147 protein-coding genes and 1 tRNA gene are annotated in these 107,081 nt (G+C 38.9%); 91 read left to right on the plus strand and 57 right to left on the minus strand.

Annotated elements, in window-relative coordinates:
• Window positions 1-36 precede the first annotated feature (36 nt).
• Window positions 37-654: a superoxide dismutase [Fe] gene (gene sodB, locus CYP64_RS01105; RefSeq protein WP_103648364.1), complete on the plus strand. Its 618-nt coding sequence runs from the start codon at window positions 37-39 to the stop codon at window positions 652-654.
• A gap of 505 nt (window positions 655-1,159) precedes the next feature.
• Here the strand turns inward: sodB and CYP64_RS01110 are convergent.
• Window positions 1,160-2,326: a MalY/PatB family protein gene (locus tag CYP64_RS01110; RefSeq protein WP_103648365.1), complete on the minus strand. Its 1,167-nt coding sequence runs from the start codon at window positions 2,324-2,326 to the stop codon at window positions 1,160-1,162.
• A 99-nt stretch (window positions 2,327-2,425) separates the two neighbouring features.
• Here CYP64_RS01110 and CYP64_RS01115 point away from each other — a divergent pair, with 99 nt between their 5' ends.
• The 3 genes from CYP64_RS01115 (at window position 2,426) to tpx (ending at window position 4,777) form a co-directional block, all read left to right on the plus strand.
• Window positions 2,426-2,881, plus strand: coding sequence for a DIP1984 family protein (locus CYP64_RS01115; RefSeq protein ID WP_103648366.1), 456 nt, complete (start codon window positions 2,426-2,428; stop codon window positions 2,879-2,881).
• 214 nt (window positions 2,882-3,095) lie between these two features.
• Complete coding sequence (locus CYP64_RS01120; protein ID WP_103648367.1) at window positions 3,096-4,238, plus strand: trans-sulfuration enzyme family protein; 1,143 nt, start codon at window positions 3,096-3,098, stop codon at window positions 4,236-4,238.
• Window positions 4,239-4,252: 14 nt separating this feature from the next.
• The gene (gene tpx / locus CYP64_RS01125) at window positions 4,253-4,777 is read left to right on the plus strand and encodes a thiol peroxidase (protein ID WP_103604561.1); all 525 of its coding nucleotides are present in this window, start codon (window positions 4,253-4,255) and stop codon (window positions 4,775-4,777) included.
• Between the two features lie 45 nt (window positions 4,778-4,822).
• Here tpx and CYP64_RS01130 read toward each other — a convergent pair whose 3' ends face one another.
• From CYP64_RS01130 to CYP64_RS01145, 4 genes are all read right to left on the minus strand, one after another.
• Entirely contained in the window at window positions 4,823-5,374 is a 552-nt protein-coding gene (locus tag CYP64_RS01130) for a ribonuclease HII (RefSeq protein ID WP_103648368.1), read from the minus strand.
• Complete coding sequence (locus CYP64_RS01135; protein ID WP_103648369.1) at window positions 5,374-6,228, minus strand: S-adenosylmethionine tRNA ribosyltransferase; 855 nt, start codon at window positions 6,226-6,228, stop codon at window positions 5,374-5,376. Before CYP64_RS01135 ends, CYP64_RS01130 begins: the two co-directional genes overlap by 1 nt.
• Before the next feature lie 78 nt (window positions 6,229-6,306).
• Complete coding sequence (locus CYP64_RS01140; RefSeq protein ID WP_103648370.1) at window positions 6,307-7,401, minus strand: ATP-binding protein; 1,095 nt, start codon at window positions 7,399-7,401, stop codon at window positions 6,307-6,309.
• The gene (locus CYP64_RS01145) at window positions 7,364-10,420 is read right to left on the minus strand and encodes an Eco57I restriction-modification methylase domain-containing protein (RefSeq protein ID WP_103648371.1); all 3,057 of its coding nucleotides are present in this window, start codon (window positions 10,418-10,420) and stop codon (window positions 7,364-7,366) included. Before CYP64_RS01145 ends, CYP64_RS01140 begins: the two co-directional genes overlap by 38 nt.
• 257 nt (window positions 10,421-10,677) lie before the next feature.
• Here CYP64_RS01145 and rpsJ point away from each other — a divergent pair, with 257 nt between their 5' ends.
• The 43 genes from rpsJ (at window position 10,678) to CYP64_RS01360 (ending at window position 36,926) form a co-directional block, all read left to right on the plus strand.
• Window positions 10,678-10,986, plus strand: a complete 309-nt coding sequence (gene rpsJ, locus CYP64_RS01150; protein ID WP_009295257.1) for a 30S ribosomal protein S10 — start codon at window positions 10,678-10,680, stop codon at window positions 10,984-10,986.
• A 20-nt stretch (window positions 10,987-11,006) separates the two neighbouring features.
• Window positions 11,007-11,585: a 50S ribosomal protein L3 gene (gene rplC, locus CYP64_RS01155; RefSeq protein WP_087580426.1), complete on the plus strand. Its 579-nt coding sequence runs from the start codon at window positions 11,007-11,009 to the stop codon at window positions 11,583-11,585.
• Complete coding sequence (gene rplD, locus CYP64_RS01160) at window positions 11,582-12,196, plus strand: 50S ribosomal protein L4 (protein WP_012140561.1); 615 nt, start codon at window positions 11,582-11,584, stop codon at window positions 12,194-12,196. Before rplC ends, rplD begins: the two co-directional genes overlap by 4 nt.
• 1 nt (window position 12,197) lies before the next feature.
• The gene (locus CYP64_RS01165; protein WP_103648372.1) at window positions 12,198-12,479 is read left to right on the plus strand and encodes a 50S ribosomal protein L23; all 282 of its coding nucleotides are present in this window, start codon (window positions 12,198-12,200) and stop codon (window positions 12,477-12,479) included.
• Between the two features lies 1 nt (window position 12,480).
• Window positions 12,481-13,314, plus strand: a complete 834-nt coding sequence (rplB, locus tag CYP64_RS01170; protein ID WP_002941522.1) for a 50S ribosomal protein L2 — start codon at window positions 12,481-12,483, stop codon at window positions 13,312-13,314.
• A 2-nt stretch (window positions 13,315-13,316) separates the two neighbouring features.
• A complete protein-coding gene (gene rpsS, locus CYP64_RS01175; RefSeq protein WP_002941639.1) occupies window positions 13,317-13,598 on the plus strand; it encodes a 30S ribosomal protein S19 in 282 nt (93 codons plus the stop codon).
• 11 nt (window positions 13,599-13,609) lie between these two features.
• Window positions 13,610-13,942 (plus strand): 50S ribosomal protein L22, encoded by a 333-nt coding sequence (gene rplV, locus CYP64_RS01180; RefSeq protein ID WP_009295259.1) that lies wholly within the window; start codon window positions 13,610-13,612, stop codon window positions 13,940-13,942.
• Between the two features lies 1 nt (window position 13,943).
• Window positions 13,944-14,642, plus strand: coding sequence for a 30S ribosomal protein S3 (rpsC, locus tag CYP64_RS01185; RefSeq protein ID WP_002941650.1), 699 nt, complete (start codon window positions 13,944-13,946; stop codon window positions 14,640-14,642).
• 2 nt (window positions 14,643-14,644) lie between these two features.
• Window positions 14,645-15,070, plus strand: coding sequence for a 50S ribosomal protein L16 (gene rplP / locus CYP64_RS01190; protein ID WP_021091116.1), 426 nt, complete (start codon window positions 14,645-14,647; stop codon window positions 15,068-15,070).
• Entirely contained in the window at window positions 15,057-15,251 is a 195-nt protein-coding gene (gene rpmC, locus CYP64_RS01195; RefSeq protein ID WP_002941625.1) for a 50S ribosomal protein L29, read from the plus strand. Before rplP ends, rpmC begins: the two co-directional genes overlap by 14 nt.
• Window position 15,252: 1 nt before the next feature.
• Window positions 15,253-15,504 (plus strand): 30S ribosomal protein S17, encoded by a 252-nt coding sequence (rpsQ, locus tag CYP64_RS01200; protein ID WP_021091107.1) that lies wholly within the window; start codon window positions 15,253-15,255, stop codon window positions 15,502-15,504.
• Complete coding sequence (gene rplN, locus CYP64_RS01205; protein WP_021091075.1) at window positions 15,504-15,872, plus strand: 50S ribosomal protein L14; 369 nt, start codon at window positions 15,504-15,506, stop codon at window positions 15,870-15,872. The genes rpsQ and rplN overlap by 1 nt, the downstream gene beginning before the upstream one ends.
• Window positions 15,872-16,108 (plus strand): 50S ribosomal protein L24, encoded by a 237-nt coding sequence (gene rplX, locus CYP64_RS01210; protein WP_002941666.1) that lies wholly within the window; start codon window positions 15,872-15,874, stop codon window positions 16,106-16,108. The genes rplN and rplX overlap by 1 nt, the downstream gene beginning before the upstream one ends.
• A 5-nt stretch (window positions 16,109-16,113) precedes the next feature.
• Window positions 16,114-16,659, plus strand: coding sequence for a 50S ribosomal protein L5 (gene rplE, locus CYP64_RS01215; RefSeq protein ID WP_002941643.1), 546 nt, complete (start codon window positions 16,114-16,116; stop codon window positions 16,657-16,659).
• A gap of 1 nt (window position 16,660) precedes the next feature.
• On the plus strand, window positions 16,661-16,846 hold the full coding sequence (locus tag CYP64_RS01220; RefSeq protein ID WP_002941532.1) for a type Z 30S ribosomal protein S14: 186 nt from the start codon (window positions 16,661-16,663) through the stop codon (window positions 16,844-16,846).
• A 9-nt stretch (window positions 16,847-16,855) separates the two neighbouring features.
• A complete protein-coding gene (rpsH, locus tag CYP64_RS01225) occupies window positions 16,856-17,251 on the plus strand; it encodes a 30S ribosomal protein S8 (protein ID WP_021091129.1) in 396 nt (131 codons plus the stop codon).
• A 182-nt stretch (window positions 17,252-17,433) separates the two neighbouring features.
• Window positions 17,434-17,970: a 50S ribosomal protein L6 gene (gene rplF, locus CYP64_RS01230; protein WP_103648373.1), complete on the plus strand. Its 537-nt coding sequence runs from the start codon at window positions 17,434-17,436 to the stop codon at window positions 17,968-17,970.
• 10 nt (window positions 17,971-17,980) lie between these two features.
• Window positions 17,981-18,337, plus strand: a complete 357-nt coding sequence (gene rplR, locus CYP64_RS01235) for a 50S ribosomal protein L18 (RefSeq protein ID WP_103648374.1) — start codon at window positions 17,981-17,983, stop codon at window positions 18,335-18,337.
• A gap of 15 nt (window positions 18,338-18,352) precedes the next feature.
• A complete protein-coding gene (rpsE, locus tag CYP64_RS01240) occupies window positions 18,353-18,796 on the plus strand; it encodes a 30S ribosomal protein S5 (RefSeq protein ID WP_002941646.1) in 444 nt (147 codons plus the stop codon).
• 15 nt (window positions 18,797-18,811) lie between these two features.
• Entirely contained in the window at window positions 18,812-19,213 is a 402-nt protein-coding gene (rplO, locus tag CYP64_RS01245; RefSeq protein WP_021089212.1) for a 50S ribosomal protein L15, read from the plus strand.
• Window positions 19,213-20,475: a preprotein translocase subunit SecY gene (secY, locus tag CYP64_RS01250; RefSeq protein WP_103648375.1), complete on the plus strand. Its 1,263-nt coding sequence runs from the start codon at window positions 19,213-19,215 to the stop codon at window positions 20,473-20,475. The genes rplO and secY overlap by 1 nt, the downstream gene beginning before the upstream one ends.
• Before the next feature lies 1 nt (window position 20,476).
• Window positions 20,477-21,235, plus strand: a complete 759-nt coding sequence (gene map, locus CYP64_RS01255; RefSeq protein ID WP_103648376.1) for a type I methionyl aminopeptidase — start codon at window positions 20,477-20,479, stop codon at window positions 21,233-21,235.
• A gap of 32 nt (window positions 21,236-21,267) precedes the next feature.
• Window positions 21,268-21,486 (plus strand): translation initiation factor IF-1, encoded by a 219-nt coding sequence (gene infA, locus CYP64_RS01260; RefSeq protein ID WP_002848031.1) that lies wholly within the window; start codon window positions 21,268-21,270, stop codon window positions 21,484-21,486.
• A gap of 189 nt (window positions 21,487-21,675) precedes the next feature.
• The gene (rpmJ, locus tag CYP64_RS01265; RefSeq protein WP_002941545.1) at window positions 21,676-21,789 is read left to right on the plus strand and encodes a 50S ribosomal protein L36; all 114 of its coding nucleotides are present in this window, start codon (window positions 21,676-21,678) and stop codon (window positions 21,787-21,789) included.
• A 3-nt stretch (window positions 21,790-21,792) separates the two neighbouring features.
• A complete protein-coding gene (gene rpsM, locus CYP64_RS01270) occupies window positions 21,793-22,161 on the plus strand; it encodes a 30S ribosomal protein S13 (RefSeq protein WP_012140556.1) in 369 nt (122 codons plus the stop codon).
• 22 nt (window positions 22,162-22,183) lie between these two features.
• A complete protein-coding gene (gene rpsK, locus CYP64_RS01275) occupies window positions 22,184-22,576 on the plus strand; it encodes a 30S ribosomal protein S11 (protein WP_021091081.1) in 393 nt (130 codons plus the stop codon).
• A gap of 25 nt (window positions 22,577-22,601) precedes the next feature.
• Window positions 22,602-23,228, plus strand: coding sequence for a 30S ribosomal protein S4 (gene rpsD / locus CYP64_RS01280; RefSeq protein WP_054197275.1), 627 nt, complete (start codon window positions 22,602-22,604; stop codon window positions 23,226-23,228).
• 14 nt (window positions 23,229-23,242) lie between these two features.
• Window positions 23,243-24,259 (plus strand): DNA-directed RNA polymerase subunit alpha, encoded by a 1,017-nt coding sequence (locus tag CYP64_RS01285; protein WP_084109888.1) that lies wholly within the window; start codon window positions 23,243-23,245, stop codon window positions 24,257-24,259.
• An 11-nt stretch (window positions 24,260-24,270) separates the two neighbouring features.
• On the plus strand, window positions 24,271-24,627 hold the full coding sequence (gene rplQ, locus CYP64_RS01290; protein WP_002941584.1) for a 50S ribosomal protein L17: 357 nt from the start codon (window positions 24,271-24,273) through the stop codon (window positions 24,625-24,627).
• A gap of 282 nt (window positions 24,628-24,909) precedes the next feature.
• Window positions 24,910-25,914 carry a hypothetical protein gene (locus tag CYP64_RS01295; RefSeq protein WP_103648377.1) on the plus strand — a complete coding sequence of 335 codons (1,005 nt, stop codon included), beginning with the start codon at window positions 24,910-24,912 and terminating at the stop codon, window positions 25,912-25,914.
• 123 nt (window positions 25,915-26,037) lie between these two features.
• The gene (locus CYP64_RS01300) at window positions 26,038-26,646 is read left to right on the plus strand and encodes a hypothetical protein (RefSeq protein ID WP_103648378.1); all 609 of its coding nucleotides are present in this window, start codon (window positions 26,038-26,040) and stop codon (window positions 26,644-26,646) included.
• Window positions 26,643-27,386 (plus strand): ABC transporter permease, encoded by a 744-nt coding sequence (locus tag CYP64_RS01305; RefSeq protein ID WP_103648379.1) that lies wholly within the window; start codon window positions 26,643-26,645, stop codon window positions 27,384-27,386. Before CYP64_RS01300 ends, CYP64_RS01305 begins: the two co-directional genes overlap by 4 nt.
• Before the next feature lie 2 nt (window positions 27,387-27,388).
• The gene (locus CYP64_RS01310) at window positions 27,389-28,081 is read left to right on the plus strand and encodes an ABC transporter ATP-binding protein (protein WP_103648380.1); all 693 of its coding nucleotides are present in this window, start codon (window positions 27,389-27,391) and stop codon (window positions 28,079-28,081) included.
• A 76-nt stretch (window positions 28,082-28,157) separates the two neighbouring features.
• Window positions 28,158-29,075 carry an NrtA/SsuA/CpmA family ABC transporter substrate-binding protein gene (locus CYP64_RS01315; protein WP_103648381.1) on the plus strand — a complete coding sequence of 306 codons (918 nt, stop codon included), beginning with the start codon at window positions 28,158-28,160 and terminating at the stop codon, window positions 29,073-29,075.
• A 207-nt stretch (window positions 29,076-29,282) separates the two neighbouring features.
• Window positions 29,283-29,558: a NifU family protein gene (locus CYP64_RS01320; RefSeq protein WP_021091089.1), complete on the plus strand. Its 276-nt coding sequence runs from the start codon at window positions 29,283-29,285 to the stop codon at window positions 29,556-29,558.
• Window positions 29,545-30,099 carry a hypothetical protein gene (locus tag CYP64_RS01325; RefSeq protein WP_021091130.1) on the plus strand — a complete coding sequence of 185 codons (555 nt, stop codon included), beginning with the start codon at window positions 29,545-29,547 and terminating at the stop codon, window positions 30,097-30,099. Before CYP64_RS01320 ends, CYP64_RS01325 begins: the two co-directional genes overlap by 14 nt.
• Window positions 30,077-31,360 carry a UDP-N-acetylmuramoyl-L-alanyl-D-glutamate--2,6-diaminopimelate ligase gene (locus CYP64_RS01330; protein ID WP_103648382.1) on the plus strand — a complete coding sequence of 428 codons (1,284 nt, stop codon included), beginning with the start codon at window positions 30,077-30,079 and terminating at the stop codon, window positions 31,358-31,360. The genes CYP64_RS01325 and CYP64_RS01330 overlap by 23 nt, the downstream gene beginning before the upstream one ends.
• A gap of 2 nt (window positions 31,361-31,362) precedes the next feature.
• A complete protein-coding gene (gene panD, locus CYP64_RS01335; RefSeq protein ID WP_002941539.1) occupies window positions 31,363-31,710 on the plus strand; it encodes an aspartate 1-decarboxylase in 348 nt (115 codons plus the stop codon).
• Between the two features lie 3 nt (window positions 31,711-31,713).
• Window positions 31,714-32,028: a YbaB/EbfC family nucleoid-associated protein gene (locus CYP64_RS01340; protein WP_054197266.1), complete on the plus strand. Its 315-nt coding sequence runs from the start codon at window positions 31,714-31,716 to the stop codon at window positions 32,026-32,028.
• Window positions 32,025-33,134 carry a DUF7488 domain-containing protein gene (locus CYP64_RS01345; RefSeq protein ID WP_103648383.1) on the plus strand — a complete coding sequence of 370 codons (1,110 nt, stop codon included), beginning with the start codon at window positions 32,025-32,027 and terminating at the stop codon, window positions 33,132-33,134. Before CYP64_RS01340 ends, CYP64_RS01345 begins: the two co-directional genes overlap by 4 nt.
• The gene (locus tag CYP64_RS01350; protein ID WP_103648384.1) at window positions 33,131-34,030 is read left to right on the plus strand and encodes a polyprenyl synthetase family protein; all 900 of its coding nucleotides are present in this window, start codon (window positions 33,131-33,133) and stop codon (window positions 34,028-34,030) included. Before CYP64_RS01345 ends, CYP64_RS01350 begins: the two co-directional genes overlap by 4 nt.
• Before the next feature lie 134 nt (window positions 34,031-34,164).
• Window positions 34,165-36,075, plus strand: coding sequence for a transketolase (tkt, locus tag CYP64_RS01355; protein ID WP_103648385.1), 1,911 nt, complete (start codon window positions 34,165-34,167; stop codon window positions 36,073-36,075).
• A gap of 56 nt (window positions 36,076-36,131) precedes the next feature.
• The gene (locus tag CYP64_RS01360; RefSeq protein WP_103648386.1) at window positions 36,132-36,926 is read left to right on the plus strand and encodes an undecaprenyl-diphosphate phosphatase; all 795 of its coding nucleotides are present in this window, start codon (window positions 36,132-36,134) and stop codon (window positions 36,924-36,926) included.
• Between the two features lie 107 nt (window positions 36,927-37,033).
• Here CYP64_RS01360 and CYP64_RS01365 read toward each other — a convergent pair whose 3' ends face one another.
• The 3 genes from CYP64_RS01365 to moaC are packed head-to-tail and all read right to left on the minus strand — an operon-like array spanning window position 37,034 to window position 39,000.
• On the minus strand, window positions 37,034-38,272 hold the full coding sequence (locus tag CYP64_RS01365; RefSeq protein WP_103648387.1) for a hypothetical protein: 1,239 nt from the start codon (window positions 38,270-38,272) through the stop codon (window positions 37,034-37,036).
• A gap of 10 nt (window positions 38,273-38,282) precedes the next feature.
• Window positions 38,283-38,549, minus strand: a complete 267-nt coding sequence (locus CYP64_RS01370; RefSeq protein ID WP_021091143.1) for an HP0495 family protein — start codon at window positions 38,547-38,549, stop codon at window positions 38,283-38,285.
• Window positions 38,524-39,000, minus strand: a complete 477-nt coding sequence (gene moaC / locus CYP64_RS01375) for a cyclic pyranopterin monophosphate synthase MoaC (RefSeq protein ID WP_180996951.1) — start codon at window positions 38,998-39,000, stop codon at window positions 38,524-38,526. The genes CYP64_RS01370 and moaC overlap by 26 nt, the downstream gene beginning before the upstream one ends.
• A 418-nt stretch (window positions 39,001-39,418) precedes the next feature.
• On the opposite strand from moaC, the gene CYP64_RS01380 reads away from it, so the two are divergent.
• The 14 genes from CYP64_RS01380 to CYP64_RS01445 all read left to right on the plus strand — a co-directional run bounded on the left by CYP64_RS01380 (window position 39,419) and on the right by CYP64_RS01445 (window position 53,723).
• Entirely contained in the window at window positions 39,419-40,237 is an 819-nt protein-coding gene (locus CYP64_RS01380; RefSeq protein ID WP_103648388.1) for an ATP-dependent protease, read from the plus strand.
• A gap of 12 nt (window positions 40,238-40,249) precedes the next feature.
• Window positions 40,250-42,838, plus strand: a complete 2,589-nt coding sequence (nosZ, locus tag CYP64_RS01385; RefSeq protein ID WP_103648389.1) for a Sec-dependent nitrous-oxide reductase — start codon at window positions 40,250-40,252, stop codon at window positions 42,836-42,838.
• 82 nt (window positions 42,839-42,920) lie between these two features.
• Window positions 42,921-43,676 (plus strand): cytochrome C, encoded by a 756-nt coding sequence (locus CYP64_RS01390; protein ID WP_103648390.1) that lies wholly within the window; start codon window positions 42,921-42,923, stop codon window positions 43,674-43,676.
• The gene (locus CYP64_RS01395; protein ID WP_103648391.1) at window positions 43,669-44,925 is read left to right on the plus strand and encodes a nitrous oxide reductase family maturation protein NosD; all 1,257 of its coding nucleotides are present in this window, start codon (window positions 43,669-43,671) and stop codon (window positions 44,923-44,925) included. The genes CYP64_RS01390 and CYP64_RS01395 overlap by 8 nt, the downstream gene beginning before the upstream one ends.
• A complete protein-coding gene (locus tag CYP64_RS01400; RefSeq protein WP_084041224.1) occupies window positions 44,918-45,595 on the plus strand; it encodes a 4Fe-4S dicluster domain-containing protein in 678 nt (225 codons plus the stop codon). The genes CYP64_RS01395 and CYP64_RS01400 overlap by 8 nt, the downstream gene beginning before the upstream one ends.
• Window positions 45,592-46,140 carry a c-type cytochrome gene (locus tag CYP64_RS01405; protein ID WP_103648392.1) on the plus strand — a complete coding sequence of 183 codons (549 nt, stop codon included), beginning with the start codon at window positions 45,592-45,594 and terminating at the stop codon, window positions 46,138-46,140. The genes CYP64_RS01400 and CYP64_RS01405 overlap by 4 nt, the downstream gene beginning before the upstream one ends.
• The gene (locus CYP64_RS01410; RefSeq protein ID WP_072595068.1) at window positions 46,140-46,601 is read left to right on the plus strand and encodes a c-type cytochrome; all 462 of its coding nucleotides are present in this window, start codon (window positions 46,140-46,142) and stop codon (window positions 46,599-46,601) included. Before CYP64_RS01405 ends, CYP64_RS01410 begins: the two co-directional genes overlap by 1 nt.
• A 2-nt stretch (window positions 46,602-46,603) precedes the next feature.
• Window positions 46,604-47,503 (plus strand): NapH/MauN family ferredoxin-type protein, encoded by a 900-nt coding sequence (locus CYP64_RS01415; protein WP_103648393.1) that lies wholly within the window; start codon window positions 46,604-46,606, stop codon window positions 47,501-47,503.
• 10 nt (window positions 47,504-47,513) lie between these two features.
• A complete protein-coding gene (locus CYP64_RS01420; protein ID WP_103648458.1) occupies window positions 47,514-48,167 on the plus strand; it encodes an ABC transporter ATP-binding protein in 654 nt (217 codons plus the stop codon).
• Complete coding sequence (locus CYP64_RS01425; protein ID WP_103648394.1) at window positions 48,160-48,987, plus strand: ABC transporter permease; 828 nt, start codon at window positions 48,160-48,162, stop codon at window positions 48,985-48,987. Before CYP64_RS01420 ends, CYP64_RS01425 begins: the two co-directional genes overlap by 8 nt.
• A 236-nt stretch (window positions 48,988-49,223) precedes the next feature.
• Window positions 49,224-49,529, plus strand: coding sequence for a tetratricopeptide repeat protein (locus CYP64_RS01430; protein WP_258032887.1), 306 nt, complete (start codon window positions 49,224-49,226; stop codon window positions 49,527-49,529).
• A 353-nt stretch (window positions 49,530-49,882) separates the two neighbouring features.
• The gene (locus tag CYP64_RS01435; protein WP_258032888.1) at window positions 49,883-50,932 is read left to right on the plus strand and encodes a PepSY-associated TM helix domain-containing protein; all 1,050 of its coding nucleotides are present in this window, start codon (window positions 49,883-49,885) and stop codon (window positions 50,930-50,932) included.
• 75 nt (window positions 50,933-51,007) lie between these two features.
• Window positions 51,008-53,122, plus strand: a complete 2,115-nt coding sequence (locus CYP64_RS01440; protein ID WP_103648395.1) for a TonB-dependent siderophore receptor — start codon at window positions 51,008-51,010, stop codon at window positions 53,120-53,122.
• An 88-nt stretch (window positions 53,123-53,210) separates the two neighbouring features.
• Entirely contained in the window at window positions 53,211-53,723 is a 513-nt protein-coding gene (locus CYP64_RS01445) for a chemotaxis protein (protein WP_103648396.1), read from the plus strand.
• Between the two features lie 64 nt (window positions 53,724-53,787).
• On the opposite strand, the gene CYP64_RS10175 is transcribed toward CYP64_RS01445, so the two are convergent.
• From CYP64_RS10175 to CYP64_RS01510, 16 genes are all read right to left on the minus strand, one after another.
• Window positions 53,788-54,138 carry a hypothetical protein gene (locus tag CYP64_RS10175; RefSeq protein WP_258032889.1) on the minus strand — a complete coding sequence of 117 codons (351 nt, stop codon included), beginning with the start codon at window positions 54,136-54,138 and terminating at the stop codon, window positions 53,788-53,790.
• 331 nt (window positions 54,139-54,469) lie between these two features.
• Window positions 54,470-55,294, minus strand: coding sequence for a cation:proton antiporter (locus tag CYP64_RS10180; protein WP_258032890.1), 825 nt, complete (start codon window positions 55,292-55,294; stop codon window positions 54,470-54,472).
• 166 nt (window positions 55,295-55,460) lie between these two features.
• The gene (locus tag CYP64_RS01455; protein ID WP_103603807.1) at window positions 55,461-56,522 is read right to left on the minus strand and encodes a type I restriction endonuclease; all 1,062 of its coding nucleotides are present in this window, start codon (window positions 56,520-56,522) and stop codon (window positions 55,461-55,463) included.
• A gap of 201 nt (window positions 56,523-56,723) precedes the next feature.
• Complete coding sequence (locus tag CYP64_RS01460) at window positions 56,724-57,278, minus strand: putative peptidoglycan-binding domain-containing protein (RefSeq protein WP_103648397.1); 555 nt, start codon at window positions 57,276-57,278, stop codon at window positions 56,724-56,726.
• Between the two features lie 11 nt (window positions 57,279-57,289).
• Complete coding sequence (locus CYP64_RS01465; RefSeq protein WP_103648398.1) at window positions 57,290-57,649, minus strand: hypothetical protein; 360 nt, start codon at window positions 57,647-57,649, stop codon at window positions 57,290-57,292.
• 141 nt (window positions 57,650-57,790) lie between these two features.
• Window positions 57,791-57,994: a hypothetical protein gene (locus CYP64_RS09885; protein ID WP_181001661.1), complete on the minus strand. Its 204-nt coding sequence runs from the start codon at window positions 57,992-57,994 to the stop codon at window positions 57,791-57,793.
• The gene (locus CYP64_RS01470) at window positions 57,963-58,313 is read right to left on the minus strand and encodes a hypothetical protein (RefSeq protein WP_103648399.1); all 351 of its coding nucleotides are present in this window, start codon (window positions 58,311-58,313) and stop codon (window positions 57,963-57,965) included. The genes CYP64_RS09885 and CYP64_RS01470 overlap by 32 nt, the downstream gene beginning before the upstream one ends.
• The gene (locus CYP64_RS01475; RefSeq protein ID WP_103648400.1) at window positions 58,300-58,920 is read right to left on the minus strand and encodes a DUF7338 family protein; all 621 of its coding nucleotides are present in this window, start codon (window positions 58,918-58,920) and stop codon (window positions 58,300-58,302) included. Before CYP64_RS01475 ends, CYP64_RS01470 begins: the two co-directional genes overlap by 14 nt.
• Window positions 58,883-59,032 carry a hypothetical protein gene (locus tag CYP64_RS09920; RefSeq protein ID WP_181001662.1) on the minus strand — a complete coding sequence of 50 codons (150 nt, stop codon included), beginning with the start codon at window positions 59,030-59,032 and terminating at the stop codon, window positions 58,883-58,885. Before CYP64_RS09920 ends, CYP64_RS01475 begins: the two co-directional genes overlap by 38 nt.
• Window positions 59,016-59,393, minus strand: coding sequence for a hypothetical protein (locus CYP64_RS09925; protein ID WP_181001663.1), 378 nt, complete (start codon window positions 59,391-59,393; stop codon window positions 59,016-59,018). Before CYP64_RS09925 ends, CYP64_RS09920 begins: the two co-directional genes overlap by 17 nt.
• Window positions 59,394-59,405: 12 nt before the next feature.
• Window positions 59,406-60,245, minus strand: coding sequence for a gp53-like domain-containing protein (locus tag CYP64_RS01485; protein WP_103648401.1), 840 nt, complete (start codon window positions 60,243-60,245; stop codon window positions 59,406-59,408).
• Window positions 60,245-64,129, minus strand: coding sequence for a TipJ family phage tail tip protein (gpJ, locus tag CYP64_RS01490; RefSeq protein WP_103648402.1), 3,885 nt, complete (start codon window positions 64,127-64,129; stop codon window positions 60,245-60,247). Before gpJ ends, CYP64_RS01485 begins: the two co-directional genes overlap by 1 nt.
• Window positions 64,116-64,478 carry a hypothetical protein gene (locus CYP64_RS01495; protein WP_141091140.1) on the minus strand — a complete coding sequence of 121 codons (363 nt, stop codon included), beginning with the start codon at window positions 64,476-64,478 and terminating at the stop codon, window positions 64,116-64,118. The genes gpJ and CYP64_RS01495 overlap by 14 nt, the downstream gene beginning before the upstream one ends.
• Complete coding sequence (locus CYP64_RS01500) at window positions 64,475-65,086, minus strand: DUF1833 family protein (RefSeq protein ID WP_103648404.1); 612 nt, start codon at window positions 65,084-65,086, stop codon at window positions 64,475-64,477. The genes CYP64_RS01495 and CYP64_RS01500 overlap by 4 nt, the downstream gene beginning before the upstream one ends.
• Window positions 65,083-65,418, minus strand: a complete 336-nt coding sequence (locus CYP64_RS01505) for a DUF2460 domain-containing protein (protein WP_103648405.1) — start codon at window positions 65,416-65,418, stop codon at window positions 65,083-65,085. Before CYP64_RS01505 ends, CYP64_RS01500 begins: the two co-directional genes overlap by 4 nt.
• Window positions 65,415-67,802, minus strand: a complete 2,388-nt coding sequence (locus CYP64_RS01510; RefSeq protein WP_103648406.1) for a tape measure protein — start codon at window positions 67,800-67,802, stop codon at window positions 65,415-65,417. The genes CYP64_RS01505 and CYP64_RS01510 overlap by 4 nt, the downstream gene beginning before the upstream one ends.
• Before the next feature lie 35 nt (window positions 67,803-67,837).
• Between CYP64_RS01510 and CYP64_RS01515 the strand changes: the two genes are divergently transcribed.
• A complete protein-coding gene (locus tag CYP64_RS01515) occupies window positions 67,838-68,398 on the plus strand; it encodes an invasion associated locus B family protein (protein ID WP_103648407.1) in 561 nt (186 codons plus the stop codon).
• Between the two features lie 43 nt (window positions 68,399-68,441).
• Here CYP64_RS01515 and CYP64_RS01520 read toward each other — a convergent pair whose 3' ends face one another.
• The 24 genes from CYP64_RS01520 to CYP64_RS01635 all read right to left on the minus strand — a co-directional run bounded on the left by CYP64_RS01520 (window position 68,442) and on the right by CYP64_RS01635 (window position 83,164).
• Complete coding sequence (locus CYP64_RS01520) at window positions 68,442-68,720, minus strand: hypothetical protein (RefSeq protein ID WP_103648408.1); 279 nt, start codon at window positions 68,718-68,720, stop codon at window positions 68,442-68,444.
• 74 nt (window positions 68,721-68,794) lie between these two features.
• Complete coding sequence (locus tag CYP64_RS01525; protein ID WP_103648409.1) at window positions 68,795-69,139, minus strand: hypothetical protein; 345 nt, start codon at window positions 69,137-69,139, stop codon at window positions 68,795-68,797.
• 3 nt (window positions 69,140-69,142) lie between these two features.
• A complete protein-coding gene (locus CYP64_RS01530; protein WP_103648410.1) occupies window positions 69,143-69,640 on the minus strand; it encodes a hypothetical protein in 498 nt (165 codons plus the stop codon).
• Between the two features lie 2 nt (window positions 69,641-69,642).
• A complete protein-coding gene (locus tag CYP64_RS01535; RefSeq protein WP_103648411.1) occupies window positions 69,643-70,032 on the minus strand; it encodes a phage tail terminator-like protein in 390 nt (129 codons plus the stop codon).
• Window positions 70,025-70,411, minus strand: a complete 387-nt coding sequence (locus CYP64_RS01540) for an HK97 gp10 family phage protein (protein WP_103648412.1) — start codon at window positions 70,409-70,411, stop codon at window positions 70,025-70,027. The genes CYP64_RS01535 and CYP64_RS01540 overlap by 8 nt, the downstream gene beginning before the upstream one ends.
• Entirely contained in the window at window positions 70,408-70,773 is a 366-nt protein-coding gene (locus tag CYP64_RS01545) for a hypothetical protein (RefSeq protein ID WP_103648413.1), read from the minus strand. Before CYP64_RS01545 ends, CYP64_RS01540 begins: the two co-directional genes overlap by 4 nt.
• Complete coding sequence (locus CYP64_RS01550) at window positions 70,767-71,231, minus strand: DnaT-like ssDNA-binding protein (protein WP_103648414.1); 465 nt, start codon at window positions 71,229-71,231, stop codon at window positions 70,767-70,769. Before CYP64_RS01550 ends, CYP64_RS01545 begins: the two co-directional genes overlap by 7 nt.
• Window positions 71,228-71,527: a hypothetical protein gene (locus tag CYP64_RS01555; protein ID WP_103648415.1), complete on the minus strand. Its 300-nt coding sequence runs from the start codon at window positions 71,525-71,527 to the stop codon at window positions 71,228-71,230. The genes CYP64_RS01550 and CYP64_RS01555 overlap by 4 nt, the downstream gene beginning before the upstream one ends.
• A gap of 10 nt (window positions 71,528-71,537) precedes the next feature.
• Window positions 71,538-72,509, minus strand: coding sequence for a major capsid protein (locus CYP64_RS01560; RefSeq protein ID WP_103648416.1), 972 nt, complete (start codon window positions 72,507-72,509; stop codon window positions 71,538-71,540).
• A 4-nt stretch (window positions 72,510-72,513) separates the two neighbouring features.
• Entirely contained in the window at window positions 72,514-73,104 is a 591-nt protein-coding gene (locus CYP64_RS01565) for a hypothetical protein (protein ID WP_103648417.1), read from the minus strand.
• A 551-nt stretch (window positions 73,105-73,655) separates the two neighbouring features.
• Complete coding sequence (locus CYP64_RS01570; protein ID WP_103648418.1) at window positions 73,656-75,032, minus strand: minor capsid protein; 1,377 nt, start codon at window positions 75,030-75,032, stop codon at window positions 73,656-73,658.
• Window positions 75,019-76,416: a DUF4055 domain-containing protein gene (locus CYP64_RS01575; protein WP_103648419.1), complete on the minus strand. Its 1,398-nt coding sequence runs from the start codon at window positions 76,414-76,416 to the stop codon at window positions 75,019-75,021. Before CYP64_RS01575 ends, CYP64_RS01570 begins: the two co-directional genes overlap by 14 nt.
• Window positions 76,417-76,445: 29 nt before the next feature.
• The gene (locus CYP64_RS01580) at window positions 76,446-77,705 is read right to left on the minus strand and encodes a phage terminase large subunit (protein ID WP_103648420.1); all 1,260 of its coding nucleotides are present in this window, start codon (window positions 77,703-77,705) and stop codon (window positions 76,446-76,448) included.
• On the minus strand, window positions 77,698-78,162 hold the full coding sequence (locus tag CYP64_RS09930) for a hypothetical protein (protein ID WP_181001664.1): 465 nt from the start codon (window positions 78,160-78,162) through the stop codon (window positions 77,698-77,700). Before CYP64_RS09930 ends, CYP64_RS01580 begins: the two co-directional genes overlap by 8 nt.
• A gap of 9 nt (window positions 78,163-78,171) precedes the next feature.
• Window positions 78,172-78,558: a hypothetical protein gene (locus tag CYP64_RS01590; protein ID WP_181001665.1), complete on the minus strand. Its 387-nt coding sequence runs from the start codon at window positions 78,556-78,558 to the stop codon at window positions 78,172-78,174.
• On the minus strand, window positions 78,559-78,954 hold the full coding sequence (locus tag CYP64_RS01595) for a VRR-NUC domain-containing protein (RefSeq protein ID WP_103648459.1): 396 nt from the start codon (window positions 78,952-78,954) through the stop codon (window positions 78,559-78,561).
• Window positions 78,954-79,790 carry a DNA adenine methylase gene (locus CYP64_RS01600; RefSeq protein ID WP_181001666.1) on the minus strand — a complete coding sequence of 279 codons (837 nt, stop codon included), beginning with the start codon at window positions 79,788-79,790 and terminating at the stop codon, window positions 78,954-78,956. Before CYP64_RS01600 ends, CYP64_RS01595 begins: the two co-directional genes overlap by 1 nt.
• Window positions 79,780-79,974 carry a hypothetical protein gene (locus CYP64_RS01605; RefSeq protein ID WP_141091141.1) on the minus strand — a complete coding sequence of 65 codons (195 nt, stop codon included), beginning with the start codon at window positions 79,972-79,974 and terminating at the stop codon, window positions 79,780-79,782. Before CYP64_RS01605 ends, CYP64_RS01600 begins: the two co-directional genes overlap by 11 nt.
• Complete coding sequence (locus tag CYP64_RS01610) at window positions 79,967-80,593, minus strand: DUF6475 domain-containing protein (RefSeq protein ID WP_103648423.1); 627 nt, start codon at window positions 80,591-80,593, stop codon at window positions 79,967-79,969. The genes CYP64_RS01605 and CYP64_RS01610 overlap by 8 nt, the downstream gene beginning before the upstream one ends.
• A complete protein-coding gene (locus CYP64_RS01615; RefSeq protein ID WP_103648424.1) occupies window positions 80,580-81,425 on the minus strand; it encodes a helix-turn-helix domain-containing protein in 846 nt (281 codons plus the stop codon). The genes CYP64_RS01610 and CYP64_RS01615 overlap by 14 nt, the downstream gene beginning before the upstream one ends.
• 13 nt (window positions 81,426-81,438) lie before the next feature.
• Window positions 81,439-82,251, minus strand: a complete 813-nt coding sequence (locus CYP64_RS01620; RefSeq protein ID WP_103648425.1) for a hypothetical protein — start codon at window positions 82,249-82,251, stop codon at window positions 81,439-81,441.
• A gap of 90 nt (window positions 82,252-82,341) precedes the next feature.
• Window positions 82,342-82,611 carry a hypothetical protein gene (locus CYP64_RS01625; protein WP_103648426.1) on the minus strand — a complete coding sequence of 90 codons (270 nt, stop codon included), beginning with the start codon at window positions 82,609-82,611 and terminating at the stop codon, window positions 82,342-82,344.
• Between the two features lie 2 nt (window positions 82,612-82,613).
• Window positions 82,614-82,955 (minus strand): DNA cytosine methyltransferase, encoded by a 342-nt coding sequence (locus tag CYP64_RS01630; protein WP_258032891.1) that lies wholly within the window; start codon window positions 82,953-82,955, stop codon window positions 82,614-82,616.
• Window positions 82,952-83,164 (minus strand): hypothetical protein, encoded by a 213-nt coding sequence (locus CYP64_RS01635; protein ID WP_141091142.1) that lies wholly within the window; start codon window positions 83,162-83,164, stop codon window positions 82,952-82,954. Before CYP64_RS01635 ends, CYP64_RS01630 begins: the two co-directional genes overlap by 4 nt.
• 103 nt (window positions 83,165-83,267) lie before the next feature.
• Here CYP64_RS01635 and CYP64_RS01640 point away from each other — a divergent pair, with 103 nt between their 5' ends.
• From CYP64_RS01640 to CYP64_RS09935, 10 genes are all read left to right on the plus strand, one after another.
• Window positions 83,268-83,978: an XRE family transcriptional regulator gene (locus tag CYP64_RS01640; protein ID WP_103648428.1), complete on the plus strand. Its 711-nt coding sequence runs from the start codon at window positions 83,268-83,270 to the stop codon at window positions 83,976-83,978.
• A gap of 98 nt (window positions 83,979-84,076) precedes the next feature.
• Window positions 84,077-84,997, plus strand: a complete 921-nt coding sequence (locus CYP64_RS01645; RefSeq protein ID WP_103648429.1) for an ATP-binding protein — start codon at window positions 84,077-84,079, stop codon at window positions 84,995-84,997.
• A gap of 187 nt (window positions 84,998-85,184) precedes the next feature.
• Window positions 85,185-85,865 (plus strand): hypothetical protein, encoded by a 681-nt coding sequence (locus tag CYP64_RS01650; RefSeq protein WP_258032892.1) that lies wholly within the window; start codon window positions 85,185-85,187, stop codon window positions 85,863-85,865.
• Window positions 85,866-85,877: 12 nt separating this feature from the next.
• The gene (locus tag CYP64_RS01655) at window positions 85,878-86,750 is read left to right on the plus strand and encodes a DNA adenine methylase (RefSeq protein WP_103648431.1); all 873 of its coding nucleotides are present in this window, start codon (window positions 85,878-85,880) and stop codon (window positions 86,748-86,750) included.
• Window positions 86,740-87,183: a thermonuclease family protein gene (locus tag CYP64_RS01660; RefSeq protein ID WP_103648432.1), complete on the plus strand. Its 444-nt coding sequence runs from the start codon at window positions 86,740-86,742 to the stop codon at window positions 87,181-87,183. Before CYP64_RS01655 ends, CYP64_RS01660 begins: the two co-directional genes overlap by 11 nt.
• A 741-nt stretch (window positions 87,184-87,924) precedes the next feature.
• Window positions 87,925-88,272 carry a hypothetical protein gene (locus CYP64_RS01665; protein ID WP_103648433.1) on the plus strand — a complete coding sequence of 116 codons (348 nt, stop codon included), beginning with the start codon at window positions 87,925-87,927 and terminating at the stop codon, window positions 88,270-88,272.
• A gap of 63 nt (window positions 88,273-88,335) precedes the next feature.
• Window positions 88,336-88,968, plus strand: a complete 633-nt coding sequence (locus CYP64_RS01670) for a DUF3560 domain-containing protein (protein ID WP_103648434.1) — start codon at window positions 88,336-88,338, stop codon at window positions 88,966-88,968.
• Between the two features lie 75 nt (window positions 88,969-89,043).
• Window positions 89,044-89,964: a DUF1351 domain-containing protein gene (locus CYP64_RS01675; protein ID WP_103648435.1), complete on the plus strand. Its 921-nt coding sequence runs from the start codon at window positions 89,044-89,046 to the stop codon at window positions 89,962-89,964.
• Complete coding sequence (locus tag CYP64_RS01680) at window positions 89,957-90,805, plus strand: PD-(D/E)XK nuclease-like domain-containing protein (protein WP_103648436.1); 849 nt, start codon at window positions 89,957-89,959, stop codon at window positions 90,803-90,805. Before CYP64_RS01675 ends, CYP64_RS01680 begins: the two co-directional genes overlap by 8 nt.
• A gap of 18 nt (window positions 90,806-90,823) precedes the next feature.
• Window positions 90,824-90,991: a hypothetical protein gene (locus tag CYP64_RS09935; protein WP_180379456.1), complete on the plus strand. Its 168-nt coding sequence runs from the start codon at window positions 90,824-90,826 to the stop codon at window positions 90,989-90,991.
• Here the strand turns inward: CYP64_RS09935 and CYP64_RS01685 are convergent.
• Window positions 90,960-91,253 carry a hypothetical protein gene (locus tag CYP64_RS01685; RefSeq protein ID WP_181001667.1) on the minus strand — a complete coding sequence of 98 codons (294 nt, stop codon included), beginning with the start codon at window positions 91,251-91,253 and terminating at the stop codon, window positions 90,960-90,962. The two genes, CYP64_RS09935 and CYP64_RS01685, sit on opposite strands and share 32 nt — an antisense overlap.
• A 148-nt stretch (window positions 91,254-91,401) precedes the next feature.
• Between CYP64_RS01685 and CYP64_RS01690 the strand changes: the two genes are divergently transcribed.
• The 14 genes from CYP64_RS01690 to CYP64_RS01755 all read left to right on the plus strand — a co-directional run bounded on the left by CYP64_RS01690 (window position 91,402) and on the right by CYP64_RS01755 (window position 96,734).
• Window positions 91,402-91,602, plus strand: coding sequence for a hypothetical protein (locus CYP64_RS01690; RefSeq protein WP_103648437.1), 201 nt, complete (start codon window positions 91,402-91,404; stop codon window positions 91,600-91,602).
• Entirely contained in the window at window positions 91,602-92,354 is a 753-nt protein-coding gene (locus tag CYP64_RS01695; protein WP_181001668.1) for a phage regulatory protein/antirepressor Ant, read from the plus strand. The genes CYP64_RS01690 and CYP64_RS01695 overlap by 1 nt, the downstream gene beginning before the upstream one ends.
• Window positions 92,355-92,365: 11 nt before the next feature.
• Window positions 92,366-93,256: a hypothetical protein gene (locus CYP64_RS01700; RefSeq protein ID WP_103648439.1), complete on the plus strand. Its 891-nt coding sequence runs from the start codon at window positions 92,366-92,368 to the stop codon at window positions 93,254-93,256.
• Between the two features lie 2 nt (window positions 93,257-93,258).
• Window positions 93,259-93,453 carry a hypothetical protein gene (locus CYP64_RS01705; protein WP_103648440.1) on the plus strand — a complete coding sequence of 65 codons (195 nt, stop codon included), beginning with the start codon at window positions 93,259-93,261 and terminating at the stop codon, window positions 93,451-93,453.
• A complete protein-coding gene (gene ssb / locus CYP64_RS01710; protein WP_103648441.1) occupies window positions 93,438-93,917 on the plus strand; it encodes a single-stranded DNA-binding protein in 480 nt (159 codons plus the stop codon). The genes CYP64_RS01705 and ssb overlap by 16 nt, the downstream gene beginning before the upstream one ends.
• A gap of 79 nt (window positions 93,918-93,996) precedes the next feature.
• Window positions 93,997-94,251 (plus strand): hypothetical protein, encoded by a 255-nt coding sequence (locus CYP64_RS01715; protein WP_035167412.1) that lies wholly within the window; start codon window positions 93,997-93,999, stop codon window positions 94,249-94,251.
• Window positions 94,238-94,363 (plus strand): hypothetical protein, encoded by a 126-nt coding sequence (locus CYP64_RS10185; RefSeq protein WP_258032894.1) that lies wholly within the window; start codon window positions 94,238-94,240, stop codon window positions 94,361-94,363. The genes CYP64_RS01715 and CYP64_RS10185 overlap by 14 nt, the downstream gene beginning before the upstream one ends.
• 8 nt (window positions 94,364-94,371) lie before the next feature.
• Complete coding sequence (locus tag CYP64_RS01720) at window positions 94,372-94,686, plus strand: hypothetical protein (RefSeq protein ID WP_258032895.1); 315 nt, start codon at window positions 94,372-94,374, stop codon at window positions 94,684-94,686.
• A gap of 10 nt (window positions 94,687-94,696) precedes the next feature.
• Complete coding sequence (locus CYP64_RS01725) at window positions 94,697-94,936, plus strand: hypothetical protein (protein WP_103648442.1); 240 nt, start codon at window positions 94,697-94,699, stop codon at window positions 94,934-94,936.
• Complete coding sequence (locus tag CYP64_RS01730; protein ID WP_103648443.1) at window positions 94,933-95,301, plus strand: YopX family protein; 369 nt, start codon at window positions 94,933-94,935, stop codon at window positions 95,299-95,301. Before CYP64_RS01725 ends, CYP64_RS01730 begins: the two co-directional genes overlap by 4 nt.
• 244 nt (window positions 95,302-95,545) lie before the next feature.
• On the plus strand, window positions 95,546-95,728 hold the full coding sequence (locus CYP64_RS01740; RefSeq protein WP_103648445.1) for a hypothetical protein: 183 nt from the start codon (window positions 95,546-95,548) through the stop codon (window positions 95,726-95,728).
• Window positions 95,729-95,917: 189 nt separating this feature from the next.
• On the plus strand, window positions 95,918-96,088 hold the full coding sequence (locus tag CYP64_RS09940) for a hypothetical protein (protein ID WP_181001669.1): 171 nt from the start codon (window positions 95,918-95,920) through the stop codon (window positions 96,086-96,088).
• A 16-nt stretch (window positions 96,089-96,104) separates the two neighbouring features.
• On the plus strand, window positions 96,105-96,521 hold the full coding sequence (locus CYP64_RS01750; RefSeq protein ID WP_103648447.1) for a hypothetical protein: 417 nt from the start codon (window positions 96,105-96,107) through the stop codon (window positions 96,519-96,521).
• A 27-nt stretch (window positions 96,522-96,548) separates the two neighbouring features.
• On the plus strand, window positions 96,549-96,734 hold the full coding sequence (locus tag CYP64_RS01755; protein ID WP_103648448.1) for a hypothetical protein: 186 nt from the start codon (window positions 96,549-96,551) through the stop codon (window positions 96,732-96,734).
• On the opposite strand, the gene CYP64_RS01760 is transcribed toward CYP64_RS01755, so the two are convergent.
• The 6 genes from CYP64_RS01760 to CYP64_RS01780 all read right to left on the minus strand — a co-directional run bounded on the left by CYP64_RS01760 (window position 96,708) and on the right by CYP64_RS01780 (window position 100,822).
• Window positions 96,708-97,898, minus strand: coding sequence for a tyrosine-type recombinase/integrase (locus tag CYP64_RS01760; RefSeq protein WP_103648449.1), 1,191 nt, complete (start codon window positions 97,896-97,898; stop codon window positions 96,708-96,710). The genes CYP64_RS01755 and CYP64_RS01760 overlap by 27 nt on opposite strands.
• Before the next feature lie 209 nt (window positions 97,899-98,107).
• Window positions 98,108-98,195, minus strand: a tRNA-Ser gene (locus CYP64_RS01765).
• Window positions 98,196-98,238: 43 nt separating this feature from the next.
• On the minus strand, window positions 98,239-98,721 hold the full coding sequence (locus tag CYP64_RS01770) for a GNAT family N-acetyltransferase (protein WP_103648450.1): 483 nt from the start codon (window positions 98,719-98,721) through the stop codon (window positions 98,239-98,241).
• Between the two features lie 2 nt (window positions 98,722-98,723).
• Window positions 98,724-99,527 carry a M48 family metallopeptidase gene (locus tag CYP64_RS01775; RefSeq protein WP_103648451.1) on the minus strand — a complete coding sequence of 268 codons (804 nt, stop codon included), beginning with the start codon at window positions 99,525-99,527 and terminating at the stop codon, window positions 98,724-98,726.
• 159 nt (window positions 99,528-99,686) lie between these two features.
• Window positions 99,687-99,821, minus strand: a complete 135-nt coding sequence (locus CYP64_RS10190; RefSeq protein ID WP_258032896.1) for a hypothetical protein — start codon at window positions 99,819-99,821, stop codon at window positions 99,687-99,689.
• Window positions 99,822-99,853: 32 nt separating this feature from the next.
• Window positions 99,854-100,822, minus strand: coding sequence for a putative transporter (locus CYP64_RS01780; protein WP_103648452.1), 969 nt, complete (start codon window positions 100,820-100,822; stop codon window positions 99,854-99,856).
• Between the two features lie 108 nt (window positions 100,823-100,930).
• Between CYP64_RS01780 and CYP64_RS01785 the strand changes: the two genes are divergently transcribed.
• Window positions 100,931-101,377, plus strand: a complete 447-nt coding sequence (locus CYP64_RS01785; RefSeq protein ID WP_103648453.1) for a DUF411 domain-containing protein — start codon at window positions 100,931-100,933, stop codon at window positions 101,375-101,377.
• 43 nt (window positions 101,378-101,420) lie between these two features.
• On the opposite strand, the gene CYP64_RS01790 is transcribed toward CYP64_RS01785, so the two are convergent.
• Window positions 101,421-102,734 carry a sodium-dependent transporter gene (locus tag CYP64_RS01790; RefSeq protein ID WP_103648454.1) on the minus strand — a complete coding sequence of 438 codons (1,314 nt, stop codon included), beginning with the start codon at window positions 102,732-102,734 and terminating at the stop codon, window positions 101,421-101,423.
• A 201-nt stretch (window positions 102,735-102,935) separates the two neighbouring features.
• Here CYP64_RS01790 and CYP64_RS01795 point away from each other — a divergent pair, with 201 nt between their 5' ends.
• From CYP64_RS01795 to CYP64_RS01805, 3 genes are all read left to right on the plus strand, one after another.
• Window positions 102,936-104,246, plus strand: coding sequence for a hemolysin family protein (locus CYP64_RS01795; protein ID WP_230854001.1), 1,311 nt, complete (start codon window positions 102,936-102,938; stop codon window positions 104,244-104,246).
• 243 nt (window positions 104,247-104,489) lie between these two features.
• Window positions 104,490-105,335, plus strand: coding sequence for a fumarate hydratase (locus tag CYP64_RS01800; RefSeq protein WP_103648455.1), 846 nt, complete (start codon window positions 104,490-104,492; stop codon window positions 105,333-105,335).
• A gap of 9 nt (window positions 105,336-105,344) precedes the next feature.
• A complete protein-coding gene (locus CYP64_RS01805; protein ID WP_084109801.1) occupies window positions 105,345-105,905 on the plus strand; it encodes a Fe-S-containing hydro-lyase in 561 nt (186 codons plus the stop codon).
• A gap of 32 nt (window positions 105,906-105,937) precedes the next feature.
• Here CYP64_RS01805 and CYP64_RS01810 read toward each other — a convergent pair whose 3' ends face one another.
• Window positions 105,938-106,411, minus strand: coding sequence for a cysteine permease (locus CYP64_RS01810; RefSeq protein ID WP_103648456.1), 474 nt, complete (start codon window positions 106,409-106,411; stop codon window positions 105,938-105,940).
• A gap of 96 nt (window positions 106,412-106,507) precedes the next feature.
• Here CYP64_RS01810 and CYP64_RS01815 point away from each other — a divergent pair, with 96 nt between their 5' ends.
• Window positions 106,508-106,882: a RidA family protein gene (locus tag CYP64_RS01815; protein ID WP_103648457.1), complete on the plus strand. Its 375-nt coding sequence runs from the start codon at window positions 106,508-106,510 to the stop codon at window positions 106,880-106,882.
• Window positions 106,883-107,081 lie beyond the last annotated feature (199 nt).

Here is a 107,081-nt window from a genome sequence, read left to right on the forward strand (position 1 = left end):
ATATGAAACAACAAATTTTATTATTAAGGAATTATTATGTTTGAACTTAGAAAACTTCCATTTGATGCAAATAGCAATGCAGTAGTTAGCGCAAAAACCTGTGAATACCACTACGGCAAGCATCATGCAACTTACGTAGCAAATTTAAACAATCTTATAAAAGATACAAAATTTGCTAACGCATCTTTTTATGAAATTCTAACAAATAGCGAAGGTGGGCTTTATAACAACGTTGCTCAAGTTTACAACCACGACTTTTACTGGGACTGCATCGCTAAAAAAAGTGATATGTCAAGCGAGCTAAAAGCTGCGATCGAAGCAAATTTTGCTAATTTTAAAGAGGAGTTTTTAAAGGCAGCTACAACGCTTTTTGGCTCAGGCTGGGCGTGGCTTGTATTTGATCCAAGCAGCAAAAAGCTAGAGATCGTGCAAACTAGCAACGCAAAAACTCCAGTGAGCGATGGCAAAGTGCCACTTTTAGTCGTTGATGTTTGGGAGCACGCTTACTACATCGACAACTTCAACGCTCGTCCAAAATACCTAGAGACTTTTTATGAGAACATAAACTGGGAATTTGTAAGCAAAGCTTACGAATGGGCACTAAAAGAGGGCCTTGGCTCAGTTGAGTTTTACACAAAAGAACTACATAAATAATATCTGGCGGGGCTTTTCCCGCCTTTAAATTTCTGCATTATCTAAATTTTTAAAATCAACAAATTTATTAGCAAAAAATTACCTTGTTTTAAAAGAAAGTGTAACTTCAAAAATGGCTCAAAATTTTGTTTTAGCAAACAATTTCTCTTAAATTTAAAGCCAGTGTGAGCTATCTCAACTTCAAATTTCTACTTTGTTGAAAATTTTAAATCCACTGCTAAATTTATGAGCTATGAACACGATCTTTACCAATTCAAAAAGGTACAAATTACTCATTTTATCGATCTGCCCTATTATGGCTAAGCGGTTTTATGCTTAAATTTAAAGCAACTAAACAAAAACTAGCGTAGGCCATCTTGTCTTTAAATTTATTAGCAAAACTTGATTTGATGTTAAAAAATGGTGGTGGGGGCAATATTTACTGCTTCAAAAATTCCCCGAGCTGTATTAATATTAGGCAGGAGTAGCTTAAAATTCAAAAGCCACCCAGCCAAATTTACTCAATTTATTTTTTTGAAGTGTATAAATTTATACCATTTTGTAAGCGTTTTAGCCCTTCAAGCACTCTGGCTCTTTGGGTTGCGATATTCATACGGAGGAAAAATCTATCTCCCCTGTAAGCATTGCCATCATTTAGCCAAAGTCCAGCTTCATCACGCAAGAAATTCATAAAGTCGCTTGAATCCTCGCAAAACGCGCTACAATCAAGCCATAAAAGATAAGTTGCATTTGAAGGCAGAAGCTTTACTGGCAAATTTTGCTCTTTTATGAAATTTATAACGATTTTTTTGTTTTCAAAAAGATAATCCCTAAGCTCATCAAGCCATGTTTGACTATCGTTAAATGCCGCTATTGTCGCAGTTATTGCAAATGCGTTTGCCTCACCTATCTCATCATAATTTACAGCCGCATTTATTCTGGCGCGTATCTGTTCATTTGGTGTGACGATAGCTGAGCTTTGAAGTCCTGCGATATTAAAAGCTTTTGTAGGTGAGATGCATGTGATTGAGTTATTTTTACACTCTTCACTAACGCTAATAAATGGAACATAGCTTAGACCAGGATCAGTTATGTCGCAGTGGATCTCATCGCTGATAACCAAAACATCATGTTTGTAGCAAAGCTCGCCTATTTTTTTAAGCGTCTCTTTGTCCCAAATTTTTCCTATTGGATTGTGAGGATTGCAAAGGAGCATCATAGTTGTTAGTGGTTGAGCTAGCTTTGCCTCAAGGTCTTCAAAATCAATCTCATAAGAGCCATCTTTATAGATAAGGTCATTTGATAAAATTTCACGGCCATTGTTTTTGATGCAGTTAAAAAATACGTGATAGACGGGAGCTTGAACTAAAATTTGATCTCCTGGATTACTAAATCTTCTAATCGCAGTAGAAATCGCTGGTATAACACCAGTGCAAAAGCACATCCAATCGTTTTCAAAGCTAACATCATGACGCCTCTTCCACCAGCCTTTAATCGCTTCGTTCCACTCTTTTGGGATAAATGAGTAGCCAAAGACGCCATTATCAAGACGCTTTTGTAGGGCATTTAAAATTTCGGGTGCAGCCTTAAAATCCATATCAGCAACCCACATTGGCAAAACATCATTTTTCATTCGCCACTTCGATGAGTTGGTGCCATCTCTGCTAATAAGCGTATCAAAATCGTACTTCATAGCTTTTCCTTAAAATAAAATTTTAAATCAATTATAACCCAAAAGATACTAATATAATTTGAAATTTTCTCTCAATTTAATATTTCAAAAGGAAAAATGATGAAATTAGCTCAGGCTCTCATTTTAAGAGCCGATACACAAAAACGTTTAGAGCAGCTAAAAGGTAGGTTGCTTGATAATGCAAAAATGCAAGAAAATGAAAGACCTAGCGAAGATCCAAAGCTTCTTTTAAAAGAGCTTGATAGGCTAAGCGATGAGCTATTTAGGCTGATCTTGGCTATAAATTTAACAAACTCAAGTGCAAAATTTGAAGGCGTGAGTCTAACTGAAATGATCGCTAAAAAAGATACACTAAGCCAAAAAGCAAGCGTGCTTAGGGAATTTGCCAAAAGTGCAAGCCAAAAGGTCGATCTTTACTCAAATAGTGAGATAAAAATTTTAAGTAGTGTTGATGTAGCCACGCTCCAAAAGCAAATAGACGAGCTATCAAAAGAGATCAGAGAGCTAGATATGAAGCTACAAGAGGCAAACTGGCAAGTTGATCTTGTAGAGTAAAATTTATGGTGAAAATTTAGCTAAAGGCGAGTAAAAAGAAAAATTTATTAGGCTTGCGGGGAGAGCAAAAGTTTAAATTTATCCCAGCAATTTAAAAAATGCATTCTTAAAAATAAACGTTACTACCACTTACTGATTTAGCTACGTTTTGGGTGGGTTTGGGGAAGATTAATCTTTATTATGTAAGATTTCACAAATTTTTAAAAGGAAATTTATGAAACTTGACACATTGATCGTAAAAGGCATCGAAGCTAAAAATAATCCAAATAAAGCTGTCATTCCGCCTATTTTTTTAGCAAGTACATTTGTGCAAGATGATCTTGAGAATTTTCAAGAATTTGCATATTCGCGTGGCAACAACCCTACAAAAAAAGCATTTGATGAAATTTTTGCAAAGGTTGAAGGCAGCAAATACGCTTTTAGCTTTGGTTCAGGCATGGCAGCAACAGCCGCGGCACTTAGCCTTATAAAAACTGGGCAAAAGGTCCTACTAAATAGTAACGTCTATGGCGGCACTTATAGATATGTCACGACCGTTTTTGAAAGCCACGGCATAAAGAGCGAATTTATAGACGATCTAAATTTTTTAAGCGAAGATGACATAAGCGACGATGTGGCGGCGATATTTATCGAAACTCCGTCAAATCCTCTCTTAAGAGTGACAGATATCGCTAGAATTTCAAAGATCGCTCACAAAAAAGGCGCTCTAGTCATCGTGGATAACACATTTTTAACGCCTTATTATCAAAGAGTACTTGATCATGGAGCTGATATCGTGGTTTATAGCGCTACAAAGTATATCGGCGGACACGCTGACGTGATCGCTGGTATCGTCACGCTAAACGACGATGCTTTGGCTGAGAAGATAAAATTTGCTAAAAACACTCTTGGTGGCATCATCAGCCCGATGGATGCCTACTACCTAATACGTGGTCTTAAAACGCTTAGCGTTAGGTTTGATAGACAAACACAAAATACACATAAAATCATCAAATTTTTAGAGAAAAACGACGCAGTTAGCGTGGTGCATTTTGCCGGCTCATATAGCGAGCAAGAGGCAAAGATGCAAGCGGCTCAAGCAAGCGACATTGGTGCACTTATCTCATTTGAGCTTGATGAAAAATATGATGTAAATAAATTTGTAAAATCGCTAGAAATTTTTGATCTAGCGGTAAGTCTTGGTGGCGTAGAAAGCCTTATTTGCAGGCCTGCGACGATGACACATGAGGCATTTCCAAAAGAGGTGCTAGATAAGATTGGTATAAAGCAAAACTTGCTTCGCTTAGCAATCGGTATCGAAAACGCTGATGATCTAATAGCAGATCTTGATCAAGCATTTAAAAAAGCAAAAAAATAATAAAGGAGACAGATATGGCAACTACAAAATTTAAAGGTAGTGAGGTAAATTTAAGTGGAAACGAGGTTTTTGTAGGCTCTTATGCGCCTGAAGCAAAAGTCGTAGCACAAGATCTTAGTGAGTTTAGCGTAGGCGGAAATAATGGCGTAGAAGTACTTGTTTGCTTACCATCACTTGATACTGGCGTTTGCGCAGCAGAGGCTCGTAAATTTAACGAAAAAGTAGCTGGCAAACATGGTGTAAAACTAAGCATCATCTCAAATGATTTGCCATTTGCGATGGGGAGATTTTGCACGACTGAAGGCATAGCAAACCTGCGTGTGGGAAGCGACTTTAGATACGGAGAATTTGCTAAAAACTATGGCGTTTTAATGAGTGATGGCCCACTAAAAGGACTACTTGCAAGAGCGGTATTTGTCATCAATGATGGCGTAATAATTCACAAACAAATCGTCCCTGAAGTGACAGAAGAGCCAAACTACGATGCTGTATTTGATGCTATTAAAAGTAGTGGTAGTTGCGGTTGTGGCTGCCATTAAAAAGGACGTTATCTAAGCATCTATTTGATGCTTAGATAATTAATCTTAGTCAAATAGAGATTTTTCAAAAGACTTTACTACAAAGCTTTTTCTATGAAGGCTTGAATAGCCAAACTTAGCAATAGCATCTAAATGTGCTTTTGTGCCGTATCCTTTGTGTCCAGCAAAGCCATATTTTGAGTAAATTTTATCCCAGCCTTTCATTAAACTATCACGACTAACCTTTGCTAATATACTAGCAGCGCTTACCCCAGCGACTTTGCTGTCAGCTTTTATCATCGTTGTGATACCAACGCCATAGTCTAAATTTCCATCGTAAATGATCTCAAAGCCCTCAAAATGCGCCTTAAAAAGTTTGAGCGCTCGTCTTAAGCACTCACTTAGCCCAAGTTCGTCTATTTGCGCATTTGAGAAGTAGATGATGAGAAAATTTGAGCTTTTTATAATCTCTTTAAAAAGCTCCTCACGCTTTTTTGCAGTTAGTTTTTTGGAGTCGTTTAGACCTGAAATTTCTTTATTAAGCACGCAGGCCGCTACGCTTAAAGGCCCAGCTAAAGCCCCACGTCCAGCCTCATCTATGCCACAAATTTTTGCCATTAAAGTCCGATTTCATCGCTAAAGTAAGGTCTTAGCTCATCAAGTGGCACGCTAATTTGCTCCTCATTTAAAAAGGTAAGCCCAAGTGGTGAAAGTACAAAATTTTCGCTAACTCCTGCTGTTGCAAGGATTGCTTTTAGATGAGGGTCGTTCATATCTTTAAAAATCTGCTTTAACTTTAGCTTTTTGTTGGTTTTAAGCAAGACGACATCGCAGCTAGTTTTGTTATTTTTATAGGTACAGATACTTTTTATTTTGTCGTTTATATAGTAGATGTTATCTAGGCTTTCAAATTGGTTATTTGGCCATTTTTTACGCTCGCTTTTTAGGTCATAAAGTGTCGAGAGTAATTTATTTTTATTTTTTTTAGCCGATTCTTTGGCAAATATATCGTTAATTATAGCTTCGTATCTCGTGCCATTTGCTTCGATCATTTGGATGCCAATATTTAGCATTTCATACTCTTTTTCTTTTTTAATAGTCGCATTATAGGCTTTGTTTTTAACGATTATTTTGCCCTTTAGCTCGCCATTTTCATTTTTAACGTCTAAATTTATCTTATCAGATACAGCATTTAGCGATGAAATTTCACTGCTATTTTGCTCAAGATTACCTTTTTTGTAGTCGTATTTTGTGCCATCAAAAAAGATATGCCCGCTTATCTTGGCTGGCACTTTAAAGCTCTTACTTTGCTTAAAATTTTCAAATTCATCTTTAAAATAGTTCATATACACTTCAAATTTTATACCATTCGCCTCACCAATAAATTTATAAAATTTTGCCCAGTTTTCGTGATTTATCTCATAGCCAAATAGGCTTACTATAAGTATAAAAATCCCAATAAATGCTCTCATGTCCGTCCTTCATAGTTTTGTTGATTATAGCTTCTTTACTTTAAGCTTTTAAAACAATAATCAAATAAAGGTTTAAATTTATAAACCTAGACTCCACCTAGAAAATGGCAAAATTTCGCATTTTATGCCCTCAAAGCTAAGCTCAGCTTGGTTTGCGACGCTGATTATCTGAAGCTTGCTTACACCCAGCTCTTTTAAGCTTGCGTGGAGTTTTTTAAATTTCAAGAAGATGATCTCTGGTGCAGAAAACGGCACACAGATGATTGCGATCTTCCTTTTATTAAGGAAGAAATCAATCTCTTTTGTGTAGTAAATTTCATCTTTAAATTTAAGCAACTCGCAAAAAACTACATTTGCAAAGACGGCCAAAAAGTCCTTTTTTAGGTATAAAGCGTTACGAAGTGCAAAATTTGTAAAGTAGAGCTTTTTGCTCGTGCTACTCTCATCTAAATTTGGTACTAATTCTATAAAGCCATTTTCATTAAGGCTGGTTACTGCGTTATAGACACTATCTTTTGAGATTTTCATCTGCTCTTTTAGGTTTTTGTAGATACCAAAAGTACTAAGCACATCGTGGCATTTTGGAGTACATTCTTTTAAAATCGCAATGCTTTGCTCGCTTAAATTTGCTCTTAAGAGCTGTTGCAAGTGCGCTGTGACCTCGCTGGAGTCTAAAAAAGCACTTGCTATCTCATTGCCATGAGCCAAAAAGTAGCTAAAAAGCAGGTCTTGGTCCAAATTTTTCTTAAAAAATAGTATAAATTCCTCGTAGTCGAGATAGTTTAAATTTATGCGTGCAAAGCCGTCAATCGTGAGTGAAAATTCATTGCTTGTAAGGATGATATTTTCAAGTGTTGCGCCCTTTAAAAAGTCTAAATTTGCAAGGTCAGCAGCTTGTAAATTTTCAACTGCGATCACCTTTATCTGGGTATTTTTTTCTAAAAATTCTTTTAAATTTGCTAAAAGCAAGGCTCTGTCTATCCTTAGATCGTCTAAATTTACATAAAGTCTCTCCTCGCTTTTATAATGGCTCAAAAACTCATAAACAAGGGCTGTTTTGCCACTTGAAATGGCGCCTATTATAAGCGTCTTTGGCGAGATGATTTCGTATTTCCTGGGGATAAATTTACTTGATTTAAGCGGCTGATTGTAATAAAGCTCTAATTGGTTCATTTTCTCCCCTTTGTAAGATGTATATGTAAATTTTTGCTATACCTTCAGAACCCCCCCCCGTTATAAGTGCGATCTCGTCGCTCGTTAGCTCATAAAGCTCAAAAACAAGTTCGTCTATTTTTTCGTTACTTGCCTTGATTTTGTTATTTAGCGCGTCGATATTTTCTTTAGCTTCTAGCTTTTCATAAAGAGTTAAAGTAGGCATGTGCTTCTCGTAAAGCTTGATTTTTTCATTGGCTTTTAAAATTTCATCAATCAAATTTATTATCTCGTTTGCTAAATTTTCATTTTGTGGCGTTATTTGGGGGATAGGCAAAATTTCTAAGCGATTTATTTTTATTTCGCCTTCAAGTCCGCCTCCAGCATAGAAAAAGTTGAAAATTTTATAAACAGCTGTTGAATTTAAAAAGGCTAATAAAAATTTTAGATTTTCGCCAGTTATGCAATATGCAGTATTGTCTGGAATATTATTATTTGCATCGTAAGCAAATTTTGGGCTTTGCACCATTCTGGCGCATAAAATTTTCTCTTTTTCGAATTCTTCATAATAAGCGATATTGTCTTGCGCCTCAAACCATTTATTTGATGTTTTTTTACGGCATTTTTTACCATTTATAGTTTCGCCACTTTGTGCTATATAAGGCAAGAAATTTTGTAAATATCCCTTAAGACTTGGAAAATTTTCAATATCTATCTTTAACGCCGGAAATGTGCAAATGAGCCACAGCCCAGCCCACTCATAGTCATAACGCTTTATATCTCGACCTCGTAAGATCGGTCTAATGAGCTTTTGCGTCCGCCCTCTTTCTTCTCCAGTACAGTTATTTAAAATTTTATCACGAGCGCTATCGTCGATGATAAATGCTTCGTTTAGTCCAGTTAAAATTCCACGATAAATAGTCACATTCCAATCTTTTAATGGCTTTGCGACTTTTTCGATCTTGCTTTTTAGCTCAAATTTGCTCTTATCAAGGAAAGTGAAATTTGTTTCGTTTAGTGTGGATTTTGGTATTTGGATAAAATTTTGTATTTTTAAATTTATGCTATTTGAAGCTAGGAAATTAAATTTTGAATTTTCACCAGCTCTTATTTTTCTAAAAATAGTAACCGCACTATCTACGCTCGCATCTTCAAAAACTTTAACCCCAGCAAAATCAATTATGTGTGTTATTTGCGTATTTTCTAATATAAATTTACGTAAATTTTCACCATAGCTGGCGCGGAAAAATTTATTTGAACAAATAAAACCTAAAAGTCCATTTTCTTTTAGATGTGTAATGCCAAGCTCATAAAAATAGACAAACAAATCAGCCGTGCCACTATAAACTTTATATTTTTGTAGGGCTGGCTTTTGCTCTTTTATCGCCTCTTGTCTAACATAGGGAGGATTGCCGATAACGACATCAAATTTAAAGTTAAAAGGAAATTCTAAAAGCGAGTTTGCTGCTATCAAATTTTTACTAAGATCTGTTAAAACTCGTCCCTTGGCAGCTGTGCGGAGCCAAAGAGATAGTCTAGCGATCTCGACCGCATCGGCATTTATATCTACGCCGTAAAGGTTATTTTCTAAAATAGTGCTTTCTATATCGTAAAGTCCTAAGCCCTCGCCCTCATATACTTTGCGGTAAGTGTCTAATGCGCCATGCTCACTAATTAGAAATTCTAAAGCTTGGTTTAAAAATGCACCAGAGCCACAAGCTGGATCAAGTATCTTAAGAGACAAGAGCCATTCGCGGTAAGCATAAATTTTATCTTTGATCTCACTTTCTGCTTTGGTTAATTTTTTTGGGTTTTTTGGTGCTAATAGCTCATTTAGATCAAGCCCTAGCTCATCTTTTTTGGCTTTACAAAGCTCACCAAGCGAATTTTCAACTATAAATTCTGTTATAAACTCTGGCGTATAAAATATGCCATCTTTTTTACGTTTGCTCTGCTTGGCATCAAATTCATTACCATTTATTTGTGCATTTAGCTCTTCAAGGTCGTTTAGTGAGCTTTCAAAGATATGTCCTAGGATATTTACACCGATGTCGCTTAAAAAGTCATAGTCACTTAAAAACTGCGCTTCAAGCACGCTATCGTCTATCTTTAGTGCATCAAGCTCAGTATCTGTGGCAAAAAGCCCGCCATTGTAGCGTTTGATATCAAGACGTTCACTGCCTTCATCAATGGCTTTAAAGTAAATTTTGTAAAAGTCATAAAAGCTTAGCTCGGTAACTTGGTTTTGAAATTTATCTTTTATCTCGGCTATCGTGCGAAGTCTTAGTAGTCCGCGGTCTTCAGCAAATAGTATAAAGACAAACCTGTCGCATAGTTTTTGAGTCAGGCTTAAAAGCCTATTTTTATCAATGCTAGCATTGTTTTTGCAAATATTTTTGAAAAGAGTAAGTCTAAAAGTGCTAAAGTCTTTATAAAATTTGTTTGAAATTTCACGCTCGTGAGTGGCAAATTTCTCTTTTAGCTTTAGCGGCAGATCTATGCTAATGCTCTCAAAGCTAAGCAGCAAATGAAGCCTTTTAAACTCGTCAAAGCTTGCTGTAAAAAGGTCAAATTTTTCAAATGTTGTTTTATTGCCGATGTAAAAGCGCAGTTCATTAAAATTTGAAACAACGACATATTTGGCATTTTCATGTGAGATAAAATAGCGAAAAGCTTGATCTACCGGGCTAAGTTCGCGGTTGGATGGAGTTTTATCAAGATGCTGTGTAGTCTGATCTTTTAGCTCGATCACGCATCTAACTTCGCCATTTATCAGTATCGCCCCATCTGCCTTTTTACCGTCAGTTTCGTTCTTTTTCTCACGTTCAAGATTGAAATTTGTAGGATTAGTAGTGTCCAAAGTGTAGCCAAGGCAGTTTTCAAAGATATCTTTTAGAAACTGTGTTTGAAATTTCTCTTCTTTGAAGTTCTTAATGTCGCTAGCTTTTGCCTGATACATTTGCAAATTTATATAACGCTTTTTAAGCTTCTCCTCGTCTTGATCTTGGGTTAGTAAGAATTTTGGATTAAAGATCGGCATCTTTTCTCTTTAAAATTTTAATTTCTTGGAATCTTATCTTTTTAAATTTTATATCTTCCTTATTAAAAGGAAATAATTAATCAAAATTCATCAAAAAATAGCGTTTTTCTTGACAACTATAATAGCTTTTTTGTAAAATCGCGTTCTCTTTACGAAAAGACAAGCGTCTTTGCTCGTACGATCGCTTGATCCTATGCGAGTTATTTTGATGTAAAGAGGTCGCGAGTTTGCGACAAGTTCTTTTTAAAGGAAAACACATGGAAAGAATCAGGTTAAAGCTAAAAGCTTACGACCATAGAGTTCTAGACCGCACTGTTGCAGCAATCGTAGAAGCTGTCAAACGAACAGGTGCCGACGTTCGTGGCCCGGTACCAATGCCTACAAAGATCAAACGCTATACAGTCTTAAAATCTCCACACATCAACAAAGACTCACGTGAGCAGTTTGAGATGAGAATACACGCTCGTATGCTTGACATCGTAGCTGCTACTCCAGAAACTGTAGATAGCCTAACAAAACTCGACCTAGCTCCAGAAGTTAATGTCGAAGTTCGTGCGATGAAATAAGCGGACAAAAGGATAAGAGTATGGAATATATTGTAGAAAAAATAGGCATGAGTAGAACGATTGCCACGAAGAGTACGCCAGTTACACTACTTAAGCTAGTTGAGGCTAAAGTATGTGAGATCGACGAAAACAAACGTGCTATCGTAGCGTATGCCCACACTAAAGCAAACAACAAAGCTATCGCTGGTCAGCAAAAAAAATATAATCTGACTGCAGAATTTAACAAATTTGCTACGCTTGAAGTAGCTAATAGCGAAGCTGGAAACCTAGACTTTACACCATTAAATGAGGCTAAAATTTTAAAAGTTAGCTTTAACTCAAAAGGTAGAGGCTACCAAGGTGTGGTAAAAAGACATGGTTTCGGTGGTGGTCCAAAAAGCCACGGCTCACGTTTCCACAGACGCCACGGTTCAATTGGTAACTGCGAATGGCCAGGTCGTGTTCAACCAGGTATGAAAATGGCAGGACACATGGGTAATGAAAAAGTTACTGTTAAAAACGAGCTAATAAGCTTTGACGCTCAAAATGGCATCGTAGTTGTAAAAGGTTGCGTTCCTGGTCACAATGGTGCAATGGGTAAAATAAGGATTGTAAAATGAGTAAAATTCACGTATTAAACGATAAATTTGAAAATTCAGGCGAGTTAGAGCTTCCTGCAAGCTACGCTGAAGTAAATCCGCACAACCTATATCTTTATGTAAAATCTTACCTTGCTGGTATAAGAGCAAATTCGGCTCATACTAAAAGCCGTGCTTTTGTAAGCGGTGGTGGTAAAAAACCATGGAGACAAAAAGGACGTGGTGGTGCAAGAGCGGGTTCAACTAGAACTAACGTTTGGGTAGGCGGTGCAGTTGCATTTGGTCCAACAAACGAGAAAAACTATTTTCAAAAAGTCAATAAAAAACAAAAAAGACTAGCTCTTGAGTACGCTTTGGCAGTAAAAGCACAAGATGGTAAAATTTTCGCAGTAGATAGCATCTCAATCGAGTCTGGAAAGACAAAAGATGCAGCTAATATCATCAAAAATTTAAAAGTAAAAGATGCGCTTATCGTTAAAGATTTACTAGACGATAAAACACTACTTGCTTTTAGAAATTTAGCAAACTGCTATGTAGTAGATGCAAATGAGGTAAATGCTTATCTTGTCTCTACATTTAGTTCGGTTATCATTGAAAAAGCTGCACTAAAAACTATAACAAAAGAGGGCTAAAATGGCGGATATAACTGATATCAAAACAATTATTTATACAGAAAAAACTCTAGGCCTTCAAGAACAAGGCGTTGTTGTTATCCAAACTTCACCAAGAGTTACAAAAAACAGCTTAAAAGCGGTTTTACAAGAGTATTTTGGAGTAACGCCTATTCGCGTAAATTCACTTAGAATTAGCGGCAAGGTTAAGCGTTTTAGAGGAAAAGCAGGCCAACGTGACGAGATAAAGAAATTCTACGTTAAGTTACCTGAAGGCGTAAGCCTAGAAAATACGGAGGCGTAAGATGGCTATAAAATCATATAAACCATATACACCTAGTCGTAGATATATGACTGGACTAAGCTCTGAAGATATAACAGCTAAACCAAGCGTTAGAAGCTTGCTTGTTAAACTACCTGCAACTGGCGGTAGAAACAACAATGGTCGTATAACTTCAAGGCATAAAGAAGCAGGTGCAAAAAAACTTTATCGTATCATCGACTTTAAACGTCGTAAATTTGGTATAGAAGGTAAAGTTGAAGCGATCGAGTACGATCCAAACAGAAACTGCCGTATCGCTCTTATAGCTTACAAAGATGGTGAAAAGCGCTATATCATTAGACCAAATGGCCTAAATGTTGGCGACGTTATCGCATCTATCGATGAGGGCTCACTAGATATTAAACCAGGCAACGCTATGAAATTAAGATTTATCCCAGTTGGTACTATCGTTCATAACGTAGAGCTAAAACCTGGCAAAGGCGCTCAGATAGCTCGTTCAGCCGGTGGTTATGCTCAGCTAATGGGTAAAGAAGAGAAGTATGTTATCTTAAGAATGCCAAGTGGCGAGATGAGACAAGTACTAGCTGAGTGTATGGCAAGTATCGGTGTAGTAGGCAACGAAGACTGGGCTAACATCACTATAGGTAAAGCTGGACGTAATCGCTACCGCGGTATCCGCCCACAAACACGTGGTTCTGCTATGAACCCAGTTGATCACCCACACGGCGGTGGTGAAGGTAAGAAAAATTCAGGCCGTCATCCAGTTACTCCATGGGGTAAACCAACTAAAGGTGCTAAGACTCGCCGTAAAAAAGCTAGCGATAAGCTTATAATTTCAAGAAGGAAAGGAAAATAGAGATGGCAAGATCACTCAAAAAAGGTCCTTTCGTAGATGATCATGTAATGAAAAAAGTTATTGCCGCAAAAAATGCAAACGATAACAAACCAATCAAGACTTGGTCAAGACGTAGCACGATTGTACCTGAAATGATTGGATTAACATTTAACGTTCACAATGGCAAGAGCTTTATTCCTGTATATGTTACAGAAAATCATATAGGCTATAAACTTGGCGAATTTGCTCCAACACGCACATTTAAGGGTCATAAAGGCTCAGTGCAAAAGAAAATCGGCAAGTAAGGGGAGATGATATGAGTAAAGCAATTATAAAATTCGTAAGACTTTCTCCTACAAAAGCAAGACTTATAGCAAGAGAAGTTCAAGGTATGAATGCCGAGCTAGCACTTGCAAGCTTGCAATTTATGCCGAATCGTGGTGCTAAATTTATAGCAAACGCTATTAGCTCAGCAGTAGCAAATGGCGGATTTGAGCCAGAAGAAGTTGTAGTAACTAGTTGCCGCGTTGATGCTGGTCCTGTATTAAAGAGATTTAGACCAAGAGCAAGAGGAACGGCGAGCAAAATTCGCAAACCTACTTCTCATGTAATGGTAGAAGTATCTAAACCTGAAAAGAAGGAAGCATAATATGGGACAAAAAGTAAATCCAATAGGTCTTAGACTAGGAATTAACCGCAACTGGGAATCTAGATGGTTTCCAACCAAACAAAGTCTTCCTGAAAATATCGGTGAAGATTACAAAATTCGTGCATTTTTAAAGAAAAAACTTTACTATGCAGGAATTAGCCAAATTCTAATCGAAAGAACGGCTAAAAAACTTCGTGTAACCGTAGTTGCAGCTCGTCCTGGTATCATCATCGGCAAAAAAGGTCAAGATGTTGAAAACCTAAAGAACGAAGTTAGCAAACTTATCGGTAAAGAAGTAAATGTAAATATCAAAGAAGAAAGAAAAGCTCAAGCTTCAGCTCAACTTGCTGCTGAAAACGTAGCTATGCAACTTGAAAAGCGTGTCGCATTTAGACGTGCTATGAAAAAAGTTATCCAAGGTGCTCAAAAATCAGGCGCTAAAGGCATCAAAATTTCAGTTGCTGGTCGTTTAGGTGGTGCTGAGATGGCAAGAACCGAGTGGTATCTAGAAGGTCGCGTTCCGCTTCATACTCTTAGAGCAAAGATAGATTACGGTGTAGCTGAGGCTCATACGACTTATGGAAACATAGGTATTAAAGTATGGATTTTTAAAGGTGAGGTTCTTCAAAAAGGTGTTCAACCTGAGAAAACTGAAGAAGAGGCACCTAAGAAAACACGTAGAGCAAGAAGAGGTAAATAATTATGTTGATGCCTAAAAGAACGAAATTTCGTAAGCAAATGAAAGGTCGCAACCGTGGTTATGCGACTCGTGGAGCATCTTTAGCAACTGGCGAATTTGCACTTAAGGCTGTTGAAGCTGGTAGAATAAATTCTCGCCAAATAGAAGCTGCTCGTCAAGCTCTAACTCGTCACGTAAAAAGACAGGCTAAAATTTGGATTAGGGTTTTCCCTGATAAGCCACTTACTAAAAAACCTCTACAAACTCGTATGGGTAAAGGTAAGGCTGGAGTTGAAGAGTGGGTTATGAATATCAAACCTGGTCGTATAATATTTGAAATGGCTGGTGTTAGCGAAGAGTTGGCTCGTGAAGCTCTAACTTTGGCTCTACACAAACTTCCTTTCAAATCAAAATTTGTAACGCGAGAGAGTGAAAATGAAATATACTGAGTTAAAAGATAAGAGCGTTGCAGAATTAAACGCGTTGCTAAAAGAGAAAAAGGTGCTTTTATTTACTTTAAGACAAAAGCTAAAAACTATGCAGTTAAGCAACCCTAATGAGATTAGTGCTGTTCGTAAAGAGATAGCTCAGATCAACACTGCAATTAGTGCAACAAGACAAGGGGCGTAAAATGGCATTAAAAAGAGAAATTCAAGGTGTTGTTTTACAAAAAGCTGGAGATAAAACAGCTACTATTTTGGTAGAAAGACGTGTTATGCACCCAAGATACCATAAATTTGTAAAACGCTTTAAAAAGTATTTAGTTCATGATGAAAAAAATGAGACAAGAGCAGGCGATACAGTTGTTGCGATCGAGTGCAGACCACTTTCAGCTCGCAAGAATTTTCGCTTAAAAGCTGTATTGGCAAAGGGAGTTGAGTAATGATTCAAAGTTTTACAAGACTTGCAGTTGCTGATAATAGTGGTGCAAAAGAGTTAATGTGTATAAAAGTTCTTGGCGGCAGCAAAAGAAGATACGCTACACTTGGCGATATCATAGTTTGCTCTGTTAAAAAAGCTCTTCCAAATGGTAAGATCAAAAAAGGACAGGTTGTAAAAGCTGTTGTCGTAAGAACTAAAAAAGAGGTTCAAAGAGATAATGGTTCGCTAATCCGCTTTGACGAGAACGCAGCTGTTATACTTGATAGCAAAAAAGAGCCAGTCGGCACTCGTATTTTTGGACCAGTTGGACGTGAGGTTAGATATGCTAACTTTATGAAGATTGTTTCGCTAGCTCCGGAGGTTTTATAATGGCTAATGTAAAATTTAAAGTCAAAAAAGGCGATACCGTTAAGATCATCGCTGGTGACGATAAAGGCAAAACTGGTAAAATTTTAGCAGTTCTTGCAAAAAAAGGTCAGGTTATAGTTGAGGGATGCAAAATAGCTAAAAAAGCTATCAAACCAAGCGAAAAAACTCCAAATGGTGGTCACGTAAATAAAGAGATGCCAATTGACATATCAAATGTCGCGAAAGTTGAAGGATAAGAGATATGAGTAGATTAAAAGATAAATTTAACGAAACTATCAAGCCAGCTCTCGTAAAAGAATTTGACATCAAAAATCCAATGCTCATCCCTGCGCTAGAGAAAATCGTGATCAGTGTAGGTGCTGGAGACTCTGCTAAAGATCAGAAAGTGCTTCAAAATATGGCTGATACCATTTCACTTATCGCTGGACAAAAAGCGGTTATCACTGATGCTAAAAAATCAGTTGCTGGCTTTAAAGTTCGCGAAGGTTTTCCAGTTGGTATCAAAGTAACTTTGAGAAAAGAGCAAATGTATGCTTTCTTAGACAAGCTAATTAGCGTTGCTCTTCCAAGAGTTAAAGACTTCCGTGGTCTTCCAAAAAATGGTTTTGACGGACGTGGAAACTATAACTTCGGTCTTAGCGAGCAGTTAATGTTTCCAGAGGTTGAGTATGATAAAATTTTACGAACTCATGGTATGAATATTACGATTGCTACTACGGCTAAAAATGATAAAGAGGCATTCAAATTGCTAGAGCTATTTGGTGTGCCGTTTGCAAAAGGAAAGTAAAATGGCAAAGAAATCAATGATAGCAAAAGCTGCACGCAAGCCAAAATTTGCGGTTCGCGGCTATACAAGATGCCAAATCTGCGGTCGTCCGCACTCTGTTTATAAAGATTTTGGAATTTGCCGTGTTTGTCTAAGAAAAATGGCTAACGAAGGCCTAATACCTGGTCTTAAAAAAGCAAGTTGGTAAGGAAGAGAAATGTTGAACGATTTAATATCAGATGGATTAACACGCATTAGAAATGCAAGTATGAGAAAGCTTGAAACTGCGAAATTGCTTCATTCTAAGGTTGTTGAGGCTACTCTTTCTATCCTTGCAGCAAAAGGCTATGTAGAGAGCTACAACGTTATCGAAGAAGGTAACAAGAAATTTATAAACGTAGTTTTAAAGTATGATGAGTACGGCAGAAGCGTTATAAACGAGCTTAAAAGGGTTTCAAAACCTGGTCGTCGTGTTTATCAAGGCAAAGACGACATTAAGCGTTTTAAAAATGGTTACGGAACAGTTATCGTTAGCACGAGCAAAGGCGTTATGAGTGGTATTGAAGCAAGTAAAGCTGGCGTTGGCGGCGAGGTTCTTTGTACGGTTTGGTAATAAACTGCATTAAACGCTATTTAACCTTATGATTTTAAGGTTAAATTTTTTAGCTAGGTAAAATTTTTAGATTTTGTCAAAGCTAAATTTAGTAAGGTTTCGTCAAATTTGACGATCAAATTTACGGCATTGTGGTGTTTATTCGTAAATGTAGGAACACCCTAGACAAGTAAAGGAAAAAAATGTCACGTATTGGAAAACAGCCTATCACTATCCCAAGTGGTGTAGACGTTAGCGTTGAAAATAATGTCCTAAAATTTAAAAAGGGCAATCATATAAAAGAGCTTGACACAAAAGGTCATGTTGATGTCAAGGTAGAAAATGGTCATATAGTTTTTGCTCCAAAAGGCGAAGATCGCCAAAGTAGAGCTTACTGGGGAACATATAGAGCACTTGCTAACAACATCGTAACTGGTATCACTGCGGGATTTACTCGCCAGCTTGAGATCAACGGCGTTGGTTACAAAGCAGCTGCAAAAGGTAAAATTTTAGAGCTTTCTCTTGGTTTTTCACACCTTATCAACTATGAGCTACCAGCAGGTGTTGAAGCTAGTGTTGAGAAAAACGTTATTACTATCAAAGGCGATGACAAACAAGTAGTAGGACAAGTGGCTGCTCAAGTTAGAGGATTTAGACCACCTGAGCCATATAAAGGCAAAGGCGTTAAATATCTAGAAGAACGCATCATCCGCAAAGCGGGCAAGACATCTAAGAAGTAAGGAGCGGTAAATGACAGCAAAAGTACTAAAAAGAAAAATCGCTCTTAGAATTAAGAGAAAAAGAAGAATCAGAGGTAAAATTTCTGGTGTTGCAACTTGCCCAAGAGTTTCTATTTTCAAATCAAACAGAACTCTTTATGTTCAAGCAATTGACGACGTTACAGCTACTACACTAGTGGCAGTGGATGGTAGAAAGATAGGTATAAAAGCAAACAAAGAAGGTGCGGTCACTTTAGCTAAAGAATTTGCTAAGGCTTTAAAAGCTAAGAAGATAGATGTTGTAGTTTTTGATAGAAATGGTTATTTGTACCATGGCGTTATTGCAGCATTTGCTGAGGCTTTAAGAGAAAATGGCATCAAGCTATAACCCAAAGGAAAATCGATGGAAAAATATAATAGAGAAGAATTTGAAGAAGTAATTGTCGATATCGGTCGGGTTACAAAGGTTGTTAAAGGTGGTCGTAGATTTAGATTTACAGCTTTAGTTGTTGTTGGTAATAGAAATGGTCTAGTTGGCTTTGGTTATGGTAAAGCTAAAGAGGTACCAGATGCGATGAGAAAAGCGATTGACGACGCATTTAAAAATATTATCCACGTTAAGATCAAAGGCACAACTATCCCTCATGATGTAGAGGTAAAATATAACGCAAGTAGAATGCTACTTCGCCCAGCTAGCGAGGGTACTGGTGTTATCGCTGGTGGTAGTGCACGTCCTATTATCGAGCTTGCAGGTATTAAGGATATCCTTACTAAATCACTTGGCTCAAACAACTCAGCAAACGTCGTTCGTGCTACTATAAAAGCACTTAGTTTGCTAAAAAGCTAAGAGAAAGGAGTTAAGATGGCATTAGAAAAATTAACACCTGCTGCAGGTTCAACTCATGCAACCAAAAGAATAGGTCGTGGCCAAGGCAGTGGCAATGGCAAAACTGCTGGCAAAGGTAATAAAGGTCAAAGAGCAAGAAAAGGCTACAATGAGAAAAGAGGTTTTGAGGGCGGACAGCAACCACTTCAAAGACGTCTTCCAAAAGTAGGTTTTACTTCTAAATTTGAAAAACCTTATGTTATTAATGTCGAGAAAATTGCAGCTATAAAAGAGCTTGCTGAAATTTCAATAGCAACAATAGCTAGCGTTCATAAAATTTCAAAGAGCGTTACTAAGATAAAACTAATCGGTGCAAGTGCAAAAGCTCTTGCTTCTAAGATCAAAGACGAGAACGTTAGCGTTAGCGGAACAAAATAATGGATAAAACACTGACCAACAAGATTTTAATCACGTTGGCATTTTTGTTCGCATACAGGATACTGGCTTATGTGCCAGTTCCTGGTGTTAATGTCGACGTAATTAAAGAATTTTTTAATTCAAACAATAGCAATGCCTTGGGCTTATTTAATATGTTTAGTGGTAAGGCTGCTGAGCGTTTAAGTATTATCTCTTTGGGTATCATGCCTTACATTACAGCTTCGATCATTATGGAGCTTTTAGCAGCAACATTTCCAAAATTAGGCCAGATGAAAAAAGAGCGTGACGGTATGCAAAAATATATGCAAATTATACGCTATGCAACTATCGTCATCACTCTTGTGCAATCAATCGGTGTTTCTATCGGACTTCAAAGTTTAAGTGGACGCGGTGGCGAACAAGCTATCATGATAGATATAAATTTATTTATCGCGATCTCTGCAGTATCTATGCTAACTGGAACTATGCTACTTATGTGGATAGGTGAGCAAATAACACAACGTGGTATAGGCAACGGCATAAGTCTTATCATCTTTGCTGGTATCGTCTCTGGTATACCTAGTGCGATCGGTGGAACTGTAAATTTAGTAAATACTTCTGAGATGAATTTCCTAACAGTTATCGCTATTTTGGTGATTATCTTAGCTACTATTGGTGCTATTATATTTGTCGAGATGGGCGAAAGGCGTATTCCTATTTCTTACTCAAGAAAAGTGATAATGGAAAATCAAAATAAACGTATAATGAACTATATACCGATTAAAGTAAATTTAAGTGGTGTTATCCCACCGATATTTGCTAGTGCGATTTTGATGTTTCCAAGTACTATTTTGCAGGCTAGCACAAATCCAGTTATCCAAGCTATCAACGACTTTCTAAGTCCAAATGGCTATATGTTTAACGTTTTAACATTTTTATTTATTATCTTTTTTGCGTTTTTCTACGCATCGATCGTCTTTAACACAAAAGATATAAGTGAAAATTTAAAGAAACAAGGCGGATTTATCCCTGGTGTTAGACCAGGAGAGAGTACAGCTAGCTATCTAAACGAAGTAGCTGGCAGACTAACTTTAGGTGGTGCTTTATACTTGGGTATCATTTCAACATTACCTTGGGTACTTGTAAAGACTATGGGTGTACCATTTTATTTTGGTGGCACGTCAGTACTTATCGTGGTTTCTGTCGCTCTTGATACTATGAGGCGCATAGAAGCTCAGTCTTATACAAACAAATACCAAACTCTAAGTGCAGTAGGTCTATAAAATGGCTATCACGCTAAAAAGACCAGCTGAGATAGAGAAAATGAGAGCGGCGAATAAGATCGTCGCTCAAACTCTTGATCACGTTTCTACGATTATAAAACCTGGAATTTCACTTCTTGAAATAGATAAAATTTGTGAAGATATGATAAGGGCTGCTGGGGCAAAACCAGCCTTTAAGGGGCTTTACGGCTTTCCAAATACAGCTTGCATAAGTGTCAATGAAGTAGTGATCCATGGAATTCCAAACGAATACAAACTAAAAGAGGGCGATATCGTTAGTGTTGATATCGGTTCAAATTTAGATGGTTATTTTGGCGATTCGGCTAGGACTTTTGGGGTTGGTAAAATTTCAAAAGAAGATGAAGCTTTGATCGCTTGCTCAAAAGATGCACTATATTTTGCGATTGATTATATAAGAGCTGGTATGCATTTTAAAGAAATTTGCTATGAGCTTGAGAAATTTATACTAGGTAGAGGTTATGTGCCTTTGCGTGGATATTGTGGTCATGGCATAGGTAAAAGGCCACACGAAGAGCCAGAAATTCCAAACTACCTTGAGGGACACAACCCAAAAGCTGGACCAAAGATAAAAGATGGAATGGTTTTTTGTATAGAGCCGATGATATGCCAAAAAGATGGCACGCCGGTTTTGGGAAGCGACAAATGGAAAGTAACTTCAAAAGATGGTTTGAGAACTAGCCATTATGAGCATTGCATGGCGATAGTTAATGGTAAAGCCGAAATTTTAAGCCAAGTATAAAATAGAGTAAAAATTTAGAGAAAGGAGAATTTGTGGCAAAAGACGATGTCATTGAGATTGATGGAAATGTTGTTGAAGCACTGCCAAATGCAACTTTTAAAGTTGAGCTCGACAACAAACATATAATTTTATGCCATATCGCCGGAAAAATGAGAATGCATTATATAAAGATAATGCCTGGCGACCGCGTAAAAGTAGAACTTACGCCATATAGCCTAGACAAGGGCAGGATCACTTATAGATATAAGTAAATTTAGCCTCTTGGCAAATATGCTAAGTAAATTTAAAGCTGGTTTTGGATAAAATCCAAGCTTTGCGAAAAGCTGTATGAAGAATTATTTTCAAAGTTCCCCACTTATTTTGAAAATAGTTGGTTGAAATTCTTTCTTTAGACCTGATGCAGCCCCTAAAAAAGTGGAATAAATTTTTAGGAGACTAAAATGAAAGTTCGTCCTTCTGTAAAGAAGATGTGTGACAAATGTAAAATTGTCAAACGTAGTGGCATAATTCGTGTTATCTGCGAAAATCCAAAACATAAACAAAGACAAGGATAAGGCATGGCACGTATTGCGGGTGTAGATTTACCAAACAAAAAGAGAATCGAGTATGGTTTGACTTATATTTATGGTATAGGTCTTTATAAATCTCGTCAAATTCTTGACGCAGCTGGAATTTCTTACGACAAGAGAGTTTATGAGCTTAGCGAAGACGAAGCAGCAGCTATCCGTAAAGAAATTCAAGAGCACCACGTCGTTGAGGGTGATTTGAGAAAACAAGTTGCTATGGATATCAAAGCTCTTATGGATCTTGGAAGTTATAGAGGTCTTCGCCACAGAAAAGGTCTTCCTGTTCGTGGCCAAAAGACTAAAACTAATGCTAGAACCAGAAAAGGCAGACGTAAAACTGTCGGTGCGGCTACTAAGTAAGGCAAGGGTTAAAGGATAATAAATGGCGAAAAGAAAAATTGTTAAGAAAAAAGTAGTTAGAAAAAGCATAGCCAAAGGTATCGTTTATATTAGTGCAACATTTAACAACACTATGGTAACTGTAACTGATGAAATGGGAAATGCTATTGCATGGAGTAGTGCAGGTGGCTTAGGCTTTAAAGGTAGTAAAAAATCAACTCCTTATGCAGCCCAACAGGCAGTTGAAGATGCTCTAAATAAAGCAAAAGAGCATGGCATAAAAGAAGTTGGTATTAAGGTTCAAGGTCCAGGTAGCGGACGTGAAACGGCTGTTAAAAGTGTAGGAACTGTTGAAGGAATTAAAGTATCTTTCTTTAAAGACATTACACCTTTACCACACAATGGTTGTAGACCGCCAAAACGCCGCCGCGTATAATTAGAGAAAAATAGGAGAAATTATTATGGCTAGATATACAGGACCTGTTGAAAAATTAGAAAGACGTCTTGGTGTGTCTCTTGCGTTAAAAGGCGAAAGAAGACTTGCTGGTAAAAGTGCTTTTGAAAAAAGACCTTATGCGCCAGGACAACATGGACAAAGAAGAGCAAAAATAAGCGAATATGGTTTGCAACTTCGCGAAAAACAAAAAGCTAAATTTATGTATGGTGTTTCAGAGAAACAATTTAGAAGATTATTCCAAGAAGCAGCACGCCGAGAAGGCAATACAGGTGCTCTTTTGGTTCAACTATTAGAGCAAAGACTGGATAATGTTGTTTATAGAATGGGCTTTGCAACAACTCGTCGTTTTGCTCGTCAGCTAGTAACTCATGGACATATTTTAGTAAATGGCAAAAGAGTAGATATACCATCTTACAGAGTTGAACCTGGTGCAAAAGTAGAGATTGTTGAAAAATCTAAGAACAATCCACAAATTGTTCGCGCAATAGATCTTACAGCACAAACCGGTATTGTTGCTTGGGTAGATGTTGAAAAAGAGAAAAAATTTGGAATTTTCACTAGAAATCCAGAAAGAGAAGAGGTTATCATTCCTGTTGAGGAAAGATTTATAGTAGAGCTTTATTCAAAATAATAGAGGGTATAAAGATGAGAAAGATTACTACATCAGCTTATATGCCAACTGAAATTGAAGTTAAAAGTGTTAGTGAAAATGTTGCTAACATTACAGCGTATCCTTTTGAGGCGGGTTATGCTGTTACTTTGGCTCACCCATTGCGTCGTCTTCTTTACACAAGTACTGTAGGTTTTGCTCCTATTGGTGTAAAGATAAAAGGCGTTAGCCATGAATTTGATAGTATGCGTGGTATGCTAGAAGACGTAGCTTTTTTTATTATAAATTTGAAAAAGATCAGATTTAAATTAAAAAGCACCAGTGAGCGCGAAGTTATAGAGTATAGCTTTAAAGGACCAAAAGAGATAACCGGGGCTGATCTAAATAATGATCTGGTTGAGATCGTTAACCCAGATGCATACCTTGCTACAATAAATGAAGATGCTGAGTTAAATTTTTCAGTTATCATTCAAAAAGGTATCGGATATGTGCCTAGTGAAGAGATTAGAGAAGAGATCGAAGATGACTATATCGCACTTGATGCTTTCTTTACACCTGTTAAAAAAGCAGTTTACGATATACAAAATGTCTTGGTTGAGGATGATCCAGACTATGAAAAGATTGTATTTACTATAACAACTGATGGTCAAGTTAGTCCGATAGAGGCTTTTAAAAATTGTTTAGAAGCTATGTATCAACAAATGTCAGTATTTAAAGGAATTTTAGATATTGATGTTAGTACTCCAGTTGCTAGCTCAACTGCAGGTGGCGAGTTTTCAAAGTTACTTTCTAGTGTAGAAGATCTAAATTTAAGCGCTAGAAGTTTCAACTGCCTTGACAAAGCTGATATTAGATTTATCGGCGAGCTTGCATTAATGGACGAAAATGAGCTTAAAGAGCTTAAAAATTTAGGTAAAAAATCTCTTGAAGAGATTAAAGCGGTTATGGAAGAGATAGGCTATCCAGTTGGTGCCGATGTATTAAAAGATGGCAAAGAGCAACTAAGAAAGAAAATAACCGAGCTTAAAGCACAAATGAGTGTAAAAGAATAAAAGGACAATAGATGAGACATAAACACGGATATCGCAAACTTGGTAGAACGTCATCTCATAGATCTGCATTGCTTAAAAATTTGGCGATAGCTATCATCAAAAGTGAAAAGATAGAGACGACTTTACCAAAAGCAAAAGAGCTTAGAAGCTATGTTGAAAAGCTAATCACAAGAGCTAGAAAAGGTGACTCTAACGCTCACAGAGCAGTATTTGCTTCTTTACAAGATAAAGAAACAACAAATAAATTAGTTACTGAAGTAGCTCCAAAATTTAAAGAGCGCAATGGTGGCTATACAAGAATCATCAAGACTCGTGTTCGCAGAGGCGACGCAGCAGAGATGGCTTATATAGAGCTAGTAGCTGAGTAATTATTAGAGAGCTTCGGCTCTCTTTTTTTAATTTTTTATATCAAATCTCCCACTTTTAAAATAAATCCTTCTTTTCAAAAGCTTTCTCAAACTATAAATTTCTTTAATTATCTATCAAATTTATTAACCAAAAAATCATAAAATTTTTTATAGTTAAAAGTTGCAAATTTTCTAATCTATAATCATATATTTTAAATTCTTACCTTTGAACTCTATGCTAAAATTTTATTTTATAAAGACGATATTCGTTTTAGACATCTAATAAATTTCAAAGGATTTGAGATGATAGGTAGCGTAAATGGAGTTGGCACAAATTTTTATGTTGGCTCACAAAGTAGTAGAGCGCAAGAGCTTGATACTAAAAATACTAAATCCAATATAGACAAAAATTCTTTAAATGATTTATCTAGCAGTTTGGTTGATGAGCAAAAAAGTTATACTGATACTAGAGGTGAGCCAATAAATTTAAATGAAACAAATACGATAAAATTTCAAAAAAATAGCGAAAATCTAACGTTTGCTAGTAATTTCTCGCTCTCAGGCATAGCTGCTAATGGCAAGATAAGTATCTGGGGCAAGCTCATGGGATATGACAAACAAGTCAGCAAAAATGAGATAAACGATCTCAAAAATTTTATCAACCAGACAAAAGCACTTGGCTTTGGTAGAGCTCACGAAGAGATCATAGGATATTATCCAACAGATGTCGATCTCTTTGCAAAAGAGTACACATCAAAACTTGATGGTAACACACTTCTTGGGCTTGGCCACAAGAGCCACGTGGAAGGGTTTGAGATACTTGATAAAGACCTAAGCATAGATGAGTTTAAAGATAAGTGGATTGATTATGCGCTTAGGCAGTATCTTGGCGAAAGAGTCGGTGTGGAGAGTATCACAATAGGCAAAAAGGCTATCTCCATGCTAACTAGTACAAATAAGCCTCCAGTCGAGTATCAAACTCTACAAAATATAAATTTCACTGATGAAGAGAGCAGACAGAGATTTCTTACGCTTATGAAAGCTGGCATGAAGAGTGGGGCGGATTTTAAAGAGGTGGTAGAGGGCGTGCTCTCGCTTTATAATGTGCAAAATACAGACAAACTTGATGGCAACAAAGTCTATGCTTCAGTGATCGGACGAAGCGAGAAACTGGCTACTTACGACATCAACAAAGATGAGAAATTTGCCTATCTTAAGGAGCTAATGCAACTTGAGAAAAACGGAGTTGATATACTAAAACTAATGGAAAAAGTGGAGCAAAAACATAAACTAGATATAAAAGTGTAGGCTAAATTTATATTTTTGTACCGCCTATCTTTTATGATTTTAGTCATAAGCAGCTCTTTTTACTTGGTTTAAATTTTTAAATGATAGAATCTTGATTTCTATTATTAAAATTACGGAGAACTCGTGAGAAAGCTACTTTGGCTAAATCCCGTTGTAAAAAATATGTATGACTTCTCTGCGCTAAAAGAGCTTTTGCAAAACAAGGGCTTTAACATAGCAGAGTGCGAAAAAGATCATGTTAGCGATGTTAAAAATTCATATAAAAATTTATGCTCTAAAGGCATGGTTTTAGACAGTCGCTGTCCAAGAGCTGTAAATTTTATAAGATCAAATTTCAAAGAATTTTCAAGTAATATTTCAAGCTTAAATCCCATTTTAATTGAAAGCGCCATTGAACTTAGCTCGAAGTTAAAAGAAGATGAGTGGCTTTATATAACAACGCCTTGTGAGGATTTGGCAGAGCTTGGAAATTCTTTAAAATTAGAGCGAACTACATTTTTAACATGGAAAAATTTTAAAGAGCTAAACGACATAAATTTACAAATAAGCAAAATAGAATCAAGCCCGATCCCACCTGGATTTTTTGAAAATTTAGGCATAAAAACACTAAGTTTGTGTAGCAAAGAAAAGATACAAAACGCATTTTCATATAAATTTAGCGAGCTTAAAAACTATCAGATCATCGAGCTTTTATACTGCGAAAACGGCTGTCACAATGGAGATGGGCTGTGATAGAAATTTTTAAAAAGAGCGTTTTGATCCTAGTGATCTTTGCTCTCTGGCAGGTCGTTTGCGAGCTAGAAATTTTCACGCCCTATATCTTGCCAAGTCCTATTACGACACTTAAAACGATGTTTGACATGAGCTTAAGCGGCGAGCTAATAACGCATGTGATGATTAGCTTTAAGCGTATATTTGTTGGCTATGCTTTTGCATTTATTTTGGCATTTGCTTTTGGCGGAGTGGCGGCGCTATTTCCAAAAGCTAGCATTTATTATGAGTGGATTTTAGAATTTTTTAGAAATGTTCCGCCACTTAGCCTTATTGCTATTTTGGTACTTTGGTTTGGTATAAACGAAACACCAAAAATTATTATTATCATCCTAGCATCGTTTTTTCCAATGTTTTTAAGTATTTCAAAAGGGCTAACTAGCTGCGATGTGAAGCTTATTGAGGTTGGTAAAATTTTTTGTTTTAGTAAATTTGAAATTTTTTACAAAATCATCCTAAAAAATGCCATAAAAGATATTTTTGTAGGTATGCGCATAGGTTTTGGCTACGCGATGCGAGCGATTGTGGGAGCGGAGATGATCGCAGCTTCTAGCGGGCTAGGCTATCTCATACTAGATGCGGAGGAGCTTTCGCGCGCGGATAGGATATTTGTTGGCATTTTTACGATAGGAATTTGCGGCGTGCTCATAGATAGGATATTTTTGTTTTTGATATCTAAATTTAGCCTTTTGCGAAGTTAAAAATGATAGAAATTTTAAATTTATCCAAGCATTTTTTTATTAATGACAAGCGCATTGATGTTTTAAAAGAGCTAAATTTAACTATAAAAAAAGAGAAGATCACCGTTATACTTGGCAGAAGTGGTTGTGGTAAAACGACTCTTTTAAGGCTTATTGCTGGACTTGAGGACGTAAGTCTAGGCGAGATAAAATTTAAAGAGCAAGCAAAGATTGGCTTTGTCTTTCAAGAGCCTAGGCTCATGCCTTTTTTAAATGTCTATGAAAATATCGTATTTGCGCTTAAAAAGCATGAGATAGACGAGGTAAAGATAGATAGGCTCATATCGATGATAGGGCTTAGCGACTTTAAATTTGCCGCTGTTTCGCAGCTATCTGGCGGCATGAGCTCGCGCGTTTCTCTTGCTAGAGTGCTTGCATATGAAGCAAATTTGATCCTTATGGATGAGCCATTTGCAGCACTTGATGCTTTTACGAGAGCCAGCATGCAGGCTGAAATTTTAAAGCTCCAAGCCGGTAAAACCATCATTTTTGTCACTCATAATGTCGATGAAGCTCTATATTTAGCAGATGAGATCATTTTGCTTGAAAAAGGTGGGATGAAATCAAGCTATGATCTATCAAATCTAGCTAAGCCAAGAGATTTGCTTTGCGATGAACTAATAAATTTAAAGCGTAAAATTTTGAGTGAAATTTAGCATTTTATAAAATGATAATTAAAACCAAAACGAAGCAAAAAGTTATATAATTTGGAAAATTTTTAAAGGAGCAAATATGAGAAAGTTTTTTAAGATTTTGTGTGCAGCCTCTTTGCTTTGTCTAGTCGCAAACGCAAGTGAGCTAGATAAGATCGGCATGACCTACGTCAAATCGCCGCTAAACGTCCCCTCAATCGTCGATAAATTTAAGGGCTTTTATGTTAAATCTTTTGGCATACCAGTTGAGTACTCTGAGATAACATCAGGTGCAAAGCAGACTCAAGCTCTAGCTTCAAATTCGCTCCAGTTTCTAAACTGCGTGGGCGGAACTTCAGTCATACTTGCCGCGGCAAACAAAGCTGGCATAAAGATCATAAGTGCCTATTCAAGAGCACCTGAAGCTTTTGCGATATTTGCTAAAGATAAAGGCATAAAAACCGCTAAAGACCTAAAAGGTAAAAAAATAGCAGGCCCAAAAGGTACGATATTAAATGAGCTTTTGGTTAGGTATCTTGCTCTTGGAGGGCTTAGCATAAATGATGTAGAGTTCGTTTCTATGGGTATCCCAGCTGCACAAGCTGCACTTGAAAATGGTAGCGTCGATGCAGCGCTTCTTGCAGGACCAGCTGCTTATAATGCTAAAAAATCAGGTCTTAGTGTCGTAACAACAGGCAAGGGCGTTATCACTCCAGTCATCGTCACTGCCACAAGTGGAGAATTTTACAAAAAGCATAAAGATCTAGTTGAAAAATTTAAAAAGGCTCAAGATGAAATTTTGGCTTTTATGAAAGCAAATGAGGAAGAGGCATTAAAATTTACGGCTGAAGAGACCGGGCTTAGCATAGAGGCGGTAAAAAGTATGTATCCGCAGTATGACTTTAGTCCAAAGATCACGCCTGAAGATATAAAAGCACTTGAAGCTACGCAAGAATTTATGCTTGAGAGCAAGATGATCGAGCAAAAAGTAGATATAAAATCACTTCTAATAGATTAAACAAAAAGGGCAAATTTGCCCTTTTATCCTAAAACTAATAATCAAAAATTTACTAAATTTTAGCTCAAATATTTAAAAACTAAAGCTGACTAGGCGTATCAAAAAGGTTTACATTACAAAGCAAAATTAGCACTAAGCAAAAATATAGCCATTATTTTTTGCATTTTTATTTTGCTATAATAGCCCAAAAATTTAATAGGAAAAGATATGATCCCATTTAGCGATGAAGAACTTTTAAAACCAGTCAGTGCGAGTTTGCAAAAGGTATTACCGATGCTTGAAAATGATGGCGGTGGCATGGAACTACTTGGCATAAAAAATGGCAAAATTTATGTAAGACTTACAGGGCATTGTCATGGATGTGCAGCTAGCACAACTACACTAAAATATGGACTCGAAAGACAACTTCGTATGGATATTCACCCAGAGCTTGAGGTCGTAAATATCCCGATTGGCGAGGAATTTGACATTGATAGATTATAAAAAAATAGGCATTAAACACTTCAAACGTTCTAAATTTAAAGAAGCGATCTTTTACTTCTCTCTAGCTTACGAAAAGACACAGGATAAAAATTTACTATTTTTGATACAAATTTGCTCCCTTGGCGAGAAAAATGCAGAGGAAGCAAAACTTTTATTTGACTATTTTATGGATAAATTAAGAGCTGGCGAAGATGATGAAGGAATGGATGAAATTTTAAAAATTTTAGAATCAAGATTAGCTAGCGATGAGTATTTTGAAGAGCAAGATGCGATCAGCTATGAGGACTTTAAAAAGGCTGTTTATAAGGATGGGAGCTTCAAAAAGGTCTTTGAAAATATCATGTTCTCAACCAAGGTAATGATCTCAAACAAAGATGATTTTTTAGAATTTTTAGGAAATTTGATAAAAAATGACTTCATCGAAATGAGCATAAACTATCTTGAGAGTGCGGCGGTGATGTTTGGTGGCGATGAGCGCATAGATCAGCTTTTTAAAGAGATACAAAAAAGACAAAACGATGAAAATATCAGTAGAAAATAGTTTCATAACAGATGACTCAAATGAGTGCGAAAATGGCTCATTTTTCGTGCAAACTGCTGCAAACGCAAAATTTGCAGAGGCAGCGGTAAAAAATGGCGCTAAAATAATCAGCCTTGAAGAGTGCAAGAAGCTTTTAAAAATAGACGAAAACTTAAAGATAGTCGGCATCACAGGTACAAATGGCAAGACCACAACGGCTGCGGCTATCTATGAGACTTTGCGAAATTTAGGCAAAAAATGCGGCCTAAGTGGCACTAGAGGGGCATTTGTAGAGGGCAAGCAGATAGATGACAAGGCGCTTACGACGAGTGCCATTTTAAGGACTCTTTCATACCTCAAAGCAGCCAGCGAGCAAGGCTGCGAGTACTTCGTGATGGAGGTTAGCTCGCATGCGATCGCTCAAAAGCGTATAGAGAGCTTGAAATTTGCTCTAAAAATTTTTACAAATTTGACTCAAGACCACCTCGACTACCACAAGAGCATGGAGGAGTACGCTAGGGTAAAGTCGAGCTTTTTTGATGATGATGGCATGAAGCTTATAAATGCTGATGATAATGGCATTAAATTTAATCCAAAAAACGCTTATACGTATTCGCTTAAAAAACCAGCCAGCTTTGCGCCGGTAGTTTATGGGCTAAAGGACGGCATAGATGCGGTTATCAAGACGCCAAATGGCGATGTGGAGATAGACTCAAGCTTGCAAGGCGAGTTTAATCTTTACAACCTAATTGCAGCCCTTGGCGCTGTTTGCTTGCTAGAGCGTCCAGACGCGACCGCGCTTTCAAAGGCGATAAGCAAATTTAAAGGGGTTAGTGGCAGAATGGAAGTGGTTAGCACCGATCCGCTAGTAATAGTGGATTTTGCTCATACGCCAGATGGTATCGAAAAGGTGCTAAACTCGCTTAGACATCTAAATTTGATCGCAGTCTTTGGTGCAGGCGGCGATAGAGATAGGACAAAACGCCCTAAAATGGGAGCAATAGCCCAAAAATACGCAAGAATTTGCATCGTCACAAGCGACAATCCAAGAAGCGAAGAGCCAGAGAGCATAATTGATGAAATTTGCGCTGGCATGAGCCAAAATGAAAATTTGATACGAAACGCCAACCGCAAAGAGGCGATCGCGCTAGCCATTAGCAAGCTAGAGCCTGGCTGGGCGCTTGTCATACTTGGCAAAGGCGACGAGCCATATCAAGAGATAAATGGCGTCAAGCACCAATTTAGCGACAAAGAAGTAGTAAAAGAGCTTTTAAAGAGGTAAAAATGAATATAGAAATTTTAGCTAGTAAGATCCACAGAGCCGTCGTAACAGACGCAAATTTAAACTATGTTGGCTCGATCAGCATCGGCGAGGAGCTTATAAAAGCTGCAAATTTGATAGAAAATCAAAAGGTTGAAATTTTAGATGTAAATAATGGCGAGAGATTTGCCACCTACGTGATAAAGGGCAAAAAAGGCGAAATTTGCCTAAACGGCGCAGCTGCTAGAAAGGTCTGCGTAGGAGATGTGGTCATCATCGTGGCTTACGCTAGCATGAAATTTAAAAAGGCTAAGAAATTTAAGCCAACCATCGTGCACGTAAATAACAAAAACGAGATCATAAAGGAGTAGGCGATGTTTGAGGGATTTGACTTTTCAAAGATGGGGCAGATGCTCGAGGATGTGCAAAGACAGGCCAAACAGATAGAAGAAGAGAGCAAAAATAAAGAATTTGGAGCAAAAAGTGGCGGTGGGCTGGTGAGCGTGAGAGCAAACGGCAGTGGCGAGATACTTGATATCAGTATAGATGATAGCTTGCTTGAAGATAAAGAGAGTATGCAAATTTTACTAATAAGCGCCGTAAATGACGTGCTAAAATCAGTTGAAGCTGATAAGAAAAACACCGCTTCAAGGATGCTTGGCGGTCTTGCTTCGATGGGGATAAAATGAGACTAAAATATAAATTTGCCCTTGCTTTTTTGCTATCAGCGCTTTGTCTAAACGCCGATCCTAGGCCTACGCAAGAGGACTTTAACGCCTGCTTTGAAAAGAACAAAAACTCAATCGTCTCGGTAAATAAACACTTTGGTGTGGCTATCACTAAAAATTTGATCGCAGTACCAAAAAGTGAGGGAGCTCCACTTGGCGAATATGTCAAATTTGACCCATATTTGCAGCTCTTTTTGGTTCGCTCTAACAAGGAGCTAAGCCCTGTTGTTATGGCTGATGAGACCAACGAGGAGCGCATAAAAAAGAGTACTTGGGTAGGCATTTTAAATGACGCAAATAATACCGTTATGGGTCACATTAAGTCTTTGGGACAAAATTTAGGCGATTTTGATACGCTAAGCTTCGAGTATAACGCAACTGGTGAGATAAATACGCCTTGCTGCAAGATGATAGGCATAGCTGTTGGAGCTGATAAATTTATACCAAATCGCTATCTAAAGCACTTTGTATCTTACGATGACGTCTACTACGGTGATATCGGCGTGAAATTTTTACAAAAAGAGGATAAATTTTTTGTAGGTCTTGTCGATCCTTTGGGTCGTGGCAAGATGATGATGGTCGATGATGAGCTAGTTAGTGTAAATGGCATCAAGCCAAAGAGCTTAAGAGAGCTAAATGAAATGGTGCTTTTTGCTCCAAAAGGCGCAAAGCTTGACATCATCGTGAAGCGCGATAAGCAAGAAATGCTCTTTCAAGTGCCAGTAAGTGGGGATGTGAAATTTAACCAAAGCCTCGATGTAGACGCCCCTTCAAGCCTTGATATACCAAATTTCAACACCATGCCAAAAGAGCCACAAACAATGCTTGATGATAAGATTTTGGTGGATTATGGTATCACGGTGGATAAAAATTTAGTCGTTACCAAGGTCGAGCCAAAGTCAAATGCAGAAATTTTTGGTATCAAGATCGGCGATAAAATTTTGGGTTTTGATAAACAAAGTGTGAGTAGCCGTGAAGAGCTTTTAGAGAAGCTTGGTGAATTAAAAAATTTTACGCTTCTATTTACTAGAAATGACTTTCAGTTTTTTGCAAGAGTGCCAAAATGAGCTTGCTTGAGGACTTTGTAAAATTTCTAAACGCAAATTTGCCAAAGGCGCCGAGCTTTCACCCTTATTACGAGGAGGCGCTTGGCATTATGCTAAAGGCTGGAGGCAAGCACTTTAGGGCACTTTTACTTCTTGGCGTGGTGGAAAGCGTGGATAAAAGCCTCACGCAAAAGGCCATGAGAGTGGCTTTGGGACTTGAGATGATGCATACATACTCGCTCATCCACGATGATCTGCCATCTATGGATAACGCAAGCCTTAGACGTGGCACACCAACACTTCACGTCACATACGACGAGACGACTGCGATACTTGCAGGGGATGCACTAAATACGCATGCTTTTTATGAAATTTCACATGCCGATTTATCAGCCGACACGCGTATAAAATGCGTTGAAATTTTAAGCGAAAATGCTGGCGTTAGCGGTATGGTGCTAGGTCAGGCACTGGATTGTTTTTTTGAAAATACAGACAAAGAGGACATTAAAAGTGCAAAGGCTAAATTTGGCCTCTCTAGTAAGATGCTAAACCTTGATGAGTTAGCCTTTTTACATATCCACAAAACCGCAAAGCTGATCGCTGCTAGCCTAAAAATGGGTGCTGTGATAGTAAATTTAAGCGATAGTGAGTGCGAGAAAATTTATGATATCGGACTAAAGCTCGGCCTTGCTTTTCAGATACAAGATGACATCATCGATCTTACAAGCGACGAAGCGGCCGCTGGAAAGCCTGTGCATAACGACCTAGCGAAAAACTCATTTACAAATTTACTAGGTCTATCTGGCGCTAAAAAGAAAAAAGATGAGCTTATTTGCGAGATAGAAGAGGTACTAAATCAGATAGACTCTGGCATAGCAAAGATGATCTTGGAGCTTACGGATAAACACCTTAGATAAAAGCTAGAAATTTCTAGCTTTTTTACTACTAAAAATTTAAAAAATTTATATTACTATTTAGACATTTTGGACAAAAATGCAAGGCAAGTTTTAATCACTTTTTTGTATAATCTGGCGCAATAAAAGGAGATCATATGCTAAAAAAACAAGCCGATACTATAAGATTTTTGTGCGCTGACATGGTGCAAAACGCTAACAGCGGACACCCAGGTGCGCCTATGGGTCTAGCTGATATTATGGTGGTTTTAAGCAACTTTTTAAAACACAATCCAAAAAATCCAAAATGGCTAAACAGAGATAGGCTCGTTTTTAGCGGTGGTCACGCATCAAGCTTGGTTTACAGCTTTTTACATCTAAGCGGCTACGATCTAAGCATAGATGAGCTTAAGAAATTTCGCCAACTTGGCTCAAACACCCCAGGACACCCAGAAATTCACACTCCAGGCGTTGAAATGGCTACTGGCCCACTTGGCCAAGGCGTAGCAAACGCAGTTGGTCTAGCCATGGCAGAAAAATACGCTGCAAATGTGCTAAATGAGCCAGATAATAAAATAATCGATCATAAAATTTACTGCCTTTGCGGCGACGGCGACCTAGAAGAGGGCATAAGCTACGAAGCATGTTCGGTAGCTGGAAATTTAAGACTAGACAACCTTGTGCTCATTTACGACTCAAATAATATCACGATCGAGGGCGACACAGCGATAGCATTTAGTGAGGATGTAAAAGCGAGGTTTGAGGCACAAGGCTGGGAAGTCGCGCGTATCGATGGACACGACTACGATCAGATCGAATTTGCACTAGAGCAGGCAAACGAGAAAGAGTCACCATATCTTATCATCGCAAATACACGCATAGCACGTGGTGCAATGGAGCTTGAAGGAAGTCACCACAGCCACGGCGCACCACTTGGCGAAGAGATCATTAAAAAGGCAAAGGCTGCAGCTGGCTTTGACCCTGAGAAGAAATTTGCCATTGATGAGGACGTACTTTTAAGATTTAGAGGTGCAGTTGAAAAGGGCGATCTTGAAGAAGCGATGTGGAACAAAAAGGTTGAGGCACTAAGCATTGAAGGCAAAAATTTACTAAACTCGCTTCTTAATCCAGACTTTAGTAAGATCGAATTTCCAGACTTTAGCGGCAAGAAGCTAGCCACAAGAGATACAAACCATGTCATTTTAAATGAGATAGCTAAAAAACTACCTGGCTTTATCGGCGGCAGCGCTGACTTAGCTCCTTCAAATAAGACTGAGCTAAAGGGTATGGGCGACTTCCCAAATGGCAAAAATATCCACTACGGCATCAGAGAGCACGCCATGGCGGCCATCAACAACGGTATCGCCAGATATGGCCTTTTCTTGCCATTTTCAGCGACATTTTTCATTTTCAGCGACTATCTAAAGCCAAGTGCGAGGATAGCAGCGCTAATGGCCATAAAACACTTTTTTGTCTTCACGCACGATAGTATCGGCGTTGGCGAAGATGGTCCGACGCACCAGCCTATCGAACAGCTTAGCACATTTAGAGCGATGCCAAATTTCTACACTTTCCGCCCAGCTGATGGCAACGAAAATGCAGCTAGCTGGAAAGTGGCTCTAAATTTAAACGCTCCAAGTGCCTTTGTGCTTAGCCGTCAAGGGCTTGATCCACTTGCAAAAGGCGAATTCGGAGAGGTGAGTAACGGCGCATATCTTTTAAGCTCGCCAAAAGATGCAAAGATCACATTTATAGCAAGCGGTAGCGAGGTCTCACTCTGTGTAAAGGCAGCTGAAATTCTTGGCGAACAAGGCATTGGTGCAAACATCGTGTCAGCTCCTTGCTTTGACCTACTTTGCGAGCAGCCAGATGAATACGTGGCTAAAATTTTAGACAAAAACACGACGATCATTGCAGTTGAAGCCGCAACTGGCTATGAGTGGTATAAATTTGCCGATGCAGTTTATGGCATGAATAGCTTTGGCGCTAGCGGAAAGGCTAACGAGCTATTTGATCACTTTGGATTTACTCCGCAAAAACTTGCAAATTTTGCTAGCGAACTTATATAAATTTAATCTTGGGGAGTAAAATCCCCAACTGCAATCTAAAATCAAAAAGGCATTTTATGGAAATTTCTCACGTTATTGTTTTGGCCTTGGTGCAAGGTATAAGCGAATTTTTGCCGATATCTAGCTCGGCTCATCTCATCTTGGTGCCAAAGCTACTTGGCTGGCCAGATCAAGGGCTTGCTTTTGACGTGGCAGTACACGTTGGCACGTTAAGCGCGATACTTTTTTATTTTAAAGATACGATTTTTAAGCTACTTCGTGACTTTTTTGCCTCTATCGCACAAAGAAAGATGGTAGGCGATAGCTTGCTTGTTTGGTGTGTCGGCTTTGCTACCATTCCAGTTGGGGTCTTTGGACTTTTGTTTAACAACATTATCGAAGAATATGCAAGAAGCGGCGTTGTGATCGCTATTACTACGATCGTCTTTGGCATAGCACTTTACTTTGCGGATCTTCGCTCATCAAACAAAAGCGAATATGAAATGACCATAAAATTTGCGCTTATTATCGGCCTTGCTCAAGCTGTGGCGCTCATCCCTGGCGTCTCAAGATCAGGTGTGACGATGACAGCAGCCTTATTTTTAGGTTTTAGCCACAAGGGAAGTGCGAATTTCTCATTTTTGATGTCGATCCCAGTCATTATCCTAGCTGGTGGGCTTGAGAGTATCAAGCTTATAAAAGATCCAAATGCGCTTCCTTGGAGCGACATCGCCCTTGGTGTCATCATAAGTGCTGTTAGTGCCTACGTGTGCGTGAAGTTATTTATGGGTATCATCTCAAGGATTAGAATGTTGCCTTTTGTCATCTACCGCTTGATTTTAGGAGCATTTTTACTTTATCTATTTTTATGATTTTAAAGCTTTAAAAAGTAAAGGCCAAGTGTGGAAAATTTTCACACTTGGCAAGAATATATAACTCGAGTATCTTTCAGAAAAAATTTCAAGATAAGCTTGGTAATTTAATCCTCTTTTTTATCTTTTTTAATAACATTTAACAGATCTTTTGCAGCTTGATAAGCCCTATCTCCAAATTTCTTGGCTTCTGATTTGATGTCAATTTGTTTGATGTCTTCAAATTTTTCATTGGCTTTTTTCTCAAGATTAGCGATCTCTTGTTTGATCTCTTCGATTTTATCGTTTGTATCAAAATTTAGTTTTAGCTTTTTGCTCTTGTCATTTAGCTCTTGCTTTAAGGCTTCAAATTTATTATTTGCCTCACTCATAAGCTTTGCCATGCCGTTTGACTTTAACTCTTCTATCCTTGAAATAATCTGCTCTCTTGCTTGATCGCTAATGCGTTTAAATTTTGCTAGGTTTGTATCTAGCTCGCTATTTATCACATTTTCGATCTCATTTCTTGCTACACCTTCAAATTCCTTTTCAAGTTCCCTAAGCAAGGATATAAATTCTTCATCAATATTTTTTAAGTTTAGTAACTGTGAGTTTAGCCTAAGCTCATCTGGAGCAAATTTCGCCTCATCTTTAAGTTTTTCTATAGCCCTTAAAATACCATCTCTTGTGCCACTTATCGCCCCACTTATCAACTCTTTTGCAAAGATATGACCCTCGTCTGCTAAATTTGCCGCTGCTATGATGATGTTTTTTGAAATTTCAAGTATTCGCTCTTTGCTAAACTCTCCTCCAATTATCGCAACATAGGTCATATTTTTAGCTATCGCACCAGCTGTTTCTTCGACATCTTTTGCACCTTCAAGAGTTGTTAAAAATGCGATTTGAGCACTTTCTTTTAAGATACCAAGAAGCCTTGTTTCTCTAATGATTGCATTATTTAAAAGCTCTAAAATTTCCTCTTTTTCACTAAAATTTCTATCTTTTACGACTTCTTCGGCTGCCTCAAATGAAATTTTGAGCTTATTTTTTATCTCTTCACGTTTTGCTTCTATTGCACGATTTAGTTCATCTTTTTTATCAAGTAGCTCGTAAAGTGCCTTTTCTTCAGCACCGACAATGGCTTGATTTATCCCCTCCATGGCACTTTTTAGATTTTTTGCATTTATGAGATCTTCTTTGTTCATCTTGTCATAAAGCTCATTCATTTTAGTCTTTAAAATTTCTGGCAAAGCATTTATATCTTTGTTCGCAGCATCTTGAAAGAAGTTATTGCAAAGAGCTTTTATACTTATTAATAAGCCATCACTGCTTTTATAATCATGTAAATTTTGTTCTAAATTATTCATATCTTTTACCTTATAAAACGTATTTTGCTTCGTGTTTTAGTGCTGAAAATATCTCTAGCCTCTCTTCTTCGCTCAAAACTAGCACGGCTAGATCATAGCTTGCGTACTTTTTATCTTTGCTAAATTTTGAAAAGACTAGCTTAAATTCTCTATCTTTTACTATCTCTTTTACCTTTTCTTCTACATTGACATCTGCATCAAATATTATTTTATATTCCCAATGCGTTGGGTAATCAATTTTTGCTTTTTTGTTATTTAGATCGCATATACTCGCCACTTTTTCCTCCTGTTTTACTCTCTAACACGATATTACTTATTTCCATGCTTTTATCTATAGCTTTTACCATATCATAAATGGTCAAAAGCCCCACGCTAACGCCAGTTAATGCCTCCATCTCAACGCCTGTTTTACCCTCTATTTTTACGCTCACATAAAGCTTAAAAGCACAAATTTCAGGTAGCTCTTCGATATCACAATCCACGCCTAAAATAGCTAGTGGATGGCACATTGGAATTAGTTCGCTTGTCTTTTTTGCTCCCATTATCGCAGCAACGACAGCCGTTTGGATAACTGGACCTTTTTTACCAGTATTTTCTTTTATCGCTTTAAAGGCCTCTTTACTCATCTTGATGATCCCGCTAGCAGTTGCTACTCTTTTTGTAGGATCCTTTGGGCTTACATCGACCATTTTTGGACGATCTTTCTCATCTAAATGCGTTAGCATTATCTCTCCTTTTTTGGCGGATTATAGCCTATTTAAACAAATTTAAATTATCAATAGGTTTAAGCTAAAAATATATCAAATACATAAATTTAAGCTTTTTACTTAAATACTAAAGAGAATTCTCATTCCTTAATATAATTATTTAATTTAAATAATTTTTTTAATAAATTATTTATAATTTAATTTTTAATGCATAAAATACCTAAAATAAAGAGTTTTATGGATAATAAATTTTATTAAAACTATATTAGTATTGATTAAATCATAATGTCTATATAATGTAAATAATGAAATTTAAAAAAATTTATAGATATTTTTCTTTAAAAGCTTAGAAAAATAAATTAATCGCTAATTTGCTTTTAAGAGTTAAGTATGTATAGTTTTCTTGCTTATTAAATTTATGATGAAAGTGCCTTGAATTATGAGAATTCTGCTTTGTATAAGTTTGTTTTTGATAACAGCTTTTGCCCAGCAATTAGGCTGCTTTATTAATGAAAGCAACCAAAGCATCGTCTTTATAAAAGATGGACAGATTAAAAATTTGGATCTAAAAGAGACGATTTATAAAAATCAAGAGTGCGGAAATGATGGAGAATTCTTTTATATCGCGAATTTAAATAATGAGATTATCGAGGTGGCAAATGAGAGAAATTTCTTATTTGCCATGCCAAATGTCGGCTGTAAAATTTCACAAATTACGGCAATTAAAAATAAAATTTACGTAGTTTGCGATATGGCAAATGAAGTCAGCATAGGCGTTTTTGATAAAAATCTAAATAAACTTTTAACTAAAAATTATAAAGATGTTTATAAAATTTTAAGCCTTTTGCCAATTGATGACGAGCTATTTTTTACAAGCTTTAATGGCAAAGCATTTTTGCTTGATAAAGAGCTTAATTTAAAAGAGAAAAAGCGTGTCGGCTTTGCTCCACTTAGTGCCTGTAAATTTAAAGGGAATGATATTTTGCTTGGCTTTAGAGATGGAGAAATTTTAGATTTTAAAAGTGGAATTAAAAAGCAAGTTTTAAAATCTAAAATTTCAGCTCTTGCGTGTATGGAGGATGAAATTTTTATAGGTGATGGGGATGGAGTAGTCTATAAATTTGACAAAGATCTTAAGCTAAAAGGACAAAAGGCTCTTTTTAATAATGAGATAAAAAGAATTTTTATAGATAAAGGCGTCCTAAATGGCGTAAATTTAGACAATGAGATAAAGAGTTTAGAGATAAATTCATTTTAAAAAGGAGAGTAAATGCAAAAGTTATTTTGTGTCGCAAGTGCTGCATTGCTTGGGCTATCTTTAACGACTGCTTGTGCTGCTAGTAGTGACCTTGAAAAAGTCATGAAAGAGCGTGGGCTAAGCGAAAAAGATGTTCTTGCAGCTGCTAAAACTTATCAGCCTAGCGGTAAAAAAGATGATTTCATCGTCTTTTCATCTGGCGGGCAAAGCGGTCAAGTGCTAGTTTATGGCGTTCCGTCGATGAGAATTTATAAATACATCGGCGTTTTCACACCAGAGCCTTGGCAAGGATATGGCTATGACAATGAGTCAAAAGCTGTTTTGAAACAAGGCAACATCAGGGGTAAAGAGATAACATGGGGCGATACACACCACCCAAATTTTACTGAGAAAAATGGTGAGTATGTTGGTGATTATCTATTTATCAACGATAAAGCTAACCCAAGAATCGCAGTTATAAATTTGCATGACTTTGAGACAACTCAAATCGTTGTAAACCCTATCATGAAGAGTGAGCACGGCGGTAGCTTCATCACTCCAAATAGCGAGTATGTTATCGAAGCTAGCCAATATGCAGCCCCACTTGATAACAACTACCACTCAATAGACGATTATGAAGCAGTTTATAGAGGTGCTGTAACATTTTGGAAATTTGACTATTCAAAAGGTAAGATCGATGAGAAAGAGTCATTTTCTCTTGAGCTTCCACCATACTGGCAAGATCTAAGTGATGCTGGTAAAGGCGAGAGCTACGGCTGGGGCTTTACAAACTCAATAAATACTGAGATGTATACCGGCGGTATCGAAAAAGGTCTCCCTCCATTTGAAGCAGGTGCAAGTAGAAATGACACTGACTTCTTACACGTTTATAACTGGAAAATTTTAGAAAAACTTGTTCAAGACAAGAAAAACTACAAAGTTATAAATGGACACAAGGTAGTTACAATAGACGCTGCTGTAAAAGCAGGTGCGCTATTTTTGATCCCAGAGTCAAAGAGCCCACATGGTTGTGACGTAAGCCCAGATGGTAGATACATCATTATTGGCGGCAAGCTTGATACTCACGCATCAGTTTATGACTTTAGAAAGATCAAAGAGCTAATCGACAAAAAAGAGTATGCTGGCACTGACCCATACGGAATTCCTATCTTAGATAGAGAAAAGTCAATGCACGGACAAGTCGAACTTGGCCTTGGACCACTGCATACATCATTTGACTCACAAGATGGCGTACTTTATACTTCACTTTACGTTGATAGTCAAATCGTAAAATGGGACTATAAAAATTTAAAAGTGCTTGATAAGATAAATGTTCACTACAATATCGGCCACCTTGATACAATGGAGGGCAAATCAGCAAAACCAGTTGGCAAATATGCAATCGCACTTGATAAACTTTCAATCGATCGCTTTAGCCCAGTTGGTCCACTTCATCCACAAAATCACCAGCTAATAGACATCACTGGTGCAAAAATGGATCTAATCTATGATATGCCTATCCCACTTGGCGAGCCACACGATGTTGTTTCAATAGCTGCTAGCAAACTAAGCCCAGCGCTTACTTACAACATGGGCACAAACTCAAGAACAGGCGAGGCTAGCCCATATGCAACTCTAGCTGGTCAAGAAAGAGTTGAGAGAAACGGTAAAAATGTAACTGTCTATGCGACAATGATCAGAAGTCACATCAACCCAGAGCACATCGAGGTAAATAAAGGTGATAATGTAACAATTCACTTAACAAACCTAGAGCGTGCCCAAGATGAGACTCACGGCTTTGGAGTTGACCTTTACAACATCCATGCGTCACTAGAGCCTGGCAAAACTGCTTCAGTAAATTTCGTAGCTGATATGGAAGGTGTCTTCCCATACTACTGCACCGAGTTTTGTTCAGCGCTTCACCTAGAGATGATGGGTTATTTACTTGTTAAAGATCCAAATAAAAAATATGAATCTGTTAAAAATAACAAGCTAAAAACTCTAAGCCCAGAAGCTTTAAAAGCCGAATACGACAAAGTAATCGCAACTAATAAGGCAACTGACGATGTTATCCAAGAGGTTGTTAAATACCTAAAAGAGAAACATTATGAGAAATATCCAAAAGTAAAAGCTTTGGTTGATGACGCACTTGATCAATACGGTCACATCAAAGAGGTAAAAGCTAAAGCTGACGAAGCTTATAAAAAAGGCGACGTAAACGGCGCTATCCTTTGGGAGTACCAAGTATGGCAATACATGGTTAAAACAGCTGACGTTGGCTTAAGAGCTAAAAATAACCTAGCTAAAGAGATCGCAACTCCGATGAGCCCAGCTGCTGCAAAAGGTGAAGAGGCTTATCTAAAAGGCGGATGTAATGGTTGTCACGTTATCGGTCAAGTAAGCTCAGGCCCAGACCTAACTGGTGTTTTACTAAGACATGAAAACGGCGAAAAATGGGTAGCAGAATTTATCAAAGATCCTGCTAAGTTCTATAATGACGACTACATTAAATCAATGATTGATTACTTTAACCTTAGAATGCCAAATCAGCATATGAGTGATGAAGAGATCAAGAATATCATCGAATACCTAAAATGGGTAGATGAAAACGCTGGTATGTAGTTTTTAAAGGGGCGTTTTGCCCCTTTTTAAATTTTAAAATTTAACTCTTTTGAGTGAAATTCTAAAATTTAAAGGAGAGATCATGAGTAAATATAAAATTTATACCATTGTTGCACTTGTCTTAATGACTGTTTGTTTTACTTTGCCTGTTCTTGGTTGGCACGGAGCAAAAGAGCGTATAGCTGATGGTGATGAACTACCATCTTATACTTACGGTATCTATAATCTTTATAGCTCATTTCAGTATAAAAATCACCTTTTATCAAAAGATGTAGCAAGCGATCTTCATAAGATGATCGAACAAAAAGCAGAGATAGGCACACCATCTTTTCCTATCTGGTACGTCTCTCTTGAAGCTCCAAATTATCCAAAATCAGCCTTTCCTGATGGAATTCCTGTATATTTTCACGTAGATGGATATAGTGGTGACGTGCATGAGATGAATACGATAAATCACTACATCGGTATGTATCCTATGGAGCATGGTGGAAATTTAGAGCGAGCGATAGCGCCTTATTATTTGCTTATTTCAACACTTTGCATGCTTGCATTTTTATATTACAACGGCAAATTTAACTCACTTCTTATGGTTCCAACGATTATCGCGCCTGTGCTATTTATGAGCGCATTTGCAGGATGGCTTTATTGGTATGGACACAATATGCAAGAGTGGGGCGCATTTAAGATTAAACCATTTATGCCAACAGTTCTAGGCGATGGTAGCGTTGCACAATTTACAACTCACTCTTATCCAAGTATCGGATTTTGGGTTATGATTGCTATGAGTGCATTTTGCATACTTGCAGTATTTTCAAAGAAAAAAGAGCTAAATGCGTAAAATTTTTATTTTTGCCCTTGCTTTCTTGCCTATTTTTAGCTCCGCAAATATCCTTCAAGATGCAATAAATAACGCTAGCCCTGGCGATGTTATAAAGCTAGGGGACGGCATCTATGAAGGAAGCATAACTATAAATAAGCCTCTTAGTATCGTTGGCGAGGGCAAAAACGCTCATATAAAAGGAAATGGTAAAGGCACAGTTGTAAAGATTATTGCCTCAAATGTTACGCTTAGAAATTTAAAGATAAGCGGTAGCGGAAATGACCTTGGTGAGTTAGATGCTGGCATTGGCTGTGATAAAGCAAATAATGTCTTGATTACGCAAAATGACTTGAGTGATGTGCTTTTTGGGGTTGATTTTAAAGAGTGCAGTAGTTCAAAGATCACTGAAAATAACATCACTTCTAAAAAGGGGGCCAGTCTTGGCTTTAGAGGTGATGCGGTTAGACTTTGGTATAGCCATGAAAATTTAATCGAAGGCAATTATATTTATGATAGCCGCGATATGGTTGCATGGTATGCAAGTCACAATAAATTTTTAAAAAATAAAGCGATCCGCGGTAGATACTCGCTTCACTTTATGTATGCGAATCAAAATTTAGTAGAAAATAACGAATTTACTGGTAATGCGGTTGGTATGTTTTTTATGTACTCAGCTGCCTCAAATATAAAAAATAATCTTGTTATGGATAGCGACGGCGCTTTTGGTATTGGCATTGGTCTAAAAGATGTTTCAAATTTTACTATCGAAAACAATACACTTATCTATAATGCAAGAGGAATTTTGCTCGATAACTCGCCGTTTCAGCCAGGCTCAACGATAAATTTCTTAGGCAATAAAATTTTACACAACGTAGTTGGCGTATATTTTCACGCTACTCAGGGGACAAGTATATTTGAAAATAATGATTTTATAGGCAATATGGATATCGTTGCGAACGACACTCCAGGTGATAAAATGGCATTAAATCGGTGGAGTAAAAATTATTATGATGAGTATGAGAGCTTTGATAGAGATAAAGATGGCTATGGCGATACGCCGTTTATGCATCTATCGTATGCCGATCAACTTTGGCAGTACTATCCAAATTTGCAGTTTTTCTATGGCTCAAGTGTCTTTAGTATCTTAAATTTTTTAGCCAAACTCGCGCCATTTTCTGAGCCAGTAAAGCTACTTGAAGATAGCACGCCAAGGATAAAACCACTTGATACTTCAAAATTTAACGCGTTAAGGGCAAAACGTGGATAGAAGAAAATTTATAATCTTAGGTTCAGTCGCAGCTGCCGCAGGATATGGCATAGGTAAAATTTTGCCAAAAAGTAGCGGCGATAAACTCTATCTTAGACCACCAGGTGCGGTTGATGACTTCGATGATCTTTGTGTCAAATGCGGTCAGTGTGTGCAGGTATGCCCTTATCACAGTATAAGTTTGCTTGATATAAAAGATGGATATTCAAATGGTACAGCATACATCGATCCTAAAAAGAGAGGTTGCTATTTATGTGATCTTTTCCCATGTGTGCTTGCCTGTCCAAGTGGTGCGTTAGATCATGCTACAAAAGTTGTTGATGATGTGAAAATGGGCGTTGCTGTCTTGAGTAATGCAAATGCCTGTATGTGCCTAAAAAGAGAAAAACTAAGCGAAGATAGCGTTGAAGATTTGCTTGTTCGCAAAGTTTATAACGATAGAGAAGAGGCAGAAAAAGATAAGATAAAAGGCAAAATCGGTCAAATTTGTGACCTTTGTGTCAGTATTTGCCCAGTTGGCGATAGTGCAATAGTAATGAGCGAAGCAAATTTACCACTCATAAAGCATGGCTGTGTTGGGTGTGGGGTGTGTGCTGAGGTTTGCCCTGTAAAAATTATAAATATTGCCCCAAAAATGAGTTATGATGAAATTTATAAGGAGAAAGAATGAGATTAATAATGTCTTTAGTGGCTGCTGCTTTGCTATTTGTCGGCTGTGAAAAGAGCGATGACAAAGCGCAAAAAGCAGCTAACGAGCAACCAATAAATGTAGCCACGAGTGCTAGCATAAAGGTTGAAAAAAAAGAAAATAACCAAAGCACAAATAAACAAAATGACTTCATAAAATACGATATGCACGGTGAAAAGAGCGTAAAATTTGGACTTGAAGATAATAATGTAAGCCGTCAAATCGGTGCTTTAGCAATGGTAAGAACCCCTCTTCAAACTATAAATTTAAGACTTATAAAGGGTAGGCTTAGCAAAAACTTCATTACAAAATGTTCAGCTTGTCACGATGATTACGCAAATGGCATCATCGGGCCATCACTTTTAACAAAAAGTGAAAATGAAATTTATACAATGATAAATGCTTATAAAAATAAAGAGAAAGTCAATGTCTTGATGCGAGATCTTGTTAAAAAAATGGATGATAGTGAAATCAGAAATTTAGCTAAAGAAATCAGTGATTTTAATACACAATTTAGGAGCAAATAATGAAAGTAGGAAAGATTATAACCATTATTTTAGCAGTAGCAATTTGCGGTATCATGGTGTTTATGTTAAGCCAGACTCCGCCTAAAAAGGAAAAGGTAGCAACTAATGCTCAGCCAAAAGTAGAGCAAAATTTTACAAAAGAGCAGCCAAAGTCTAGTGAAGAATTTGCTAGCGAAGATGAGCTAAAAAAGGTAAAAGAGCTAAGTCTAAGTGTGGCTAAAGTGCACAATGAAGGCGTTAGCAAGCAATATCTAACAACTTGTGCCCCGTGTCATGGTGCAAATGCGAAAGGCATCGTAGCTCCTGATATAACACACCTAAGTAAGGATGAATTACTTAAAAAACTGGCTGATTATAAAGCTGGTAAGGTGCAAAACTCACTTATGAAAGGGCTACTTACAAATGTTAGTGATAGCGAGCTTGAAAGCCTTGCAGATGAAATTTCTAAATTTAAAAAGTAAAAATGGACAAATATAACACTCGTGCGACGATTAGAAATGTAAGCTTTCTAAGCACGTTAATCACAACTACAAAAGATGGCAAGAAGCGTCCTAGTATACGTTTTTGGCGCATTTTTACCATTATTTTAGTCCATCTTTTATTTGTACTTTCATATAGAGTTGATATACAAATTTTAGAAGGTGACATCAGCGCCTCAAGGATATTTGGTTTTCACTTGGCAGATGCTTTTATGAGCCTGCAAGTATTTCTGGCGACGCATGAAATCCATGTAAATTTAATAATTGGCTCACTTAGTATCTTGGCGTTTTATATCATTTTTGGCGGTAGAGGCTTTTGCTCTTGGATCTGTCCTTATTCATTAATAAGCGAAATAGCTGAGAAGATCCATGAGAATTTACGCGCTAAAAAGATAGTAAAACCACGAGTTTTTGATACAAAGTGGCGATATGTTTTTACCATTTTATTTTTAACCCTTAGCTTTGCTAGTACAAGCCTTACATTTGAAATTTTTAATGTTGTTGGGATTTTTTCAAGATTTATTATCTATGGCTATTTTCATGCTATTTGGTTCGTTGTAGCTATGCTTATGGTTGAAATTTTCTTCTCACGTAGAGCTTGGTGCAGGTATGTCTGTCCTATCGGAGCGACTTACTCGGTGCTAGCTAAGCCAAATGCCATAAAAGTTAGCTGGGATAAAGAAAAATGCGATCACTGCTTAGTTTGCACTGATGTTTGTCTAGTGCCTCACGTACTTTTTATGACAAAAAAGGGAGCAAAGCTTGATGAGAGCAAAAATATCTTTAGGATAGCTGGTGCTGATTGCACGCTTTGTGGTAGGTGTATTGATGTGTGTCATCAAGATGCACTGAAATTTGACAATGGCTTTAAAAAACTCATATAAGGAAAAATTTTTGATAGATATAAAAGAAGTAACGAAAATTTTTGGCTCGCAAAGGATACTTGACAATGTTAGCCTAAACGTAAAATCTGGCGAAAAAATAGCAATACTTGGACAAAATGGAGCTGGCAAAAGCTCGCTCATGCGTATCATTTTAGGCGAGTTTATCCCAAATAGTGGAAGCATTGCAATAAATGGTGTAAATACTCTAAAAGATAGAAAAGGGGCTTTGAAATTTATCTCATTTGTACCACAAACCCCACCACCGCTTAAATTTAATCTACGTGAGCTTTGTGAGTTTGTTTGCAAAAGCTCAAATGTAAAATTTGAAGAGATTGAGCAATTTAGCAAACTTTTAGAGCTTGATCTGCATGCAAATTTAAATAAACCATTTTATAAGCTCTCTGGTGGCATGAAACAAAAGATGCTAATAGCCATCGCATTTGCTAAAGATAGTGAAATTTTGATGTTTGATGAGCCAACGGCAAATCTTGACGTGAAAGCAAGGCTTTCTTTTAAAAATTTACTTGATAACTTCACGCAAAACAAAACACTTGTTTTTATTTCACACCGTATCGATGAGATAGCAAATTTATTAGATAGATGCGTCTATATGGATCTTGGCAAGATAATTAAAGAAGAAAATTTAAGGAGCAAGAGTGAATAATCTTTTTTTAATAGCAAAGCTTGATGTAAAAGAGTCTTTTCGCTCAAGATGGTTTGTGATATATGCTGCGCTTTTTTCTGCTTTGATGATAGGATTTTTATTTAGCGGTGTGACTGACTCACGTGTGCTCGGCTTTTCTGGGCTTACTAGAGCACTACTTTTGTTTATTCAAATTTGCGTCATCATTGTGCCTATTTTTATTCTCATCTCAACTGTAAGAAGCATAAATCAAGATAGAGATACAAATTTGCTTGAATACATCCTTAGCTTCCCACTAAGCCTTAGAGAGTATTACTTTGGTAAGGCACTGGGCCGTACATTTGTTGTTTTTGTACCACTTTTGTTTGCTCTTTTACTTTGTGTTGTTGTTGGTCTTATAAAAGGTGTTGCGATACCTTGGGGTGTATTAGTACTTTATTTTGGACTACTTTTTAGCTTAAGTATCATTTTTTTATCGCTTGGATTTTTTATCTCAAGCGTGATTAAAAATCAAGAAACTGGTCAAGGTGTGGCGTTTTTACTTTGGCTTATAATGCTTGCATTTATTGATCTAGCATTAATTGGACTTCTTATGCGAAGCTCGGTTGATGAGTATGTCATTTACGCTATTGCTATACTAAATCCGATAGAACTTTTTAGGATAGCAGCGCTTAGTCTTTTTGATCCGAATTTAGCGGTTATTGGTACTGCATCTTATTTTATTTTAAGTACCTTTCCAAAGGCGACATTTGTAGCTTACGCGATTATTTATCCGCTCTTACTAGGCATTATTTTGCTAGTTTGTGGCTATTTTGCCTTTAGTAAAAAAGATTTGGTTTGAGATTGTTTTTTGTTAAAGAAAAGTTGGTTTTAAATTTAGACGAAACTTGTATTATTCTACTTGTCCAACAAGAAACCTCCTTTTTGTAATAGCTCCCTTTCCCCCAAAGGGGGCTAACTTCTTCCAAGGAAATTTATGAAAAAATCCATTTTATTTTTAGCATTTGCTCTTTTATCTTTGAATGCGAACTGGGATATAAATGTACAAGAGTGTATTAATAAAAGCAACACTAAAGCTTGCGAGAGCTTTACAAAAAGCTTTCAAATGAGTGTGAAAATAAAGATAAAATTTCTTGCTTTATCTATGCAGATATGCTAGGACGCGGCCTTGGCGTAGAAAAAGATACACAAAAATCTTTTGAGATATTTAAATCGCTCTGTGATGATGGCAGTAGTGAGGCTTGCTATGAGCTAGCGACAAAGTATCTTCAGGGAAATGGCACTGAGCAAAGCTTTGATCTTTCTGCAAATGCTCTTGATAAAGCTTGCAAGATTGGCAGTAAGCGAGCTTGCAATGTATTAGAGCTTGTGCCTAAAAGTTAGCTATTTTAATTTTGTACTTGCACTAATTAAAAGAAATTTCTTAAATGTAGCTTCTTTAAAGTTAAATTTACTTTAGTATTACTTGGAATTTCTTTTTTATTAACTAAAAATTTTATTAAAATTTATGCTTAAATAATACTATTTCATCGTCCTAAATGGACCCTCCTTTTTGTAACTGATAAGTCTTTGCTTCACCCTTTTCTGGCTTTTCGTATAAACAAAGAGGAGCTGTGTATTTTTTTAAAACTCAAATCTGTTTATTTTTTTCAATTTCCATTCTATAAAAATTTTTCTTTTCTGGAATCATAATTGATAATAGTTTTAAATATTATCAAAGTAAATTTTGTGTAAGATTGCGAGCCATTATCAAAACCTACCATCAAAAGGCTTTAAAACAAAGTGAAATTTCTAAATCAAAAATTTTTTATAAAGTACACACTTATTTATCTCTTTTATTTTTCATTCCACTTGCAGTAGTTTGTTTTAGCGGTGCGATCCTTGTTTATAAAGATGAGCTAAACAGCCTTCTTGCCCCAAATGTCGTAAATGTAAATTTAAACAAAGAAAATTTAAGCAAAAGGATCAGCTTTGATGAGCAAAGAGAGATCATCGCAAGCGAGCTTGACGGCTACGAGATGGTCGGCATAAATATCGATGCAAATCCTAAAAAACGTGACAAAATTTGGTTAATTGAGCACAATGACAGCCAAAAAGAGTGGAAATTTATCTATTTTGACGCTTTTAGCGGTAAGATAAAGAGCGAGCCACTTGCACATGATGAGGGATTTTTTGGAGTTTTAACCGAGCTTCATGAGTCGCTATTTCTAGAAAAGAGCGGTCACATTATCCTTACTCTAACCGCTATTTTTACGTTTTTTATCTGCATAAGTGGTTTCGTGATTTATAGAAAATTTTGGCTGACACTACTTAGGCTTCGTGTAAATAGGCTAAATATTTTTATGAGCGACATTCATAAAATGATAGGAATTTTTTCTACGCCTATTTTACTGCTCATTTGCATAAGTGGTGTTTGGTGGGAATTTCAAATGGCACGCATGCCAGAGTTTAAAAATGACTTCGTTATAGATGCAAAAATTTACAACAAAAGCCTATCTCTTGACGAGCTGGTAGCCCGCTCAAAAAATGATCTTGCTGGCTTTGAGCCACACTTCATCTCACTGCCTTTTATGCAAGGAGCAAACATACGCCTTTTTGGCTATGTAAAAGATCAAAATTTCTTGCATAACGAATATTCAAGCATATTAACTTACGATAAAAATAGCGGCGAATTAGTAAGCATTTTGGACATAAAAAATGCAAATCTAAGCGAAGAAATTCTCTCAGCATTTAGAAAATCGTACTTTGGTAACTACAACCAAATCACAAAATTTATCTGGTTTTAGTCGGCATTTCACCGCTTATTTTGAGCATTTCAGGGCTTTATTTGTGGATTAAAAGAAATTTTAAAAGGAGAAAAAATGAAAAAAATTTTAATTAGTTTGGTTGCATTAAATCTGATGCAACCTCAAATTTTTGCTAGCCAAAGCGATAAAATTTTAGAAGTAATTGATGTCGTAGAAAGCGAGCGAAGAGACGATGCGAACTACTTTGCAAAAGAGCTTGTAAAGAGCACAACAAGGCTAAATTTGACCTCTCGTCAAACGCCCCAGTCGCTAACTGTGCTAACAGAGGCTAGGCTAAAAGATCAAGGCATCAAGGACTATCAAGTGCTTCTTAGAAATATCCCAGGCGTCACGCTAAACAAATGGGACGAGCGCGTATATCCAACAGCTCGTGGCTTTGCGATAGATTATTACTTGCTTGATTCGATGCCTAGCTTTGGTGGCTTTAGCCTTGGCGCAAATGATATGAGCTTGCTACCTTATGAAAGAGTTGAGGTGGTAAAAGGGGCAAATGGCCTACTTGCAGGCGCTGGCAACCCAGCTGCAAGCTTAAATTTCATAAGAAAAAGAGCAGACGCAAAAGAGCTTAAAGGAAATTTTGGCGTAAGTGCTGGCTCATACGATAGATACGGCTTAAATGGCGATGTGCAAACGCCGGTAAATGAGAGCGGAAGCGTTAGAGCGAGGCTATCTTTTATGCATGAGAAGTCGCACTCTTATATGGATTATTATAACCGCAAAAATAGTGCGATTTATGGCGTAGTAGATAGCGACATAGGCGACAATTCATGGCTTAGTCTTGGTACGTTTTACCAAGAGTTAAGACGTCGTGGTGTTAGATGGGGTGGTATGCCAGCATTTTACACAGATGGCTCTAGGACAAATTTTAGTAAAAATGAAATTTTCTCTCAGCCTTGGACTAGGTGGGATATAAAAACGCTTGATTTTTACGCTGATTTTAAGCACTACTTTGAAAATGAAGCGAGCTTAAATTTAAGCTACTCATTTAGACGGGCAAACACTGACTCAAATTTACTCTACTACGGCGGGACGGTAAATTTAGACGGCACTGGCAATATAGGCGATCTTAGCGCTTATGCAAACAAAAGAGAGGAGAATATCCACAATGTCGATGTATACGCAAATATCCCTTACGAGATAGCAAATTTATCTCATGAGTTTGTCTTTGGTGCGATGTATAACAACTATAAAAAAAGTAGCGATAAGGTAAGTAGCTACTGGTTGCAAAGGACTACACCAGCAGGGCTTGCTTATACGGCTAGAAGTAGGATAGACTTTAAAAACTTACACCTTGATGATCCAAAACTCCCTTACGTAGATCAAAACAATAAAGACAAAACGATACAAAAGGCATTTTACGCGGCAAATAAACTATCAATCACTGATGAGCTTAAATTTTTGCTAGGTGCTAGGGTGAGCTACTACAAATACGAGATCGAGGGCGGCAAAGATAATAGAAATTTCACAAATGAGATCACGCCATATCTTGGCGTCACTTACGACATCGGGGCAAACCACACTCTATATGCTAGCTATACGAGTATATTTAAACCTCAAAGTGTAAAGGACGCAAATGACAAGTATCTTGATCCGATCCAAGGCAAGGACTATGAAGTGGGCATTAAAGGCGAGTATTTTGACGGGGCACTTCAAGCAAGTCTTGGCATCTTTAAGATCGTGCAAGATAAGCTTGGCATAAAGACTGGCAGGAAAAATCCAGCGACAAATGCCGATATATATGAAGCTGGCAAAGGCGTCACAAGCAAGGGTGTCGAGCTAGATCTAAACGGCGAGATCACTAAAAACTTAAGCCTAAGCTTTGGTGCAACGCACTTTAACGCAAAAGATGCTAATGGCGAGAAATACGCCACCGACTCATCAAGAAGCACGGCAAATTTATTTGCAAAGTATGAGATCAGAGACTTTAGAGTAGGGGCTGGAGCTATGTATAAGAGCAAAATTTATACTGGCAAAGGCGCAGATGAAATCACGCAAAAGGGCTACACCTTGGCAAATTTGATGTTTGGATATAAATTTGCCAAAAACTTTGACGTGCAGCTAAATATCGACAATCTTTTTAACAAAAAATACTATGAGGGCATTGGTAAAAATAGGATGGTTTATGGTGACCCACGCACCTTTAATCTCAGCTTTAACTACAATTTTTAATATAATTAAATCACCAGCCAAATAAGCTGGTGATAAATTTCAACTCCTAAAGTATATAATTAGAAAAATATATTTTAGGATGAGTGTCATGTTTAAAGTAGAGGTTATTTATAAATTCTGTCTTGTTTTAGTTCTTATTTTAGGGCTTTGTATGCTCGCATTCTCTGGTGTAAATTTTGCGCTTGGCGAATATAATGAGTATCTATTAAATGCCCATAAAATCGCAGGTTTTTTAATATTGCTTGCTGCAACACTTCACGTTATAAATCGTAGAAAGAAGCTAGTAAAACTAATAAATGAAACAATGGATGTGCTAACGCGCAGTAAAAATCCAAGTATTTGCAATATGGACCGCATCATCGCCTCACTCGAGCCATATAGCATAACTGAAATTTCGCAAATGTTAGGCTTTGACGAGGCTATTTTTTGCGAAACTTTACGTAAAAATGGGGTTAAATTTAATGACGCCAGCCAAACTCTACGCCAGATCGCGCGAATGAATGATGAAAAGATATTTTTCGTGCTAGTTCTTATAATCGAGGCGAAATTTGGCAAGAGATTTTGTGGTGCGGTAAGTTGCAATGTCGGAAGAAAATTTTAGTGCTCGCTATGCGGCTGCCACTTCTGCTCTTCAAGGTCGATGTGATATAAAAATTCCTAATGACCTATTCGTCGATCTTTGGGTCTTTGTTTAGCTCACAAAGCGCCTTTCTTTGCTCCTCTAAAATTTTAAAATACCTCTGTCTTGTCTCGTCGCTGATCTCAAAATTTTCACTCTCAAGCTCGAAATTCCAAACCTCTTCAAGCTTTTGAAATAAAAAATGCTCATCGCCCACAAATTTCTCTTTTTTAAATTTAAGCGAAGCCTGGGCAAGTGCCTTTTTAATCTTGATCCTTGCAAGCTCATTTGGCATGTGGTCGTCAAAGTCTGGAAATTTCGTATTTTTGATGAGTAGTGGCAAGCTTAAGCTCTGAACTACGAGCCTTAGTAAGATCACGACAAACGTTATAAACAAGATGAGGTCTCTGTACGGAAATGGCTCACCCCCCCCGCCATGGCAGGGATAGAAAGCGCCGCAGCTAGCGAGACTACGCCTCTCATGCCAGCCCAGCCGACGATAAATGGTGTCGCCTTTCCTGGGTTGCGATCGTCCGCCACGCTGATAAAGCGCTTCATAAACATCGTGATATAAACGGCGCCATAAGATGCTATAACTCGGATAACAATGAGCACAGCAGTGACCAAAACTCCGTAAGAGATCGCCTCAAAGAGTGAAACGCCACTGCGTTTAAGTCCTACTAAAATTTAAGGTAGGTCAAGGCCGATCATGGTAAAGGCAAGGCCATTTAGCAAAAAGATGAAGTTGCTCCAACTGGCACTGCGTGGATCCTTGTCAAAGCGGTAAAAATTTCATTTTTCTTAGTTGAGAGATAAAGTCCGCCACAAACCACCGCCAAAACGCCGCTAGCGCCAAGCTCCTCAGCCAAAATATACATGATATAAGGCGTTGTAATCGTCATAATCGTGTCGCTGTTTTCGTCAGTTGGCAAAATTTTATGTAAAAAATAAGCCGCAAATGCCACCAAAAAACCAGCTAAAACGCCGCCAACCACCATCCAAACAAAGCTAACAGCCGCCTCATACCAGATAAACTGCCCAGTCGTGACCGCAATTGTGGCGAAGCGAAAGATGATGAGCAAGGAGGCATCATTTAAAAAGCTCTCGCCCTCCAAAATGGCGCTGATCCTGCGTGGGGCTTTGACAAATTTAAGGATAGTTGCCGTACTCACCGCATCTGGTGGCGAGACGATGCCTCCTAGCATGAAGCCAAGGGCGAGCGAGAAGCCAGGGACGACTAAATTTGCTATCACTGCGACTGTTGCTGCGCTTATAAAAATCACGATAAAGGCAAAACTGCTGATCATTCGGCGCCATTTAAAGAGCTCTTTTAGCGAGTTTGCCCACGCAGTCTCGTAAATAAGCGGCGGTAAAAATATGATGAAGATAAGCTCAGGATCGATCTTGATGCTTGGTAAATTTGGCACAAAACTAATGGCTAGTCCGCCAAGGACTAATAGCGCAGGATAGGCGATCTTTAGGCGGTTTGAGACCATCACCAAGGCGATGATGATAGCTAACAGTGCAAAAAATAGTAGTAAATGTTCGATCATTTTGTCTCTTTTTGGGTTTAATAAATTTGCATTAAATTTAGGAGATTTCAGCACTTTAGGTTTAAATTTTTAGTCGTTTCGGATTAATTAGCTTTATATAGGCTTAAAATGTGTGAGAGTAAATTTATCTTGGTAGAGCAAAAGCTCCGCCAAGATAGTTTTGGTGTTAATTTTGAGCAGCGTAAAATTTAGCTACCTCACACAATTTTTCAGAATAGGCATAAATATCCTCGATCCTATCAAGCTGAAATCTTGTTTCGTTTTTTTCGCTATCCATTATGCCTATTTGTTTTTTATTGTCAGTGAAATATAGTCTACATATTGGCTTTCGGTTATTATCATTAAAAAATATTGCAAAGTAAGACTGAGCATCTCTATGTGTTATATTCTCTACGTTTGTAACCGCTGCCAATATCGCCCTAACAATGTAAAAAGCGTCTAACTCCTCTTGTGTGGTTACGATCTTGTTTTCGTCTTCTTGAGATGGCAAAGGCTCGGCTTCTTTCTTTGTTTCTTTATCTAATGCTGACGTCAGTCTATCCCTTACCATATCATTTATGCGTTGAGCAAAAACCGCTTTTAATAATGGTGTAATTTGGTCTATTCTTTTTTCGGTAGCTACCTGATCGCTTATTTTCTTAAAAAAGAACGCTGTAAATTCACGACTAGGGTTTTCAATCTCTGCCGCTACGATTTTATCTAGTTCGTTAGTATATTTTAGGTTGTTTGCTGTATTAAAAATATTTTCTAAGTCAAAATTCTTTTTATGAAATTTCTCAAGCTCAAGCACTTGTGTATCTTTTATTTTCGTCACATCAAAGCTTAAAAATGGCGTTGTGTCCATTATATTTTTTTCTTCTAAGTCGGTATAAAATTTATAATCACGACCATTTGTCAAAATCGCAAATTTAGCCTTGCTGACATTAAAGTATCTAAGTAGCTGTGACTCGTTTTTGGCGTTAAGCTCCGCCCCTATCTTTTTACACTCAATTAATAGTACTGGCTCGTTGTTTTGAAAAATAGCATAGTCTATACGCTCGCCTTGCTTTGTGCCAATATCTTGTGTGTATTCTGGCATTACTTCTAATGGGTTGAAAACGTCGTAACCTAAAGCCCTAATAAACGGCATTATAAAAGCATTTTTTGTCGCTTCCTCTGTCGTTATACTTGCCGCTAATTTTTCTATATTAGTGGCTATCTCTTTTATTTTTAACTTTACTTCATCCATAAAATACCTCCTATTTTTGCTATTTTAATAAATAGTTTGCTTGTTATTTTAACAATTAAAGGTAAAGTGTGGGTCAAATTTAAGAGCTGTAGATGCTATTTAATGGCGGGTAGAGAGAGATTCGAAAAATTTGATTTTACTCTATAAATAGGCTATTTAAAAAATAGTAGTCAGCCAAAAAGTCAGCAAAAAGGATATTTTTTACACTTTTTCAGCTCTATTAATCCAGCCTCTTTCGTATCTAGCCAAAGTTGGATTAGCTGAAATAATAGCCCTATAATAAGCTATTTCTGCTCGGTCGTAGTCCTTGTTAAAACTCACTTCATTATACGCATTTATCGCAGCTAGAGTATTAGCGCCTAAAACGCCATCCATTGTAACACCCACAACCTTTTGAGCTGCTTTAATGGCGTTTTTGCACCCAGCATTTACGCCAAATATAAACATTTCCACCTGCTTTTGGTAGCTATTTATCTCGTCTAGCCTCATAACGTCCCAATAATTAGCCTTGTAAAATTTACCAACTTGTACGACTAGGTCATCATCATTATATAACGCAACGCTAGCTTTTTTAAGATCACCGCATGCGTTAATAGCTGCCCGCACTTGCTCCCACCCTTGCCATTTTGGGTTAGCTGCCTCATAAATCCCCATAAATGTTAAGCCTTTTTCATTTGGGTTTTTATGTAGTGTGTTTTCGGGGCTATTAAACTCTAGGCTCATTAATGTATAAAATGCATTAGTAAAGTTTTTCATTTTTTAATCCTTTAAAAGTGTAAATCTTTTGGCGGCTTTGTAGAAAAATCATCATAACCACCACCGCTAAAGCTCTCTATTTTTTTATCGATAGCCTTATCAACCACGGCACTTATCCACGCAGTACCGCGCAACGCAAAAAAACCACCTATTGCAAGGCTAAAGCGATCCTCTTTCGTAAAAAAAAGCGCAACTTCGTAAAAAACCCAGCAAATAAACATAGAACTTATTGTGCTAATAAATGAATTTATGATTGCTTTGCCACTATATAATGGCTTGTGTGGATCATTTGCAAGGCTTAGTATGCCACCGATAATCCCAACAACGGCAACCCAAAAATAAAAGCCTAGCTGGCTCAATAAGTCATCCATTACTTCCAACTCTCTTTAAAATTTAAATGTAAAAATATACATTATCACAACGGATAAAATTATCTCAAAAACAACCATTTTGTTAAACCAAAACGCTTTAGTCTTTTTTATGATCGCTTCCATTTACACACCCTTATGCTTTTATTGTTTATCTCTTTTTGCTTCATACTTTTTTATATCCTCTAGCTGTCCTATGCACTTCTCATAACCGCTATAAACATCTATTAGTAACACACCAGCATCGCTTTGGTTTGTTACATTTCTATCAACAATGATAGGAGCTTGTAGCAAGTAGTTTGGTATCTTGTCGTACTTATTTACTACTTCCTTGCTTCCGCAACCCACCAAGCACATAAGAGACACTAAGGTTAAGAGCATTAGACATATCCTTTTTATCCTCATTTAGTACCCTTTCTTTTACTTTATTTGCTTTTAGTTCTATGGCTTGTCTTTGTTTGCTAACTTTTTCTATCACATCTAGTTTGAGATTTATAAGTCTATCTTGTTCGTTTATCTCATCCTTTAGTTTTAGGTTCATCTCATCACTAGCCTTTAGGTTAGCCTTGGTAACGCTTAGCTCATTATCTAAGCTTTGGTATCTGTAACCAAGAAATAGAGTAGTTAGTAGCAAGAAGCCACTAAGATATAAACTAGGACTTAGCATTATTGCCTCCTTGCACCCTCTTAAATGGATTTACACACCATACACTTTTAAGCACCTTTTTATCATCTGCTTCAAGATATGTACTTTTATTCTCTTCGTTCATACCACATATATCCATAAACTTCCAGCCTAGGTATATGCGGCAATACCATTTTGATTTGCCATATCTGATCTCGCGGTAATAACCAAAGCGCTCGCGTCCATCTTTAAGCCTGCAAGTCACTAGGCATTGGGTGCTTTTTGTTCCTTTGTTCTGTGTAGCTAGAGTATCGCCTACGCTTTTAACACTGTTTGCATCTATATCTTCAACCCTGACGCCTAGATACTTCGCGCTAAAGTTTCCTATCCTGTTACGATAGAGCCAACAAAGCCTTGCCCAGTAGGTTCTGTTCTTGCCGTTTGGGAAGTGCTCGTTTTTCCAGCCGTCGTCTCCGTTTATCCCATAGTCGTTCTCATCAAACCACGCCGCCCATTTAGGCAAATTCTCACTTTTCTCATCGCAGGCTAGCAGAGCGATAGGCACTACGATAAAATGCAGTATCTCGACTGGTAGCTCGATAGCTACGTTTTTAAGAATTTGGAGTTTCTGTTTTAGGCTTAGCTTCATCTTTTGCCTCGCTTTGATATTTTGGACTTGCCGGGCAACCGCTCCAAGGGCACTCGCCCTTTTTGTCTAGCTTTGAGCTGCATATCTCGCAGCGTTTAATTTTCTTTTTCATCTTTGTTTTCTCCTTTTTCTAGGGCTTGTTTTTGAGCCAAGAGTTCTTTGTATTCGGCGCGCAAATCCTCTAAAACTGCCGTGTTGCCGATAATTAGAGCATTGCGGATATACTCCTCACACTCCTTGATCTGTGCTTCAAGCTCGGCTAGTTCGCGCCCTTTTTCGTCGATTTCTTGCTCGACTTCCACTCTCACGAGTTTTTGATTTTTTACGTCCACGCTATTTGCGTTTTTGTTTAGACCTTCTCGCCATTCTTCATCCGAAATTTCAATATTAGGCTCCGGTATATCATTGTGAATTTCATCGTCGTAATATCCTAGAAGCCTTTTCGTGTCTTTGTCATAGTGCGCGTATTTCATTATTTCTCCTTTTTAGCATCCGATAGCGATATAGCTACCGGGAAAGGCGCTCACTGTGGAGCCATGGCTAGCTTTTGTACCGTAATAAAATTTTTCTTTGCTAATTGCGTAAGCAAAAGCATTATCCACTGCTGCACCTTGCGCATCTGCATTCCCCGCTATTACGGCCAAAACTATATTAGGGAAAGCTATCGGAAAGGCTCTTTCTCCTGCCACTCCTCCTCCCGTAATCAAGCCCCATTGAAGTATCAGTCCGTTTGGAAGTTTCGTATAGCCGTTTTGAGCTTTAGAGCATTGAAACTCGCGTTCCATTATTAGTCTATCCCACTTTACGGGAGCTTTGACATGGTTCATATGTAATATAGATACCTCTCCGCCAATTCTCCAAATTACATCTTTCTCAGTGCGGTAGCTTACAACTTCTGCAAACGCCCAAGCAGTAGGAGGATTTGAGCCAACTGTTTCTACGTGCCAATATGTCCCATCTGGAATGCTTTGCCAAAAATCCCAAGAGCTATAGTCTCCTGCTGGTAAGAGTTTAACTAGAGTATCTTCTTTTTTGACAAATTGATTTTCGCTCTCTTGCTTGGTGTATGCGTCTATCGTGTCTACCACTCCGCTTTGCGCGTCTATCGAGCAAAGAATTCCCCACGCGCTATTAGCCTTATTGCGTATTTTTAAGAGATGTTTTTTGTTGTTGGACGTATCTAGCCATACCGTACCGGCTTGAGCCGACGCCGGTTCTAAATTCCCGGCGTTGCTGCTAGCTAACGCGGCTAAGATTTCGTTAGCCTGTCTCCTAAATTCTAGCCCTTGCAAATTTGCGCCTATTTCGTATTTGCTCGTTTGCATCAATATCCTTTCGCTATGTAATTAAATTCTCGCCTCACGGCCGTTCCTTTTTTATCTAAGATTTTTATCATAAATCCATCCTTGCTTTGGTTTGTTAAAACGGCATCGTCGCCGACTAACGCGTTTATTATCGTTATCTGCGCTTTAGGGGAGACGCTAAAATTATTTTTATAACTGATTAAAATATCGCCGCTCTCGTCGCTAAACGCCGAGCCGCTCTCTATAACGTCGGGCATATCTACTATTACGCTCCAGCTTCTTATAAGCGGCGTTACTAGCTCGTCGCGCGTAGTTAGCTTTAATCTAAATTTAAAAGCCTTGCCTACGTACCGCCCGTCTTTAAAGTCCCTAAACTCGTTAAAGCTTACCCCGTCTACGCTTGAAGAAATTTCTACCGCGACGTCGAACGCCCCGCCGTTTAGCCCGTCGATATTTTGGGACAAATCTACGTTATCCAGCAAATCGAAGTTAGAGTTTAAACTAAGCCCTATCGCGTCGAATGCGGAAGAAATATCGCAAAGCTTAGCGCCCGTTAAATTTATTATTTTATCGCTCTCGTAATAGCCCGTCTTGCTTAAAACTTTTCTACCCCCGCTATAATCTTCGTCGATATTTTCGTCTAAATCTACGTTCGGCAATAAATCGAAATGATAAAAAAGCGGTATATCGGTAGCCAAAGCGAGCGAATTCTCGAATAGCTGCACGCTATCTAAACGACCGCCCCAAGTAGGCGCGTCGATACGTTCTATGACGTTTTGCGGGGCAAGCGTTTCGTCTATTATCAAAACCGCGGCGTTTTTACTCTCGACCTTTAGCCCGTAGGCGTTTATATAAAAAGCTTTTATAAGATAAGTTCCGATCGAGCTTAAGAACGCTCTAGGAGCCGTCCCCGAGTAAACGCTATAAGCGGTTTCGAATTTTAAACCTTTTCGTATTTCGTAATTTTCGCCCGTATCGCGCCAAAAAGCCAAATTCTTATTATCTTCGTAGATACTATTAAAACCCTCTACGTCCGCTAACGGCGTAACGTTTAAATCTAAATTCGCCGCATCGCTTCTTATGCCGCTAGTATCGACCGCGATCACGCTTAATTTAGAGTTTAATTTAGTCTTAGGCATATCGAATCTATTTAAAGCCGTTTTTGCTACCGGCGCGCCGTCTTCGTAAATTTCGAATTCCTTAAAATCTAGCGGCAGTAAATAATCCCAGCTTAAAGCCCAAACGTCCCTTAGCTCGGCCGCTTTTAGATTCTCTACCGGTCCCGGCGGGTAAAGCTTGCCTAAAACCTTATAAATCTTACCCGCGCTATTGCCCGCGCCGTCTTTTACCGTTATTTCGTAGGTTTCGCCCTCTTTGGCTTCAAACTCGAACGCGCTATTAAAGACCTTTATCGTTCGTTCTTCGCTAGCGCTTTTGTAAGTTACGAAATAAAACAGCGAATTGCCGCTCCAAGCTAGAGCTAGCATAGTTTTTATATTTTTGGCCATATCGTATTTTAAATATTCGCTTATTCTTAGATTCCGCACGCCCAGCGACGAATAATTCGTAACGCTTATATTTTCCCTATCGTCGTAAATATCCTCGTTGTATTCTATCGCCGTAATATGGCGCGTAAATTCGCCCGAAGTAGCTATCTTTAAAATTCGGTATAATTTAGAAGCTTTATTAATCTCGCCGAATGCGTAATTATCGTATTTTTTAAAAACGCTTCCGTTTAAATTCAGCCTTAGTTTATTCGGGGCTAGGATTTCTAAAACCTCGAACTCTTTGATCTCGTTTACGTCGTTTTTGATTTGGATAGCGTATTTTACGCCGCCTACGGTATCTAAGTCTCTATCTAAAATAACGAAATCCGCGCCGCTGTCTTCTAGCAACCTACCGCTAAAGCCGTATTGGGGCGTATCATGGCTAACCTTGATAATATCACCGTATCTGCAAACTAAACTATCTTTGTCGGCTTCAAACTCTATTGTTTCGGTTAGATAGCGATTGCAATTTAAAGTAAAGCGTCCGTAAGCCCTAGCCTGAGCCTCGTCCGTGCAACCTACCAGCGTAACGGAGCTTTTATTACTTACGCGCGAATTATCGGCGGCTATTTGCCCGACCGAAACGACAGAAGGCTCATAATCTTTATTTTTGTCGTAATAAGTTATCTCGATAAAATTCGCCCTATCTACCAAAGGGAGGAAATTTTGCTTAAACGTATCGCTTAAGATATTTCCCATACCGAACAAAAAGCTTTGAGCGGGAATTAGCCCCGCTTTTTCTATTATTACGTCGAATTTAGAACCTGCTTGAAGCACGGACGCGCGACCTAGCAAGCTAACCGTATCGAGCGCTTTTCTAACGCTTAATTCGCTATCGAATACGATATTACATTTTAAGCTCTTTTCTTCGCAAAAATTAGCCCATTCGTTAAAACTAGGCATTATGCGCGAACTCTCCACGCCGCTATCTTCTAAAATCTTGCGACAGATGCGAGAAGGGTTATCGCTGTTTGCTGTTACGACCGCGCTAATTCTAGGCGCGCCGCCGTTTAGCTGATCGGTCGCTAACGCCCTAATAGCTAGAAGCGCGGTTTTAGGATAAATAAAATCGTCGCTTACGGTTTCGGTTACGTATTCTAAATAACAATCGCTTGCGTAACGGCTGCCGGTATTAGGCGCGGTTTCGAATTTAGCCCTGATGTTATATTTATTAGGCGGTAAATTATCCGCCTTAAAAACTCGCCTAAACGTGGAAGTCTGCGCGGCGGTTACTACCGCATAGGAAACACCAGTAGGCGGGTAGTCGGCTAGCATTTGCGCTCTAGCTTCTTTAGGCGTCCCCATGTATGTTTTGCCTCTAAATTCGTAAACCGTCCCAAGTTTTAGCCGATGTCTTCTAAAAGGGCTTATATCCGCGGGAACTACGTTTAAAGTTTGCCCCGTTATCGGCGTCCAGTTTTCGCCGTCGGCGGAGTATTCTACCTTCACGTTTACCGAATATCCGTCAAGCCCGCCGTTATCGTTAGCGTAATAAAGCCCGCGCGGGAAAACTAGCGTTACGGATAGGCTCGTTACGAAATTACCGTCCGTTTGAGCTAAAGAGTAAGATAAATCGGGGTTTAGCTTTTTGCCTATATTCTTATCGTAGCTCGTATCGTTAAAATTAGAGATTATATTTTGGTTATTAAGCCCGTTTCTAATCTCGTAGTTTACGCTTTTAAAATTCTCTATCGGCTCGTCGTTTATCTTAATCTCGCTCGCGCTTTTTATTTCGCCGTCGTTTAGCGCGTAAAGGCCGTTAAAATATTGTTTATCGCCCTCGCTGATTATATAAGAAGCGATTAGCGGCGGAGTTATTTTATGCGTCCCGAAAACCTTAGGCACTACTTGAGCCTGCATAGCTTGGTTGGTAGGCTTATTCCAGCCGTAGGTATTGGAGTTTTTAAAATCCATTCTATCAAAGCCAGGCATAGATGGTTTAGGCATAATAGCACTTAATAGCAAATTGCCAGCCACAGCGATACCAGCGGCTAGCGCATACGTTCCAAGCCCAGCGGCCATAGCTCCCGTTCCGCCTATGACGGTTCCTAACATGCCCGCAGCCGCATAAGGTGCAGCGATAGCTATCGCGATAGAAGCCACGATGCCTAGAATCTTCTTGCCGCCTCCGCCTCCGCCTTTAGGTACGATAGCGATATTTACTACGTCGCCGTTTTCAAGCTCGAAAAAGCCGCTTTGTATAACGCTATTTTTAGAAATTACGAGATCGTAAATTTCGTTATCGTATTTTAATTCCTTTAAAATTTCGTCGATATTTTTATATTCTCCGCTAGCTAGTATCATTCTATCTAAGGGATTTAAAACGTTATTGTAGGTTATTATTTTATTTTCGGTCATAATAGCCCTCTATCAGCTTTTCGTAATTAGCTAACCGTTCTACGATAGCGCCCGTTTGCGACGTGGTATGTAAAATATGCTCTTCGTCGATTAAATACCCGAAATGCGTTACTATTTTAGGGTGGTTCATATCGTAACGCAAAGCTACGCATACGCCTTTTTTCTTTTCTACTTTATGCCAATTTTTTGAGATTTCGTCTAAAAACTCGCTAAATACGAGTTTAGCCCTATCGTGCGGAGCGCGCGCCGGCGGTATGATTACGCCGCGCTCTATCTCGTAGCACTTTCTCACCAAAGCAAAGCAGTCCATTTCCTCAAACGGAGCGCCTATTAGATCCCTTATCGTCACTTCTTATACCCACCCGCAATTCCCAAGAATCCGCCGAAGCGCGCCGAATTATTCTTAGCCCTACAGCTAGCCAAGGTTTTATCACAACGAGTTTCTAGTCCGTTATATCCGCACTCCTCGCCTTTAAATTTAAATACACAATAATCCTTATACATCTTGCGCGGCGGATAGCTCATATTAAAGAGATTGCCCGCGCCCAAATTAAAGGTTACGGCCTTACTATCGGAGCTAAAATCGGTAAGCTCGAAAAACTCCTCAAGCACCGGCTCGCTTAAATCTTTGGTATTAATCACGTAAATTTTGGCTTTAATAGTAGAATTTTCCGCGCCGCGCGTTTTTACGTAGTTATCGTAAGAATTTATGTAATTTTGCATAGCTCGGCTAGTGTTATCTATGCTTAGATTAAATTGTGGTATTTCGCCCTTAGCCGTTTGGATTTCGCCTATACTAAAAGGAAACGCCACGAACTCTTCCCCTCTAAAGGTTATATTTTCGCTATTATTTACGATGCGCACAGTAGGTGTTTCTGGTATAAAAATTTCAAGTCCAACCAGTAAGACGCTGTCGGTAGCTAAGGCGTTTAAATCTTTTATCGTGCTTAGTTTCATATCTCTACTATCTCCACTTTTACCGCGCAGTGGTTTTGCATATTATCGTCGGCTTTTAAATCGTCCATCGCAAATACGCAAATTTTAGTTTCGTCCTCCAGCGGATAACGGAATTTAAAAGCCTTCCCTTGATTTTCTACGAAAAAATCTCTTAAAATTTTGAACTGCTCCGCGTTTAGGGCGGGGTAATTTAAACTATACGAGCTTTTAGGCTTAGTCCATTTTTTACGCGTTATCGTATAACCGCCCTCGCTTGAGCTTCTATGCGTAGGATTACGTAAGGTTCTAGATGAACCAACAACTACTGGTGGATAACTAGGATAAGTATTCACGCCAACAACCCCCTTAAAGTTTCGCGCGAGCCTAAAATGTTTTTACTCACGCCGTTTAAAACTAAAGATATGACCCATTCGCCGTCGTTTCGCCTTACCGTGGCGTTAGATACCTTTACGTCCTCTCTGGTTTGATTTATTACTTCTACTTTTACGTTATTTAAAGACGCTCCGACCCGCGCTTTTACGCCTAAGTCGCCGTTAGAAGTCCTTGTTAAAGGCATAATAGCCTCTGGACTACCGCCGTTTTTCTCGCCCATTACGCCGATGTCGGGAACGCCACCTTTGGCGAATTTAAAGAAAGTCGGCTTGCTTACGATTGAGTTTGCGTAGCTATGCAGATCGGGGCTATTAAATACACCGCCTTGTGCCGCTGGAGTAGCATTTAATACACTCGCAAATCCTCCAGCAGGCAAAGCCTGATGCTTTGGAGTAGCCTCTCCAGACATTCCTGGTAACATACTCGTAACCGAATTGATTAACGGCTGGATTATCATCATCTTTACTATTTGCCTATAAATTTGCCCTAAAATATCTTGCGCCAAATCGCCGAATTTCATAAAGCGATCGGAAGAATAATCGAAAAAATTACCCATCGCGTTTTCTAAGCTATTTAAGCCGCTATGCATAATCTGACCCCACGTCGAGGCGTCGAATATTTGTTTTTGATGTAGGGCGTTTTCTAAGAGCATCGCTTTATCGTAATATTCTTTGTTGATTTCGCCCTTTTTCAGCATAGCGTCGTATTGTTCTAAAGCGTGCGCGCGTTCTATTTCTATAAGTTCGATCCGTCTAGCCGTTTCGTCGCTTATTAGCTCCGTTTGGCGTTTAGCTAGATTAAATTCGCGGTCTTTTAGTTGCAAATATTCGTTAATGGCCTTGATTTGTTCTTGCTTGGTTTTTTCTTGCTCCGCCATCTTATTTTTTGTCTCTTCGGCGTCTATCTTTGCTAGTTCGTTTTTTCTATATTCCGCGATTTTATCTGGACTTACGCCGAGCGCCGTCCACTCTTGAGCTTTCCTTGCGACGTTATCTCTTTTTTTTTCGATTTCGCTCATTCCGCTTTGGGCTATCTCTAAAAGCGCTCTGTTTAGGGCGCTTATTTGCTCTTTCGTTTTGGTCGCTTGCGTGCCCGTATTTTTGACGCTCTGCCTAATCCCCTCGAATTTTTCGTTTATTTTCGGTGCGGCGTTTGCCATAGTGTCCTCGGCTATGTCTTTTAGCAGCCCTTTCATTGCGTCTTGGGTTAGGCTGATTTGCTCATCTAACTCTTTGCGGTGTTTCATAAGTCCGTCAGATATATTGGTAGAAATATCTATGCGCCCAAATCTAGTCTCGCCGCCCCACAGGGAAGCTATCGAGTTATACGCCTCCTCTGCTTCGGCGATCATAGAATTTAGCCCGTTAGATAGCGTGGTAGTAGCCGTGTCGATTGCTAACACTATCGCAGTAGGTATTGCGCTAAATACGTTATCTACGGCAAGCCCTAGCCAGATGACCGCCGTTCCCATAAGCTGAAAGCTACGATATACGTCAAGTCCAAACTCGACAATGTCGCTGCGGTTATCCTTTATCCAATCGGCTATTTTTTCTAAGCCCTGCGACATTCCGCCCGTCGCGCCCGCGGCTTCGTTAAACTCTGCCACCAAAAGCGACATTTCAGTCTTTATGTCAGTAAATGCCTTGCCGACGGTTACGGGCATTTGCGCAAAGTCGCTATCTATTCTACTCTTAACCTTCTCAAATGCATTACTTAGAGACTCGGCCGTTAGTTTACCCTCGCTGCCTAATTCGCGTAGTTTGCCGACGTTTACGCCCAAGCCCTCGGCCATATACCGCAAGAGCGTCGGGCTGGCCTCGGCGATAGAGTTAAACTCGTCGCCCCTTAGCGCGCCACTGCCCATAGCTTGACCGAATTGCTTTATAGCCGCCGCCGCTTCCTCTGCGCTAGCTCCGCCCAACTGTAAGGCTTTGGTGAAGCTCGATACCATGTTGTTGGTATCTTCGGTACTTTTGCCAATATTTTTAAGTGCGGGGGCTAATTTAACGTACAGGTCGGTAGTGTCTTTTATATCGGCGTGGGTTTCTCTTGCGATAGCGTGCATCGCTTTTTGTTGTGCCGCAAATTCCGCCATTGAGTCCGTCGCTTTTTTTAGGCGCGAGTTCATCAAGCTCATTTCGTCCGAAATTTGCACAAATTCGCGCACTATCATAGAGCCGGCGACTGCCGTCATAGCCGTTTTTAGCGTGGTAAATGCGCCGGATAGCTGCGAAGCCGATTTCTCGGCTTTTTTCGCTTCGTTTCCTATGCTATTTAAATCGCTTTTTAGCTTGTCCGCGCCCTCAAATTTGGCGCTAACGATCAAGCTAGCAACTTCGGTCATAATTCGCCCCCTTTTTAATCTAGGGTAAATTGTATATGAAATTTAATGGGGCGTTGGTTTTAGAAATTTGGGGTAAAATAATAAAATTTTTATTTTTAGGAGTTGCTATGAAAAAGATATTATTGTTGGCCTTAATGACCGTGTTGGTGCATGGAGAGTGTAGAAAATCTGAAAAAGTAGACAAAATGACAGACGAAACAATAATAAATTTTACTTGTAGCAATTCCTCCGAGACCGGGGCCATAGCTTTTATGGCAGACGAAAACGGAAAGCCGGATCTTCACCCCCAAAAAAACATCAGTAAGGCGGCTGGGGATGAATATAAAATTATATTTGTTGCGCCAAGCCCAATCCACATAGACAAGAAAGTCGGAAAGGCAAACGCTGGCAAAATAAAAATCAGAGTAGACAAAAATAAGGCGTATGAAACCCAAATTGCGCTCTCACAGCCAACTTCAGGGCTTTTGTTTTGGCTAACAAAAGAGCAAGTGGATGAATTAAAAACCGCAAAGACAGTTCTTGTTCAATACCGCGATTACTTACAACGAAGTGTTATTATTGAAATAGATATGTCTGGATTTGATAAATTTTTATAGATAGCAACGATGGATTAGATAGTATTTAGCCCCTTAGCTGGGGCTACTGCTTAAATTTATGAAGTATCGTTTTAAAACTTTTCGGGCTAAATTCGCCTTGATACGGCGCATAGGCTTGCTTGTCGTCGTTATTTATTTCGGTGGCGTAGATACGGCTTAAGCTACGTAAAACCGATACTTCCCACCAATTGAATTTATCGCCCGTTAGCTCGGTATAATTTTTAATATCGTTAAAATCTAAGGCTACCGCGCCAAAGCCGCTATTTTTGCAATATCCTAGCTCGTCAAGCGCGTGTAGTAGATGTCGTCCTTGGGTTACCAAAGGGAACTCGCGCTCGCTAATTTCCGTTTTAGTATAGTAGGCTAGCTGTCTAACGTATAGCGCGAGCTCGTCGCTTACTTTTTTAAAAAATTTCTCGCATTCTCCACAAAACGCTCGACTTGGTTAGCGATTAGCGGATAGGTTTCGTAAATTCTTTTAGCTTCATCGGGGCTGAATTTTAGCTCTTTGCCGTTTTCGCTAATACCGCTCCAATCTACCGTAAGCCCCGCCATAACCTCTAGCGTACTTTGTACGGCGCCTTTATTTTCTTTTACAGTATTCATAAATACCTCGCGCCCTTTTCTACTATGAAAGCTTAACACTTTGATCTTAATGTCAGTCGGTTTATTATTAAGATCTAGTATGGTTAGCTCGACGCCCGTTTCGCCCGCTGAAATATCGAAATTCTTTAAATCCATAACTTACACCCCCTTAGCCTCTATGATGTCGTCTAGGCGCGTTATTTTGATAGTTATCGGTACGCGCACGACGTCGTCCTTTGCGATAGATATGCCAGTTTTGGTATTTATGAACTCGCCCGTGATGTAGGTCGGGTTTTTATTCGCTCCCGTCGCAGGCTCGTCGCTACCCACGATGATAAATTGCTTTCGTAGTTTCTTGTTAAACATCTCGGTAAGCTCTTTTACGCCGTTATTTTGCCCCGCCGCATAAAATAGCTTTAATTCCGTCTCGCTATAACTTATAGCTCCCTGGGATACTGCCGTAGCGTCCTCGTCTATGCACTCGTATTCGTTGGTTTTACGAGTTTTGGTAAAGTCGCCCAAATCCTCTAAATACGCTATACGTTTTGCCGATGTTAGCGCCGTTTTTATTTTAGCCGCATCGCCCAAATCGACGCTAGTGTCGCAAATATAAAATTTAGTAAGCTGGCTATCTGTTACTTTTAGCTGCTCCGCCATTTTTACTCCTTATAAGATTTAAAATAAATAGAAACGGCCACGCCGTAGCGATCGCCGTCAATGCCTAAAATATTAACGCTCGTCGGAGCGGTAATAAAAACCTCATTTTCTAGCTTTACGCCTACTTTAAAAGCTTTTTCGTAAAGCTTCGCGCGCTCTAAAACGTCTTTGACGCCTTTACCCGCGGGGTAGTGTAAGGTTATCTGAAACACGCCGTCAATTTCCGCAATACTATCATCAATTACAGCAGCGCTTGGTTTGGCGGGTAAAAAATGTAGTTGTTGATAAGGCTTGCCGGCTTTTGGGCTAAACGTAGTATTTTCAATGTGCGTATCAATCGCAGGCGTAACCGCTAAAACTGCCTTTTCCAAAGCTTGACGAATTCTAAGCACGTGCCGCCCTTTTTACTATTTGCTTCCAGCGGATAGCGTTGCGCCTTACCATACCTTGCGGAGCTTTTACCTTACTCCACCCCTCGAATTCTATGCGAAAGGCGTAAGGCAAATTGTTTGTAAAATAAAAGGTTTTATCTAGCGCTAGCTGATTGCTTACGAAGCTATTAGCCCTATCTCCCGCCTCGTTTGCGGTCGCTTCTGTTGTCTGCTCACTAGCCGCACCGACGCTAGGAAACCAATTATTTTTTAGCCTACCCGTATCCACTGGCGTGTCGCTGATGATGTCTGAGGTTAGATCAATGACTGATTTTTTAAAGATTTTTAGCACTTTTTCTTGCGCCTTTGCACTAAAGTTCTCTATCTGCCTATCAATCATTTTGCAACTCCTATTAGCTGATGCAGCGCTACGTCCTCGCCGCCCCATACCGCGTCGTTGTATTTGATGGTATAGGAGCAGTGAGGAAACTCTATCACGTCGTTGTTTTGCGGCATAAAAGGTAAAGATTTGGCGGCTATCAAAATCACGTTATCGCCCTTGTTTAATAAGCTTTTTTCTATTAAATTTGAGTAGCTTTTCGCGCTATCGATATACGCCTTTACTTTGTATTCGCTTATTTGCTCGGTCATTCCGCCCGTTTCGGGGTCGTAAATTTGCCCGCTTTTGCGCTTATACGTGCCTACTTTGCCAAATTTTTCAAGCAGTTTAAACGCCGTGTTTTTGGCCTTTTCGTTTAGCATCGTTCTAGCCTCATTATCATTGCGTTTGCAGGTTTTAAAAACGGCTTTAAAAGGCTAGCCACGTAAGCGTATTTGGTGGCGGGGTCTGCGTTTTGCGCGTATTCCACCTCGATACTACCTACTTTTTCTTTGGTAGTTAGCCGCTCAATATCGCTCATCAGCTCGCCTGCGTTTGCCCTTATGGCCAGCTCGCACACGGCGGATTTAAACTTAGCAGGCATACCAAACGGCGAGCGAGGGAAGCTCAAAGCCTGATCGCTTTTTAATCTCTCGCCTTGCCATTTATCAAAATACACTGCTTCTAAATAATCCGTCGCCTTGATAATGGCCGCCTCTTTGTCCGCGCTGCCTAGCCCCACCCACGTTTGGTTGCCGCGTGCCGAAAAGTACTCATCGGCAAACTCGACCGAAACGTAAGCGTTGGCATTAGCTAGCCCCGTGCCGTCCTCTGGTATCATTGCCCTAGCTTCTCTTTTATCGCGGCTTTAGTGCCGTCCGCGTTAGTATATTCAACGCCCAGATACGCCGCTAGCAACTTCAATTCGCCCGCCTTTAATGTATCGAGCCTTGATATTAGCTCATCGTAATCGACTTCTTGCGTCGCGCCCTTTAAGGTCAAAGCGGGCGGGTCTTTTATGCCGTCGCCCTCGTCGAATTTAGCGTCGATGATTGTTAGCCCTCGCTCTTTAGCTAGGGCTTTAACGTCCTCGTTATACTGAAACGTCGGGAATTCTACATACCAAATTTTAGACATTTACCACCTCCTAGTTTTTAGCCGCGTCGCCTATTAGTAGCACGCCTGCGGTATCTTTATCGCTAGCTGCGATCTTGTCCCAGTTCGTGCCCGTGCCTAGTTTTGCGTTATCGGGGCTTTTGCCGCCGTTTGCCGTGCCCCAAGAATAGCCCTTGAGCGATAGCCCAAACGTGTAATCGGCTTGGTAAGTCGTTTCTATACGCTCTTTGCCGTTGTTGGTTTGGATATTTGTGATTAGATCGCCCGCATCGCTTACGATCGCGGCACCAGCCGTCAAGCCTAAAACGTAGTCTTTATTTGGCGTTCCCGCTTTATACAGCGCCGGCGCGTCGGTAACTACTACCCTGCGCCCTAAAATCTCAACGACAAGCACGTTTTCGGCTTTAAATAGCTGTGCGGCGTTTGCTAAATTTTGCCCAATTAGCTTGTGGAATACTGCGCCTCTCATTATATTAGCCGTTATGGCTGCGCTTCTATCGCCGAATTTAGCATACGCGTTGTTTAGGTTGGCCTGGTTTATGCCACCGCTCGCACTTACGTCGTTTACTGCTCCAGCGTTATTGCCGATAGCGCCTACGAGTGCGGAGATGGCCGTGTTTAGCATATCGCTTATCATCGCCTCGCTCATATTTCTTGAAATCACTTCAAGAGCTACGAACGGGTCTTTTTTTATCCACGTTAGCTGCCCCGGCTCAAATACCACGGGGCCAAATCCACCCGCTACTTTAACGGCATTATCTTGCTCTTGTCTTAGAGTCGTAGCTGTAGCTGTTGCGTTGGCCGCATATCTATCTACCCTGCGCTGAGCGGAGTGGATACCCCTAAAAAAGCTCTCTTGCATAAAATCGCCGTCTATGCCCTGTGCGTTTAGAATTATCGTACCGCCGCTAGCCTCGTTAAATTTCTCGATGTCTTGACTTAGCGTCTCGATCGTAGTGCCTGCTAGGTATTCGGAAAATACCTTCATATCGCTTAGTGCCATATTTTCATTCCTTTAAATTAAATTTCTCTTTTATCGCGGCTATTCGCTCCTCGCGAGTGCCGCCCCATTTAGCGCCGATATTTACGTTACCGCCGCCTCCGCTAGCTCCTCCGCCTTGACCCTGAGGCGCTGCTATAAAAGCTTTACCGTCTTTTTGCGCCCACTCGCTCACAAATTCGCTTATAGGCTTATCCGCGATATACGCCTTTAGCTCGCCCTTGTCGTCTTTTAAGCTAGCATTGCCACGTAAAAGAGCTTTGGCTGCTTCTAAAAACTCCGTCTTTACGCCCGCTTTTGCGAGATTATCGCTTAGCCCTGCGTCGATTAGATACTTATTTAGCGATCCGTTAGCGTTGGCTAGATCGGCGTTTAGCTTTTTTGTATCGGTATCGTATTTTTTGATGAGCTTGTCGTTCTCTGCTTTTAGCTCGTCATATTTAGCTTCAAGCTCGGCGTATTTTTCGGCTTCTACCGCGTCACTATTTTTAGCTTTTAGCTTTTTTACCTCGCTTAAAAGCTCTTTGTTTTTAGCGCTCATTGCTTCTTTTTCTGCTTGCAAATCACCGACTTGCTTTTTTAGCTCCTCAATATCCATCCTATCCTCCACGAGAGTTAAATTAAGGCACGGCCTTTGATAGAATAGTAACTTAAATTTTAAAGCGGTTTGGTTTGGTAAAAATATTCTGAAAAAGACCAAATTTGGACAATCCTGCAGGATTTGCAAATTTTGTCATTTTCGCAGGATTTTTTTGAGAGCACGAAAAACAAAAAAGTCAAGAGTAAAATTGACATCAAAAACGATGTATAAAATAAATTTCTTGCGCCGATAAGGATGTAAATTTATAATTTTGCAGTGAGAATATAGTATAATAAGAGTATCAGAGCGATAATGCCTCAGTGGGTCAGAGGAGAAGGCGTAAGCCTCGTTATGATTGGGTTCAACTCCCTTTTATCGCTTTGTATCTTTTTATTGTCTGTGCGTTTGTTTCTAAGCTAATGCAGTGAAAATATGGTATAATCACAATACAGTTAAGGCGAAAGGTCTGACCGCAAGGAAAATGGCCCAGCTTCCTAGCAAAGCATTACCGCCCCGTTTAGCACGCAGTGTTCCTGCGGAGGTCTATCCGTGTGAGGGTGTGGGTGGTCTCACCGCCTTATCTGTTTTTTCTGAAATGCTTTCATATCACTATCCCAACGCTTCTTATTTACGTGAAAAATCACACCATCGGTTGGGTTTATCCCTATGTCTATCATTTTATTTTTGTCGCCGTTTAGCGCTTTGGCTATGATAAAGCCTCCCTTGCGAGATGATGGCTTAACATAATCATAATTTTTTAGCACATCGGCAATAATAGCTTTTACTTCACCTTCATTCTTAAACATCCCATCTTTTTTATGGTGTTCGTATAGATATTTAATCGAGCCCCTAATCTTATCCGTATTTAAATTTATCCGTTTTTTTAGCTCTTTCAGTACTTCAAAATGCTTAACGCTTTCTTTTGAGTATTCCCAAACGCTCTTTTTCTTGGCTAGTTCGCTCAAGTCAATCACGCGCCCCTGCTGCGTGATTAAATCCCGCATAGTAATCTTGCCTTGCATAAATAGCTCGGCTCTGCCTTTGCCTAGCGTCTTTTCTATCGTTTCGGGGCTTTGGGTTTTTAACCAGTCGTTAAACGTCATATCCTGCGGCACGTAGCCGTTCATACTTGACCTAGTGCGACCGCTCGCTTCGTCCATTCCCTCGACGCCTAGTTCATCCCAGCTTTTGGTTACGGGTATTATGGTGCTACGGCAATTAAAATGAGTATTTACGCGCGGTTTGCGAAACGGGAAGTCGTGCCCGATAGGCTTGTAGTCTTTATCCCACGTTAACCCGTCGTAGGCTCTACACAGCGCAGATGTGCGAGTATCTAACGTGGCTTGGTATTTGTAGCATTTTATGACGTCGTCGTTTGCTTCAAAAAAGGCTTGGCGGATTTCGCTTACTATCGCGCCCGCTCCGGTTAGAGCGATAGCGGTAGCGTCACGTTTATTTTTCTCTAAAACGTGCGCTATTCTTTGCGCTAGCATAGGCGTCGTCTCGCCTAAGCTTACGCCTATCTTTAGCTCGCGCTCTAGTCTCTTTTTCTGATCGGCGTTTAGCCCGTTATTCCACGCTTTGACGGTCGCGCCCTCTAGTTGCGCGCTATCTACTATCCGCTCGATGCTACTCTCTGGCAATACACTAGAAAACAAAACAATCCCTGCTAGTTCGTTGTAGTCTAGTAGATGGTCTTGCTCGTTTTGCGCTAGCGTTAAAAAATCTTTACGCAGATCGGGCGTTTTTAGGCTTTGTTTTAGATCGCTTATCGTTTGGGCTAAATTATTCGTTATATTTTTCTTTTTTAAAATTTGAGCCTGCAAATCTGCGATCATCTCATCGTAAAATTTAGCTACCTTTTTACTTAGCCCGTTTTTTATCCGCTCGTGCAAAAGAGAGCGCGCTACTTCAAGCTCGGCTATAAGTTGATTAAACGGCTTCATCGCTCGGCGTTACCTGCGGTGCGGCTTGTTCCAGCTTAGCTTGATAGTCCTCATAGCTTTGTATAGTCTTAGGCATTAGCTCGCCTTTTAGCAGTGCGTCGTAAAGCACTTCATTAGGAATATCTCCGCTTTGGATGCCGGCTATGATTTGGGCTAATAGCTGCGGTTCAATCATCGTTAGGTTATAGTCGGTATTTATCTCATAAATCAAATTCTCACCCGCGATATTCTCAAAAAATGCTATGTCTTTTAAAAACGATACTATGCCCTCGCTAATCGTCGAGGCTACGTTAGTTAGCACCGCATTTTCGCCACTCTTTCGCATTTGCAGCGTTTCGGTAGCTTCAGCCGTCTTTTTCTCGTCAAGCAAAAGCCGCGCGCCTAAAATCGACATCCGCTTTTCTTTGACCGCGATACGGTTTTCAAGCGTAGATAGCCCCGCGCCGCTAAATTCTAAAAAGCCAACCTTTGCGCTCGGGTCGTTTATGACCCAAACGGCAGTAGAGCCTATTTTTAGCTTTTCGCTGCTCTCGCCTTGATAGCCCGTGACGTAAGGCGTAGGCAATGCCGTAAAATGCGTGCCGTGTTCTAAATCTACCTCGCTTCTAAAATGGCCGATATTAATCTTAGCTAAATCAAGCAACGGCGGCTTTTCTACCGCTGTTTTTAAATCGTTCACGTTAAAAAACGTAAAGGGCAGATATTCAAGCTTTTGCCCGTTTGCGCTCGGGTAAATTTCGCTAACTACTTCAAAATTTCCCGCCTTTGTTTCGCTAAACACCCTTTGGCGATAGTAGCCCTCGTGTAAATCAAGCACTCGGTAGCGAGTTTTTATTTTCTCCACAAACTCGTCATTTGTCGGCTCAGTGTAGGTTTCGGCCAGCACTACAAGCGACGTAACGTTTGAGCCGTTTATTTTCGTGGTTTTCCAGTTGATGATATTTTCGGCCTTGTAAAGCGTGGCGTAGGCTCTTAAATTTAACCGCTCGGCTTCCAGCTTGGAGTAGTCCGCCTTTTCAACGCTAGGCAGATCCACAAGCACGCCGCAACGCCCGACGCTTAGGCACTCGTTGGCGATATTTTTGGCAAGAGTTTCTAGCGTGTCATCATCTAGGCTGATATTTTCGCCGATCGTCTTTAACGCTTCGGGCAATTCAACTTTAGGTGGCTTGGCAAACAGTAGCCCGGTTAGCGCGACCTGCGTTCTAGCCGTCGCGTTGTAAAACTCGGCGCGCTCTATGTAGGCTTTGTATTCCTCCGTTTCTTGATCGCTTAATTTAGGCACGTATTTTTCTTTTGCCACCTCGCCCGCTAAGGCATCGCGCATTAGCTGCCATTTGGTTAAATTCTTAGAATATTCGGGATGTTTTGCATTTACCGCCATAAGAAGCCTTTTTTCTTTGCATTCTACTACTAAATGCCGACTACCTTGATTTGGTAATCTCGCGCTGCGATAGGGTATTTATACGCGACCAAATAGCCTAGCGCGTCGTTGTAGTCATCATTTGCTGGGTGGGCGTCGCTTTTTTCGGGTAGCTGGGTTTTATTGTCCCACGCTTGCTGTTCAAGCGCCTTTGTCAAATTTGGGCATTTTGAGACATTGACGAGCAAGCGGCGTTTGTCAAATAGGTTATTTACGCAATTTACGCGGTCTTTAATACTCGGATTTGAGTGATTTACGAATACTAAATGCCCCGCACCTCTTAAAATTTGCGCGTCCGTTTCGCTCGCGCTAGTTTTTCTATTCTGCCCGCTCGCGTCCGGATAAATGATAATTTTATGCCCTTTGTACCTATCTTTTAGTGTCTGAGCCATTGCGTAGGTGTCGTAACTTATGACCTCATCCACCGCGTGCGTGGTTATTACGCCGTTTTTGTCCGCTCGCTCTACGCAGACTATGTTTATACAGCCACCCACGTTAAAGTCCGCGCCGATGTGTAGCGTTTCGCCCTCTTTGATAGTTTCCGTGCTTGCGTGAGTATCGCGGCTAAAATAGCTATACACGGTGCCGCTGGTTAAATTTACGAATTCGCCCTCTAAATACGCCTTAAGCAAATTCTCGGGATATTGCTCCTTTAGCGTGTCGATAAAATCGGGCGGCAGGTATTTATTGTCGGCGGTTTTTGCTTTGATTAGCCGTTTAGCCTCGCCACCTTTTTCTATGAAAATTTGATACGTAGCGCGGAAGCCCTCGGGCGTGGTTGTGATGATAAATTGCCTGGTGTTGCCTGCCCTTAAACGCCCCAATAGCTTCTCGTAGGCTTTTAGCGCGATTTCGGTCTTTGACGTGTCAAACTCGTCGCAGATTATCCAGGCAGCGTTTATGCCGATTAGCCGCTCCCAATTTTCCATACTACGGCATAAAATGGGAGTTTTGGCACCGTTTACGTCCAGGGTAAATACCGCGCTTGATTTGTTAAATTTATACGGCACGCGCCACTCAATGAGCGCGTTTTCTAAGTCGCCAAACAAGATGTCGCGCAAAAGCGGATAGGTAGGCTCGGTTATCACGCCCGCGCAACCGGGGTTTAAAAACGCTAGCTGCAAGGCTTTTCTAACCGCGGCGTAGGTTTTGCCCGCGCCGTAACCGCTCACTAAACCTATAATTTTCGTGCTTGTGTCGGCTAGTAGCTCGTATTGGTGCGGTAGCAGCTTGACCTTTAGTTTACTCATCTTTGATTATTAAAATTTGCGTATTGTTCTGCTGGGCGTTGGTATTGGTTATTTGTGCCGTCGGCTCTTTGCCTAGCACGGTTTCTTTATTGCGCGCCGTTATCCTGCTGTGAGCGTCAAGGTCGGATAAATCCTCGGCAAATTCTAAAAGCTCATTTGCCTTTTGCTGATTTTTAATGGCGGAGTTTTGGAAATAAAGCAGGTGTTTTGTTTTTTCGTCGGCTATTTCGTCTAAAACAGAGATAATATTTTCCCTTTCTTTCCCCTTTTTTTCCGCAATCGTCTTTTTGGCTTCGATGTAGTCGGCGTTCTTGCCTTTTTCCCATTTTTCCTTTTTTGCCCTCTCGCTTATCTTGCTTATGCTTATACCCGTCTTTTGATTTATCTGCGATAGGGTGTATTGTCCGCTCTCAAAATATGCTTTTGCGCGCTCCCATTTTTCTATACTATACGCCACCCGCTCCCCTTAAAATTTAAACTCTAATTGTTCTTTTTTAACCCTACGCGGGCGTTTGGTTTTGTTCCTTAGCTTCGCGCCGCTTTTGTCGTACGACTTTTCAAATACGCTATACGCCTCAATGTTTGCGAAGTCGTCGCGGCTAAAGATAACGTCCGTTTTAGGGATTGTAGCTAATACGGCTTCTTTATATGGTTTCATCGGGTCGGCCTTAAAATCCGCCCGCACGCCCTCCAACGCGTCAAGATATTCGGGCTTATACCTGCCAAATTCTAGGTCTTTATATGCGCGCTTCGGCTCGATGCCGATCTTTAGCGATATTACGCACGCCATAAGACGGAAGTCGTCATTAAAAAACTCCGATAACGCATAAAATTTATCGACGTCGTATTTCAATCAGCGCGTTCTCCCTTGCTCGCTTTTGATAAAATCTATCGCCTCGCCCGAGCCATAGCAAACTTTCGCCTTTGCATATCCGTAGCAGTTGATAGTATCTACCCAATCCTCTTGCTCGTCCGATACTCTGCTTAGGCTCTTTTTTGCTCGTTTCATCTCGACAAATACGATCTTGCTGGGCAAAAATACGAGCATATCGGGAAAGCCTGCGCTAGTCCCCATAGCTTTTAGTTTCTTTTTGTATTGCACGCTGGCTACTCTTTCGTTTGCTACGTGTGTAAAGGGGATTTTATTTACTCGTAGCCAGTTGGCGAAATACATCATTTCGTGATCCTCTAGCGGTACTTGCCCCGTAGCTTTCGCATATGCTAGGGTGTTTTCGTATTTTGGTATCATCAAAACAAACTCCTTACTCCGCTCTTATAAATCATATAATCAGTCTTCCTTTGTCCATTAGTTAAAATTGCTTGTTTCAGGCTGTAACCTTTAAAAACTTCATCACCGCACTCTATCCTATCGTCGACATACGGCAATATGTCGCTATTTTCGCTTGAAAAAAGCATAAACGGCTCGCGCACTAGTCTAATTAGCTTTAAAAAATCTCTTAAGCCCCAAAAGCACTTATATCCTGCTTTGTCCGTTTGTAAATATGGTGGGTCTAAAACCAATACGACCTCTTGCCCGTCAAATTCTTTTATTAATTCCATTGCGTCTTTGCGGACTATCTCTACGCCCTCTAAATAGCCTTTAGCGCTATACTGCGGCACGGAGCCGTTGACCCTCGAAAAAAAATATTTCTCTTTCTTAAATTCCTCCTCGTTATGTGCATAGCTCCCGCCGTAAAACAAAACCGAGCTAAACGTTAGCCAATCGATGTAAAAACCTTTGCTTTTGAAATCATCTAAAATTTTTGTTATTACAGCCTTATGCTCGGGGGCTATTCCTCTACTTTTGCCGTATCCCCCGTAGTATGGATTAATGGCGCGGAAAATTTCGTTGGTTTCGTCTATGTGTGCCAGCCTCTCACTATACCCGTCATAATCGTTGTATATCACGCGAGCGTTCGGATAAATTTGCTTTATGTTGTGACTAAGCAGACCAGAGCCACCAAAAGCATCAATAAAAATTCCGTTCTGATGCGCTCTAAACTCGTCTTTTATAAGCTCTCTAAAATGCTTAATAAAGTTTCTTTTTTGTCCTTGAAATGGCAAAGGGGCAGAGTTATATATCAAGGTTAGCCTCCTTTTCGTCCTTATGCTTCTCGTTCCACTTTCTCATTATTTCAAGCACACCGCTTGCGTCATTACGGCTTACCTCAAAGCTATCAAGTATCTTTTTGTTTTCATCCGCTACCTTTGCGATTATGCTAGCTCCGCTTTCGGTTATTGTTATATATACGGCTTTCATCTCACGCACCAATCCTTTTTATTGCGCCCATTACCATCGCCTTAGCAGGTGATTTTTGCGCCGTTAGCGCTTTAAATTTAGCTACATCCATAAATTTACCGTCGTTAGCTCCACCGATAAAATATACTGGCTCGTTTCCGCCTACGCCGTTAAAGCCGTTATTCGCCTCGCTCTCGCCGATTAGATAATCGGGACAAATTTGCGGGGTTTTCGCGTAAATCTTATAAAGCTTGGCAAAGTCCCACTTTTTAAAATTCTCCCAGTCTTGCCCTTCTAGGTTGCAAACCTTCACCCAGCCACCCCTAGCACGCACTACTGACATTATCGCTCCGTCTTTAAAGCACACGCTGCGATAAGGTCCGTAGCGTCCTATCGCATAAACCAGCTCGTCTAACGCTTTTTGTGCTTTGTCGCCCTCGTCCCCGTTAAGCGCTTCTAAAATTTCCGCAGACGTAGGCATCGTAGGATATTTTCGCGTTTGCCTAACTAGTTTTAGCGCTGCGGCTAATTCGCTCGCCTCGTAGTCCATTAAGTCCTCGAAATAAAGTGCGATAACCGCCGGGCTAAGATCAGCCTTGTAGTATTCGACTATCGGCATAAATACGTCATAAAACTCATTTGTCGTCATAATTTCCTCCTACTCTGTGACCTTGACCGCTAGCTATTAGCTGGGCCTCAAATTCTCTAAAAGCTCGCATCGTGTTTAGCGTACCTTGATTTAGGCCGTGCGGGTTTGTCGTAGCATTGTTTGGCACGTTGCGCCCGCTACCCCCTTGCGTCTTGGGCTTAAACACCCCTTGCCACTCGTTCGCCATCGCTTCTCGTATGCAGGCATTGACGTCTATACCCTCGCTTGCCCACTTAGCCCACTCGCTAAATTTCATCTCGATACCCTCAGTGCTTAGTTTCTCTCGTCGCTCTTTCTTGTAAGCTAGATATTTTTGCCATAGGCTTGGATCAATGAAATCAGGTAGCGAAACGCCCTTAGGGGGTAGGGGGTTAATTGACGGTTCTTTGATGGTTCTACTGACGGTTCTATTGGTGGTTATATTAATAGGGGTGACACCCTTGTCACTACACGGTGTCATACTTGTCACCCTAGGGGTGTCATCAGTGTCACTATGTGATGTCATAGATGTCACTGCCTCTTTTTCGTTTGTCATCATAGGGGGCATCTGTGTCACCCTATCCTTTTCACTCACTATTTTGTATAAATTTGTCCTACTTGTTCCGTCGTTTAACTCTCTTTTTTCTTTTTGTAAAAATCCAAGCTCGGTTAGTTTTTCAACTGCTCTTATTGCTGTTCTTTTTGATTTTGATATTTTTTTAGCTAAAACTTCATAGCTAGGGTAGCAGTAGCCCTCATCGTCTGAAAAGTCAGCTAGTGCCATAAGCGTAAGTTTTGCAGTGCTATCGTCGATTTCCATATTCCAAACTTGGCTCATTATTCTTATGCTCATCTCACCCCCTTTTTTAAATTTCTATACCACTTAGAGCCCCTAGACTGCTTATATATTCGGTTCTAAGTTCGTATTTGCTCTTTTTTAGTATTGCATTGATTTTTGCTTTGCTTACTCTAGGCGCGTGTCTAGCACTAAATTTAGCCTTAACCGTTTGTAAGTCTAAACGATAACCGCAGGCACACTCCATTCTCACTGGATAATCCATTTTTAAAAACATTGACTCTTCTTTACATTTAGGACAAGCTCTTGGGCTACCTAGTTCAGGGTAAATAGCTAATTGGTCTTTTAAATTTAGAAATATCTCGTTAAAAAACTCGGTTTTTCGCTTTTCTATCTTGTACCAAAATATATCGCGCCTTTGTCCTGCTGGGATATTCAAGCTTTCATACAAGCTCCAGCCCCCATGTCGACGTTGATTACAAAAGTGGCGACGCACATCTTTAAAGTGCTTCTTTTCGTATTGGTTTTCGTAAAGTCCGCCATGTTTGGCATAAATGCGAAAATTAGGCGTATCTTTGCCTTGCTTGCCTACAAAATTTTCTACGCAGTTCTTGTGGCGTGACACAAAACGCACATTTGAGGGCTCATAATCTCCATCTGGATCTATGCGATCTATCGTAAGCCCCTCCTGCCCTTTGTTTTCTTTAAGCGCGAAAAGATAAAAGCTAGTTGGATTCTTCATCCACTCCTCGCAGATTTTTATACCTCTAGCACCATAAAATTTATAGTCTTTGTTTTTAGGATCGTTGCAACGCCTCTTCATATCTGATAGTCGCCTGCGTTCTCTTAAAATTTGCTCTTTACTAAAGTCACTTAAATTCATGTTTTCATATCCTAAAGTTGAAGTAATTTATCAACTCAAATAAGATGACGCCAGCTACAAACGATGTGATCACAAGCTCTATACTAGGCATCACGCTATCCTTTCAATAGCTTTTAAAATCTCTGCGCTATGTCCTGATATTTCATCTTTTTTAGTGCCTACAACTCTTAAATAGCTCTCAGCTATTAGCTCATTTACTCTGCCACACACTCCGCACTCTTTAAGCATATACCAGCGGGCTATCTCTTGTCTTGTAGCTCCGTTTGGGTGTGCTTTAAATAACTCATAAATTTGCTTACGCTTGCCATTTAAAAACGGCTTGATTTTTTTATATGCTTGTCTTGATGTTTCTGCTATCATTTTTACGCTCCTAACCTAAAATCTTTATTTTTTGTGAGCTTTATTTGTTCGAAAATCATTTTTACGACATTGACGCTCATCGCGTTGCCCGCTTGTTGCCCTGCGATTGAAAAGTCTTGGCAAGGGCTACCGCCGATCAAAATATCTATTTGCCCAGCATAAGCTTTGGCGTCAAGATCGCAAACGTTCTCGTAAAAAACTGCCGGGACGTCGTGATTGGCTAGATAGCTTTGACGCGCGAATTTGTCTATCTCGCAGGCAAATATCGTCTCTACCTCGTCAAATACTTCGCGAGCGGCAAACTCGGGCGCACCGATACCTGAAAAGAGAGTGGCGAGGGTCATTTTTTAGCCTTTTTGAGTTGTTTGGCTTCTTGTTCAGATAGCCATTTAGGGAATTCTTTACCCCATTTATCAAATGGGACAATCCGCCTATTACGATCTCTAAAATTTGGGTTTGGCTTTCTGTTGCCATTCATAACGCTTCTAGGCATTGACGTTTTGCCATACTCTTCCAATAGTTTTTTTCTAATAGTTTCTCTTAAATTTTTCATACGCCAATGATACAATACGTGTCTTTATATTTTTCTTAAAAAGAAACCAAACGTGTTTTTATTTCTTGTATAATGATACAAACAGTATCTAAAAGGAGACGTTATGGCGTTGGCTGAAATACTCAAATACTATTTGAATAAAAGTGGTGACACGGCAAAAAATATTGCCGAAGAGTTAGGCGTAACTAGAGCAGCTGTAACTAATTGGAGCAACGGTGTAAGAAGTCCAAAAGACGCAGCTCAATATAATGCTCTATCTGATCGCATGGGAGTTCCAGTTGACAAGCTACTGGATGATACTTTTTTGGAAGACCACGAAATAGCAGGGCTTTTTTCTGATGATATTAAAAATAAAAAATGGCAACTTAAAAGAATTAAAAATTTAATTACGATTAACTATTATGAAGACGTTGAAGCTTCTGCTGGCTACGGCGTAGTTAATGCAGAAATAAAGCCATTGCAAGTAGATGTAAGTCCTGAATTTTTAGAAAATGTCTTATCTATTCCTCACTATGGTAATATTGATGTAATCAAGGTGCGTGGCGATAGCATGGAGCCTTTTGTGAGTGATGGTGAAAGGGTAGTCATAGAGCGCGAAGCAGAACCAAAAAATGGGGATGTAGTAATAGCAAACTATAACGGCGATATTTACGTCAAAAAATTTTTTAAGAAGCCACCAAAAAAGTATATAAAGCTAAGTTCAATGAATAGTTTTTATCCTGATATTGAGCTAGAGGGGGACGAGGTTGATAGCCTCATTATTGTTGGTGTAGTTCGTGCCAAATTTAATCTAAAAATTAAGCTTTTTTCATAGTGGCCCGTAGCTACTCCATAAATTCAAAGAGGTTTTAGAAAGAAAGACAAACTATGGCTTTTCAAGATTGAAATAGGCTATAAGAAAAGGGAAGATAAATGGAAAATAATGATGAGCAATTTAATACTAATGAATTTATACATAACTTATCAAGAAAAAGAAGGTTTAGAAGAACAGTGCATAGGATTATAAAAGAAAAGCCAGATGGACAATTTTTAGAGGAAGATAATTCTGTATATTTAAAATTTCAAGAATATGACAGAGTTAAATGTGATTCTTATAAGTATCAATCCAACAAAGATATAAAAATAAAAACTGTTGATAGTATTTATATAAAAAATTTCAGGTCTTTAAAAGATAGAAAAATAGAATTAGGAAAGCACATTACCATTATAACCGGCAAAAACGGAACCATGAAATCATCGCTGCTGGGTTTAATCGCTCATCCGTTTTCTCCTGACGATAACGCAAAAGACGTTTTTGGGGACGCTCTTAAAACAGATATGAGCGATGTGTTTAAACTTAGTCTAGAAAAAGACAAAGAGCGATATGAATATTATATACTGCTTCAAAGCGATAAAAATGAAAAGATTATAGAGCCAATAAAAATATATCAATCCAGTGACACCACAAGACATAGAGTGGTGGTCAGCGGAAACAATAAAGGGGATGGTAACTTTAATGCAAAAACTAACTATATAAACCTAAAACGCCTTTTCCCAATCATAAACACAAACGCCAAAGAGTCAGAAATAGAGCTAGACCAAGAGGATAAAGAATTTATAAAAACAGCATACCAAAGAGTTATACAAAAAACAGAATATTCAAACAGTTCGACCATACAAGAAAAAGCACTAAAAAGAACCCTTGGACCAAAAGACAGCTATTATGATTACAACTCAATATCATCAGGGGAGGACAACCTAGGTTTTATATTTTTAAAACTTTTGTCATTTAAGAAGCTAGTAGACCATCAAAGTAAAAAAAAGCATATCCCAAGGTATTATATGTATAGATGAGCTTGAGGCGTCTCTGCACCCATCGGCCGTAATAAATTTATTTGAATTTTTATTTGATTTTTCAAAAAACAATAATATTCAAATAGTTTTTACAACCCACTCCTTGCATTTAATACAGTATTGTCTCAATAAGTACATAAACTCAAAAAAGAGTGATGATATAAAAATAAACAACATAAGCACTATATTGGTAGGGGAAGATAGAAACTATAAAATATCAATTAACCCTAGCTACAACGATATATGCAAAGAATTAACATATGATAGCAATAACTTAACCGATTTGTATAAAGTTAAAATTATATGTGAAGACAAAATGGCTGAAAAATTCATAAAAACCATAATTAAAACACAGGCAATTAAAAACGCTTTATCTTTTTTATGTGGCGATGATGGTAGATCGTATGGCGCTATAATAGCCCTAGCCACAAACGGGAAAGATGTGTTAAATGATTTTATTTTTATAGTTGACGCTGATGTTGATGATAAAAAAATTAAAAAAGCAAAAAACAACATGCTACTAAAGTTGCCTGATAAAAATAGTTTTGCGGTAGAAAAGTCTGTAGTCCTTTTTTTATTGGAACTTGAAGGCAGTGATATACTCTTCTCAGAACATGAAAAAGGAGAAATAAAGAAGCGGATGACGGATTGCGGTGTGGATATTGACATAAATAGTATAAAAAACAACAATCCAGAATATAAAATAGATCAGTGCAAAAAATGGTGTCAAGAGAACTTTGGTATATTCTCAAAAGCATTAACAAGGCTTGTAAGGGACAATGAAGAGTATTATAATTCTTTTAAGGAAAGACTGGTATTCTTAATCAATAAAAATAGAGAGAGTAAATCTCTGCCGCCAATTTTATAGAAAGGATTTTGTTTGGCTTTTATTTCGTCTCCTCTCCGCTATCCCGGCGGGAAAAGCAAGCTTACTGATTTCGTGTCTCACACATTAGAGATAAATAGCATTAAAAACTCTATATATTGTGAACCTTTTTGCGGCGGGGCGGGCGTGGCCATAGATTTATTGTTAAAAAATAAGGTAGAAAAAATCATCTTAAACGACTACGATATAGGCATTTATTCTTTTTGGAAAGCCGTATTAGATGATACTGAAAGGCTTGTCCAAAAAATAGTTTCTACCAAAATAACAATACAAGACAGAAATAACCAGCGACAAATTTATGATGAACTATCAAAAAAAAGGGAGTATAACCTAGACCTTGCGTTTGCTACGCTGTTTTTAAATAGAACAAGCGTGTCGGGCATCATAAGGGGCGGAGTTATAGGGGGAAAAGACCAAAAGGGCAAATATAAGATCGGCGATAGATTTAATAAAGAAAAGATTTTAGAAAAAATAAATCGTATAGCCGCCCTCAAAGATAAAATAGAATTATTTAATCTTGATTGTAGCGAACTTATAAATACTTACCTGAAAAACTATACCGATAAAAATAACTTATTTATATTCTTTGACCCACCGTATTATAAGCAAGGTAAAAACTTATATATTAATTTTTTTACCCACCAAGATCATGAAAATTTGGGCTTGGCCATAAAAAACATGGATGAGTATTTTTGGATATTAACCTACGATCATGCCCCTGAAATATTGGAGATATATAAAAAAAACAACCCTAAAAAATATATGCTTCAATACTCGGCCAACATCAAAACTATGTCCACAGAGTTGTTTTTTTGTAGTCCAAGAACAATAGTCGAGTCTTTTGGGAAAGTAGAGTTTGAAGAATAAAGTAGTTTCTTTTGCTATATTATTACCGTTATATCTCTTTGCCCTCTCCGGCAAGGTTATCTCTACCCACGACGGCGACACTATTACTGTGCTAAATGGCAAAGAACAAACAAAAGTAAGGCTATACGGCATTGACGCTCCAGAGAAAAAGCAAGACTACGGACAAAAATCAAAGCAATTTTTAGCCAGCCTGATCGCAGGACAAATGGTAAAAATAGAGCCAAAAGGCAAAGATAGATATAAACGCACGCTAGGCATTATTTACTACAAAGGGCAGGACATAAACGCTCAAATGGTGCTAAATGGCTACGCTTGGGCTTATGTAAAATACTCTAAAATATATGTGGATCAAGAGAAAATAGCTCGTGAGAAAAAGCTAGGGCTTTGGCAGAGTAATGATCCTACTCCGCCGTGGGAGTGGAGAAAACGCTGATCTTAGGCTAGCAATTTATTCAAAACAACGCCACCGATCTTCTCCGCCATTTTTTTAGCAAATCCAATTATGTTTTTCCTCATATTGCCCTCCTTGATTTTAAAAAATACTAAATAAGCTATTACGCCCACCACAATAAAGAGTAATACGATAAAGACGTCGATGTTTAAATTACTATAACCCCAGCTAATTGCTAGCCTAAGGCCACCATTTTTTTAAAATTATACCATAAAAAATATTTTTATTCCCGTATCTCTCTTGACACAAAATGTATCTTTTTTAAGGAAACAATAAGGACACGTATTGTATCATTCTCTCATCAAAACAGAAAACGTTTTGTAGGCTTCAAAGCAAAGCTTGACAGAGTGAGCCTCCTGCGGGTTGCAGGTTAATCACGTTTCAATCTGAAGCGTCAGTGATAGGGCGAAAATCTATCACTCAGTATTAGCCCTGATTTAGGATAGTTTTTCACAGGGTTATTAATAAAACGAAAAACACCACTTTTTCTAATAAAAGCCTTGCTTGCTTAGGGTAGGCGAAAGCCCACCAAATATTTTTCATATACAAATTTTTCCTTTAAGTATAAATTGATTTCTAACATCTAGCTGGCGGTGGCGAGCAAGGTTTCTATTAGAAAAAGGAGCTAGAGATGAAAAAGCTAATTAAGTTTTTTAGGGTGCTTTTTAGCAACGGTGGCGAGATCAAAAACATCGCCTATTTAAACATCAAAAGGGGTTAAAAATGAGTTTGAACTACGACCTAATGCGTGCTGAAAGCGACGTGGCACACATAAATTTAAATCAAGAGTTTGACCCACTAATAAGTGACATTGAAGCTGTATATAACAGCTATCGCTACACCTTTAAAAACGCCCTTGGCGAAGATAGTGGCGAAATAGTTGATCTACTTATCGAGTATTGCAAAGATGATATTTTTGCGTATTCGGCGCTTATTTATGTGTATTGCGTTGTAGCAGGGTTTAGCAAAGATAGCTTTATGAGCTACACAAATACTTACAAACAAACACTTAAAAAACTACGAGAGGAGGCTGAAAGAGATGCGATACTCCACACTAAAGAGGCTTGTTGAGTTCTACGGCAAGCTAAATATGACGGTAGGTGAGTTTTTAGAGATTATAAAAAGGATTAAATAATGGCAAATTTTAAAAAATACTGCCCTAATGTATGGGTGGCAGAATGCGACGAAAAGCACAACAAGGGCGAAATAATAACTCTTGAAACACAATACGGCAAAGAGGTGGATTGCGAAGTTTATAACTTGGTAGCCGAAAAAAATAACAAATTTTATTATTCGATTGTCCGCCTAGAAGAGTTAAGCTATGCTGAAAGAAAAGCCGACAAATACAGAAATTCGCAGGCTTTACATGAAGCAAAAAGCCATGAGTGGCACGAAAAAAGCCAAGAAGGGGCGGAGTTTTTAAGACTAGCCGAGCCAATAAAAGTCGGGCATCACAGCGAAAAAAGGCACAGAGCGTTGATAGATCGGAATTGGCGCAGGATAGGAAACGCTGTAAAAGAAGATGATATAGCTGACAAGAAAGCAGCTAGGGCGCAGTATTGGGAAGAAAAAGCGCAGGAGATAAATCTCTCAATGCCACAAAGTTTAGAGTATTTTTCTAAACAATTAGAAAAAGCCAAAGCTCGCCAAAAAGGGCTAAAGGACGGCACGATACAAAGAGAGCACGACTACAGCTTAGCATACGCAACAAAAGCAGTAAAAGACCTAACGGCAAAATTAGAATTAGCTCATAAATTATGGGCTTAAACCATTGTTAAAAAATTGAGAAATTTTTAACATAAAAGATAAATACGTTAAAAAATACCAAAAAGGATCAAAATAATGGAACTAATAATAACTTACGAGGCACAAACTGCGGATAGTCAAAAATTGACTACTAATTTTGAGGAGCTAAAGGCTGAAGCGAATAGACAAGTAGAAAAATACTCTATCAACGTAACTGAGGAAAATATCCCAGAAGCCAAAAAAGTAATGGCAAATTTTAATAATGTAAAAACAGAGATTGGCGAGCGATACAAATTTTATATTGATAAAATTTCAGCCCCAGTAAATCAACTGAAAGCCGAGAAAAAAGAGATTGAGGCTATCATCACGGATGGTCGTCAAAAGATAGCCGACGGCGTGGCTAATTTTGAAAATGCAAAGCTTGAAATTATCGCAGCAAAAATAAGCGAATATACAAAAGCTCTTTGCGATGAAAAAGGGCTAAATTTTGAAAGAATAAACACATCTGACCTAATCAAATTAAGTGCGGTAACACCTGCCGGCACTCTAGCAAAAGCCACAAAAGAGGCGATTGAGGCAAAAATACAAGCCCTTGAAAACGAAATCTTGCAGGCCAAGATCGCAGAGCAAGAAAAGGCGGCTAGAGATGCCGAAATAGCCGCACAAGCAAGACGTGAAGCAGAGGAGCGAGCAGCTAGAGAAAAAGCGGAGATGGAAGCAAGAGCCGCACAAAGAGAGGCTGAACTACTAGCAAGAGCCGAAAGAGAAAAACAAGAGGCGATCGAGCGCGTAAAAACCGAGCAAGCAAACCCCCAAGCTTTTTATGACGCACAACGTGAAATTTTGCAAAAACCACGCGAAGCTGAAAACGGCAAGGCTATCTACACTATCCGCGCCGAGTTTGAGGTTAAAGCTCCAGTAAACGCTCCGCACGATAAGCTCACGGACAAAATCAAAGAGATGTTAGCCGCGGCGGGCATAACAAATTTAAGCAAAATCGAGGTGTTAAATGTTTGAAATTAGTTTTGATGAAGCGGCAGAAGACAACAAAAATATTAGTAATAAAGAATACCACGCACGCCCTGAAATATCAAAGAGCGATCTTGATTTACTGGCACGTAGCCCACTTCACTTAAAAATGAAAAATGAACTTAAAAGCGAGCCTACAAAGGCTTTGCTTTTAGGCTCTGCGGTGCATAAGTTAGTATTAGAGCCAAAAGATTTTTCAAATGAGTTTAGTGTAGAGCCTGATGTCGATAAACGCACTAAAGAGGGCAAAGCAATTTATAACGACTTTTTAGAAAATTTAGGCGATAAAACCTCGCTTGATATTGATACTTTTGGCTCAGCCGTAGAGATAGCAAATAGTGTTAATTCAATGCGTGAAACAGCTATATTTTTAAAAGACGGATTAGCCGAACAAAGCTATTTTAGTGAAATAAACGGCGTTTCGGTTAAATGTCGCCCTGATTTTTATAATGAGAAAATGGGTGCAGTGATCGATCTAAAAACAACTTCTGACGCTTCAGCTACTGGCTTTGCTAGATCGGTCGCTAGTTTTAACTATCACATACAAGCGGCGTTTTACAGCGATATTTTAAGAAGTTTAGGCAAAGAGGTTAATTACTTTTTGTTTATAGCCGTTGAAACAAAAGCCCCTTATTTTGTAGGTTTCTATGAGCTTGACGCCGCAGCGATAGAGCAAGGGCGCAAAACATATCTTGAATTGCTAGAGCTTTACAAATATTGCCGTGAGCGTGACGAATGGTGGGGTTATGCAAAAAAAGACGGCGACAAGATAAATGCGGTGCAAACTTTGAGCTTGCCAGCGTGGAAATTTTACGAGCAAATAGCATAAATTTGAAAAGGATAAGAGATGAAAGATAAGCAAACTAATATCGTTAGCATACGCCTGGACGATGAAACTCTACAAAAACTAAAGGACGACGCACAAAAAGAGTACCGCCCTTTAGCTATGCACTTGCGCAAAATTTTAACAGATTATCTAAAATCTAAAAAACAATCTCATTGCCCGGATATTTAATATCGTGTTCCAAGCCGTTTTCTTTTTCATAGCGCCTTATAAAATCCTCTATTATTTTGCGGATTTGTAAAGCTACAGGGCGATACTCCAAATCGCAAATATAAGCTAGCTTCTCTTTTGTTAGCGGATCAAGCCTAATGGATATTATTTCGGTTTTATTTTGACTTTGCTCTTGCACCGCCTCTGTTTCCGCATTGCCCCTTTCTTTTTTGTTTTGCCTTAGCAGATCAATGTCTAGTTTTATCTCTTTTTTATCAGACATTATATGCCCCTTTGTATTTTTTTAGCAGTATATCAAAAATAAAAGCTATTTTGAAGCATACAAAAGAATACTTGACAATACATTATAAAAATAGTATTATTCGGTTATGTATTTCGAAAGAATACAAAAAAATACTTAAGGGGACACAATGCAACAAACTAAACAAAAATTCGTCCAGTATCTAGCGCTCTACAAAATAGAGCCGACCGACAGCGACGAGGAAGTAAGCTACAAGGTGCTTGACTGCGCTTATGATTTATTCTGCGCTTTAGACGCGCTATCGAAAAATCACAACGCGATGAGAGCCAAAATTTTAAACATACTTCAACCGAAAGAAAAGGATAAATGATGGAAAATCTAATCATCAACGACCAAGAGATCAAGTTGGAAGTAGCCGACGGTCAAATCTGGACTACTTCTCTACAAATTGCAGACGTCTTTGAAAAAAGACACGACAACATTTTAGCGAAAATTGACGAACTTCCGCAAGATGATTTCCGTGCCCTTAATTTTAAGGAGACGGAGCGAAAGGCTAAATTTGGGGCTGTCGAGAGAAGCGAAAGATATTTTTTAGTTTCAAAAGACGGCTTTACTCTTTTGGCTATGAGCTTTAATGGCGAACGCTTTTATAAATTTAAAGTTGCTTATATTAATGCTTTTAATGCAATGGCTGATGCACTTAAAAATAAGTTTAAAGCACCAACTAATTATAAGGAGGCTTTAGAGTTTGCACTAAGGCAGCAAGAGCAGATCGAAGCCTTAGAGGCACAACGCCTTGCCGATATGCCAAAACTTATTTTTGCTGAAGCCGTCGAGGCTAGCGCTACAAGTGCATTAATAGGCGACTTTGTAAAAACTCTTTGCGATAGTGAAATAAGGGTGGGGCGCAATAGAGTTTTTAAATGGCTAAGAGATGAAAAATATCTAATGAACGATAACTTGCCTTACCAAAAATGGGTAGAGGCTGGATATTTTGAAGTTATCCCGCAAATCATAGTAACACCAAAAGGCAATAAAGAAAAATTCACAACTAGGATAACAGCTAAAGGGCAAGTCGCACTAAGTGTAAAAATAGTAAATGCTTTTAAGATAGCAGCATAAAGGATAGATAAATGAACCAACCACAAGAATATCAAGATAGGAAAACGGAGCTTGAAGTAAAAAAATTTGAGCTTGAACAAAGGAAAGCCAAAGCTTTTGTGGCTACTGATTTTTTCCCAACTCATTTACGTAAGGGCAACGAAACAGCAAATATCGGAACGGCGATTATTGTGCTTGATTTAGCTCAGCGTATGAATATAGGCGCTTTAGAGGTAGCACAAAGTATTTATATCATTCACGGCAAACCTAGTTTTGAAACGAAATTCCTAGTTGCCAGGCTAAACTCAAGCGGACTTTTAAAGGGGCGATTGCAAACTATTGTAAGCCCTGATGGCAATAGTGCACATTGTGAAGCTATAGATGCCCAAACTGGACAATTATTAAAAGGCACAACCATAACAATGGAAATGGCAAGGCGAGAGGGCTGGCTAAGTAAAAATGGCTCAAAATGGCAGACAATGCCAGAGTTAATGATGAAATATAGAGCACAAAGTTTTTTCATAAATGAATTTTTTCCAGAGGTAAAATATGGACTAAAAACATCTGATGAAGTGGAGGATATTGTTACATTTGAGCCTAATGAACAATCAAAAACACTGCCAAAAGCTGGACTAAACGAGCTTTTGAGTAGTTCGGAAAAACCGAACAGCTCAGTTGGTGCAAAAAATTCACAAACTGAATACATCGAAGCTGCGCCCCTTGAAGTTGAAATCGCAACTGTAAAAGAAAATTTGACAGTTGAACCAATGCCTCACGATCTGCTACAAAGCGAGCTAATAAAAAGAGAGGCTAGTGAAACAGAGGCTGAAAAATTAGTCGAGAGGCTAAGCATTGATGACGCTACTGCCTATCTAAACGATCCAAATAGCATAGACAATTTAATAGAAAATTTAAGGAACTAAAAATGAAAGCATTAGGAATTTTAAGCGCATTGTTTGCGGGGCTAAACGGCGTAGATGATTTTCAAGGTGTGCCACAAACAAAAAAGAGCAAAGCCCACATGCCACACTCAAAAACTAGACGCACAAAAGGCGCTTACGATAGGAGTCAAAGGATAAGGGCAAATAGACGAAAGGTTAAAAGATGTTTAACAAAATAGTTTTAGTGGGTCATCTCACGCGCGACATCGAGCTTAGATACACCCAAAGCGGCGCGGCGATAGGTAGCTCTGGTATAGCCGTAACTCGCAAATATACGCTAAATGGCGAAAAGCGCGAGGAAACATGTTTTATCGACATAACGTTTTTCGGTAAGCAAGCGGAAGTAAGTAACCAATACCTACAAAAGGGAAGTAAGCTTTTAGTCGAGGGTCGATTAAAATTCGACCAATGGCAGGATAGCAACGGGCAAAACAGAAGTAAGCATAGTGTCGCTGTGGAAGTAATGGAAATGCTAGGTGACGCAAAACAAAACAATCAAGGCTATCAGCAAGGCGGCTATTCAAATCAGCACTCGCAGCAAGTAGCGCCTAAGAGACCGCAACAGCAAAAACCGCCTGCCGATGACTACGAAATAGACGTAGACGCCGACAAATACGATAACGACGAAACGATACCATTTTAAGGACTAACTATGGGCAAAAACTTCAGTGGCAACACAAATAAGAAGTGCTCAAAAAGTTCCTTCTAAAAAGGAAAAGAAAATGACTTACGGCGAAGCAATGGTGCGACAGCAAGAAAGCCAACGTATGGAAAATGGCGTCTGGGTATTTGATGAGCTAGAGCCTTACGAGCCTTTTGCAACTAGCACTGAGGCATATAAATACTACTGCGAAAAACTAGACCGCTACTGGCTTAGTAAAATTGAGCTAAGCCCAGCCTCTAAATTTTCAAAGCAAGATGTACTACAAATATTAAAAGGCAAAAATCTAAACGGAGCAAGTGATGACAACGGCTGAGATAAAAGACGCTGCTATTTTCGTGATGGCGTATTCGTTTCTAAAAATGGACAGTACCGAGAAGCTTGGACTATTCATCAATAAAAAGCGAGCAAATTTATCGACGAGCTAATAGAGACGATGACACCAATAGTTGAGTATTACCGCGAATTTAGAAAGAGGATTGATACCCAAATTAGCGCGCTAGATAACAAAGCCCGTATGTGTAAAGACGATTTTAGCACAACCGCCCCACAATTAGCGTGTGATCTGCTTTATTTAAGGCTAGCACCACATGAGCGAAAAGGGCAAAGACTGGCGCCGATACTGGCCGATTTTTATGCGACAAACAAAGAGAAAATAGCGTACATCTCAAACAAGAGCTGCGACACAAAATACCGCAAAGAGGCAGAGGATAGCCAAACACTGGCTTATTTTTATATCGAGAATATTTAAAGAGGATAATATGTTTTGGCAAAAAACAGACAAAGAAAAACTAATGGAGCTTTTAGAGTGGTTTTTAAGCCACAATTGGGAATTTAAAAAAGACGACTACAAAAATCTGCAACGTCTCAATAAATTACTTTTAAAATTTGACATACCGCCAACTTGGATAAATTTTTCGCTTTACAATTACTTTTACCTCAAACAAGACGAGCGAGAAAGGCTACTTGAAGCATACAAAAAATTAAAGGATAGTAAATGAGAGAGATTAAATTTATGGCGTGGTACAAGGAAAAGAAAATCTTGAGAGAGGTCCTTGAGATAAGTTTTTCAGGCGGATACGTCATTTTAGCGGGCTTTGGTAGTTTTGGCGAAATAGAAGCCCCAATAAGAGATGTCGAGCTTATGCAATATACTGGACTAAAAGACAAAAACGGCGTGGAGATTTATGATGGATATATTCCCCGGTTCTCTAATGGAAACTTAGGAGAAGTAATCTGGTCTCACTTACGAGCAGGTTTTGATGTAGCTTTCTCTAATGCTATGCCTGAAGAACTAGACCATAATCTAGCTAGTAGATGCGAGGTAGTAGGCAATATCTACGAAAATAAGGAGCTGTTAGAATGAAAAATTTTTTAAAAGAGCTTGCTTATATATTAGTAAATTTTGAGAAAAATCCCACAATGCTTAATTGCTTTATAGTTATACTTTGTGTGTTTAGTGGCATCGGTTTTTTAGTCTTTTTCACGGTGTATATTGCCGAGGGGTATATATTTTGGAGAATATTACACGTGATAGTCTTGTTGCTGGCAATAATAGTAGCAACATTGGTTATTAAAACATATATTAGAATAATTATTAAGGATAATCAATGAGTAGCCCAGAAAGAGAAAAACACATAACCGCCCTTGCAAACCTAGAGGCGTTTTGCGAGGCACACAATGAAAAAACAAAGCTAGTCGAGCAAATACAAGGTTTGCTCTTTAAATGTGACGTCCGATATTTACGGCACGCTCTGCGAGATTTGAAAGATTATATAAAGGGTAAACAATGAAAGCTAAATTTCTCAAATTACGAAAAACAATATACAATATTATATTAATAAGTTTATGGGTCGCACTCTGCTTTATTTTTTGTTTTTTAATAATGCTACCTTTGACGATTATTTTTATGCCTATCGACACCTTAAGACATCCAGTGTGGTTCTTTAAAGACATTGCAGGCAGGTTTAGACAAGCCTTAAATGAAACATTTTAGCCACGATGGCATGAGAGATTTGCAAGCGATAATCGAGGAGCTAGCAGTGCTTAAAAAACGGCTCGATAGCCTAAAATTAAAGATGGATTTAGCCTTAGGATTGAATAGAGGGCCATACAGAGCTTGGGTGGACGAGCTACGAGAGATTAAAATATAATAGAAAGGATTAGAAAATGAATGCAAAAGGTGTTTCCGTAGAGAAAATATGTGGATTAGGATATATGGAAAATAAACTATTTAAGGAGAGTTTTATGTGTCTTAGTGACTTAAGAGAGGTGCTGGCAAAATTAAGCCTCTTGGGGGACAGGATAAGCAAAATACAAACAAAAAATGCGCGCGTATCTTGCAGCATCAGCTTTAATTGGGAGTTTGAGATCTATATTGTGTGCCGTTCTTTTAGAGGCAGCCGATGCCGCTTCAAGCCTGAGGAGACAGGGCTTGTATTTGAAATAGATTTGGATGTTCCCGATCTAGAAGTAGATGAAATCTTAGAAAAACTCTTTGAAATTTTAAAGGCGCCAGAATTAAAAAACGCAGGCTTAGGCGCATATTTTGCTCGAGAAAAAAGGAGGTTTAATAAAGATGTTTAGATTACCGCGAAATTTAAAGGATAAAAAATGAGCGATAAATTTATTACTCGTGATGAAGCCTTGAAAGAGTTGGGGCTGACATCGCCTATTAGTTTAAGGCGGTTAGTACTAGCAGGCAAGATCACAGCAAGCAAGATCAACTCTAAGATAATTTATTATTCTCAAAACTCTATTTCTGCCTATAAATCAGGCAAATCCGCCCAAACTATCTAAATAATCGCTCCACCACTGCATAAGCCTAGCCCTTGCTTTTAAATTTTTGGCGTGGTTATATGCTTCTTTAACTTTGTTGCTCTCAACGTGAGCGAGGCAAAGTTCGATAACATCACTATTGCAGCCGTGTTTATCTATGTTTTCGTTTGCGATCGTGCTAAACGTGGCTCTAAAGCCGTGTGGCGTTACCATATCCTTATTGAAGCCTAGATTTCTAAGCATTATGCGGATAGTGTTGTCACTAATAGGGCGCACATTTGATTTTATGGACGGAAAAATTAACTCACTTTTTAATGGCAAGCGCTCACGATATGTTTTTAATAAGGTGATTACACTCTGAGATAAAAATACATCGTGGGGCTTTGCCGTTTTCATCTCGCTTGCTGGGATATGCCAAACACAATTTTCAAAATCTATCTGCGACCATTTAGCATTTCTAGCATTTTGTCCCCTTACTGCGGTGTATAATTGAAAAACCGCACACACTTTTACTCTTAAATCCCCAAAATATTCTTTTATTGCTATTAATACAGCTCTTATTTCATCATCATTTTTTAAGTATGCAAAATGTTTTACTTCTCTACGCCCTAGTAGTGTCTTTTTGTCAATATCTGCTATTATATTGTGATCTACATACTCGTGCAATAGGGCATATTTAAAAAAGCCGCTTAATATACTTAGCACTCTATCGGCTGTTTCTAGCTTTTCGTCCTCGAGTAGGGGACTAATGGCAGCTATTATGTCTTTTCTGCTTATGTCTTTTATACTCATCTCGCCAAGTTTTGGTAATAACAACGTTTCAAACCGCCTTTTTACCCAAAATTGCTGTTTTTCGCTCAACTTGCTTTTTGTTTTATACCACGCTTCAAATACTGCCCTAAATTTTGTTTTTTCTGCTGTTTGAGTTAGGCTCTCTCCTTGATTGAGTTTTGATCTTAATTCGCTTCTTTTGTCTCTTGCTTCGCTTAGGCTCATTTCATCATATTTACCAAGAGTTAGGCGGTGCCTCTTACCGTTTTCTCTAAACTCATACATAAAAAACTTTGTGCCATTTGGCATTATCTTAATTAGTAGGTTATCGCCATCACTGACAAAATATGGCTTCTCTTTGGCTTTTAAATTTTTAAACTGCGTGATCGTTAGTTGGCGTGATAACTTAGGCATTTATAATCCTTTTTGGCTGACTATTTTTATATTTTTAGCTACTTTTTTAAAGACGATCAGCCAAAAGTCAGCTAAAAAGTTGTGATAATAATAGTTTGCCATTGTTTATAATTGTTTGTAATTTTATGTATAAAGGCTTTAAAATAACGTTAAAATCGTGGCTTAATGTTTGCAAAAGTTGATAAAAGTTTATAATTGTTTGTAAGTAGTGGCGGGTAGAGAGAGATTCGAACTCTCGGTGAGTTACCCCACACACGCGTTCCAGGCGTGCTCCTTAAACCGCTCGGACATCTACCCATAAAGAAGTGGAATTATATCTTTATTTGCTTAATGCTTGGTTTTAGAGCTTTAGTCCCAAGATAACGACATCTTTGTACCCATTATCCATTAGGCAAACGCCTGGCAGTTCACCCCATTTTTCAAAGCCAAATTTTAAAAACAGCCCAAGACTTGCCTTGTTCTCACTAAATATTAAAGCGATAATATTTTTTAGATTTAGCCTCTTTGCCTCATCTAGACTGCGACTTAAAAGCTGCTTGCCAATGCCCATGCCAAGAGCCTTTTTGGCTACATAGATGCTTATTTCTACACTTATTTTGTAAGCTATTTTAGGATTAAAATCACTAAGTGAACACCAGCCTAAAATTTCACCATTTTCTTTATAGACAAAGATTGGGCGAGAGTTGTTGTGAGCTTTAAACCAAGGCTCTCGCTCCTTCGTGCAAACTGGCCGCATATCAGCAGTCGCAGTTTTTTCTAAAATGTATTCATTATAAATTTGTGTAATCGCTTTAAGATCACACAAATTTGCTTGCTCTATCAAGCCTAGCCTCTTTTGGCAGCTTGATAGACTGGTTCAAGTTTTACTGCGATCTCTTTTAGATCTTTTATCCTGCTCTCGTTTGATGGGTGTGTGCTTAAAATTTCAGGTACTTTTCCGCCACTCATCTTGCTCATTTTTACCCAGACTTCGACTGCTTCTTTTGGATCGTATCCGGCTCTTGCCATTAGCTCGGTACCGATGTGATCAGCCTCAGTCTCGTGTGAGCGAGAAAATGGCTTCATGATTGTATATTCGCTAGCTATATTTAAAGCATTTACTGCAAAATCACCAAGACCAGTAATAGCTGCTAGTAAAACAATACCGATATTTTTTGCCTGATCAGCACTCGCTTGCTCCCTGCTGTGCTCTCTAAGCGCGTGAGCGATCTCGTGTCCCATAACCGCTGCTAGCTGCGCGTCTGTTAAATTTAGCCTTTTTATAATGCCACTATAAACTACGATCCTGCCACCTGGCATACACCAAGCATTTAGTGTGTCTTCATTAATGACATTTACTTGCCACCTCCATTTTAGGGCGTCTTCTCTAAATACGGCAGTTTGAACGATCAGCCTTTTGGCAATATCTTGAACCCTTTTTGTAAGGATAGGATCGACGTTTAGCTGGCCTTTACTTCTAGCAGCTGTTAGCGTCTTGACGTAAGCTTGAGCTGAGCTTTGCTCCATTACTTCGGAAGGTATTGCCATAAACTGACCACGATCAGCACCCACGGCGCCTGACTTTGTGACGCTCGTGCAGCCTACAAAAAGTAAGCTAATGGCTAATAATGTAAGTAAAATCTTTTTCATTTTTATCCTTTGTGGATTAAAATTTGTCGTATTATAGCCTGAGCTGGATATGTATTGTTAAACGAGAGGAGAAAATTAAATTTTGTGATATCAAAAATAGTAATTTACTTTTTTGCAAATTTTAAAATCTTATTCACTCGCCTTAGCAGACTACTAAATCTAGGTCTCGTAGCCGCTCGCCACTAGATTTAGAGTCGTGATATGCTCGCTCATAAATTTTAAAATTTGCCTGACACTTGGCTGATGATAAAGTGTATTCAGTGTGCTGCTTGGTTTATGACCGCAAAAATTCAAAATTTAGACGCTATGTCCTAAAAATTTAACCCCTACGCTTTGTAGTTTATATTTCTCTCAAATTCTCTCAAACGTTTATTTACTGATCTTAGCTCCGTTATCGTCGTCCAGTTGTCAATAAAGACGCTAAAGCTCTCTCTTACTTGAGAAAAAGCGTTGCTAGCTTGTATAAGCACACCAAGCGTTATAACGCCGCTAAATAGGCCATTTCCCATGATGACATAAGGCACGATGACAAGAATTTGTGAAAAGGAGATAAGCCAGAGATTAAAGTAGCCATAATGCAAAAATAGCTTGTAATAGTTTAGTTTGACGCCTGTAAAAAGCTCTAGCATGACGTTTGGCCCGCAAAATTTAACCTTGTCATCTTCGCCGTAAACCAGCTCTTTTCTAAATGCCGCTTCTGCTTTTTGGTTGTTATATTCAAGGTGTGGTAGCTTAATGCCTACAAACCACGATACGATGAGGCCTCCGATGCTAATTACAAGTGCGATATAGACTAGTGAACCTTCAATGTCTTTGATGTAAGGTAAGCTCACGCTCTTACTTAGCTCCCAAAGTACAGGAATGAAAGCGATAAGTGTCATAATCGCCCTTAAAACCTGCACGCCAAGGCTTTCCATTATCTTGGCAAAGCGGTAAACATCCTCTTGAATACGCTGCGAGCTACCCTCGATATCACTCTTACATTTTTGCCAAAATTTTAGATATCTAAACGTCATCGCCTCTCTCCAGCGAAAAACCCAGTGGCTGGCAAAAAACGAGATAACTGTGTAAGTCACAACATATGGCATAGCGATTTTTATGAAGTTAAAAATTTCACGCCAAAATTCACTTACATCATGATCTTTTGAGTTTTGCACGATATCGTAGAAATTTTTATACCACTCGTTGATGCGGACATTTAAATGAGTTTGATAAACAAGTAGCAAAATGATAAATAGCGCTCCGCCATAAGCCCAGAGTGCCCATTTTTTATCTTTAAAAAATGATGAAAACATAAAGTGCCTTTTGTAAATTTTGGCGAATTATAGCAAGCAATATTAAGCATTTATATAAAATTTAAATGCGAGCTATATCATTTTGCAAATTTTACGTAAAGGAAAATGATGAAGAAATTAGTATTTTTGGCTCTTGGCTTTTTTGCAACACTTGCATTTGCGGCTGATATGAAGGTCTATAAAAGCCCAACTTGTGGATGTTGTACTAGCTGGGGTGAGGCGATGCAGAAGGCTGGATTTAGCGAAGAGGTCATAAAAGTAGATGATATAGCTAAAGTTAAGAAAGAATTTAATGTGCCGCTAGAGCTTTCAAGCTGCCATACAGCAACCATTGATGGATATATCATAGAGGGTCATGTTCCAGCTGATGAGGTAAAGCGCCTACTAGAGCTTAAGCCAAAAGACGTAGTTGGTATCGCAGTACCTGGCATGCCGATGGAGAGCCAAGGTATGGAGCAAGGCAGTAAAGCTGAGCAATACGATGTTATTTTATTTAAAAAAGATGGCTCGCAAGAAATTTTTGCTACTTACATCGGCACAAAAAAACTAAGATAACTTCAAAAATTTTTAAATTTAGCTCATTTTTGGTGAGCTAAATTTAAAAAGAAATTCCCTTACTTACGGCTATGGTACAAAGTAAAAATGTTAGCGGAACGTAGATAAATTTGCCTACAAAATACCAGAAATTACCATAAGATTTATTTGCTCCAGAATTTATCTCGTCTAAAATTTCTTCTTTTTTAATAATCCAAAACCAAGAAATAGCACCGATTACCGCGCCAATTGGGATGATATAGATCGACACAAAGTCCATCCAAGGCCCCCAACTGCTAATAGGCTCCATAAATGCTCCTATGCCAAAGCAAACTGCACAAAGTAGCGTGAGTGTCCAAAATCTATTAAGAAACGGAAATTTATGCATAAGCGACTCAGCCACGACCTCAAACATGTTTTGAAGTGAGGTGATACCGCCAAAGATGACCGCGGTAAATAGTATGATCGCAAAAATTTGGCCGCCGATCATATTTTGTAAAATTTTTGGAAGCGTTACGAAAAGTAGCTTTGGACCCTCAGCTGGATCCATAGCATAGGCAAATACCGCTGGGATCATAACAAGAGCCGCCACAAGAGCCGCAATAGTATCAAAAAAGGCCGTAGTTTTAGCACTTTCAACGATATCTTCATCTTTTGAAAGGTAAGCTCCATAAACTATCATGCCAGATCCTGTGATAGAGAGCGAGAAAAAGGCTTGACCCATCGCAGAAACCCATACCATCGGGTCTGCAAGCTTACTAAAGTCAGGAATAAAAAGGAATTTATACCCATCAAACGCATTTGGTAGCATTGCGACATTTATAGCCAAAATGCTAAATAATACGAAAAATAGCGGCATCATTATTTGATTTGTTTTTTCGATACTTTTTGCCCCAAAAAATAGTGTAAGAAGTGTGCCAGCAACAATGATAAAATGATAAGGCAAGACTGAGTAATCTTGAAGTGCAAATGAGTTAAACCAAACGTTCGTATCAACGCTCATAAATGAGCCAGTAAGCGCCTGAGTAAGGGCTTTTAGCACGTAAGCGATGATAACTGCGTAGCCGATGGCTATACAAAGTGAGCCAGCAAGCGGAAGCCAGCCGATGATACTGCCAAATATACCCAAATTTCTACTTTGCCAAGCATATTTATATGATCCAAGCGTACCAGTTTTTGCACGTCTGCCAATCGCATACTCTGCGCTTAGACCAACATATGAAAAAAGAGCTATAAAAAAAACATAGATGAGTAAAAACGCTGCACCACCATTTGTGCCAAGTTTGTAAGGAAAGCCCCAGACATTTGCCATGCCAACTGCTGATCCAACACAGGCCAATATAAATGCCCAACGCGATGAAAAATTCTTTTTGCTCATTGTAAAATCCATAAATTTAGTGATGAAAATAATGTTATCAAAATATGATTTAAGAACTTTTTATAAATCTTAAATTTAAGAAATGTTGTTACTTTTGGGCACGGATAATTTGACCGCTAAATATAAATTCGCTATAATCAGGCAAAAATTTTTAACTCTTAAGGATCATAATTGAACCCCAGTAGCGATAATTCGCTTTTAATGGTAATACTTGCCGTTGTATTCATTTTACTAAATGCTTTTTTTGTTTTATCAGAATTTTCTCTTGTTAAAGTTCGTAAGTCTAGACTTGAAGAGCTTATCAAAGAGAAAAAGCCAAACGCTCAGCTTGCTTTTGAAATGTCAAACAAGCTTGATACCTATCTTAGTGCCACTCAGCTTGGCATCACACTAAGTTCACTTGCTCTTGGTTGGATCGGTGAGCCAGCGGTTGCAAGACTTATAGAAGCTCCACTTAAAAATTTCTTCAACTTTAGCGATATCTTAGTTCATACAGTTGGTTTTGCGATCGCATTTACGCTTATTACCCTACTTCACGTTGTAATGGGCGAGCTTGTGCCAAAGTCAGTTGCTATCGCGAAGGCCGAGACTTCAGTGTTAAAAATCGCTCGTCCACTTCACTTTTTTTGGGTGCTATTTTCGCCTGTAATTAAGCTTTTTGATATTTTAGCGACCATTGGACTTAAAATTTTAGGCATCCAGCCAGCTAAAGAGAATGAACTAGCGCACTCTGAAGAAGAGATAAAAATCATCGTTGGCGAGAGCTTAAAGGGTGGCGTACTTGATAGTTTTGAGACTGAGATCATTAAAAATGCAGTCGATTTTAGCGACACAGTCGCAAAAGAGATCATGACACCAAGGCGCGATATGATCTGTATAAATAAACAAAAGAGCTTTGAAGAGAATTTACAAGTCGTATTTGAGTCAAAATACACTCGCTTTCCTTATATAGACGGCTCAAAAGATATTATTTTGGGCATGATACACATTAGAGATATTTTGCAGCTTCACTTTAGCAAAGACAAAGAGAAGAGTTTTGACTCAATTGTTCGTAAATTTGTCATCGTGCCTGAGAGCCTTTCTATTTCAAAAGTGCTTGTAATGATGAATAAAGAGCAAATTTCAGCTGCACTTGTAGTCGATGAGTATGGCGGTACAGCCGGACTTCTTACGATGGAAGATATAATGGAAGAGGTGCTTGGTGATTTTAATGACGAGCACGATGAAGTCGATCAACACTACAAAAAGATAAATGACAATATTTATGAATTCCAAGGCAGATACGATCTAGAGAGTGTTGAAGAGGTTCTTGGTATAAGCTTTGATGAAGAGACAGATCAAGTTACAATCGGTGGATATGTCTTCAACTTAATCGGTCGTTTGCCAGTTGTGGGCGATAAGATCGAGGACGAAAACTGTTACTACGAAGTAAGAAAGATGGATGGAGCTAGCATATCACGAGTCAAAGTTAGAAAAAAGATAAAAAATGAAGAGGAGAGCATTCAATCTTAAATTTATATATTTATGGCTTAAATAAGCCATGTTATGTAAATTTCTATCAATATTGTGATGCTCTAGACTCAGTTTCACCATCCGCTTATTTCATTAAATTTTTATTTTAGATAAGTCTTCTAGTTGTAGTCAAGCAAAATAAACTCATATAAATTTTTCGAGTAGATATCCAGCAGTAAAATTTAATCTTAAATTTTAAATATAGTTAATATAATTAAAAATTGTTTTTTACGAGGAGTAAAGATGAGAATAATAAATGCAAAAGATATAAGAGAAGTCGTTGCCAAGCTTTGCAAACAGGCCTGTTATGTCGTGACGCCAGATTTAAAGGCTGCTTTTACAAAGGCACAAAGTAACGAAAGTTCGTCACTAGGCAAAGACATTTTGGGCAAAATTTTACAAAATGCTAAGCTCGCGGAAGAGGGCGTTGCACCTATCTGCCAAGACACCGGTATGACGGTTGTTTTTGTGCAGATCGGCCAAGATGTGCATATTGAGGGTGGATATATTGAAGATGCGATAAATGAGGGTATTGCGGAAGGCTACACTGAAGGTTATCTAAGAAAGTCAGTCGTTGCTGAGCCACTATTTGAGAGAAAAAATACCACAAATAACACTCCAGCTGTCATTCACACTAGAATCGTGCCAGGAGATAAGCTAAAGATAAAAGTAGCTCCAAAAGGTTTTGGTAGTGAGAATAAATCAGTTTTAAAAATGCTTGTGCCAGCTGATGGTATAGAAGGTGTAAAAAAAGTCTTTTTAGAGGCTGTAAAATACGCTGGACCAAATGCCTGTCCTCCACTAACAATAGGCGTTGGCATAGGCGGTACGATGGATAAGGCAGCACTTTTGGCAAAAGAAGCGGCAGTTCGTTCAGTCGATAGTAAAAATTCTGATCCAAGATATGCCAAATTAGAAGACGAGCTACTAGAGCTTGCTTGTAAAACTGGCGTTGGTCCTCAAGGGCTTGGTGGTGATACTACCGCCGTAAAAGTAAATGTCGAGTGGTATCCAACCCACATAGCAGGTCTTCCTGTTGCTATAAACATTAACTGCCATGCTGCGCGCCACGCAGATGCCGAGCTTTAAGGAGAGAAAATGTCAGAAGTAAAAAGAATAACAGCACCATTTGATAAAGAGGTGGTAAAAAGCCTAAAAGCAGGCGACAATGTCCTAATATCAGGCACTATCATAGCGGCTCGTGACGCTGCACATAAGGCACTTACTGAAACATTGGCACGCGGCGAAAAACTACCAGTTGAACTAAAGGGTGAGACTATCTACTACGTCGGACCAACTCCAGCCAAGCCAAATCAAGCTATCGGCGCAGCAGGCCCAACAACAAGTGGTAGAATGGATAAATACACCCCAACTATGATAAATGAAGTTGGCATAAATGGTATGATCGGTAAAGGCTACAGGAGTGATGCAGTAGTCGAGGCTATGAAAAAATCATGCTGTGTTTATATGGTTGCTATCGGTGGTATCGGAGCGCTCATTAGCCAAAGTATCAAAAAATATGAAGTGCTAGCTTACCCAGAACTAGGACCAGAGGCAGTTGCTAGGCTTACAGTTGAGGATTTCCCAGCAATAGTTGCCATTGACTGCGAGGGCAATAACTTCTATGAAGTTGGCCAAGCACCTTACAAAAAGATATAAATTTATCCCGCTAGCAAGCTAGCTAGCGGACTTTAATAATATCCAAGACACATCGTTTCAGTTAATTTTATGCGTTTTTCAAATGGAGCAGGCGAGAAAAATTTGCACTTTTCAATGTAAATTCTATAAGAATAGCTAAGATTAAAATCATCATAAAATTTCTTCAAGTCTATAAATTTGATACCGCAAATCTCATAAAATTTAAAGAGCTCGTAGATCTTAGAGCCATTTTTTGCTACAAGATGAGATGGAGCAAGTGAGGTAAAAGAGCAAAATACGCCTGTTGGAATAAGGCCATTTAAAGGTGTGCAGGTTTTTATAATGTTTTGAAATTTGACTGGAATGCTATTTTTTCTAAGAAAAACTATTCTTGAGTTTTCAAATTTAGCACTTATGATGTTTTTCCAAAAAAGATAAGCATTTGATGAGATGCCGGCATTTTTAGCCAATTCAGCACCGAGCACATAATCATCTAAAAACTCATTTGGTGCGAGTATATTTTGCATCTTCATCCTTTTGAAATTTTGCCCATTATAGCTTTTGGAGACTAAAAATTTAGAAAATTTATAGTAGGATTTTAAAAAATTTCAAAAGGAGAAAATATGAAAAAACAAATCTCAACAAAAAATGCTCCACAAGCGATTGGGCCATATTCTCAAGCTATTAGCGCAAATGGATTTTTATTTATCTCAGGTCAGCTTGGTGTCACACCAGCGGGTGAGTTTGCAGGTAGTAGCGTAGAGGCCCAAGCTGAGCAATCGCTTGAAAATTTAAAAAATATCTTGGCTGAGGCAGGACTTACTTTTGATAATGCTGTAAAGACTACAATATTTCTAGCAGATATGGCAGATTTTGTTAAAGTAAATACTGTGTATGCTAAATTTTTTAAAGAGCCTTATCCTGCTAGAAGTACAGTAGCTGTTAAGACCTTGCCAAAAGACGTACTTGTGGAAATAGAGCTTATCGCGGCTTATTAATAGAGATTGTGTAAAAGTTCATATAATTTAATGTTTAATATGATGGAGAGCAAAAACTCTCTAAATTTATATTTCAAAAACTAAACCCTATAAACCTATAATAAAAATACATACTTTAAAATTTTTAAGCGTCTAACAATTTTTTCTAAAATTCCCTAAATATTTCAACTATCTTTAAGTATTGCTCGTATATAATTCC

The organism is Campylobacter concisus, from assembly GCF_002913945.1.
GTDB lineage: Bacteria > Campylobacterota > Campylobacteria > Campylobacterales > Campylobacteraceae > Campylobacter_A > Campylobacter_A concisus_P.

Excerpts from the sequence above, each read along its gene's own strand:
- CYP64_RS01515 (WP_103648407.1), top strand. The coding sequence starts at position 67,838 with ATGAAATTTAATGGGGCGTTGGTTTTAGAAATTTGGGGTAAAATAATA.
- CYP64_RS01395 (WP_103648391.1), top strand. The coding sequence starts at position 43,669 with ATGCGTAAAATTTTTATTTTTGCCCTTGCTTTCTTGCCTATTTTTAGC.
- CYP64_RS01135 (WP_103648369.1), bottom strand. The coding sequence starts at position 6,228 with ATGAGAGCATTTATTGGGATTTTTATACTTATAGTAAGCCTATTTGGC.
- rplV (WP_009295259.1), top strand. The coding sequence starts at position 13,610 with ATGAGTAAAGCAATTATAAAATTCGTAAGACTTTCTCCTACAAAAGCA.
- CYP64_RS01685 (WP_181001667.1), bottom strand. The coding sequence starts at position 91,253 with ATGTCTGATAAAAAAGAGATAAAACTAGACATTGATCTGCTAAGGCAA.
- CYP64_RS01365 (WP_103648387.1), bottom strand. The coding sequence starts at position 38,272 with ATGAATAATTTAGAACAAAATTTACATGATTATAAAAGCAGTGATGGC.
- CYP64_RS01360 (WP_103648386.1), top strand. The coding sequence starts at position 36,132 with ATGGAAATTTCTCACGTTATTGTTTTGGCCTTGGTGCAAGGTATAAGC.
- CYP64_RS01750 (WP_103648447.1), top strand. The coding sequence starts at position 96,105 with ATGAATGCAAAAGGTGTTTCCGTAGAGAAAATATGTGGATTAGGATAT.
- CYP64_RS01320 (WP_021091089.1), top strand. The coding sequence starts at position 29,283 with ATGATCCCATTTAGCGATGAAGAACTTTTAAAACCAGTCAGTGCGAGT.
- CYP64_RS01315 (WP_103648381.1), top strand. The coding sequence starts at position 28,158 with ATGAGAAAGTTTTTTAAGATTTTGTGTGCAGCCTCTTTGCTTTGTCTA.
- rplQ (WP_002941584.1), top strand. The coding sequence starts at position 24,271 with ATGAGACATAAACACGGATATCGCAAACTTGGTAGAACGTCATCTCAT.
- CYP64_RS01740 (WP_103648445.1), top strand. The coding sequence starts at position 95,546 with ATGAGTAGCCCAGAAAGAGAAAAACACATAACCGCCCTTGCAAACCTA.
- CYP64_RS01580 (WP_103648420.1), bottom strand. The coding sequence starts at position 77,705 with ATGAGTAAACTAAAGGTCAAGCTGCTACCGCACCAATACGAGCTACTA.
- CYP64_RS01805 (WP_084109801.1), top strand. The coding sequence starts at position 105,345 with ATGTCAGAAGTAAAAAGAATAACAGCACCATTTGATAAAGAGGTGGTA.
- CYP64_RS01460 (WP_103648397.1), bottom strand. The coding sequence starts at position 57,278 with ATGAAAAACTTTACTAATGCATTTTATACATTAATGAGCCTAGAGTTT.
- CYP64_RS01540 (WP_103648412.1), bottom strand. The coding sequence starts at position 70,411 with ATGATTGATAGGCAGATAGAGAACTTTAGTGCAAAGGCGCAAGAAAAA.
- rplX (WP_002941666.1), top strand. The coding sequence starts at position 15,872 with ATGGCTAATGTAAAATTTAAAGTCAAAAAAGGCGATACCGTTAAGATC.
- CYP64_RS01695 (WP_181001668.1), top strand. The coding sequence starts at position 91,602 with ATGGAAAATCTAATCATCAACGACCAAGAGATCAAGTTGGAAGTAGCC.
- rpsQ (WP_021091107.1), top strand. The coding sequence starts at position 15,253 with ATGGCATTAAAAAGAGAAATTCAAGGTGTTGTTTTACAAAAAGCTGGA.
- CYP64_RS01790 (WP_103648454.1), bottom strand. The coding sequence starts at position 102,734 with ATGAGCAAAAAGAATTTTTCATCGCGTTGGGCATTTATATTGGCCTGT.
- CYP64_RS01350 (WP_103648384.1), top strand. The coding sequence starts at position 33,131 with ATGAGCTTGCTTGAGGACTTTGTAAAATTTCTAAACGCAAATTTGCCA.
- CYP64_RS01120 (WP_103648367.1), top strand. The coding sequence starts at position 3,096 with ATGAAACTTGACACATTGATCGTAAAAGGCATCGAAGCTAAAAATAAT.
- rplP (WP_021091116.1), top strand. The coding sequence starts at position 14,645 with ATGTTGATGCCTAAAAGAACGAAATTTCGTAAGCAAATGAAAGGTCGC.
- CYP64_RS01630 (WP_258032891.1), bottom strand. The coding sequence starts at position 82,955 with ATGACCCTCGCCACTCTCTTTTCAGGTATCGGTGCGCCCGAGTTTGCC.
- CYP64_RS01635 (WP_141091142.1), bottom strand. The coding sequence starts at position 83,164 with ATGAAAAATTTAAGAGAAACTATTAGAAAAAAACTATTGGAAGAGTAT.
- tkt (WP_103648385.1), top strand. The coding sequence starts at position 34,165 with ATGCTAAAAAAACAAGCCGATACTATAAGATTTTTGTGCGCTGACATG.
- CYP64_RS09920 (WP_181001662.1), bottom strand. The coding sequence starts at position 59,032 with ATGAAAAAGAAAATTAAACGCTGCGAGATATGCAGCTCAAAGCTAGAC.
- CYP64_RS01625 (WP_103648426.1), bottom strand. The coding sequence starts at position 82,611 with ATGATAGCAGAAACATCAAGACAAGCATATAAAAAAATCAAGCCGTTT.
- map (WP_103648376.1), top strand. The coding sequence starts at position 20,477 with ATGGCTATCACGCTAAAAAGACCAGCTGAGATAGAGAAAATGAGAGCG.
- tpx (WP_103604561.1), top strand. The coding sequence starts at position 4,253 with ATGGCAACTACAAAATTTAAAGGTAGTGAGGTAAATTTAAGTGGAAAC.
- rplN (WP_021091075.1), top strand. The coding sequence starts at position 15,504 with ATGATTCAAAGTTTTACAAGACTTGCAGTTGCTGATAATAGTGGTGCA.
- CYP64_RS09935 (WP_180379456.1), top strand. The coding sequence starts at position 90,824 with ATGAAAGATAAGCAAACTAATATCGTTAGCATACGCCTGGACGATGAA.
- sodB (WP_103648364.1), top strand. The coding sequence starts at position 37 with ATGTTTGAACTTAGAAAACTTCCATTTGATGCAAATAGCAATGCAGTA.
- nosZ (WP_103648389.1), top strand. The coding sequence starts at position 40,250 with ATGCAAAAGTTATTTTGTGTCGCAAGTGCTGCATTGCTTGGGCTATCT.
- CYP64_RS01510 (WP_103648406.1), bottom strand. The coding sequence starts at position 67,802 with ATGACCGAAGTTGCTAGCTTGATCGTTAGCGCCAAATTTGAGGGCGCG.
- CYP64_RS01675 (WP_103648435.1), top strand. The coding sequence starts at position 89,044 with ATGGAACTAATAATAACTTACGAGGCACAAACTGCGGATAGTCAAAAA.
- CYP64_RS01730 (WP_103648443.1), top strand. The coding sequence starts at position 94,933 with ATGAGAGAGATTAAATTTATGGCGTGGTACAAGGAAAAGAAAATCTTG.
- CYP64_RS10185 (WP_258032894.1), top strand. The coding sequence starts at position 94,238 with ATGACAACGGCTGAGATAAAAGACGCTGCTATTTTCGTGATGGCGTAT.
- rplE (WP_002941643.1), top strand. The coding sequence starts at position 16,114 with ATGAGTAGATTAAAAGATAAATTTAACGAAACTATCAAGCCAGCTCTC.
- CYP64_RS01560 (WP_103648416.1), bottom strand. The coding sequence starts at position 72,509 with ATGGCACTAAGCGATATGAAGGTATTTTCCGAATACCTAGCAGGCACT.
- rplF (WP_103648373.1), top strand. The coding sequence starts at position 17,434 with ATGTCACGTATTGGAAAACAGCCTATCACTATCCCAAGTGGTGTAGAC.
- CYP64_RS01310 (WP_103648380.1), top strand. The coding sequence starts at position 27,389 with ATGATAGAAATTTTAAATTTATCCAAGCATTTTTTTATTAATGACAAG.
- CYP64_RS01565 (WP_103648417.1), bottom strand. The coding sequence starts at position 73,104 with ATGGATATTGAGGAGCTAAAAAAGCAAGTCGGTGATTTGCAAGCAGAA.
- CYP64_RS01415 (WP_103648393.1), top strand. The coding sequence starts at position 46,604 with ATGGACAAATATAACACTCGTGCGACGATTAGAAATGTAAGCTTTCTA.
- CYP64_RS01700 (WP_103648439.1), top strand. The coding sequence starts at position 92,366 with ATGAACCAACCACAAGAATATCAAGATAGGAAAACGGAGCTTGAAGTA.
- CYP64_RS01645 (WP_103648429.1), top strand. The coding sequence starts at position 84,077 with ATGGAAAATAATGATGAGCAATTTAATACTAATGAATTTATACATAAC.
- rplD (WP_012140561.1), top strand. The coding sequence starts at position 11,582 with ATGAGTAAAATTCACGTATTAAACGATAAATTTGAAAATTCAGGCGAG.
- CYP64_RS01555 (WP_103648415.1), bottom strand. The coding sequence starts at position 71,527 with ATGTCTAAAATTTGGTATGTAGAATTCCCGACGTTTCAGTATAACGAG.
- CYP64_RS01115 (WP_103648366.1), top strand. The coding sequence starts at position 2,426 with ATGAAATTAGCTCAGGCTCTCATTTTAAGAGCCGATACACAAAAACGT.
- rpsC (WP_002941650.1), top strand. The coding sequence starts at position 13,944 with ATGGGACAAAAAGTAAATCCAATAGGTCTTAGACTAGGAATTAACCGC.
- CYP64_RS01715 (WP_035167412.1), top strand. The coding sequence starts at position 93,997 with ATGACTTACGGCGAAGCAATGGTGCGACAGCAAGAAAGCCAACGTATG.
- CYP64_RS01780 (WP_103648452.1), bottom strand. The coding sequence starts at position 100,822 with ATGTTTTCATCATTTTTTAAAGATAAAAAATGGGCACTCTGGGCTTAT.
- rpsS (WP_002941639.1), top strand. The coding sequence starts at position 13,317 with ATGGCAAGATCACTCAAAAAAGGTCCTTTCGTAGATGATCATGTAATG.
- rpmJ (WP_002941545.1), top strand. The coding sequence starts at position 21,676 with ATGAAAGTTCGTCCTTCTGTAAAGAAGATGTGTGACAAATGTAAAATT.
- CYP64_RS01145 (WP_103648371.1), bottom strand. The coding sequence starts at position 10,420 with ATGCCGATCTTTAATCCAAAATTCTTACTAACCCAAGATCAAGACGAG.
- CYP64_RS01755 (WP_103648448.1), top strand. The coding sequence starts at position 96,549 with ATGAGCGATAAATTTATTACTCGTGATGAAGCCTTGAAAGAGTTGGGG.
- CYP64_RS01220 (WP_002941532.1), top strand. The coding sequence starts at position 16,661 with ATGGCAAAGAAATCAATGATAGCAAAAGCTGCACGCAAGCCAAAATTT.
- CYP64_RS01620 (WP_103648425.1), bottom strand. The coding sequence starts at position 82,251 with ATGAATTTAAGTGACTTTAGTAAAGAGCAAATTTTAAGAGAACGCAGG.
- CYP64_RS01340 (WP_054197266.1), top strand. The coding sequence starts at position 31,714 with ATGTTTGAGGGATTTGACTTTTCAAAGATGGGGCAGATGCTCGAGGAT.
- CYP64_RS01640 (WP_103648428.1), top strand. The coding sequence starts at position 83,268 with ATGGCGTTGGCTGAAATACTCAAATACTATTTGAATAAAAGTGGTGAC.
- CYP64_RS01610 (WP_103648423.1), bottom strand. The coding sequence starts at position 80,593 with ATGACGACAAATGAGTTTTATGACGTATTTATGCCGATAGTCGAATAC.
- CYP64_RS01285 (WP_084109888.1), top strand. The coding sequence starts at position 23,243 with ATGAGAAAGATTACTACATCAGCTTATATGCCAACTGAAATTGAAGTT.
- CYP64_RS01670 (WP_103648434.1), top strand. The coding sequence starts at position 88,336 with ATGGCAAATTTTAAAAAATACTGCCCTAATGTATGGGTGGCAGAATGC.
- CYP64_RS01550 (WP_103648414.1), bottom strand. The coding sequence starts at position 71,231 with ATGATACCAGAGGACGGCACGGGGCTAGCTAATGCCAACGCTTACGTT.
- CYP64_RS01130 (WP_103648368.1), bottom strand. The coding sequence starts at position 5,374 with ATGGCAAAAATTTGTGGCATAGATGAGGCTGGACGTGGGGCTTTAGCT.
- CYP64_RS01475 (WP_103648400.1), bottom strand. The coding sequence starts at position 58,920 with ATGAAGCTAAGCCTAAAACAGAAACTCCAAATTCTTAAAAACGTAGCT.
- CYP64_RS01440 (WP_103648395.1), top strand. The coding sequence starts at position 51,008 with ATGAAAAAAATTTTAATTAGTTTGGTTGCATTAAATCTGATGCAACCT.
- gpJ (WP_103648402.1), bottom strand. The coding sequence starts at position 64,129 with ATGACCGAAAATAAAATAATAACCTACAATAACGTTTTAAATCCCTTA.
- panD (WP_002941539.1), top strand. The coding sequence starts at position 31,363 with ATGAATATAGAAATTTTAGCTAGTAAGATCCACAGAGCCGTCGTAACA.
- rplB (WP_002941522.1), top strand. The coding sequence starts at position 12,481 with ATGGCTATAAAATCATATAAACCATATACACCTAGTCGTAGATATATG.
- CYP64_RS01485 (WP_103648401.1), bottom strand. The coding sequence starts at position 60,245 with ATGCAAACGAGCAAATACGAAATAGGCGCAAATTTGCAAGGGCTAGAA.
- rpsH (WP_021091129.1), top strand. The coding sequence starts at position 16,856 with ATGTTGAACGATTTAATATCAGATGGATTAACACGCATTAGAAATGCA.
- CYP64_RS01795 (WP_230854001.1), top strand. The coding sequence starts at position 102,936 with ATGGTAATACTTGCCGTTGTATTCATTTTACTAAATGCTTTTTTTGTT.
- CYP64_RS01570 (WP_103648418.1), bottom strand. The coding sequence starts at position 75,032 with ATGAAGCCGTTTAATCAACTTATAGCCGAGCTTGAAGTAGCGCGCTCT.
- CYP64_RS01595 (WP_103648459.1), bottom strand. The coding sequence starts at position 78,954 with ATGATACCAAAATACGAAAACACCCTAGCATATGCGAAAGCTACGGGG.
- CYP64_RS01165 (WP_103648372.1), top strand. The coding sequence starts at position 12,198 with ATGGCGGATATAACTGATATCAAAACAATTATTTATACAGAAAAAACT.
- rpmC (WP_002941625.1), top strand. The coding sequence starts at position 15,057 with ATGAAATATACTGAGTTAAAAGATAAGAGCGTTGCAGAATTAAACGCG.
- CYP64_RS01775 (WP_103648451.1), bottom strand. The coding sequence starts at position 99,527 with ATGAAAAAGATTTTACTTACATTATTAGCCATTAGCTTACTTTTTGTA.
- CYP64_RS01295 (WP_103648377.1), top strand. The coding sequence starts at position 24,910 with ATGATAGGTAGCGTAAATGGAGTTGGCACAAATTTTTATGTTGGCTCA.
- rpsD (WP_054197275.1), top strand. The coding sequence starts at position 22,602 with ATGGCTAGATATACAGGACCTGTTGAAAAATTAGAAAGACGTCTTGGT.
- CYP64_RS09940 (WP_181001669.1), top strand. The coding sequence starts at position 95,918 with ATGAAACATTTTAGCCACGATGGCATGAGAGATTTGCAAGCGATAATC.
- CYP64_RS01390 (WP_103648390.1), top strand. The coding sequence starts at position 42,921 with ATGAGTAAATATAAAATTTATACCATTGTTGCACTTGTCTTAATGACT.
- CYP64_RS01785 (WP_103648453.1), top strand. The coding sequence starts at position 100,931 with ATGAAGAAATTAGTATTTTTGGCTCTTGGCTTTTTTGCAACACTTGCA.
- CYP64_RS01445 (WP_103648396.1), top strand. The coding sequence starts at position 53,211 with ATGTTTAAAGTAGAGGTTATTTATAAATTCTGTCTTGTTTTAGTTCTT.
- CYP64_RS01455 (WP_103603807.1), bottom strand. The coding sequence starts at position 56,522 with ATGGATGAAGTAAAGTTAAAAATAAAAGAGATAGCCACTAATATAGAA.
- CYP64_RS10180 (WP_258032890.1), bottom strand. The coding sequence starts at position 55,294 with ATGATCGAACATTTACTACTATTTTTTGCACTGTTAGCTATCATCATC.
- CYP64_RS09925 (WP_181001663.1), bottom strand. The coding sequence starts at position 59,393 with ATGAAATACGCGCACTATGACAAAGACACGAAAAGGCTTCTAGGATAT.
- ssb (WP_103648441.1), top strand. The coding sequence starts at position 93,438 with ATGTTTAACAAAATAGTTTTAGTGGGTCATCTCACGCGCGACATCGAG.
- CYP64_RS01345 (WP_103648383.1), top strand. The coding sequence starts at position 32,025 with ATGAGACTAAAATATAAATTTGCCCTTGCTTTTTTGCTATCAGCGCTT.
- CYP64_RS01815 (WP_103648457.1), top strand. The coding sequence starts at position 106,508 with ATGAAAAAACAAATCTCAACAAAAAATGCTCCACAAGCGATTGGGCCA.
- CYP64_RS01575 (WP_103648419.1), bottom strand. The coding sequence starts at position 76,416 with ATGGCGGTAAATGCAAAACATCCCGAATATTCTAAGAATTTAACCAAA.
- rplC (WP_087580426.1), top strand. The coding sequence starts at position 11,007 with ATGGAATATATTGTAGAAAAAATAGGCATGAGTAGAACGATTGCCACG.
- CYP64_RS01705 (WP_103648440.1), top strand. The coding sequence starts at position 93,259 with ATGAAAGCATTAGGAATTTTAAGCGCATTGTTTGCGGGGCTAAACGGC.
- CYP64_RS01725 (WP_103648442.1), top strand. The coding sequence starts at position 94,697 with ATGTTTTGGCAAAAAACAGACAAAGAAAAACTAATGGAGCTTTTAGAG.
- CYP64_RS01140 (WP_103648370.1), bottom strand. The coding sequence starts at position 7,401 with ATGAACCAATTAGAGCTTTATTACAATCAGCCGCTTAAATCAAGTAAA.
- CYP64_RS01810 (WP_103648456.1), bottom strand. The coding sequence starts at position 106,411 with ATGCAAAATATACTCGCACCAAATGAGTTTTTAGATGATTATGTGCTC.
- CYP64_RS01690 (WP_103648437.1), top strand. The coding sequence starts at position 91,402 with ATGCAACAAACTAAACAAAAATTCGTCCAGTATCTAGCGCTCTACAAA.
- CYP64_RS01530 (WP_103648410.1), bottom strand. The coding sequence starts at position 69,640 with ATGGCGGAGCAGCTAAAAGTAACAGATAGCCAGCTTACTAAATTTTAT.
- CYP64_RS01800 (WP_103648455.1), top strand. The coding sequence starts at position 104,490 with ATGAGAATAATAAATGCAAAAGATATAAGAGAAGTCGTTGCCAAGCTT.
- CYP64_RS01110 (WP_103648365.1), bottom strand. The coding sequence starts at position 2,326 with ATGAAGTACGATTTTGATACGCTTATTAGCAGAGATGGCACCAACTCA.
- CYP64_RS01330 (WP_103648382.1), top strand. The coding sequence starts at position 30,077 with ATGAAAATATCAGTAGAAAATAGTTTCATAACAGATGACTCAAATGAG.
- CYP64_RS01760 (WP_103648449.1), bottom strand. The coding sequence starts at position 97,898 with ATGCCTAAGTTATCACGCCAACTAACGATCACGCAGTTTAAAAATTTA.
- CYP64_RS01525 (WP_103648409.1), bottom strand. The coding sequence starts at position 69,139 with ATGGATTTAAAGAATTTCGATATTTCAGCGGGCGAAACGGGCGTCGAG.
- rplR (WP_103648374.1), top strand. The coding sequence starts at position 17,981 with ATGACAGCAAAAGTACTAAAAAGAAAAATCGCTCTTAGAATTAAGAGA.
- CYP64_RS01410 (WP_072595068.1), top strand. The coding sequence starts at position 46,140 with ATGAAAGTAGGAAAGATTATAACCATTATTTTAGCAGTAGCAATTTGC.
- rplO (WP_021089212.1), top strand. The coding sequence starts at position 18,812 with ATGGCATTAGAAAAATTAACACCTGCTGCAGGTTCAACTCATGCAACC.
- rpsJ (WP_009295257.1), top strand. The coding sequence starts at position 10,678 with ATGGAAAGAATCAGGTTAAAGCTAAAAGCTTACGACCATAGAGTTCTA.
- CYP64_RS01380 (WP_103648388.1), top strand. The coding sequence starts at position 39,419 with ATGAGAATTCTGCTTTGTATAAGTTTGTTTTTGATAACAGCTTTTGCC.
- CYP64_RS01405 (WP_103648392.1), top strand. The coding sequence starts at position 45,592 with ATGAGATTAATAATGTCTTTAGTGGCTGCTGCTTTGCTATTTGTCGGC.
- CYP64_RS01680 (WP_103648436.1), top strand. The coding sequence starts at position 89,957 with ATGTTTGAAATTAGTTTTGATGAAGCGGCAGAAGACAACAAAAATATT.
- rpsK (WP_021091081.1), top strand. The coding sequence starts at position 22,184 with ATGGCGAAAAGAAAAATTGTTAAGAAAAAAGTAGTTAGAAAAAGCATA.
- CYP64_RS01665 (WP_103648433.1), top strand. The coding sequence starts at position 87,925 with ATGAGTTTGAACTACGACCTAATGCGTGCTGAAAGCGACGTGGCACAC.
- CYP64_RS01545 (WP_103648413.1), bottom strand. The coding sequence starts at position 70,773 with ATGCTAAACGAAAAGGCCAAAAACACGGCGTTTAAACTGCTTGAAAAA.
- rpsE (WP_002941646.1), top strand. The coding sequence starts at position 18,353 with ATGGAAAAATATAATAGAGAAGAATTTGAAGAAGTAATTGTCGATATC.
- secY (WP_103648375.1), top strand. The coding sequence starts at position 19,213 with ATGGATAAAACACTGACCAACAAGATTTTAATCACGTTGGCATTTTTG.
- rpsM (WP_012140556.1), top strand. The coding sequence starts at position 21,793 with ATGGCACGTATTGCGGGTGTAGATTTACCAAACAAAAAGAGAATCGAG.
- CYP64_RS01470 (WP_103648399.1), bottom strand. The coding sequence starts at position 58,313 with ATGCTAAGTCCTAGTTTATATCTTAGTGGCTTCTTGCTACTAACTACT.
- CYP64_RS01615 (WP_103648424.1), bottom strand. The coding sequence starts at position 81,425 with ATGAGCATAAGAATAATGAGCCAAGTTTGGAATATGGAAATCGACGAT.
- CYP64_RS01500 (WP_103648404.1), bottom strand. The coding sequence starts at position 65,086 with ATGAAACTAAGCACGATAAAAGATTTAAACGCCTTAGCTACCGACAGC.
- CYP64_RS01465 (WP_103648398.1), bottom strand. The coding sequence starts at position 57,649 with ATGGATGACTTATTGAGCCAGCTAGGCTTTTATTTTTGGGTTGCCGTT.
- CYP64_RS01720 (WP_258032895.1), top strand. The coding sequence starts at position 94,372 with ATGACACCAATAGTTGAGTATTACCGCGAATTTAGAAAGAGGATTGAT.